Genomic DNA, 115,343 nt, shown 5'->3' with positions numbered 1-115,343 from the left:
GGTGTACCTACTACCGGAACTTTGCCTATGCGTACACCTACCGCATCGAACATACGCCCGTAAGGAGCTTCGAGTATCACACACTTTACGGATAATTGATAGTCGTGCATGGCTTTAGTAATGGCCGCAGCTCCCATCGACATACCCAGCAAGGATATACTTTTGGGTTTAAGTTCTTTTTCGGCATAGTCATATACCTGTTTTACATTGGCCGCTTCGAGATACCCGATAGTTGTTTGATTACTATACGAATTGCCCGACCCTCTGAAATTTGGTATCACCACATCGTATCCCATATCGAGTAGAGGATAAGCCTCGTGCAGCATACTTTCGGCATGGTCGGTATATCCATGAAAGAGCAAGAACACTCCTTTCGATACTGAATCGGTTTTTATGATCCATGCTTCCATTGTATTGTCGCCTTCGGCCGGAATTTGTACTGTGGTATAAGGGCGAGCAGGTAGTATGTCGCTTACCGGACGTGCTATATCTATTCCTGTGAACAGCATACTGATGATGCCTTGTTCGGAGGCTTCTTTTTCGGTTTTATTTACATAGTGGGTCATCGCATAGGCTTGTATAGCCGCAAGAATGTTGAATACGATAAATATTGCTAGGAGTGAGTAAAGTATCCGAAGCAATATTTTCGACTGTTTGTTTTTTTGAGTCATATTTCAAAAATAGTTATTTGGCATAAATATAAGTAAAAATAATAAAACGGTCTTTGATCGAAATAATTTATCTATTCAATAAAACTTTAATATGATTAACTCTATTATCAGCCTGTTTCGTAATCAGGCATGCCAACACAAAGCAATCCGTTCTTTTTATTATAACCGCAATTACGAACTGGGGGCGGGTAATGAATTTCATCCTGTTTTCTGGCTGGAAGATCCTGTTATGGGACGCAATCAGCAGAATGTATTTACGAGTACCGTTAATTTTTCAATCCTTTTTGTTCCTGAAGACGATACGGCAGTTGCGGTTTTTCAGAATCTGGCTTTTTCGATCGGCTTAAATATTCTGGAACGGATCAAGATGGATGCAAATGAACCGGTAACGGTGCTTCCGACATGGACATACCTGACATTGAGGAATTATTATGACAATAATGCCTGCGGATGCCGTTTTTCGGTCGATTTAGTTCAGCGTAATATGCAGGATTTGTGTTTGATAGAAGAACAATTCGATTCCGAAAAAGAATTTCAGTCTGATCCTGTCCTGAATGATTTCAGAATAAATGGTGCAAATCAAACTTTTGGGAATAAGCTTTCGGTTTTTGACCTTAAAATCTCAAAACGATGAATACGGCTACGCGTCAGGTATTGGAATGTATAACCGGGGAGATCTTAGAAATTGCCCGTTCGGTATTTGATGAAAACGGGTTGAAAAACAGCTCTATCCGGGAACATATAGAGGTTCGATTGGAAAAAGAGCCGGATGTCGTTATCCGCCTTTTGTTTGATAGCTATTTAGACTTTATAGAAAAAGGAAGAAAGCCCGGCTCGGGAGAAGTACCACCTATTTCAGTCCTTAGGGATTGGGCGTTGAGAAAGGGATTGCCTATCACTAATGATACATTGCATGCTATAGCCAGCGTCATCCAGCGGGATGGTGTCGAGGCACGCCCCATCTTAACTGTTATTGACGGTCGGCTGGATAAAGCGTTCGATGAGCGGTGGGCTGACCAATTATTTGAGTCTTTAATCTCAGAATTGACTGCTTTTTTTGATTAATATAAAAAAACGGATTCCATTTGGAATCCGTTTTTGTTTATATGAGGAGATGTATGAAATGTTCTGAGTCTTTAGAATTTATATCCGACTGAAAGCGATACATTCCGATTTTTCCATTTGGGAACTTCATACGCAGTTACTCCGGTTGATTGGTTGTTGTAGCCGCTGCTATATCCATAGTTAAGATATGTTCCTGAACTTTTATCCAGATTTCTTAATCCGAGTTCGTAATTAACATTGAATGAGAATCTTTTGTATTCTATACCAATTCCTCCGAGTAACCCGTAGTCGAAACGTTCGAGCCCTGTTTCCTTGTATTTTTTGTATGTTGTTTCTGTATTGACTGATTCTGTTTTTCCATCGGGATATTTGAGTGTACCATTTATTTTATACTTTGAGCGTGCTGCAATTCCATATCCGGCATATCCTCCAATGTTGAAAGTCAGATTGATATCCTCGGCTAAAGGTAACCTATAGCCAATGGTGAGAGGTATTTGAAGAAACATCAGATTCTGAGATGCTTTTGCTTTACCTGTGTATGTGACATAGTCTAGGTCATCAATTGATGTCAATTCGCCTGAATCAAAATAAGGTAGTGAAAAATTGAAAGATTGTTCCTTTAGTTTACTTCCTTTAGAGGTAAATTCCAACCCCGATTGTAGAAAAAATCGATCGCTGAGTTTATACTCTACTGTTCCTCCGACATTGAAGCCTATTCGTCCTGATTCGTTTTTACTGCTGGTGTTTGCAATGTTGGCTCCCGCTTTTACGCCGAATGTCCAGGGTGATTCATTTGTTTGTGCATCAGCAATCTGTGTAGAGGCAATGCTTATGCCTGCCACTGCAAGTAGTGTAGAAATTTTCATCATAAAGATTAATTGTTGGTTAGTGATTTGTTCGTCACAAATCTATCTTCAATTTCTGTAAATAAATGTTGTATTAGTGTAACTCCTGTTAAATTATTTGCATCGAATGTATCTTTTATAAAATATTATGGCAAATATCGGTCTTTTTCTATAAAAATAAGAGAGGAAAGTCTAGGATTATAGATTGTGGTGTTTTTTATTTTTCAGATAATTCCGGATAAACATGTCGGCCAACAGTAAAATCAGAACCGATAGGCTCATTAATATCCACACAGGATTTACATTTATTGCCGGCATTTTGATCGAATAGTTTATTTCAGGTAACGAGAAATTTGTCTCTATACCCGAAAAATAAAATAAAACACAGGGTAGTATTACAATCGCTGCAATACCACCTATGAGAGCACAAGTGTTATATATTGTTCTGAGTCGTGATTTTTTCTTATTCTCTTTTGCCGCAACTGTTTGTATTTGTTGCATCAGTTTACTTTCGAATCCGGCTGATGGCTGATCTGTCCTGATTTCGAGAAATATATCTCTCAACTTATCGTCTGCTCGTTTCATTGCGATATAAGTTTATTGATTTCAAAATTCATAAATTTTCTGATACGATGCAACTTTACTTTTACATTTGACAGGGTAAGCCCTGTAATTGTTCCGATTTCCTGAATGGAATGGTCGTTGAGGTAAAACATCGTAATGAGCAAGGCTTCTTCAGCCGGGAGCATTTTCAATACCTGATCTAGATATTGCAGGCGTTCTTCACTGCTGATATCGTCTATCGAATCGCTGATTTCCATATCTGATACGGCACTCAGATAGCTGTCTTCCACGGCAATCACTTTTTGCGATTTTCTGATTTCAGTAATGGCCGTGTTATATGCTATACGGTACAACCATGTTGAGAATCCGGCATCGCCTCTGAACTTATCCAGAGATTGGTAAACTTTGATAAATATCTCCTGTACAATATCTTCGGCATCGGTATTATTATTGACAATTTTGGAGACAATAGTATATATCATCCGCTGGTATCGGCGAACGATATGTACAAAAGCATTAACTTCTCCGTTTCGGATACAGTTGATGTAATGTATGTCGTCAAAGTCGGTCATGCCTATAAGACGCACGGTGTTGAGATAGGTTACAAATGTATGTATATATTTTAACCGAAAATTTTTTTATTCGATTTTGTAACCTTTTTATATGCTGTCCGTCAAAATAAGCAAACGAATGAATGTCTAACTTTTAAATATATTGAAATATGGAAATTTTAATTCCTTTGGTAGTTGTTCCTGTTATGGTTTTAGGGATCTATCGTTTGTTTGAATTGTATGCACGCCGTAAAGAACGGATAATGATTATTGAGAAGATGCAGTTTAATGCTCCGCAAAAAGATCTGCATTTATCGGATAATTTGAATTTACCGATTTTGGGTAATGTTAATATCAAAATGTCTTCTTTATGGCCTCTTAGAGCCAGTTTGCTGATGATTGGGATCGGTCTTGGACTTATCGTTGCCTTTATTCTTGAATCTACTTTGACTCCTAATATGATGCCTGAATATTCAAGATACGATTATGATGTCAAGAGTAATATCAGTAATACGGTTGCTGTTATTTATTTCGCATGTGTTTCTTTATTCGGAGGAATAGGTCTGCTGGCTGCTTATTTTATAGAACAAAACAAGGAAAAAAAACAGAAAAGCTAAGGTCTGATTAAAAAATTAATTAAAGGGTGTTTTCCTCTCGGAAGACACCCTTGCTGTTTCCTATATTTTTATCTATAGAATAAAAGATAATAATATGGGATTTTATTCAAACAAAGAGATTGCCCAAGTTACCGAACCGAAAGAGCTTACTTTATCGGGTAATCCTAATTTTATAACATTCGATAGTGTAGGGAGTGGTAACCCCGACCAAAAAATGGAGTTACGCATAATAGTTGAGCGGTTAGCTAATTATGAAAATGGTATGCGAATTGACTTTAAGGAGGGATTGACAAACAGCGTATATTCGTTCCAGTCGACACGAAATCCGAATAAACTGGGAACCAATACTTTTCTGGTTGTAGAGGGGAGTGAAAATGCAACTGATCGATCGGATATAACGTCTACAGCTCAGAACCTATTGTTGTGCCTGAGGAATAATCCTTATTTAAGGAATAATTTCGAAATGTATATCAATCCTGATATTTCAATAGGAGATGCTGACGGAGAATATTTGATCGATAATGGCAATATAATCGTAATTAAGGCCAATGGGTACGGTTCGCAGTATAACTTTCGGTGCGAATTGTTTTATGGTGATGAATATCAGGAGAATAAACAAAAACCGGATTATATAGACGATATAATCAAAATAGAACAAATTGCGGAAGGTAGTTCGTCCGACTCAATAGATCGAGGGCTTGGAAATACCCGTGTGGAGATTGATTTGTATAGTGATGTAAAATCTGTGCTTGGTGATGATAAAAAAGAAATATCTAATAGCGGAACTTTCCTGACTACTTTATCTAAATCGTATTTCGGGCAGCCTGTTTGGTTTGAGCTCAATGCGCTCATGAATAAGAAAGCCGATTATTCTACCGCATTCCTCAATGCCGGAGCAGACTGGGTTGATAGCGGCTCCGCATCTTCTTTCCGTGTTGTTGCCCGAAGACAGATCAATGGCAGTAATCAGGTGTTTTATTATTCCCATCCTTTGTATGTAATAAATGGTTATGATGATCTCCTTGTGGAAAATGACTTGAAAAAAGTAAGTGATGATGGTACTGCTTATGTGATGGATTTTTCTCAGGATTTCAACGAGAAGGATATAGTTAAAGTCAAACCTTTGACTTCCATGTACAACCGTACCCATATCAAAGGGCAGGAACAGTATTTTAATTTTATAGCAGAAAATTTCTCCGTGAAAGCACTTCCCTCTACCGATTTTCCGGACTTAGCTTTGTATTACAGGATGTATACCCAGTCGGGTGAATTTATTTCGGATTATATATCACACAAAATTGAGATCCAGAAATTAACAACGGTAAATACTGCAAAACTCGATCTGGATCGTTTTTTGCCATTGGCAGTAGCCGGCTCAAAAGAATTGATGGTTGGAGAAATAGAGGTGTTTTTATGTGCTTTTCACAAAAATGAAAGTTATAATTCGAGTATGCCGAAGACTATAATTTCAATGCCTTTGACTTTCAGTGTGTTTCCGGAATATCTATATACTGTTAATGACTTTGTCTTTCTTAATAAATGGGGAGGATGGGATAGTGTGAATTTCAGCGGAACCGATTCTACCGAGTTTAAAACAACAGCAACAACCATATTTAAGACTATAACTCCTCAGTCAGGACGATTTTCGTCTATCGAAACTGTCACCAATAAAAATGCCGAATCGCAGAAAATTGTACAAAGTGCACCGATGACTTACGATGGTATGGAGTGGTTGCAGCAAATGAGTGCTTCTCGGGCAGTATACGAAATAAGGACGCAAAGATATATCGTTATTGATGATATGTCTTTGAAATACAATAGAAAAGATGATCTGTTTCAGGCAGAGATGAAATACCATTATACCGACTTACCCAGATAAGGCCGCAGACCTATTTATAGCTTTGGCTAGTAAAACAACCAAAGTCCGTTATAAACAAAAAGTATATCATTAAATACATTTTTGTTAACTTAATTTTTAGCATACAATGAATAATATAGAACTATATATAAATAACCGCTTGTGTGAGATTGCCAATGCGGAAAAGTTGGGTATTCGTCTCAACAGGATACTGATAAAACCAGCTGAACTGAATACCAAGGATGCTCAATACAGCTATTCGATAACCATTCCGTCAACAAATATTAATGACGAGATATTCGGTTTTGCCAATGTAGAGGAAGTGAAAGATAAGTTTAATCACGATTACAATGCTTTACTATATGTGGATGCCGTGCTTGTCTTTGATGGAAAATTCAGAATGAGTGAGATTGATAAGGATGGTAATTTTAAAGGGAATTTGCTTATTCCTGCCAAAAAGACTATAAAAGAGCTTTTCGGCGATACCAAAATGAATGAGCTCAAAACTACTTGGAGTATCGACTTTAAAGAGATGGTATCGAGCCTTAACAAATGGAATACAAAGTCCGGTACTCCCGATTGTATTTTTCCGTATGTATTGTACGGATTGCTGCCTAAAGTACCCAAAGATGCCAATGGTAATTATTCGGCAAAAGATGTTTGGGACGAAACGGTACGATTGGGTATAGAAGATTTTCCTCCTTCTATTAATTGCCTGCAGACCATCAAAAAGATATTCGAGACACTAAAGGATAAAGAAGGAAAGCCCCAAAATATTGGCGGGACTGCTTTTGATGATGTACGGTTGAAAAATCTGTATATGTCATACAGTAATCCTACCGATTATGCTCAGGAATGGAATTGGGGAGATTTAGGGACGATGAGTGTTAGTGGCAATTATAAAAGTATACGTGATTATCAGACAGATGATCCTATATTTGAACGAAGTATCTCTCAGTCGAGTATGGATAGAGACCATTTCTATACAGTCAACCTTTTTAACTCGCACAATGTGGAATTTTCTGAGATACAGGATACCGGAACTAATATGACTTATTATAAAGAACCGGATGAAAGAAACCCTAGATACATTAAAAAAAATCTGAGAATCCGGATTCCTGCCAGTGGACTTTATAAAGTAAAATTATATTCGGATGTCCTTTTGTACAGAGGAGGCGAAAATGAATCAAGATATGACAAACATACAGATAGGACTTGGGCAAATACCCGAACTGGAAGAGACTCTAAATACAATAACTACTTTGGTATGAAGCGTTATGAAATCCAGGTTGTCAGAGATTTTGGTAGTGGCGATTTTGGATTTGACAATAAGTTGATAGCCGGATTCTACGATAAACCGAATTTACCGCAAAATGATAAGACCGGAACGGATGAACCTGAAAATTATCCGAAATGGTATCCCCAGGAATATTGCCCTATGATTGTCGATCCATCTTCTGATAATAAACTAATCAATGGCTTACACTTCGGTCAAACGGATAGAAGCGGAACTAATGATAGAAACCCTGAGGGAAAACCTTTTAATACCCTTTTTATAAAAAATGGTTATTCTTGGGACAGAACATTCAGTCAGGATAAAAAGATATGTTCGGCATATTACAATCCTTATAAGTACCATTATCATGGATATGTTTCCGAAGAATTGGAAAGTGATGATGATTATGATGTCGTTATAGGTAAAGAGTTAAGGGATAAGTTTAAAACAGATATACAAGATATTCCCATATCTGATATAAGCTATATATCGTCAGCCGATAATAATATCACAGGAGAGGGGCAGGCATCTTCAATCATATGGCTCGATAAGGGTGAGTGTGTGACGGTATGCTGGGTATCAGAAGCCGGAGATTTAAGAAAGGCTGGACATAGTGTAAAAAGGGCTGTAGGTCCCGTGATAGTCGAGGATTTGAATTTTCGTCTTTCTATAGAACCATTCCGTACTGATGAGGAATGGGTAACAATTAATAAAGATGGAGAAGGGACTGCTTCTATGAATTGCACGGATATTCCAAATTTTCAGAAAGGTGAAATTAATCTGATGAAATTTTTACCTTCTGAGCAAAAAGTGGATGAATGGCTCGATAATTTTTGTAAAGCATTTAACCTTCAATTAAATCAAATTGATAATGATACATTCGAATTGAATATAAAGCAGCAGCATGTTAATACTCATATTGCATCTGTACTTGATCTTGATAATAAAGCAGGTATTATTAAACGTTCTAACCAACCGTTGGGGCTGCCTGCTGTATTTGATATCGGTTTTAAAATTAATGAAGAAGAGAAAGGTTTTATAGATACAAAAGATAATGGAGGAGGAAAGATCGAAACGGGTAGTCTGGATGGATCTAGCGTAAATCAGACTTCTAATTTCTCTTATAATTGGTTTAAAACAATAACACAGACAGATAAAGATGGGAACTTGATACTGCAATTACAAATTCCAATTATTTCTAATAAAGAAGTTTGGGATGATACCGAAGATTATAGAGATATGTTGAAAAAAAAATATACTAATTATGCTCAACGCTTTTGGTATAGAAATGAAAATATATTATATAATTTGGGAGATGTATGGAAAACTAATGATATACTTACAGATAGTGATAAATCTCAAAACTTATTTATTCCTCAATTGTCAGATCTTTTGAAAAATAGAAATCCTTTAACATTGAGTTATAAAAATCAACCGAACTCAATACTACAAACTTATTTTAATGTAATTGCTCCTAACGATAGTAATTATACAGACATTGAATGTTACCTTTCTCCAGATGAATACGAGCAATTAAATGGAGCGAAATTAGTAAAGCTTAATAACGATTTGTATTATATAGCGTCGATCGAAGGGTATGATCCTCTTGGTAGAAATAAAACAAAGTTGAGGTTAATCAGAAAAATGTAAGATTCAGAAAAAGAGTATCAGAAATCTTTTTTCAATCTGTCATTGCGGACTTATTTCGCAATCTCCTGATCGTTAATATTTCTTATGGGGAGATCCCGTGTCAAGCACGGGATGACAGATTTTGATATATTCTTTTTTATTTTATGCGTTTATATAAATAAATATATCCTTTTTTAGGTAATATTTGTTGTAAGCTTAATGTATTATTTTCTATGATATATTTATAGGCTAAATTATCATTTAAACGTTTTATACCTGTTCCATTGATGTAATATTTAGTTATAGTATTAATTGAGCTAATCCATTCAAATGTTTCAGTAAAAGTTATAATTGATTTTGAAGTTGTTTCACTTCCATCTATGTGTGTTATTTGCCATTCACCTTTTATAGGATTATATTTTCCTTGATATTGTGCATAATGAGAGTCTTTCGGGTCATTCCAGTCTCCATCCCATCTCCATTCTTTATGCACATAGGGTTTCAGTAACCATGTATTTGAAGAATTAATAAGAGTAAGAACATTATTTTTTATATTGTATTTATAGAAATTATCTTTTCCTACTCGGAATGCAGTGTTATTGATGACATATTTCTTTAGATCTGGATATGTAGGATCTTTATCTTCTGCCGGTTTCACTTTAGACTCCGACATATTCAAATCAGAACTGAATTTGATATAATAATGATCCGTATACTCTTTTCCGTTTAGCGAATAAGCTTGCCATTCTCCCTCTATGGGATTGTAGCCCTCGGGTTTGTAGTTCTTATCGTTTTTGTCATTCCAGTCGCCATTCCAATCAGATGGGGTAGGATCGGGATTTGGTGCAGGATAGTTATCATCGCTGCCACATGCTGTCAGTAAAAAAGAGAATAAAAATATGTAGAAAATCTTTTTCATGTTAGTTTTTTTGTGTTGCTGGTTGGTCAAAGATAATAAAATTTTAAATAACTTAAAATTAGTTTATCCGAAACCAGATAAACGGCTGTTAACTAAAATAGTTAGTTTTTTTTATGGAACAGCAGATAATAGAGGAGTGAACAATTTATCAGCCTTTTTAGTTAATTTAAAAGAGGGGTCAATCTGAATTCACATTTATTTGACTAGATTTACCCCCCGAAACAGACATTAAAATTTATACAATATGAAAAAATTATTACTCAGCATTGCACTTTTAGCAGGAACATTGGGCGTATTTGCACAATCGGAACAAGGCGAAAAATCATTGATCGGACACATAGGTGTACAATCAGATCCTGGTCGTTTCCTTATTGGAGCTCAAGGACGTTATGTAATTGCCGACCATATTCGTATAGCACCTGATGCGTCATTTATTTTTCCTAAAAATAAAGTCACAGGTTTGGATATCAACCTGAATGCTCATTATGTATTAGATATCGACAATCAGGTATCTGTTTATCCATTGGCTGGTATTGCCATGCAGAACGCCCGTTATTCGGGTGAGACTATCGCCGGAGAAAAGCGTGGTTCGGATAGTTTTACTAACTGGGGGTTCAATCTGGGAGCTGGAGGCAGCTATAATTTGAGTAGCAATACTTTTTTGAATCTCGAAATGAAGTATACATTCAGTGATGCAGATTGCTTTACATTTGCATTCGGATATGGAGTCAAATTCTGATTAGACATATCAGATTAAATAAAATAGAAGAGAGTTGTTATCTAACAGATAACAACTCTCTTTTTTATCTCTATTCCTTTCTGTAGCAAAAGGTATATGTATAAAAAAATAAAAACTCTTTAGGCGACCTAAAGAGTTTCATCCTTAAAATGGAGTATATCCTCCAAATTAGTTTTGAGGAGCAGCAACAGCAGCTGAATCAACAACAGCAGTATCTACTGGAGTTTCAACAACTGGAGCAGGAGCTACAACTGTATCTGCAGGAGCAGCTTCTTCTGCAGGTTTAGAACCACCGTTACAAGCAGCAAATGATGCTGAAATTGCAGCAACTGCTGCGAACAATAATACTTTTTTCATTTTACCTTCTGTTTTGACGAAAAATTGTAAATAATTATCTTTTCGAATGCAAATGTAATATAAAAAATTACAACTAGAACAAAGATTTGCAAATGATTTACATAATTATGTGTAAGTCGTTGCTATTTTTTATGTTTATCGCTAATAATCTATGTTTTAGTAATAAAAAGATCGATCGGTCGGACAGTTTTTTTTCTCAAAAAAAGCAGTTTTATATCTCTATTTTATTTAGTTTTTTTAGTACATATCGACTTTTATCCTGAATTTTCAGAGAAATTCGGTTTCAAAACTATTATAAAGGAAGAATTTTTTTAAGATTTTTTTTTGAATGAGTTCTATCTCATCCCGATTTCGAATGTTTATTTACAATAACAATATGTAACTTTCGAAAAACTTTGATTTACATTGTATATATGAATATAACTTTAGAAGGAAAACATGTTCTGCTATGCGGAGGATCGCAGGGGATCGGATTGGCTGCAGCAAAATTATTTGCTCAGTCGGGTGCATCAGTTACGCTTATGGCTCGAAATGAAGACTCTTTGTCTGAGGCGTGTAAGTCACTCAGTGTGATAAATACAAATCAGACACATAACTATATTGTGGCTGATTTGTCGGATCCGTATAAAGCAAGTGAGGCTTTGTCTGTTTATTTGAGTAATGACAATAATATAGACATATTGATCAATAATTCGGGTGGACCGTCTCCTGCGCCTCTCTTCTCGGAAAAGCCCGATAAATTTCTAGCCTATTTCAGTCAGCATATTATAACAGCGCAGTTGTTTGTTCAACAGATAGTACCCTATATGAAAGACAAACATTGGGGACGTATCGTGAATATTATATCCACATCGGTAAAAACACCTATTCCCGGTTTAGGAGTCTCTAACACTGTGAGGGGAGCAATGGCTTCGTGGAGTAAAACTCTGGCGGGAGAACTGGCTCCTTTCGGGATAACTGTAAACAATGTTTTGCCGGGAAGTACCGATACAAGGCGTATTGCATCTATTGTAGCGTCGGACGCAAAAAAAACGGGTAAAAGCGAAGCTGAGGTTCGAGCGATGCGTGAGGAATCTATTCCGATGAAGCGGATAGGATCGCCGGATGAAGTTGCCGCCGGAATTGTTTTTCTGGCATCCGATCAGGCTTCCTATATTACTGGTGTCAATTTGCCTGTGGATGGGGGAAGTACTCCGGCTTTGTGAATTCTCGAAAAAATAAGCAGTTGCTAAGTTTGATCGTTTTATTTTGTATATTTACAAAGGAAGATGCGGTGTAAGTCGTTTTTAGGAATGTTTCGGATCTTCGTTGTCGATTTTGTTATAAGTAGAACACGCGGTTAGGTTTTGATAAGTCATTAATTTCCGCTTATTATTAAAAAACTTTGATATGGATAAGAAAACAGCATTGGCATTGACGACTGTTGCGGTTGCGGCAGGTACTGCGGCATTGGTATTCTATTATTTGAATAAGGAAAAGAAGAAAAAGAAGATAGCTTTCCGGTTTGTTTAATTCTGGAGCCCTTTTTTGAAGATTATATATGTATACCGAAGCCTGCATTTGAATTAATGCAGGCTTTGTTGTTTTAGTTTTCAATATCTTTACTTTAAGGTTTGATGAAGAATCCCGAAATCTGGTTTTCATTATTAAATGTGAATTGAATATAGGCTTTTTGTTTTTCGAAAAGGCAGGGGATGTACACGAATCTATAATTTCCCGATTGACTGTTTTTTATATCTGTACCGATGCTTTGCAGTTTGCCGAATTGAGATTCGATCTGAGTCATAGTTTGCTCAATCTCTGATATCGGAAGAGCTTTTTTCATAGCCGAATCGAAATATTTGTATGTCATTTCATATTTTCCCTCTTTTAGGGCTTGTGCCGCTTCTAATGAGATAGCATTGAGTTGAGAATAATCTATGTTACTTCGCAGTTCGGTTTTATCGGATGAAGGAAGTTCATCTTTCGGTATAAACTGTTCCGGAGATATGAGTAATGCAATAATAATGTAGCTTATTATTTCGGTCAGTATTACGGCTGCAATAAATCCGCTTACGGCTTTTGCTCCTTTTATGTTGCACGATACACTGAAGGCATTGTAAGATAGTATCAGCATCCAAATAATACTAATGAGTATGGTAATGATAAATATCCCGAAATAGATATAATTGTGAGTGTAAGGCATGACAACGTTTGCAGATGGGAGCAGTGAGCTTGTTACAACTATTGTTCCGTCCATAACCACGGGGATACTACAGATGAGAGCAATAAATATAAGAGGTGCTTTGGAAAGACAAAGAGTTCCTACAACATCAATAGCCCGTATAGATGACTTGCTTAACAGAGTCCCTATAATAAATAAAAGTAACGAAAAGAGGATGAATCCTGTCAGTGCGAGAAGAAAGGCATTGTATAAAGGTTGATGCATAAGCTTTACACTGATGACTCCTATAAATACAATGTGCTGTAGTTGTGCTATTATAATTGTCAGGATCAACAGGGCTAATCCGATAAAGAGAGCTTTTGCCCCGGCTATTTTATTAAACGGATTGAGCATTAATTGAAAAAGATTATTCTTGTTCATGGTTTTTCAGTTTAAGGATTATATCATCTAATTTATTTCGGACACTAGGGTAGCTCAGGTTCAGCAGTGACGCCATATCTTTGAGGCTGCCACTGTTCTTTACAAAATTAAGAATGAAAAACTGATCTTCGGATGATAATTGAGCCAGTACAGGCAAATCGTATAATCCGTTGACTTCGGTCTCGCAATGTTCACACTTCAGGCTTCTTACTTTCAGAAGGCTTTGGCAGCTTGGGCAAATACAAGGTAGTTTCATTTTTTTATTATATGTTTTTGCAATATTACTTATTATTGTTGAATAAAATTGAATTTATTTTCAATTTTATTAATTTGTTTATTTTTTTTATTTCTTTTTGTATGAATATATTTAAAATATATAAGATGATTGCGGTAGGATATAAACTGTTAGTTTAGGTTAAATTATAAATCCTAAAATTAGCAGATTCCAAATCGGGTATCATTTTTGTATATCTTTGAATACCCAAAGCTCAGACTGAAGGCTTTAGGTTTTGTTTTACAATTATTTTATATTCGGGATTAATTATCGTATGAAGAAAATTTCAATAATAGCACTATTTATCATCGTTTTACTTGTGTTGATTGCTTTCATCATTTATTTGTTGAAATCGTCGGGGAATGAGGAGAAAGTATATGTTACACACGATGTGGTTGTTCAGCAAATTGAAGAATTAGGGAATCTGGAAGTCGTGAAATATAATATTCAGGACGTCGTACAATATGAAAAAAAACGCACATGGCTGCCCAATTCAAAAGCATCGTTGATGGTTGCGGGAGAGGTTATTGCTTGTGTGGATCTCACAAAATTAGGAAAGGATGATATTTTTACCGATAAAGATTCGGTGAGTCTTATATTGCCTGTTCCTGAGATTTGCCATTATAAGGTAGATCATTCGCGGTCGAAAGTATATAATATTGAGTATGGACTGTGGGAGACTGCCAAGCTTGTAGATGATGCTTATGCTCATGCCGAACAGCATTTGTATGAATCCGCTCTGAATATGGGTATTGCTCAGGAAAGCCGGCAGAATACAATAAAAGTATTGACTCCGATTTTGAGGGGATTGGGTTTTACCCGTATTTATATTGGTTTTAAATCACCCGAGCAATCTTTATCTTCCGAACATGGAAATATAAAGCTTACTAATCCGAAATAACTATATATGCAGATATTGCAATTTACTTTTCCCGATTGGGACAGAGATTTATTTATGTTTTTAAATGGTAAGCATACTCCGGCTCTCGATTTTCCGATGTATGCTATCAGTACATACTTATTCTGGGCATTGTGTTGTGTCGCTCTTATTGTGTTCATGGTTTACCGCAACCGGACATGGGGCAAATGGGCTGCTTTATTTATGATGGGAGGTGTTGCAATGAACAGCTTGGTTAACAATCTTCTGAAGATTGCCATTATGCGTCCCCGTCCGGGATATGATCCACTTATTAAGGATATTATGCGTCAGCTCGAAGATCCCGGGACCAGCTATAGTTTTTTTTCGGCACATTCGTCCAACTCTATTTGTCTGGCGTTATTTTCTGCTTTGTATTTTCGAAACAAGTATTATTCGTTTATTGCCTTTGTCTGGGCATTGGCTATAGCTTACAGTCGTATTTATGTAGGAAAGCATTATCCGTTGGATGTTATTTGCGGATTGATGTTCGGGATAGTTACAGGCTGGATTTCTTATTGGTATTATAGAAGGTTCTATCGGAAAAAGTCGGTATTTATAAAAGAATAAGTCCCGGTTGATTTGGGCATATTAAGATACCTTTTATAATTTATGTCTGTAGTATAAGTATATAGAAGTGTTTAATGGTAAGTTTTCAAGTTATAACAAGCTTATATTGTTTGCTTGCCAAAGTAATAAATTAGTCAGAGACCTTAAAAAGCAGCAAATATTCTTTTATGAAATATGTGTTATTTATTTTTCTGCTCTTTGCGTCTGTATTCTTTACAGATGCGCAATCCGTTAAAAAATATGGGGTTGTTAATCTGGAAGGGGAAATTATTGTTCCGTTGATATATGAAAAAATTTTGCCATTCGAAAACGGCTACGCCCGTGTTATACGTCGCGAACGTTATGGTTTAATCGATTCTTCAGGAAAGGAAATATTGGAGTGTAAATACCAGGATATACGTGATATTTTAACAGACCGTATTGTTATAAAACTCAACAATAAGTATGGTGTAATAGATTTTAGAGGTAATGTAATAATTTCGTTTGATCAAAGCCGTATTGTTACTCTTACAAATGGTTTCTTTTTGGCGTATGAGTCGATAACTTGCGGAGTGTATGATAATAATGGCAATATTACTGTTCCTTTTTCCAATAATATACTAGTCCCTTTTTCGGGAGACAGGAGCCTTTTGTTTTCTGTCGATTCTTTCAGACAGAATACAAAGATGATCGATTATCGTAATAATGAGATTCCTGCTTTTACAAATAAACGAATCCGAGACTTAGGTAATGGTTATTTAGGAATAAGTCAACCTCAAAAAGGCATATATAAAGTCGTTGATATTAATGGCAGGGAAATTAATCCTCAGGTGCAGCTCGATGATAGCCAAACTTTTGTAGGAGAGTATTTGCGCTATTCCATTGATGGCAAACTTGGACTCATCAATATAAGGGGAGAGCAGATTTTAGCTCCTGTTTATAAACGTATATTTGATTTTAATGACGGTTATGCAAAAGTTTTGAAAGATTCGACCCGATTCGGGGACAATCAATATGGTGTAGTGGATACTGCCGGAAGAGAAGTGATTCGTTGTATGTATGATGGTATTGGCGAATTCTCAGACGATCGTATTATGGCTTTTGCAGAACAAAAATATGGGTATCTGGATGAGAAGGGGAGGGTGGTGATTCCTTTTGAATATGATGAAGGCAATTCGTTTCAAGATCATATGGCGATAGTAGCAAAAGCCCGTCATTATGGCGTAATTGATACTTTCGGACGTATTGTGTTACCGTTTGAATATGATGATATAAAGTATTTGGGAGCTTCTGTTTTTGCGGTTTTCAGAAATGGGAAGTGGGTAATTATAGACAAAACTAAGCATCAGCTAGGTTCGGCTGAATACGACTCTGTCGGCAAATCGTATGCAAATAAATATATTGCAGTTTCGGTCAACCGAAAATGGGGTGTTCTAGATTATTCGGGAAAAGTCGTTTTACCGTTTGAATATTCTGCTGTGGATAACTATGGCGATGATGTATTTGTGGTCGGCAAATGATTTGTAATCAGCATATTTATAGTTTTAGAGTATGTTTTTCTCTGAACATTTACTCATATAAGTTGTTTATTTTAAAATAGATCGGAAAAATAAACCCGAATCTTAATTTGACAAAAGGGATTTTAATATCAATAATTGATGACTCGAAAGAAAGTCAAATGGGTCTGAGACCTTAAAATAAATAAAGTATATGAAAAAGAATTATGTATTAGCGATTAGCGTAGTAGCAGTAATGGCGTTTGCCTCATGTGGAGGAGGTAAGACTGAACAGCCAGCTGTAGATCCGGATTCAGTAAATGTAGTAAATGATGTGAAAGATGCCGTTGATACAGCCGGAAAGGCCATTGAAGATGGAAGCGAAAAGGCAGTGAATGATGCTAATCAGGTTATTGATGAAACATCAGATAAATCTAAAGATTTACTCGATAAGGCAAAAGATGAAGCCGGTAAAGGAAAAGAAGGTGTTGAAAAAGCCTATGATAAGAGTAAAGACGCTGTAAAAAGTGGAGCTAATGCTGTAAAAACAGAAGCTGAAAAGGCTGCTGATAAAACCAAAGATGCGGCAAAAAGCGCAAAAGATAATTTGAAGAAAGAAGCTGATAAACTTAAATAAGATGTAGCAGCCGATATATAAAAACCTTTCGTATTGCGAAAGGTTTTTTTTGATTTATTAAAGGCTTTGAATTAAACATTTTGGGGTTTTATTCCGTTTATTGAATAAATGATTATATATTTGATGTAATCAAACAACAAAGGGATAACGAAAGATACAGCTGTCTGCTGTGTCAGTTCTTTACAAATAGATAAATATAAAGGTCGTAGACCTTACATCAATAAATAAAAAAGCAGAACTATGAGAAATTTTTTATTAGGCTTGGCTGTTGGTGCAGCGGCTGCATACGTAGCTACTAAATTAGTTGATGATGAAACTCGTGCCGAATTATATGATGACTTGGATAAAGCAACCGAGAAAGCAAAAGATAAATTAAGACACGGAGTAAGTGTTGGTAGAGGTAAGGCTTTGAGAATGGGCGTTCGTGCCAGACAAGAGGTGCGTGCCGGAAAGAAGAAACTAAGTCAGACTGCCGGAGATTTTGCAGGAAAGTTATCGGATGAATTGGCTGAACTTGAAGAAAAAGCGAAAGCAAAGGCAGCCGAAGTAAAAGGCTAAAATTGAAAGGTGTCGATAGATACTAAACGAATAAATTTCGGACAGAATAAGGCGGGGATGTTATTGCCCTGTCTTTTTTGTCTTTTTACTGTTGAGAAGCATCTTCTTTTTTAGTTAATGAAAGGAATACAGGTCTAAGACCTTAATTGATTATGGATGATATAAATCGTGTCGAATTTGATAATACGGCTTTAGTGCTTGAGGGTGGTGCATTGAGAGGAGTTTTTACCTGCGGTGTATTGGATTGGATGATGGATAATAATTTCTATTTTCCTTATCTGGTAGGAGTTTCGGCAGGAGCCTGTAACGGAGCTTCTTTTATTTCGAGACAGAGGGGAAGAGCCAGGTATAGTAATATAGAGCTGCTTGATAAGTATAAATACATAGGCTTTAAGCACTTTGTAAAGAAGCGTAATATGATGGATTTCGATCTGTTATTCGATGATTTTCCTAATCGGATATTGCCGTTCGATTTTCCGACCTATGAGAAAACCGATACCCGTTTCGAGATTGTAGTCAGTAATTGTATCACCGGTAAAGCAGAATATAAAGAGGAGTATAAAGATCATAACCGCCTGCTCGATATTCTAAAAGCATCGAGTAGTATGCCTTTTTTTTCTCCCATAACTGAGGTTGATAAAGTCCCCATGCTCGATGGTGGAGTTTGCGATTCTATTCCTGTGGAACGAGCCATGTATAAGGGATATGAGAAAATGATCATTGTCGTTACCCGCAACAAAGGATACCGGAAAAAAACGGATGGCCTTAAGTTACCCGCCATCTTTTTTCGTAAATACCCTAAGATGAGGGGCGCAATAAATCAGCGGAATGAAATTTATAACAGGCAGCTCGAGCTTGTGGAGAAGCTCGAAGAAGAAGGACGTGCGGTTGTTATTCGTCCTATTGAACCAATGACCATCAATCGCATAGAAAAAGATACAAATGTTCTTTCCCATTTTTATGATCATGGGTATGACTGTGCCCAATTAACATTGGGGTATCGGGTAGGTAAGCAGAAGGAGGCAGAAAAGCTTTGACGCTAATATACTAATAGAGATGATTTATTTCATGTCTTTGGTGAAAAACTTCGTTATTTCGTGGTATCCTTGTCTTTCATAAAAGCGATGGGCGTCGTGTCTTTCTTTCCGGCTAAATACATTAATGGCCGAGCACCCTTTATCCTGAGCTTTTTGGATGGCAAATTCTTCAAGCTCTTTACCTATGCCCTTGCTTCGTACTTTTTTGTCTACGACAAAATATCCTATTTCACAAAAATCGCCGTCGAAGGCTAGCTGAATGGAGTAATGGAGTGTTATAAATCCAACAACTATATTGTCGTCGGTATAAACAAACACTTCGTCGCTTCCGGACTTTAGAAGTTTGTCGAGCCTTATATTGATTGTTTCCACAGGGTATTCGTACCCTAGCTGATCAAGAAGATCTTTTATCCGGCTGCAATCCGCAGACCATGCGTTACGTATCGGCATATCTGATAATGATAATTTTATTGAATAAATATACTAAAAATGAGATATAAATAATAGTTTATGTATATATTCGTATCAACAAAATATATATATCTGAAAGTGAACAATTTCGGGCTTACAACGTTTATATACTACAATACAGAAACAAATTAAACTATAAAGCTATGAGTACTACAACATTGAAGAAAACAAAAGGAATCACAGTATCAACAAAAGAAGTGGGCGCATTTGTAGGACAAATTGTCGCATTTAACAACAGTTTGAAATTATACCATTGGCATGTTACGGGTGTAGCAAGCTATGCACAACATATTGCTATCGATCAGGCTTTGGAAGACCTGTCTGAAGCAACAGATCGTTTGGTTGAAACTACTTATGCTCAGGCTAATGATTTGACTATTGTTATTCCTGAAACAAAAACTCCTGCTGACTTGGTAAAACATGTAAGCGGATTTTATGATGTAGTCGAAGATGGTCGTAAATACTTTACAGAAGCATTTACTCAGGCTATTATCGATGATTATGAAGAAGCTCTTCAACAATTATTGTATAGAGTAAAAAGATTGCAGTAATATTCCTGCAATATCATATAAAGAAGGCTCCGATCGTAACCGGAGCCTTCTTTTTTGTGTAAATGTGAAAAAATGTTATATTGAATACTTCACCCCTGTTATTTAATTATAAAATAAGATGTTGTCATTTGTCATATGTTTCCTATACTATATCTTTGTTTCATAAGATTTTGAACAGAACTCGAATAAATGATTTGTCCCTCAGGTAGTCTATATCCTGCTGCATTGTCGTATACAATAATCTACAGATCTTTTTGGGAGTATTAAGAACAATAAGAATCTGAATGATGACATCTATATCTATTTATAACGTACACGTATTGATGCTTAGGCAAATTTTTTTTTCTTTCAGAAATTAGTGTTTAAGATATGTTTTTTATTTTTTGTAATATATATGTCTTATTGAGACTTAACTCGTCTGAAGGAGACTAGGTATTTGGCAGCAGGCTGTAGGGATTACAGTCTGCTGTGTTTTTTTAGAATATAGTGCGGATGTTGAGATTATAAGTTATTCTGTCGGCAAAAAGCGTTATATTTGTATGGATAACCATTTTTTATTCGGTTATATTAGGTATTAAGTAAACGGTAAGTATCTGAAGCAATATGATGTAGCAATCAGTTGTATTTACACTTACACAGGTAATAAATAGGTCTGAGACCTTAAGATAATAAAATTTATGGCTTCTACTCTTGTTTTTTATATTGCCCGCCATGGCAAAACATTGATGAATACATTAGATAAAGTTCAGGGATGGTGCGATTCGCCACTTACTGACGAAGGTATTAAAGTTGCTGAGTATCTCGGTAAAGGATTCAAAGATATATCATTCGATGCTGCATATTGCAGTGATCTACGCCGCACACGCCAGACTGCACAAACGGTATTGAAGGCAAAAGGACAACCCGATTTGCTTGTGACAGAGATGTTTGGATTCAGAGAAGCTTGTTTTGGTAGTTACGAAGCCGGATTTAATCACCGTATGTGGGGAGATGCCGCTTTGTACATGCACTATACCCGTCTCGAAGATATGTATAACGATATATTTTCTGGCAAAGCATCACATAGTGATACTCTGGATGCGATAAACAAACTTGACAGGATGGGCATTGCTGAAAGTTTCGCTCAGGTTGAAGAACGTGCACAGTCTGCCCTGAAGGAGATTGCTGCAAAAGAATCTGCTGACGGACAGGATAAAACAATACTTGTAATTGCTCATGGTATGAGTATTATTTGTTTATTGCATAATTTGGGAGGAAAAGACTTGTTGAAAGGTGCTTTAGATAATGCCGCTGTTTGTAAAGTAACATATACTGCAGGTAAATTTACTGTTCACACCATGGGGGATATGAGCTATGTAAACAAGGGCAAAGAATTGGCCGGTGTTGAGCAATAAGGTCGCAGACCTTTTTGTTCAATTCATTTACCTGAAAATTAAACATATTATATTATGAAAACAACTATTCGGACTATTGTTTACAGCTGTTGCTTTGCTGTTTTGGCTTTGGCTTCATGCAAAGGAAAGGCTGTTGAGGGAGACGGTAATGTAATTGCTCATGAAATACCAGTCGATATTTATAGTGAAATACGTGTCGAAGGAGCTTTTGATGTAATATACGAGGCCAAGCCCGATGAGGCTGCTTACCTTCGAGTAGAAGCGGATGATAATATTATTCCTCTGGTGGATATTAAAACCAAGGGGCGCAGTTTGAATATTAAAGCAAGAGAAAGTATAAATCCCAGCCGTTTTGTCGTGTATACTAATTCTCCCAGTTTAAAATACATAGAAAGCAAGGGGGCATCCAATGTTACTCTAAAAGGTTCTATTGCGGGCAGTGACCTAAAAATAGAAATGAAGGGAGTCGGAGACCTCAATGCCGAGAACCTGATTTATGAAAAGTCCGAATTTAAATTGCAGGGAGCAAATGAACTGAATCTTGCTGGCCAATGCCACAAGGCTAAGTTCGAACTGTCAGGTACGGGGGATATTAAAGCTTCGGGGCTAGCTGTCGATGAATTGGAATGTAATCTCAAAGGCAGTGGCAATATGGAGGTTAATGCGCTGGAAAAGCTGAGCATTGAAATAAAAGGAAAGGGCGAAATTGCATATAAAGGAAATCCCCAAATTACTAAACAAAAAATAAAAGGAGCAGGCTCTGTCAGAGTATTGTAATCTAAACAGATAAGATGTTTGATTAGTATAACAGGCTTTGTCTGTTTTACTTACCAAAGCAGATAGATAGGTCTGAGATTTCTTCATTATGAATGATATTCGAATAATAGGTTTTGATGCCGATGATACACTATGGGTAAACCAATCTTACTTTGACGAAGCTGAGTTTCGTTTTAGGGAATTATTGTCGGAGTATATTCCTTACGAATCGGTTGCCGAAGAATTACTGAAAGTGGAGATCCGTAATATGGATTTGCTTGGCTTTGGTGTAAAAGCATTTACCCTGTCGATGGTAGAAGCTGCACTCAGCATATCAGAGAATAAGATTTCTCAGGATGCTTTGTTTGAGATAGTACAACTTGGTAAAGGAATTATGCAAAAGCCAGTTGAGTTATTAGACGGTGTACAGGATGTACTTTCGAAATTGAGTGGACGTTATAAGCTGGTGGTCGTTACAAAAGGAGATTTGCTCGATCAGGAGCGAAAGCTCAGAAGGTCGTCTCTTGAACATTACTTCCATCATGTGGAAATTGTCAGTGATAAACAGTCCGATGATTATCGAAAATTATTGAGACAGTTAGATTGCAGACCTGAAAATTTTTTGATGATAGGCAATTCAATGAAGTCTGATATTGTTCCGGTCATCGAGTTAGGGGCTTATGCCGCTTATGTGCCTTTTCATACAACATGGGCACACGAAACTACAGATAAGAAGATTATAAGCCCTAATCTAATACGTATTGATAAAATAACAGAGATACTGCCTTATCTGAAATGATGTTACATCATATATTTATTATATATATATTTGGAGTCTTCCTTTTATAAGACTCCATTTTTTTTCTTCTCTTTATTCTGATTACTTCCCCAAGTGTTGATTTTTCCCGACACAAATAATCCTTACGTACGAGAGCATTTATGTTTACAGAGTCAATAAATAGGTCTGCGGCCTTATAAATGATGGAAGTATGAAAATGAAAGATAATTTTTATATTCTAACCGGAGGTCCCGGTGTAGGAAAAACGACTTTAATTGAAGAATTGAAGGGTAGGGGGTATCTGTGTGTTGCAGAGGTTGCCCGCGAGATAATAAAAGATCAGTTAAGATGTAATGGAAATGCTTTGCCTTGGCTCGATAGCAAGAAATATTCGGAGTTGATGCTCTCTTATTCGGTTCGAGATTTTACAGAGAGGATTGACTGTAACGAGCTTTACTTCTTCGATCGGGGTATCCCTGATACATACGGATATGAGCAGTTGATGAATTTTAGGATCAATGAAGCCCTTATAAAGGCTGTCGGTGCATACCGATATAACCCCTTGGTATTTATTCTGCCTCCCTGGAAAGATATATATGAGACAGATAATGAGCGAAAACAGAGTTTTGTTACTGCTGTAGAAACAGATAAAGTCATGAAACGCAGCTACACTGATTGTGGATATACCGTAAAAGAGGTCCCTTGCTTACCTGTATCTGAGAGGGCTGATTTTGTATTGGAGCAGATATGCAGATATGGAACTTCCATCCTTTAAATAAAAATAAGCCGTAGATCATTTGAATTGAACCACGGCTTATTTTTATTTCGGTTATGATGGTTTTACAGCCAGCGTTCTAAGTCGGCAATGAAAGCGTCTACTTTGACTTCGGGAGTAGCCCACGATGTAACCATGCGTATAGCGGCTTCTTCACTGTTTATATGCTCCCATATGTAGAAATCGTATCGTTTTTCCAATTCTTCGATGGTTCTCAATGGTAGTACCGGAAATATCTGATTGGTATCCGAATCGGTCAGAAAATTGTGATGATCCATTTTTTTCAGAGCCTTTGTAATTTTGGCTGCCATATTGTTTGCATGCCGTGACAGATCGAATATCAAACCATCTTTTAACAAGGTGTCGAATTGTATACCTAAGGTACGTCCTTTGGCAAGCATTGCGCCGCGTTGCTTTTGATGGTATTTGAAATCTTTTTTCAGATTATCGTTGGTAATTACAATGGCTTCTCCGAAAAGAGCTCCGCTTTTGGTTCCTCCCAAGTAAAAAACATCGGTGAGGCAGGCTATGTCTTTTAGTGTAAGTTCGTTCGATGAAGCAGTAAGGGCAGATGCCAAACGAGCTCCGTCCATAAAAAGATAAAGATCATTGGTACGGCAGAATTCAGACAATTCTATCAACTCCATTTTTGTGTATATAGTCCCTATTTCCGTAGAGTTAGAGATATAAACCACACGTGGGCGTACTGTATGATATTCAGGAAATTTTTCGAGCAGTGGTTGGATATCGTCCGGACAAAGTTTACCATCCGGAGACGAAACAATCTCTACTTTATGTCCTGTAGCTTCTATTGCTCCTGCTTCGTGGGTGTTGATATGTCCTGTATCCGCAGCTATCACGGATTCGAATGGTTTAAGGATTGAAGACAAAACCAGTAAGTTTGCAATAGTACCACCGGAAACCAGATATATATCGGCATCGGGTTTTTCGGTAAGATTGCGTAAATGCTGTTCGGCTCTTTTCGAGTATTCGTCATCACCATATCCGGCCTGCTGTTCCATATTGGAACGCGTTAAGGCTTCCAGTATAGCCGGATGACATCCTTCGCTGTAATCATTAGTAAAACTATGTATAATCATTGCAAGGTGTAATGTTTAAGAACTCTGACTTATTTTCCTCGCCTTCGTTTCGGCGATTGTTAATTGTTGCTTTTATAAGTATTGTTATAGCAGATAGCCGGATCAATATAATATGTCATCCAATTCTATCGGCTTCTTATTCTCTGATAAAGCCCCCCGAAGGTACAGACTTTAGCTGTAAAAATAAGTCAACTTGTCTTTATTAATAATAATATCTTGACATAAAATAACAAAAATAAAGATTTTGAAATATTCTACCGAAAATTTACAGTAAAGGTTACACATGATGGCAAAAGATTAACTGTAAAGTAGAGTGGATTCTGAATTAGGCTTTATATTTGTCTTCCAAAGATAAGATATTGCTATAAAATTTAAACAGACTCTACTATTTATGAATAAATCGGAAACTCTGCATGATGTATATCTGGGCTTAGGTTCTAATCTGGGTGATAAGGTCGAATTGTTGATGTCTGCGGTCAGGAATATTCAGATAAGGATAGGGCATGTTGAGGCATTGTCTCCTCTGTATGAAACCTTGCCGGAAGGGTTTGAGTCTGATAATACTTTTGTAAATGCTGCTTGTCTGGTAAAAACCAAACTTTCGGCTGAAGAAGTCCTCGAGTGTACGCAGCTTATAGAACGGGAATTGGGCAGGCGGAGCAAATCTGTCAATGAGGTGTATTCGGATCGGTGTATAGATATAGATATTTTGTTGTATGACAGTTCGATTGTAGAACTTCCCCATCTGATTATACCGCATAAGCATCTGCATGAACGAAAGTTTGTCCTTCAGCCATTATCGGATATTGCTTCTGAAATTGTGCATCCGATCATCGGTAAACCAATATTTCAGCTCAATGATGAATTAAAATCTTATTAAGGTTTCAGATCTTTTTGTTAACTTGCAACTGTAAGTGCAACAAAAGGTTATCTATTTTTTTAATAGATTACGAACTACTTGTTTTTCTAAAAACAGATAAAATTAACACTATGGAAATAACACAATCCACTCGTTTCAAAAAGATGGCATTTAACGCCATTGTGGCAGTAATCGCTTTTATTTTGGTTTACATACTGCTTATATTACTTGCTGTATCACTGACTGTCGCATGTGTAATTGGAGGTGGTTTGTTGATCTTGGTGTTTCATAACTTTATATCTATTATACTGGGATTGATGTTAATTAGTCTGAGCTTTTTTATTTTAGCATTTCTGTTCAAATATTTTTTTAAGAGACATAAGACAGATCTTAGCAATTTAAAGGAAATTGATCTTAAAAATTATCCGGCTTTATTTTCGCTGATTGATGGAATTATAAGAGAGACCGGGACAAACTTCCCAAAGAAAGTATATTTGTCGGAAGAAGTGAATGCAAGTGTATTTTACGATTCGGGTTTTTGGAGTTTGTTTCTTCCCGTACGAAAAAATCTTCATATCGGAATAGGGCTTGTAAATGCCCTTACTGTACAGGAGCTGAAAGCGATATTAGCTCATGAATTCGGTCATTTTTCGCAGCGTTCGATGAGTGTTGGTAGTTATGTTTATTATGTCAATCAGATCATTTACAACATGCTGTATGATAATGATTCTTTCAATCTGATGATACAGCGGTGGGCGAATGCCAGCGGTTATTTTGCAGTTTCGGTCAAAATAGCAGTCGCAGTAATTGGGGGAGTGCAATGGATATTAGAAAAAATGTATGGATTCGTAAATCTCCATTTTATGGCTTTGTCGAGAGAAATGGAGTTTCATGCCGATGAGGTCGCTGCCCATGTTGCAGGAAGCAGAGCTTTAGAAGATGCATTGGTCAGATTTGATTTGACAGAGTTAGCTATGAATGAAGTGCATAATTTTTATGGCGAAAGGGTTCAGAGAAATATCGGTTGTAAGAATATATATGCAAATCAGATATATGTTCTGAATTCATTGGCACGAAGAAACAAGATACCCGTTAAAAATGATTTGCCTTACATTCCTTTGTCGGCTGTTGATCACTATCGTTTGTCTAAGCTGAATATAGAAGAACGTTGGGCATCACATCCCTCTATTCAAGATCGTATGTTAGCTCTTGAAAATTTGAACATAACAAAAAATGAAGATAGAAAAGAGTTGGCTATTGTTTTATTTCCAGATGTTGAAACTATTTTTGAGGATTTTACCCGACAGATATTTTCCAGAGTCATTTATTCTTCTGATGATGCTAACTTATTGAGCCAGCAGGAATTTGAAAGTGAGTATGAAGCAAATGCCTGTCAATATGCTTTTCCTGCAGAGTATAATGGCTATTATGATAATCATACCCCTCAGTATTTTGACACGGCTAATTTGACTGAATCAGGAAATGATAGGGTTGAGGTTTCCTCTCTTTTCGGAAATGAATTAACTGATGCTATTCGAGACTTTCGGATGTTAGAGAATGATGAAAACACTCTCAGTTGTATATTAAATGGAGAGATTTCGACAAGAGGCTTTAATTATGATGGACAAAAGTATAAATCGAGAGATGCAGAATATCTTATAACAGAATTGCAGCGGAAAAAAGAAGAAGTACGGCAGATGATAAAAGAAAATGATATTACAATTTATAGGACTTTTTATCAGCAGGCGAAATTAAAAGGGAAAGGACCTGAACTAAAGGATAGGTATACCGAATTTTTCAGGCATAGTGAGATTTGTAATAAGAGAGTCGATATTTATAATGAGATTATATCGGCCACAAATTTTATGAGGGGAGATATAGATCATCAGTATTTATCCTCGTATTTCCGTATATTGTCGAGAGTTGAAGAGAAACTGAGATCAGAAATAAAAGTGATGCTGGAGGATTTATTAAGCAAAAATGAAATGCCAGAGAATATAAAAGTTTCGTTTGATACATATCTGTCGAGAAACTGGTCTTATGCAGCCAATGAAAGTGCAGATGCCGAATATCTGGATGTACTGTTTAACGCAATTAGTGGTTATAATTATATGACCTCGAAATTATTTTTTGTGGAGAAATTCAATTTGCTTAATTATCAGATTAATATAAGTCAAGTTTGAATATTTTATTTCGGATAGTATTAAAAATCGGTATATTAGCGATCCTAAAGCAGGGTCTTTTTTATTGTTAAAGTAATAACAGGTTAGAAACCTTTTAATTATGGAAATATTATTAGGAGTAATTATATTCGGACTATTATTGTTTATAGCTCTGAAAATAAAAGGAATACAAAGATCTACAGATCAGTTTTTTTATAATGATTTGTATGATATCAAAAAATCGTTGGAGAATCTTCGAAAGCAGATTGCTACGAGGGAGGATATTAAAGAAATAAGGGATGAGATAAAACAATTATCAATCCGGCATTCAGATATCTTGTCTCAGAACGAGGTGTCTGTTCCCGAACCTGTAGCGGATGAGGTTCCCGACGAAATCTTGAAATCAAAAGCTATGGATAAGCCGGAGATTCTAGAAACGATAGTCTTAAATGATCAATATGAGGCTCCTGCCGAAGAGCAGATATTGCAGCCTGTTGAAGAAAAAGAGACTCCTGTTTATGCTGCTTTTTCAAATAACAGCCAGTCGATAGCTCCATTTGAGCGTATATTGTCCCAACCTGCAGAACGAGTTATTGAAGATAATCAGGAACAAGATGACCGGAGTTTAGTTGAACGGCTATTGTCTGCCAATACCTTGAGCAAGATCGGTATAGTTACCTTTGTTCTGGGGATAGCGTTTTTTGTGAAATATGCCATTGACCAAAATTGGATTAACGAAATAGGACGGGTCGGTATCGGTGTCCTCACCGGAGCTATTATAATAGGTGTCGCTCATCGGTTGAAAGAAAAATATCAATTATTTTCTTCTATATTGGTAGGTGGAGGTATCGCTGTATTGTATATCACAGTTACGATTGCTTTTCAGGAATACGGGTTGTTTGGACAAACACCGGCGTTTATAATGGTTGTATGTATTACGATATTTTCGGTTATACTGTCGCTTCTATATGATCGTAAAGAACTGGCTATATTTTCGTTGCTCGGAGGATTTGCGGCTCCTATGATGGTGAGTACGGGCGAAGGTAACTATGTCGTATTATTTACATATATCTTCATACTGAATACAGGTATGTTGGTTTTGGCTTCCCGTAAAGGATGGAAGGCCATCTGTATGGTAGCATATCCTCTTACATTGTTATTCTTTACCTCGTGGCTGACTTTTAATTTTAGAGATGAGTATGAAGGAGCTACAATATTTGCTGCATTATTTTTTGCTCAGTTTTATTTGCTGGCTCTACTCGAACATGCTAAGGCTGGGGCTAAAATTACGCGTTTTCAGGTACTGATAATACTCAGTAACAATTTGGCCTTTTACCTCGCTCTTATTTATATATTCGATGGTATCTATCAGATTAAGGGTATTATCACCATTATTTTGGCTGTGATCAATGCTGTGATTTTGTTTTTTGTATATAGGAAAAGTCATTTCGACCGTAATCTTATCTATTTGCTGATAGGTGTTGTTTTGACTTTTACGAGTCTGGCCATTCCGGTACAGCTTAACGGAAATGCTATAACGATGTTTTGGGCAGCCGAGACCGTTGTTCTGCTGTTTTTATGGCAAAAGTCCCGGATCAATATATTCTTTTGGGGATTTCTGACGATCTGCGCTCTTGTGTCACTTTCTTATATTATGGACTTAGGTGACGGATATGTTCCAGACGGAAATTTATATACTGTTATTCTGAACCGTATGTTTATAACGGGATTAGTTGTTCTGGGTGCGGTTATCTCTAATATCTTTCTTTTGAGTCGTGAAACGAAAAATGATGGTGTTTTGTTCCTCGGATCTATACATATTTCTTCACGGCAAATAATTTCTGTGCTAAAGTATGCAGGTCTCCTTCTTATCTATCTGATTCCTCTTCTTGAACTGAATTATCAGATAGCGACACGTATCGAAGTGGATAACCCCGTGCCATATTTCAATCGTTTGGTTCTTGCTACATATTCTATTGTATTTGTTGCTGTACTGAGCATCGTATATGGTAAAAAGAATTATCGGGTAAAGACTTTATTTAGTTTACTTTTAGCTTCGTTGGTTCTGTATACTCTTATTTATCCTATATTGTCGACCGGGCTCAGACATTCTGTGTATGTGCTGAACAGCGAATATTATTGCGTTGGATATTTTTCATTGCACTTATTGTCATTGCCTGCCGCTGCTGTGATCACGCTGTATCTGGCAAAAAGAATTAAGGGAATATTCCCTGAAAAATTCGCGTTTCTGAGTGCATGTATCTGTATTCTTTCGGTGATAACATTGAGTGTCGAAGCCGACAATATTGCTATTATGTTACTAGGCAATGAGGATAATTACCATGACGTTTTGTACGATATGCATACGTTTGGGTATCCTATTTTATGGGGAGTTATTGCTCTTGTATTAATGATTTGGGGGCTTCGTTCGAAAGAAGTGATGCTTCGGAAGATATCTTTATTCGGATTTGGAATTATTATTGTGAAATTTTATGCGATAGATATATGGCAGATGTCTATGGGAGGGCGTATTATATCGTTTGTTATTTTAGGCGCTATTTTGCTGATGGTATCTTTTCTCCAGCAAAAAATTAAGGTTCTTATGAAAGATGATTCTCCCGAAGTGGAGGAAACCCCCAATAATAATCCTTTAAATTAATGCCTGTATGAAATATAGTGTTTTAGTATTTGTATTGAGTATTCTGTCTTCGTTTCACGGGTTTGCTAAAGATTGGTATCGGTCGGAAATCGAAGGAGGTGTATCTCAAGCAGGTTATTACAATATTGAGTTGAATCAACAACTGATAGGATGTTCTCTTAATAGTAATTTCGGTGATGTGCGTATTCTTGATAGTCAAGGCAAGGAAGTTCCGTATTTTGTCCGTTCTGATAATCCGGTAAAAGAAATCAGCAGTTTTACGCCCTACAAGATAGAGAGCGTCTCTATCCGGGATAGTGTGAATACCCAGATTATAGATAATAACTCTTTAGAAGAAATTAGCCGTATTTATGTCATTGTGCGTAATGCCGAAACCGCTAAGTATGTACAGGTGAGAGGCAGCAATGACCTTAAACAGTGGTATATTGTAAAGCGGCAGAGTGATGCTACATACTCGGGATTCGGGCAAACCGATAATAGCGAGATACTTGTGATAGATGTGCCCAAAGGGAATTATAAGTATTACGAACTCAGGCTGACTACAGACCAGCGCAGCCCAGTGGATATACTGAAGATCGGAAAATTTAGCAATTCCAATATTTACGGACAATTGTCACCGGTTAATCTGGGGAACTTTATAGTAAAAGACAGTACAGATAGACGTACATATATTGAGTTTCCGGATCTGAAATATAATTATAAAGTGAGTAAGCTTGTTTTTGGAATAAAAAGTAAACCGGATTATTATCGGAATATCAGATTGGAGGCAGACGGTAGGATTAGCTTTTCGACCAATTTATCGTCTAAAGGAACAAATACATTTTTCTTTGATAATGTAGTGTTCTCTTCCGATAGCCGATTGATCATTGATAACAACGATAATGCTCCATTGGCAATAGATTCGATACAGGCTTATGGTCTTAATCGTTATTTGTGTGCATACCTCGATAAAGGGCAGAAGTATACTATTGTTGTCCGGCACAAGAATTATCAATTGTCTCCACAATATGATGTGGCACATTTTATAAAGGATATACCGGAAGATCTTCCAATTGTAACCACGTCTATACCTGTGAAATTGCAAGACGATGAGTCATCCGATAAGCGTGACCTTATGTGGTTCGAAAAACCATTGTTCCTTTGGTCTGTGATATCAATAGCCGGATTATTCTTGTTTTTTGTGTGCTTCGGGATGATTAAAGACATGAAAAAGAAGAGCAGGTAAAACTCAAAAACTTATCGAGTGATAAAATAAGAACAGCGCAGTTTGAAAAATTGCGCTGTTCTTATTTAGTTTTATATATTGTTTTAATCTATAGGTTTGATATGTTTGAATTTATACGATTTGTATGCGGCTGAATACTTCTGTACAGCATTTGCAGGAACGTATAATGTTATTTGCTTATATGCTTCAAGATAGCGGGTTGTAGGTTCCTTCGGTAAATTTATAGGCTCAGGATTCTGAGTGTATATATGTTTTAGTATTTTGCAGTTTTCGAAAGCTGTTTCGCCGATTGATGTTAAAGAGTGAGGCAGATTTATTTCTTCCAGAGAAGAACAACTGCTAAAAGTTGATTTTCCTATACTGCGGAGCCCCTCGTTTAGTTTTATCTCGGATAGTCTTGTGCATTTGCTAAAAGCCATGTCTTCAATAGAGATAACCGAACTGGGGATTTCTATTGAAGTTAAGGATGTGCATTCATAAAATGATTTTTTTGCAATAACCTTTAAAGAATGAGGTAAAACAATTGAAGTCAGATTTGAGCAGCCCGAAAATGCTCCTTCTCTTATTACCGTTAAATTGTCCGGCAGGATAATTTGTGTCAGCAGTTTTTTGTTCTGTAATGATTTGGATGGGATTTGATTTTCAGGATATACAGCAGATGGTTCCTGCGGCTTGATTACTCCCGTATATGTTTCGATTTTTACATCCTTAAGATCTAGTACCTTCAGGCTGTTCATGTATGAATCGATAGTACCGAAGTCTTTAGCATTCATCCTGCCTGTTATTTTTAAGAGTGTAGTTTCTTCCATATCGTTATGGGATAATAGCATGGATAAAGTTCCGGGGCTTCTCATATCTACTGTTTTCTCATTTTGCCCAATACATAGAGTAAAAGATAAAAAGAACAACCACAATGAGACAATTTTTTTCATTTCTAGATATTATTAGGTGTGCTTATTAAGTAGTGTCTTTGAGACACTTTGCCTTTTAAGGTACAAAATTAAAGAAAAACAACATTAGTTGCATCTACAATATCTCAAATAAATATAATATTTATCATGGAGATCTATAGCTCTGGATTATTAAATGGAGATAATCACTTAACTCTACTTGTATAGATTGATAAATTTTTATTTCGTTGCATATTTTTCCTATTTTTGTTCTGAAAAATTCAGATGCAGAGTTTTATTCTACATATTTTGTGCATAATACTTGGTCTGAAGCCCGCAAGAATAATTAAGGTAAGGAAGATTCTCTGCACTAACAGCTGCATCATATATGACAATCAGCAAGAATAGTAAATTGTCTGTACTAAGCTCACTATTGCCTAAAAGCAATTTTATAAATAAATGGATCGTATCGGCGGTTCTATTTTTTATTTCTGTGTATACAGCCCATTCGCAAGTCGATAGTTTGTATATCAGACCCTTTAAGCAAAATTTTTCGTTGAAGACTTATTTTGTTCAGAATTATACATCCATCACACAGGACTTTAATGTTGATGATTATCAAGATTTTGAATATCGCACAAATCGTCCGTTAAGTATTGGGTTGGGAGTAACGTGGAACAATTCGTCACTCAGCGGCTCATATGGATTTCCTTTTATGAGAGACAGAGAGCGAGGAAGAACCCGTACTTTGGCTTTCCAATATCATTATTACGGGAGAAAAATCGTGCTGGATTTTGTACTGCAGAAGCATAAGGGCATGTATAAACAGCATGACGATGAAGATATTCCATTCGAGATAACCCCCGATGCGAAAGTTGCTCAATACGGAGTTTCGGGCTTTTATGTATTCAATGGAAATCGGTTTTCGTATAAATCCGCATTCGACCTGAGTGAATTACAACTGAGGTCGGTTGGTAGTTTTATATTAGGTGGCGGCGTATATAAGAATAAAATTGAGGCCGGAAATGATATTGTTGTAACGGATAAGAAGGGAAGGGTCGACAGTATTAGTAGTGTTCAGAAAAACATACAAATAGGCGTCAATCTCGGGTATGCTTATACTTGGATTATTAAACGCAAATATTTCATCTCCTGCTCAATGACTGTCGGAGCCAATGTCGGAACAGAAAGTATCAATAAGGTAGGAAAGCACAAACCGGATCTTTATCCGTCATTCAATCCTCGTGTAGCAATGGGATATCATGGCGATGAATGGTCTATATCTACTTCGTTTTTTGATAATCAGATATATACATTTTATTCGGAAAACATGAATAGGGGGATTAGTACAATGAGTTTCCAGTTTACTATCGTGAAACGTCTTGGCCGACAGCCGAAAATCCTGGATAGAGTACCTCAAATACCTAATTGGAGACGCGATTTTTAGTATCTAGTGTTTGTCTATTCTTTTGTTCTTATTACCTTTAATGTGTTAAGTCTTACCGGTTGTAAAATAATAAGGTTGCAGACCTATTTATTACTTTGGCTAGTAACAATTTTAGCTTATTATATCTTGAATATTGTTGTTAAATATCTTCATTTACTTAAAATGGCTATGAAATATATTAAGTACTCTATTTTTATGCTTGTGTCGGTATTGGGTATGCTGGCATGTGGTGGACACAATCCTCAACAAGAAAGTTTGAAAGAGAATAAATCCGAGTTGAAAGTTGCAGACACAAGAATTGATACGATCTTCGCTTTATTCTATAATTATCAGTTCGAATCTCCTTCGCCTGTGTCTCCTGAAAGTTTAAAGAAAAACATACCTGATTTTGCTAAAGAAAGTTATCATGGAGTAATAGATGCAGTTATAGCTGACACTTCGAAGATCAGAAAGATTAAAGATCGGATTGATCTGCTTCGTCCTGCTCAGAATAGCGGAACTCCCGATACCCGTATTGCAGTAACTATTAAGCGAAAAGATGGTTCTCTTGATTATCTGGCATTTTGCGGCGAATATGCAGATCAGATATTTTATAATAATGTACAACAGGAGGCTGATAATAAGCTGGTCTTTTATGTGAAAAATTATATCGGTTACTATCCTTGGTTTATAGGAGACGGACTTTACTCGATGCCTGAGTTAAATGATTCTTCTTTTCCAAAAGAACCTTTCGGAAGCAGTGAATATTATAAAAAATATCAGAAAGAACTGGCCGCTCGATAAAATCAGCAGCTTTGGAACTAAGCACTTTATAAACATCCACCGGCTTAATATATAAAAAGACTGTCCCTTTTATTTTAAGGACAGTCTCTTTTTGTATTGATTGGCTTGATTATATTTTCTCAAAAGCTTGCTCTAAATCTTCGAGGATATCGTTGATGTTTTCGATACCTATTGACAAGCGCAGTAATCCGGGGATAGCACCTGTCGCTATTTTTTCTTCTTCAGATAATTGTTCGTGAGTTGTTGCCGCAGGATGTATAACCAACGATTTAGCATCCCCTACATTTGCCAAGTGGCTGAAAAGATTCAGGTTGTTGATAAATTCATCGGCTCTCCTGCTTTCTCCTTTCACTTTAAACGTAAGGATAGAGCCTGCTCCATGTTTAAAGTATTTGTTCGCTAGCTCGTGGTATGGGCTGCTCTTTAGTCCCGGATAATTAACGTACTCTACTTTTGGATGTTTTTCAAGCCATTCTGCAACAGCTTGAGTATTTTGAACATGTCGTTCTACTCTTAGCGAAAGCGTTTCGAGCCCCTGAATGAACAGCCATGTGTTGAAAGGGCTTGCGACATTCCCCCAGTCTCTGAGTCCTTCTACACGGGCACGCATAATGAATGCGATATTCCCGAATGGGCTGTTTGCTCCGAAAGCATCCCAGAATACGAGACCGTGATAACTATCCGCAGGTTCGGTAAATTCGGGAAAACGGCCGTTGCTCCAGTCGAATTTACCACTGTCTATAATGACTCCACCAACCGAAGTCCCGTGACCTCCTATCCATTTAGTGGCACTTTCTACAACGATACTGGCTCCATGTTCAATCGGGCGGAAAAGGTATCCTCCGGCTCCGAATGTATTATCGACTACTAGGGGTACGCCATGCTTGTCTGCTACTGCGGCTATCGCATCGAAATCCGGAATGTTAAGATCGGGATTACCTATTGTTTCTAGGTAAATGGCTTTGGTTTTATCATCAATCAGTTTTTCAAACTCGTCGGGAGTATCATTTGGTGTAAATCTGGTTTCGATACCTAATCGTTTAAACTGGTTCTTAAACTGATTATACGTTCCTCCGTATAGGTGTGATGTTGATATGAAATTGTCTCCGGCTGATAGTATATTGTTAAGTGCTAAAAACTGAGCTGACTGTCCCGAAGATGTTGCTAAGGCAGCCGCTCCTCCTTCTAATGCTGCAATTCGTTTTTCGAATACATCACTGGTCGGATTCATCAGGCGGGTATATATATTGCCTAATTTGCGCAGGGCAAAAAGATCGGCTCCATCCTGAGCATCTGTAAAAACATATGAACTTGTCTGATAAATGGGTACTGCTCTGGCGTGAGTTGCAGGGTCAACTTCTTGTCCGGCATGAACTTGTAATGTCTCGAATCTCAATTTGCTCATAATAGTATTTTTTACTGGTCGTTAAATAATTAAGGAATAAGTATCGGTCATATAAAAGGTTCAGCGCAACACATATTAATTATAACAAATTGTTGCAGCTATACAGGCAAAAATAATAAATTGATCTGATACCTCACTTGATGTCTTATTCGTTTTGGCAAATTTAACGTAGCACCTTTCAACAGGCAATACCATGCTTAAGGTATTTTTAAGGTGAAGTTTTAAAGAGTTCTTTTCTGTTTTTTATATATTTGTAAGAAAGACAAACCTTCGTAATGAAACAAAAAATCGATATAGATTCATGGGCAAGAAGAGGGCATTTCCTCTTATTCAAAAATTTCGACGAACCATTTCATGGTGTATGTGTACGTATTGATTGTACTAATGCCTACCAACGATGTAAGGAGATGGGGCTGTCATTCTTTTTGTATTATATTCATAGGTGTACAATGGCTGTAAATGCTATCGAGTCATTTCATTATCGGATAGAGGGTGATGAGGTTTTCAGGTATGATTATATCAATCCCGAGTCTACAGTCGATCGTCCCGATGGGTCGTTTGGTTTTTGTAGTATGGAATACCATGAAGATTTTTCGAAGTTTCAGACCAAAGCTCGTAAAAGTATGGACGAAGTACGTAAGAGTACGGCTCTTACTCCGAGTATGGAAGCGAATGCCATACATTATTCTGCTGTTCCTTGGATCGATTTTTCATCTTTGTCTCATGCTACAAACTTTACCCGGGATTCGGTAGGCTGTCCAAAAATTTCATTCGGGAAAATGACTGAAATAAATGGTGTGCGATCGATGCCTGTATCCATTCATGTACATCATGCGCTTATAGATGGACGTGACTTAGGTACATTGATTGATGAATTTCAGCGATTGATGAATTTGTGATGTTTTTGAATTTTTTGATTTTCAGTAGTGTAGGGTGTTGTTTCTTAAATATATACTTTTATTTAAAGCACAAATTTATGAAAAATCTATTACGAATATTTCTTTTGGTGATACTTGTCCTTTCGGTGATGTTTTCTTGTAGCTCAGGTAAGCCTATTGTTACAACTAATGCCGAAAATAACCAGACATATAAGATTGATTATTTATTTGAACACGATGGATGCAAGGTTTATCGTTTTCAGGATATGGACAGGTATGTCTATTTTAGTAATTGTTCGGGTAACGTAACTGCTTTGACTAACGATTCTACTAAGGCCAGAGTGGAAACAATAGTCCGTGTTAAATAGAGTTGTCCTTTTTTCTAAACAATATTGTACTGTGCATTGTTTTTTTCTTATATCGCTAGGGTACTTCTAATATAGAATCACATCTAATAATAAGAAAACGTATGGATAAGTCGAAAGAGCAGTATTGGAAATGGTCGCTGATCATTATAGTAGGGGTTATGGGAGTGATCATTATTTATGAAACACTTCCCTTTTTGAGTGGGGTATTGGGTGCATTTACTTTATATCTGATGGTAAGAAATCAGATGAACTACATGAGTGAAACGCGTAAGCTGCGTAGAAGTATTGCTGCTACTATTATCCTTGTTGAAGTAATATTATGTATTCTTATACCTACTTTTCTGGTATTGTGGCTGCTTGTGAATCGAATACAATCGTACGATCTACAGCCTAGTGTACTGATAAATACAATACATGATTTTATCAATAAGATTCAGGCTCAGACAGGGTATAATCTTCTTAGTACAGACAATATATCCGCAATGACAGCATACATTTCTAAAGCTGCCCAGATGATTGTAGGAGAAGTGAGTTCTTTTGTTATTAACTGTCTTGTTCTGCTGTTTGTGTTGTATTTTATGTTGATTGGAGGGCGGCAAATGGAGACATATATTTATGATATACTGCCTTTCAGTGAGAATAATAAAAAGAAGATTATAAACGAAACTCATGTTATAGTACGCTCCAATGCTATAGGGATTCCTTTGCTGGCTGTTATACAAGGAGCTATTGCGGCTGTCGGATACATTATATTCGGAGCTCCCGATCCCGTACTTTTTGGGTTTATAACCTGTTTTGCCACAATTATACCCTTGTTGGGTACAGCCTTGGTTTGGTTCCCATTGGCATTGTATCTCTTTTTATCCGGAGAAACAGCTTCGGGAATTGGTTTGGCTATTTATGCCCTGGCTGTGATATCGAATGTCGATAATGTTATCAGGTTTCTCCTCCAGAAAAAACTTGCGGATACTCATCCTCTTATAACTATATTTGGTGTAGTTATAGGATTGACTCTTTTTGGGTTCTGGGGAGTTATCTTCGGTCCTTTACTTGTTTCGTTGTTTTTGCTATGCTTCGACTTGTTGAAAAGAGACTATATCGATAATGTTGCGTCAGGGTCGGCAAAACGATAAAAAACTTTCCCGAGAACCGGTGGAAGTCGGTTACTCGGGAAAATCTAGAGTAGAATTGATTATAGTAGAAGTGTTTCTTGTTTCTTCTAGAGTGTTGAGTTGATATTTCTTAATAATACTGAGAGAAGAGCATAATATGTTAATATACATTCATTGATCCCTGGTATTAACTTTCTCTCAAAAATAGAGTACTGTATAATTGTATTGATTTCTCCAAACCTATGTTATACCTTAATTCTATTACAACAGAATATTTGGCGGTATAGTTCATAGATAATATATAATAGTTTGTTGTTTTTAGTGTTGAGTAGAGAATACTATTAAGACCAGACTCACAGTTGATTATAATCGTTCTACGTTTTTATATTAAAATTTAGCTTTAGTTTGAATTAAACGGAGAGTCTATTATTTGTAATCTTGATAATTTGATATTAACAAGGCTGTTTTTTAATGCTATGTTAGTATTGTATCTTACATTATGTATTTCGTCTTCGTTTTCCTGAGCACCTAAATGCTCTGATAAAAGATAATCTTCAACCATATAAGGTAAAATGAATTCGTTCGTTAAATGTACTTGAAGAATTGACTTATCTTTACTATTCATAAATATTTTCTTTTCGTTATCTGATAGTTATGTGTCATAATTATCTGTTTTCCGATTGCAAAGAAAGCGTAGGTTTCGGAATCTCACAATAGTATACATTATTTTTAACAATTGGGTGTTTTATTTAAGTATCTGTTTATTATATGTTTGACAATTTGCTAAAATCATCGCATTAATATTAATTAGCGCGAAAGTGTTAATTTAACTCTTGATTTTCTGTTTTTGTAATATGTTATCTATCAGTTATATATAATTTAAATCTAGTTGTCTATATTTGAGGTTTATTTGCCTTTGTTGCTTACTGTAAAAGGATTGACGAGTGTGCTTGTTGCTAAGATTGTAGTTTTTAAGATTTTTAAAAGTGTCTTTTTCCTCGTTTCTTAGTGAAAATATATGAGGTGTTAATATAAATAATGGCTGAACATATCTGCATATTTGAGTGTTTTATAAGGAACAATAAAATCTAAAATTCTGAAACTATGGCAAAATTTGAAATTTCAACAAGAAAGAACGGAGAATATCAATTCAATCTAAAAGCGGGCAATGGTCAGATTATACTTACCAGTGAGGGATATACAACAAAGCCAAACTGTATCAATGGGATAGAATCAGTAAAAAAGAATAGTCCTGAAGATTCGCGTTACGAAAAAAAGGATTCATCGAACGGAAAATATTATTTCAATCTGAAAGCGACCAATGGACAAATAATAGGTACAAGCCAAATGTATGAAAGTGTCGCTGGTCGGGAGAATGGGATCACTTCAGTGAAAGCAAACGGCCCGATAGCCGAGATTGTAGACCTTACTGTATGATAATATAGAATTTTCATAAAAACGGGGAAATCTGTCGGGTTTCCCCGTTTTTATGTTTGATAGATATTTTCGATTACTTTATTATAAGCTGTTCTGTCTTTTCTTTGATTCTCTTTTGGGCAGAGTTTTATGCAGGATAAAGAATCCCAAGAGTCCCGAGATTAGTGTTCCTGCTACAATACCTATTTTTGCCTGATTTAATAACTCGAGATGATCCAGCCCGAATGAAAGGTTAGCGATGAAGAGCGAAACGGTAAATCCTATTCCACCAAGTATCGAAATACCTAATATTCCCTTCCAGTTGCATCCTATAGGTAATGATACCAGCTTTAGGCGAACAGCAATCCATGTGAATGAAAAAATGCCTGCCAGCTTACCTACGAATAGACCCAGAAAAACAGCCAGAGTAACATTTCCTATCGAGTCGGAAAGCGATCCTTCGAAGACGATTCCTGCATTGACGAATGCAAACAATGGCATGATGAAGTAATTGACAACCCCATGCAGACGATCTTCGATAGACTGCAGAGGTGATATTACTTTATTGGATGCCCCCTCTATGTTTTTGAGCTCGGCTATCTGATCTTTCGATAGAATAACTTCGCTGCTTTCGCCTTTCGGAAAAGTTTCTATGCTTGTTCTTATCCGTTCAATGTATTTTCTTACATCTAATCTGGGACTGGCCGGAATCGCAAAAGCTGTCAGTACTCCTGCGATGGTACTGTGTACTCCCGATTGAAGAAACAAATACCAGATAGCGATACCAACCAGAATATAAAGAGGTATGGTGTTTATATTCTTATAATTAGCTAAATAAAGCAGCAAGAATAATCCTAAGGCTATTAATAGATAGCCAGCCTGAATATTAGCTGAATAGAAAATAGCTATGACCAAAATCCCCCCGATGTCGTCTACTACGGCAAATGCCATCAAGAATATTTTCAAGCCCAAGGGTACTCTTTTCCCTAATAAGCTCAATACTCCCAATGAAAAAGCTATATCGGTAGCCATCGGAATGGCGGCTCCTCTCGATTCGGGCGCAATACCTGCAATAGACAGGTAAATAGCTACAGGTAAAACCATTCCGCCTACGGCGGCTATAACCGGTAAAGATGCTTTGGAAAAAGAGGACAGTTCTCCTACCAATATTTCTCGCTTGACTTCGAGCCCTACATGAAAAAAGAATATAGCCATCAATCCGTCATTTATAAAATTAGCTAAAGTCAGTGGATGACCATGGTGGCTGAAGAGATTGAAACCTCCGATCTGCATCGAAATAGGGTAGTTCCATATCTCCGAATATATGCCGCCCCATGCCGAATTGGCTATAATCATGGCTAGTACGGCTGTAATCATCAACAGCATACCGCCATTCATATTGTGATGAAAGAAGGATAAAAAAGAGTAATTAAATGGTTTACGTCCAGACATAATATATGTTTTGTTAAGAGACTTCCGTCCTTAGTTTTCTTATCTAAATATGTAACAAATATACGAAAAATATGCGATATTGAAATGATTATTAACGCTTTATAGATTGATGACTGTTTGATTGTCTAGGTCTATTTCATTATTTATATCTAACTCATTTACAAAGAATTTGTCGTGGCTTATTACAAAAATACTGCCGTGATATTCTTTTATGGCTTTGCTTAATATCTGCATGCTGTTGATATCCAGATTGTTGGTTGGCTCGTCTAAAATCAGTATATCCGGCGATTTATTGGCTATCAGTAAAGAACATAACGACAGCTTCATTTTCTCCCCTCCGCTGAGCTTCGAGCATGGCTTATCCCATGTCTCTGAAAAAAAGCCGGCATGGGTGAGGCAGCGTTTCACTTCGCTTTCGGGCATACTCATATTATAGCTTTGCGCTTGCCGGTATACGGTTTGGGATAAGTCGATCAGAGAATAATCCTGATCCAGATAAAGAAAACCTTCTTCTGTTGATTTTAATTCTCCGCAGGTTGTTTGCAAGCGATTAGTAATGAGTTTTATAAGAGTTGTTTTTCCCGATCCGTTGCTGCCTTTAATCAGTGTATTACCTCCACTCAAGATCGTAAAATCCAGATTTTTCTTCCAGATATTCTTTTCGTTGTATGCATAATTTATCCCGACGGCTTCTATTAGTATTTTGCCCTGATGAAGAACCGAATCTTCAACAGCGATTCTTATTTTATGTGTATTATCGATATTTTGTTGCAGTTTTTGAATAGACTTGTTTATATCTTCTATTTTTTTCGAATGTTTATCGGCCAGATTTGACGTTGTTTGCTGGGCACTGGCTTTGCGTGTGTTGGCTACTATTCGTGCTAACGATTTTTTAGCGGTCTGGGCTGATCCTCTTGATTCGAGACGCTGTCTGCGTTCGGCTACTTCCTGCTGTGTCTTTCGGGCTTTCTTCAATTCGAGCCTTTGTGAGTCCAGTTGTCTTATCAGTGCATCTTGTTCCTGTTTTTTTTGAGTTACATACGAATCATAATTTCCCGCGTAGTATTTGATGCCAGTTTCCGAAAGTTCATACATATCGGTCAAAAGATTCAATAGGTACCTGTCGTGACTTACGATGAGCAGAGTCGCCGGAGTTTCCTCTATCCATTTATATAGTTTCTCCCGTGAGCTTTCGTCTATGTGATTGGTGGGCTCGTCCAGCAGCACGAGTTTCGGATTACCCATGATCATTCCCGAAAAAAACACCTTTACTCTTTCTCCTCCACTCAGATAGTTGAGTGGTTTATGTAAGTCGGTAGTTTCGAGATTCCAGAAAGACAAAGCGGCTATAGCTTTGCTCTCTACATCCCAATCATTATCCAGCAGATCGAAATAACATTGCTCGATACTTCCATTCGAAATAGCCTCTAAAGCCTGTAGTTTGTCGTTGATACCCAATACTTCGGCAATAGAACTGTCGGTGTACGATTCTATATGCTGAGGAATATATAGTGGAGTTTCATTGATTTTGATCTCCGGATGATTCCAATAGTCACAAATTATGCGGAACAGAGTTGTTTTGCCTATGCCGTTAGGGCCTACTATTGCAACTTTCTGTCCTTCATTGACCTGTAGGGAGATATTCTTGAATAACGGTTCCCTGTCTGGGTGTGAATAGCTTATATTTTGAATATTGATCGTACTCATTGTTGTTAATCTGTTTTTAGTGGAATCAGAGCCGTAAATATGGTCGGTAATCTTTTTTGCATGATAATGGCTCTTTTTACGTTGTTATTTTTCAATTATTTACTCTTCGAAGGTTACAAACGTGACATTCTTTATGTTCGTTTTTATTAGTAACCTTTTTCTCTTTTTTTTTATTATTTACATATTAGTACATTAATTTCCGTATAGATAAAATCTCAAGAAAAAATCGGGTTGCTGAGTACTAAGTAATAGTCAGTATTTTATTTGAAATTGGATATTTTAAAGGTGAGTTTCGTATGTCCCGACAACAAACAGAGCAGATGTATTCAACAACAAAGATGTCGAAAACCTACCCTCTACAATAATGTGTTTGATAAAACGAAAGACAGATATGTATCCAAAGCTGGATACTAAATTCAATAATAGATTATTGAAGCGAAACCCAATGTATGTAGTGGTGGTTTCTTATCTGTACATTTCCAAATTTTTAAGTGAATACTAGTGCAAATATATGAATAATTCGGGATTAAGGGCAGATCGGTGATGTTTATTGTAGATTTAATTTCGATTTTAGATAAAAAAAAACAGAGATCTTCCGAATTAGAAAATCCCTGTTTTTTTATCTGATGATGAGTTTCTTATCTATAGCAGTCTATGACTGTCATACTTGCTAAAGGAATAAAATATCTCTGCGACCTTTATCAAAAACTTAAAGGTATCAATAGTTTTATACCGAAGTTTCGTCCCATATTATATACTCCTTGACGTCCGGTTACCGGATTGATATCGGTATATTTCAATCGGCTCAGGTGATTTTGGTAAGCCTTGTCGGTAAGGTTGTTTGCCATCAGGTATAAAGATGCCCATGTGCGTCCTTTGTGAACAAAGTCTGTACCGATGCCTGCATTTAAGAGAGTATATGAAGGGGTTTCGGTTTCGGTTCCGAATGCCGAGTAGTATTTATCCTGCTTCCAGTAATGTTCCAATCCGAAAGATATATAAGTATTGTTGAGCGTTTTTCCGTGGCGGATCAAATCGAAACGGATATCCGAAGTCCATTTCGGAGCAGGTGTAAACGGCAGGTATTTTGTCGAATCGGGTTGATTCAACTGCACCGAGCTTACATACGAAAATGTATTCATGAAGTGCAGGCGTTCAATCGGATGGAAATCAATGCTTACTTCTCCACCTAGCAAACGTGCATCGCCGGAAGTAAACTGATAAGTCCGGTGTCCGTCAGTGATGAGGTCGCTGCCGTCTTCGTCCAGTAATTTGTGCGAATAGATATAATTGTTGATACGGTTGGCAAACAGAGATAATTCTCCGGATATCATAGGTGATGAATAACTCAATCCCCAATCTATCTGCCAGCTGTTTTCTGATTTCAGATTGAGATTGCCTATTTCATAACGTGCCGATCCTTCGTGTGATCCTTGTGATGCAAGTTCACTGATATTAGGCGCACGGTATCCGCGAGACAGGTTTAGTTTGGTAGCCCATCCGTCTCCTATTTGGTAGGTAAGCCCGATACTTCCGGTCAATGCACTGTAGTTGCGTGAAAAGTCGGGGAAATATTCGATCAACTCATCTCCATGGTCATGGTCTCCGTGATCGTGGTCGTGATCTTCGTCTCCATGATCGTGGTGCATTTCTTCTTCAGTCAGAAATAACGATTTGCTATGCAGGTGGCGGTGGTCGAAACGTATACCTCCGCTGATATCGAGCCTGCCGAAATTACGGCTTGCAATGGCGAATACTCCGGCGTCGAACATGTTGTATTCGGGTATGAGGTATTCAGTGCCTTTGTTCAGCGATTTCTGGTACATGCCGTTTACTCCCGCAACAATTTTATATCCGTTGATTTCGGGCAGATTGTAACGTATATCATAATTAATGGTATGCAGTTGGAAGTAAAGAGAATATTCTTTCGGATTCAATACCTCTTCAAATTCCTGACGACGGTTCTGTTGGTATCCTATAATTGTTTTCAGGTTACCGCCACCCAGAATAATATTATTGTCCCATACCACTTTGTAATGTTTAATCTGCTGATAAGGCATTCCGTAGTGGTATGATTTGTTGTCGTCATTTGTAGCAATGGCTTCATCGGCTTTTCCGTCTGTAACCACCGGTTTTATGAATTTTCCGGTTTCTTCGTCACGTTCACCCTCAACTATACCCGGAGCAAGATGATAGTAACTCAGAGTAAGGTGAGAATATCCCCATCCACGGTTGATACCCAACAGTCCGCTGATGGCGTCTTCCCTGAATCCGGAGTTGTAGACATACCCGTCATATTTGTTTTTGTAAGAGTGAGCGAGTTTTTGACTGAATCGCCAGTCCCAGACAAATCCTTTTTTGTTACCTGCTGTATTGACCGAATAATTGAACAGTCCGTTATTGGTCTGGTATTCCGAGATCAGGTTTGTCTCTATTTTGCCCTCGGGTAGGACAGGGGCAGGGTTGAATTTGATAACTCCCGCCATTGCATCCGATCCGTACATAAGGCTGGCTGGGCCTTTAAGTATTTCGACAGAGTTTACGGCTTGTCCGTCAACCTCTATCCCATGTTCGTCTCCCCATTGCTGACCTTCCTGACGTACTCCGTCATTTACGACTACAACACGGTTGTATCCCAATCCTCTGATTACGGGTTTCGATATACCGCTGCCGGTAGTGACTTGTGAGATTCCCGGTTGCTTGGCTATAGCATCGATTATATTGGTAGACGAAGTCTGGAGCAGATTCTCCCGCGGAACAAGAGATATAGGAGCCGGGGTGCGTTCTATCAGTGAATTTCCGGTAAGGGCTGTCACCACAACCTCGTTGATACGTGCATTTGATTCGTCCAAGACAAAATCGAGTTTACCTGTTGAACTTAGATCTACTGTTTGTATAATTGTTTGGTGTCCGATATACGACACTTGTATCGTAGTTCGTATGGCGGGCAGATTAGTGAGTTTGTAATCTCCGTTATTGTCGGATGATGCTCCTTTTTTCAGTTCGGGTAAATATATGTTGACTCCGATCAGTGTTTCGCCGCTTATTTTATCGGTGATAGTTCCTTCCAGAGTTTTTCCGTCGGCTGGTTGACTCGGTACTGCTGAGGCATACATTGCCGACAACAGACATAATATGATGATGTATATTGTTTTCATTAATATGTTATATGTTTATTGATGTGTAGCAGGTTACAGGCTTCAATCTGTCTTGTAGGGATGGGGTTCTGCTTCGCCCGTATTCTATAATATCGGACAGAACATAACCCTACCTCTTCAAGAGAGAGATGGTAACTTAAGCTACTTAAATTAGGTGATTTTCAACGATGTTTAAGCTACTGCAGGAGGAGCCCTCAAAGAGAAGAATCTTATTAAATTTATTGTATGATATACCTCTCTGTTTTCGCCCAGAATAGTGTATGGACGGTGTACAAACGGTTTGAAGTCTCCGCTTTGTTGAGGAATATAACTTGAGAATACAAATTGACAAATGTCACAGTCTTTATGCGACAGGTTTGAACTTTGCGAAGTTCCTGTATAACATCCGTGATCATCGTGATGAGCAAATGCAACGTGAACAGGCTTTACCAGCCAAGTACTCAAAACGAGTACAATCAGTGATAAAGCGACATTCTTTCTTGCTATATTTGATTTTAACAACCTCAAGATGTTCGATTATTGTGTGTAATAAACCTTATAACAAAATCAACACAAAGATAAAGCCTTATTTCGAAAAATCGGATGTTCGGTGATAGAAAATATAAATGATATGTTAGGCTTTCCGTAATAGAGTATTGAGGCTTTCGATTTTGTAATTTCTTAAATTATCATTAGAGGAAAAGCTTCTGTTTCCGCTTATTATAGACTTGATGTCAACCTATATTATTGTATGTGAGGCGTTGTTTTAACGCGTAGTTGTTTGTGTGATGTATGTGTTATTCGTTAAATCTAGTTAATCCATGGTTCTTTCATTAATCTTTTTCATTATCCTTACGTCTAGTAAGTATAGAACGGCATAAAAAACAACGAGCAAACTTATTTTCTAATAATTAAAAAACGAATGATTATGAAAAAACTTATACTCACATTCGCATTGATTCTTACTTGCTCAGCATATACAATGCAGGCACAACGTGTAAGTGTAAATATTAATATAGGAAGCCAGCCTGCTTGGGGGCCTGTCGGCTATGATTATGTAGATTATTATTATATGCCTGATATAGACTGTTATTACAGTGTTAATCAGGGATTATTTTTCTATATGAATGCCGGACGGTGGGTCGGGGTACGTTACCTTCCTTATGCTTATAGAAATTACGATTTCTATACAATGTATAAAGTTGTACTGGTTGGTCACGATCCTTGGATGTATAACAATCGCCATCGTCGCGAATATGCCCGTTACAGAGGTTACCGTACTCAGCCGGTCATTCGATATAGTCGTGATGTCAGATATCGTAACAGCCGCAACAATGATGTAATCTGGTATGATCGCCGGAGCAATGATCGTCATGATAATCGCCATGATAACCGATACGACAGAGGACGTTCGGACAATGGCCGCTACTCAAGCGGGCGTCATGATAATAACTCTCGTCATGATAATAAGAGGGACGATTCGAGATATACCAACGGACGGACTAATCGGGTAGATAATAATAGAAATGATGATAAAAAATCTGATCGTAACAGAAATGAGAATAAACGTTCGTCGGGTACGAGAGAGAGCTCAAAGAGCAATAGCCGTTCGTCCAGATCAGGACAATCATCAGGTTCTTATTATACCCAAACATCTTCCCGTTCGGGTGATCGTACATCGAATAACTCGAGATCTTCTGCCGAAAGTTCCCGTTCGGGTTCTTCCCGTTCAGACAGAAGATAGAATTTTTTGAAGGATAGAATATAGGTTAGGTATTTTAATAGTTATTTAAGGTTTTAAGATAAAAAGAGAAGACTTCCGGCAAACCTGCCGGAAGTCTTTTTGTATTTCTTCGTTTTCTTATTGAATCTGAATCCCGACCATCGTATTTTCAGCATTAGCTGTACCAGCCACTTTCGAAAAATTTCCTGATCCAAGACTTGTTCCCATCTGAACTATACTGCCAAACATATAATAATAACGTTTGGTAGTTGACTCTGTTGAGTTTATTATAATAAAACTGCCGATCAGCACATTGTATGATCTCTTGATCAACATTTTTGCAATCTGCTTTTTATCTTTCACATCTGCTGATATATTAGCCGCAGTTAAAGTTGTACTCATTGTTGATGTTTCTGTAAAAGAAGCATGGCAAAAGACTCTATCATGTACCGATGTTGCCGCAGATGTTCCTGCATATACAAGAGTATTTACCGTTACGAACCAGCGTCCCGGAGGCAGGTCTATGTAGCTGCCTGTATTATAAAATGTCGACACATTGGTCGGAATATTCGGAGCAGAAGGGTTTCTGTATGCAAGCAAAGCTGCAGGAGTGGGAGCTGTCTGCCATTTGGCTACACCATTTGCATCTGATGTCAGTACTTTGTTGAGAGCCTGGTTACCGTCTTCTATCCGCAATCCGATTTGAGGAGAGGTAGCTGTTCCACCTGTCACTATATGTAATTTCCGCTTAGGAACGATAGTTCCCACACCTATATTTCCATCTGATGTTACAACTACATCATCCAACACCTGTGTGGCTGTGGGTGCACCTGTGAGATTATTATTCGATTTTGCATCTACATGAAACAACGCCTGAGGGAGTTCTGTATTGATTCCGATTTGAGCTTGTAATGAAACTGTCGCCATCTGGATAAACAAGCAAAGTATTATATATTTAATAATTTTCATAAGATTAGCATTAGTTATGATAGCTGTTGCCTAAGTATGTTGCTGTTATAATAGATTCATTCGCGGCGGTAGCTAAAACAAATTTCTCTGTCGCTGGGATTGTTCCTGAATTAACGGATCCTCCTCCAAACCAGAGATAATACGTTTTTTTTGCACTTGTTTGGTTATTCAGAAAAAATACACCCGGTATCATATTATATGACGCTCCTACTTTATATAAAAAATCACATATAAGAGTTGCCGTTCCTGAAATATGATCGGCTGATGAACCCCACGAAGTGCCGGTATCGGATATGCCGAATTTAAACCAGGCACGGTCATTATAGTTTGTGCTATTCGTAGAGCCCGATCCGGTATCATGATAAACTAATAATTGAAGGTCTATCATCCAGATACCCGGATCTAACTGAAAAGATGTTCCAGAATATTTAAACACTCCATTAACCTGCGATAAGGCAAATGTTTGATTAGCACCTAAAGGTATTTCTACAAGCGTATATGAACCGTACGGAGACCAAAGACCACTACCGTCTAATAAAGAGTATAGAACCCGACCGGCTTTTTCTGCACCGTCACTAATTCTTAGTGCTCCTTGTCCTGATGCGGTTTTAATGTGCAACTGATTGGTAGGGGAGGCTGTTCCAATCCCAACTCTGCCGGTATTCATTATTACAACATCATTCAATGTCTCGGCTGCAGTTATGGATGACGAGTTGTCTCCCGCAGCATCTATCTGAAATACAGATCCTGTTTGCCCTTTTAACAGGTTTATTCCTACTCCTTGTCCAAAAATACCATTAGTCATTATCAGAGATAAACAGAGCGCAAAAAGCTTATATAATTGATTCGTTTTCATGATTTTATTCTTCTATTCGATAAGCAAATAATGAATTTTCGCCCGAAGAAGCAAGCCCCGAACGGAAGATAGTAACAGCAGCAGCTGCGGGAGTATTAAAATCGTCAATCCAGCCGACTAAAAGATAATACTTTTTAGAAGTTCCTGCCATAGACCTATTATCCACAATAAACGACCCTTGTACCACTCCTCCTGATCCGCTACACCAAATCATGGAGGAAGCAAGGCTATGATTAGAGAGCAGATCTTTAGTCATCTGGTTGCTCATAGTCACTGATGTTGAGAATGACGAATCATCTGCCAACGTAGTCCTTACCCAGACTTGCTTACTGGCATCAACACTTGCCGCAGCCGCTATATACATACTGCACCTTACCCACCAGAGACCTTTACCCAGAGTTATTTCTCCAGTAGTCTTTACCGCATTATTATTCGAACGGGGAACTATTCCATAGGTTGCATTGGTAACTCCGGCATCTGCACAAAAGTATACTCCTGCTCCAAATTTCCCTATAGTCAGTCCAAAGTCAATATATTCTTTCCATGTTGCGTTGCCGGAGGCATCGGAAATAAGAACTTTACCTATACCTTCATTTCCATCCTGTAACTGAAATACAGATTTTACATTAGCAGATGTCCCTCCATCTGTCAAGTTAACCTTTACGTCGGAACGGGGTAATGCTCCTGCTCCGATATTACCGAGCTTGTCAATTATTACATCATCGCCCGCACCAACTGAACCTGATATGTTGGTATCTCCCTTCGGATCTATATGAAATATTCCTATCGGACTTTGTGTGTTGATACCTACTTGCGCACGAAGAATGCCTAATGAGAAGATACCCATCAGTAAAAGAATTTTTTTCTTCATTATCATTTGTTTGAATGTTGTTTATCAAGATTATTACTTGATTGTTGTTTATGTTTTTTACTATTCCTTGCAGTATCGAAAAAGACAGTAAAGTGCATTCACTGCACTTTACTGCATACCAAGTACAGCTACCGGACAGGAATCTTTGTAAAGCAGATTCAGAACGACAACAAAACAACAACAAGACTGCAATACATTGCCAGTCCTGCCGGTTTACTTGGAAATTGATATATATTACTAGAGGTGTATATACAAAAAAGATTATCGCGTCATTTTGACACAATAGATATTTTTTTATATTAAAAATTTGATTAGTTACGCACGGACAGTGTGTCTCTTTCTCTCTCTCTCTCTCTCTCTCTCTCTCTCTCTAATATTTCACACGACGTAGCCAAACCTGAATCGTTAAAATTCAGACAGGATTCGATCTTTTTATGTGTGAAAATTTTAGACATTGGTGTGCTATTTATGAAGGCAAATATAGGAATTATTTTTTAACATACAATAATTCATTAAAATAGACTACTGATTCTGATACACACGTATATAATCTATATACAAGTCTCGCTGAGAGGGACTGTTGTCTACTCCTTGTCTGCCTATGCGGTCGCCACCTAGTGTCAGACCAAGAGACAAGAAAAATGGTTTGCTGAATGGCCATGTTTTAATATTACGTTCCGATGGCTCGTATGTGTAATATACGGATGATGGGTCATCTGCATAAAAATCAATTTTATCGGGAGTCCAACGTATCCCGTACACATGAAATTCGGAGTCGTATGTATTCAGACCAACCGAATCGGCATGTTGAGTGTATTCGTAATTAGAAAAGGTATGAACGGCAGAATAGATAACTTTCGGATCTATTGTAACACGGTTTGTTATACTCATTTCGCCGCATGCAGGCCATCCCGAGTCGTCTATATCATTGCCCAGAATCGACAGGGTAGGCCGTATATTTTTATTAGCCGGCAACTTCGCCCTGAACTCAATACGCCCATATGTAAACTCTTTTAATTTCTGTGTATTGAGGCTTACAGATGTATAATGTCCTACTTTTTGATCTTCTCCTTCTTTGCATGTGAAAATTTTCAGGATGCCATCTGTTATATTTATATTCTGTTTTCCATCCGAATCGCTCCATCTGTTATCCTGAAAATGAGTAGAACGGATATTCCAGAAAGCAGGGTCGAGAGCAGAATCGTCAAACTCATCATGCCAAACTAGCTTTTCTCCTTTAGCAACATAGGGGTCGTCACGTCTGACAAAAACTGTTTTTGTAAATTCCGAAGAGGTTAGACCTTTGGTAACTTTCACTTTTACGGCATACTCACCCTTATATGGGAAATATGCTGTTATAGCAGAATATCCTGATATTAATTTACCAGATGGAAACTCCCATATTATATTGTCATACTTATCTGGAGGAGCAATACATTGAAAGTTTATGAAATTGAGCTTATCTCTTTCGATGAGGCTTATTTGAAAATCGTCATTAGAAATACCCGACACCGAGTTGCCGCATGATACCAAAAGCATCAATGTGAAGAATAATATAATCTGTTGCAATAGATATTTCATACATGCAGGATTTTTTAAGCTAACGAATCCTTATTTGGACACATTCTTATCAGTTTGGCGGGTACGCCGCCTACCACAGCGTTGTCCGGTACATCTTTAACAACAACTGACCCTGAGGCTATCACTACATTATCGCCGATGGTGACACCGGGATTTATCACCGAACGTCCTCCGATCCAGACATTATTTCCAATCTTAACCGGTCTCCCGAATTCATCCCCGGCAATACGTGAATTTACCTCCAGCGGATGTTCTGCTGTATAGATATGCACACCGGGGGCAATCAGACAATTGTCTCCGATCTCTATCGGGCATACATCAAGCATGACACAATCGAAATTTGCATAAAAATTTTCGCCTACATGTATATTGTATCCATAATCGCATTTGAAAGATGGTTCGATATGTATCTGTTCACCCATCGATCCAAGTAATGTTTTAAGTATTTCTTTCCTCTTGTTGAGTTCGGTCGGTCTGGTCAGATTGTATTCATATGTTTTCATTTTCGCATCTTCTCTTTCCATGGTAAGTTGCTCATCAAAAACATAATATAGCATTCCAGCCTGCATCTTTTCTTTTTCTGTCATAAACTGTATTGAATTTACAAACCTTTAAGGTAGCAGACCTATTTATAGACTTTGCAAGCATAGCCGCAGGAGCTGATTATCGCTTTTAAATACGTCATTAAATATTTTCTGTTACTTAATTCTTTAAAATTAGTACTTTTTTCTGAAAGAGTAGAGTTTAAAAATAAAAGAGCGAACCATCAACGGCCCGCTCTTTCCAAAAAATTGAGTAAAATCAAGAACTATTTATTTACAGGATGAGGATTTGATGTGGTCCTTACATCCCAAAACATTTTGCTATAGTAATTGTTAGTACCATCTGTCAGTTTAGCAACAGCATCCTTGAAACCTGTAGGATTCAGGGTACTTTCATTAGTCGGATATTTAATACGGGCGGGTAAATCGCCTTTTGTTTCCGATAATGTTGTAAAATCCAGTATTGTGGTACCTGTTATATTTCCTTTGTCGTCATAGAGATAAGCTACAGTTGAATGTTCGTCAGGTTTAAGCAACGTTAAAGGGTAGCCTGTACGTCTGTATTCAGCCCAAGCTTCGGTTCCATCCATATATAAATGAATGTACTTTTGTGTAGCTACAGTTTCAGCATTAACTTTACTGCTAACAGCTGCAATATAAGTTGCCTTATCTGCATCAGATACAGCTTTTCCTCCTTTTACTGCAACATTCATATCACTCCAGAAGTCAATGGAAGCTTCTATCCCTTTCTTGTATTCATCTGCTGAAAATCCGTTGTATTCAGATAAGATAAAGCATATTTCGGCATAGGTAAGCAATGGTACTGAGAAGTTAGCTTGTACAACCAATGGTTTGCCCTTGGAGAAGTCTGGTGCGTAATCAATTCCGGGTGCAACACTCGACAAATCGTTACTTTCTACTCCATAAGGTACCCCGATATATTCACCGGCATCATTTGCTGAAGTATAAATAGGCAAACGAGGGTCGACAACCCCTTTCCATGGGTGAGATTTTGCATTTAGAGTATCAGCCTGACCTTTTAATAAATCAGTAAAAGGTTTAGAGATTGAAAAGTCGTTACGAGCATCAACAAAAAATCCTCTGTAAAAATAAGATTGGTTTGGAGCTGTAGTCGAATATTCAAATAGAGCATTATCATCATTGCTGGTGAAAACTCCCGATTCTACGGCTTCCGCAATATATTTTTTCCAGTTCGAATCTACCTTTGATAGGCGTATGGCAAGACGACATTTTAAAGAATTAGCAAACTTTTTCCACAAAACAGGATCTCCGTCATAGATGTTATCTCCAGTAGTAAAGCCGTCTTCATTCACGTCTATCAAAGCAATAGCCTCATCCAATTCCGAGATAAGCGATGCATATAATTGATCCAAATCATCGTATTTAGGATAAAAAGTTCCGTCAGTCAACTTAAAGGCCTCGCTATAAGGAATTCCACCCCAAGTATCAGCCAATACCTGCATCAGCCATATTTTCAATATTTTAGCAGTTGCGATCTGGTTATTGTTGTCTCCGTAAACCGCGGCTGTTCCTTTAGTTGCCTCATCCGAATTCATCTTTTCGATTTTAGCTAGATTGGATGCAGCAGTGTAGAAGTAATTGAAATAACTGTTATTTACCGATTCTCTTATCTGATAACGATCTTCTTCCGTATAGTTACGTTGAGCCCAATATTGAGCATATACCAAATTCTGACGACCGCTAAACCAGTTATCATACATATAGTCCATTATTTTTTTCTCTGCACCCAGCAAAATGGCAGGAGTCGACACCTCTGTGGGGTTGTTAGGATCTACATTTATTTCTTCTAAATCTTTACAAGAAGTAGTAGATATAAGAAGAGATGCAAAGAGTAAGCCTTTTATTATTTTTTTCATATGAATCTTTCTTTTTTTATAAACATCGTATTTATACTGTAGACGGAAATGTCCAATTCTTTATTCAAGAGGTATATACCGTCCACTTACAATATTTTATCAGATTTAAAACTGTACTCCGACATTAAATCCAAAACTAGCTGTCGAAGGTAATGCGCCACCTTCAACCCCTTGTATATTTCCTGAGCTGGTTGTCGCCATTTCCGGATCGAAGTTTTTATTATCCAATCCAAACATAGCCAAGTTACGTCCGTATGCCGATATTTTCAGCCCCTTCACCCATTTGGTAGAAGTCAAAGGCACATCATAGCTTAAAGTTATTTCTCTTAGCTTGATGAAATCACTTTTGAATACATTCTGAGCTGCAGGTCCGCTATATACAGATGAAGCCCATCTTGTAGCCGAAATTCTAGTAGTATTGGGAGTTCCGTCTGCTTTCACTCCTTCCAGTAAAATTCCTCCACCATCTGCAATTGCATCACGTTTAGGATTTCCAAGTTCATTAAGACCTACTGTTTCTTGCAACATACCCGAGTAAATACCCCACATATTAGATGTTGAGAAATATTTACCTCCGAATTGAGCATTGAATAAAACGCTTAATGATAGGTTTTTATAACGGAATGAGTTGTTCAATCCCCACAATGTTTTAGGATATGCACTGCCTAATGGAACGTTACTGTCGGTAGATGCGTATACACCTGTAGATGTTACAACTTTATTACCATTATCGTCATATACATAATCAGTACCCATAATTACACCGTATTCTTCACCTGCACGGGCTCCGATTTCAACTTTGAAAGGTGCATTGGTCAATCTTAAATATCCATTTTCTGAATCACCTAAGATTTCTTTTACCTTATTTTTATTTCCGGAAACAGTTCCGGTAACAGTCCATTCAAAATCTTTTGTTTGTATAGGTGTACCATGTACCATTAATTCGAACCCTTTATTTTGGATAGTTGCTGCATTCAGATAGTATGCAGTATAACCAGTTGCTCCTGATAAAGACAGAGGAACGATATTGTCTTTGGTTTCTGAAGAATAAAGAGAGAAATCAAAACCTAAACGATTTTTGAAGAATGCACCTTCTAACCCAAATTCGTAAGAATAAGTCTGTTCTGGTTTCAGACCCGAATTACGTTTTGTTGTAGAAGTTACATAAGCAGGCAGGTCATTAAATGATGCATAGAATGAATATATATCATTAATATTATATGGATCCGTATCATTACCTACTTTTGCCCAGCCTAAGCGTACTTTCGCCAAATCTAACCAATCTTTTTTCAGAACTTCCGAAATAAGGAAGCTACCTGTTACAGAAGGATAAAGGAATGAATTGTTTCCTTTAGGTAAAGTCGAAGACCAGTCGTTACGTAACGATACGTCAAGATATGCCATACCGCTATACCCAAGTGTTGCACTGGCAAATAAACTGTTGATAGACTTTTTAGTCAATTTATTAGATGCTTTAGGTGTACTTACAGAGTTGCTCAAATTGTAAAAATCAGGCAAAACCAATCCGCCTACCGACTCACCCATCACATATTCATATCTGCGATACATGATATTTCCTCCGGCATTTGCATCTAAAGTAATTTTATCGTTAAAGCGACCATTATACATGAGCAAAAACTCATGATTCAATTCGTGTTGTTGTCTGGCTATTTCTGAATATTTCGATTCTTCCTGCGATCCTACAGCATTACGTTCGTATTGTTTATCGCTGTAATAGTCTAAGTTGGCTTTGTACTGTGCCTTCAGGTTTGGAAGAATATTTACCTTGATACCAACGTTTCCGTATAAACGGTCGCGTGTATCGTTTTGGTAGTTTTTGTATCGAGACCAATAAGGGTTATTTGAATAAGCCATAGTTGGGTCATTCCATGCTACACGGTTCCATCCGGCCTGAGTACCATCGGGCATAATGTAAAGATCTTTCAGTTGCTTCATGTCCAATTGGCGTTGTCCCCATTGCACAAATTTCACCATTACGTTATTGTCTCCGTAACCAGTTTCTGGACGCCCTGTAGCAGCCTGATTCAGAAAGGTTACATTGGTAAACAATTCATAATATTTATTATCCTTGATACTACCTGCTACATTAAAACTGTTTTTATCAAGTTTACTGTTCGGTATATATCCATTTACACTCATATTTGTATATGAAACACGTACACTGGATACGTCTGTTGCTTTAGACAAACTAATATTGTTGGTAAAAGAAGTTCCTGTTTCGAAAAAATCTTTAGCATCGTGCTTAGGCGCAACCCATGCTGATGTTGTAGGATCGCCTACTTTACCGCCAGCTTCCCATTTTGCTAAATCGTACCAAGACACATATTGGGTGCTTGGATCGTATTTAGGACCCCAACTTTCGTCCAAATCATAGTCTAATATCAAATATTCTTTTCCGTTGATAGCTTGTTTGGTTAATGCGGATCCACCACCGTATTCTCTTTGTAAGTTTGGAAACTTGTTCACAACTTCGAATCCAACTGATGAATTAACAGAAATTCCTAATCCTGCTCCTTTTGTTCCTTTTTTAGTTGTAATCATGATTACACCATTGGCAGCTCTAGATCCGTAAAGAGCTGAGGCATTTGGACCTTTCAATACAGAAATATCGGCAACGTCATCAGGGTTGATATCCTGAATAAGGTTACCATAGTCATAGCCTCCGGCTCCACGCTGAGTGTCTGTAGAGTTGTAGTCTTGCCCTTCCACCGGCACACCATCAATTACAAACAAAGGCTGGTTATTTCCGGTCAACGATTTAACTCCACGAAGAAGAACTTTCGAAGAGCCTCCCATGTTGCCTGAAGCTCCATTGATCTGCAAACCTGCAACCTTTCCGGCCAAGGCATTAATAGGGTTAGTTAAACCGCCTCTGGTTTTGCTCAGTTCTTCACCGCTGACATCTGCAACAGCATAACCAAGAGCTTTTTTCTCCTTACTGATGCCCAAGGCTGTGACAACGACTTCGTCCATCACCCGGGAGTCATCTTCGAGCAAAATATTCAAGCTTGCTCCTGCCGCTACCTCTTTAGTCTTCATTCCTAATAGAGATATGACCAGCGTCTTTTTATCGGAAGGAATATTCATAGAGAATTTTCCATCTACATCGGTCACGGTGCCGACTGTAGTTCCTTTTACTACTACTGAAGCTCCTATCACTCCCTCTCCGGTGTCATCCACTACTTTTCCGGAAACGCGTGTAGTTTGAGCTAGAGACAACCCAATACTTGCTACGATACAAGTCAAAATCATCAATAATTTTCTCATAAATACTACTTTAATTAAACTCAAGTTGATAAAATGTTTATTCTACTCTACTTTTTTAGAATATCACAAATATATACACTTATTTTACTGATAAAGTATTTTTTTAAGTTAAAATTATGTTTTTATGTAAAATAAGAAAGTAAAATCAGTTAAAAATATCTCATCTTGATATGTAAAATAGCATTATTTGACATAAAAGATATTGCAGATAGATAGAATTATGAGCGTAAAGTGAGGGTTGATGGGTGGATAATTATCTAAAAAGAAACAAAATCTTGCTTTTGAGGTAACATAATTATAGGTGTCAAAAAAAACTCTAAAATTTATCTTTATTATGACTGCCTGTATGGCTGTTTTAAGTGGCATTGTTGTCGATAGATTTAAGTAATTTTGCTTGTTATATCTTTTTTTGTCTTAAAATGGTCGGTTTATTCTGTTTTGGATATATAATAAAAGGGCAAATAATCTATTTTGTTGAAATCAGAAAAAAGATGGACGGTATAATTTGAGTGAACTTATCAAAATGTATGAATTTTTACTTCGGAAATAACTTTTTATTCTCAATAATAGTTTCTATCTTTGTAACTCAGATACTCATAACGTGTTTGAAGCTATTATATTGATGACAGACAAATCCAAATATAACATACAGGTAAAAAAGGAACAGGTATCACTATCGTGTTCCTTTTTTTTACCTATCCGTGAACTCGAAATTATTTATTTACCTATTAATAATTCTTTTGCAAAATGCAGATAGACAAACCTGTTCGATTGATTCTTGATGACGGAACTATCTTCGAAGGGCGGTCGTTTGGTGCAGAAAGCGCATCAGCCGGAGAAGTGGTGTTCAGTACAGCTATGGTCGGATATCCCGAGAGTTTGACAGACCCTTCGTACCTTGGTCAGATATTAGTTGTTACTTTTCCGCTTGTTGGTAATTACGGTGTTCCCGATAATACTTTTACCGATGGCATTTCTAACTTTTATGAGTCGGAACGAATTCAGGTTAATGGATTGATCATTTCCGATTATTCGCACGAATACTCTCACTGGAATGCTAAGAAAAGCTTAGGTGAATGGCTTAAAGAAAACAATGTGCCGGGCATTTATGGTATAGATACCCGTGAGTTGACGAAGCTGCTTCGTGAAAAAGGTTCGATGAAAGGGAAGATCGTATTCAAAGACGAAAACGAAATTGAATTTCTAGATCCTAATATAGAAAATCAGGTGGCATTGGCCAGTTGCAAAGAAGTAATCACATACGGATCGGGCAAGAAAAAGGTAGTGCTTGTTGACTGTGGTGTAAAACACAATATAATAAGATGTCTGCTTAAGCGGGATATCACATTGATACGTGTTCCTTGGGATTATGACTTCAACCAATTGGAATGGGACGGACTATTTATCTCAAATGGACCCGGTAACCCCGACTTTTGCGAGGCAACCGTGCAAAATATCCGTACAGCTATGCAAGGCGATAAACCTATCTGTGGTATATGTATGGGTAACCAATTATTATCGAAAGCAGGAGGAGCTACGATATATAAGCTGAAATACGGTCATCGTAGTCACAATCAGCCGGTGAAGATGGTAAATTCTACACGTTGCTTTATTACATCTCAAAATCACGGCTTTGCAGTATCAAATTCATCATTGGGTGCTGACTGGGAACCATTGTTCATCAATCTGAATGATGGAACTAACGAAGGTATCAAGCATAAAACCAAACCGTTCTTTTCCGCACAGTTTCACCCCGAAGCTGCCAGTGGACCTACTGATACAGATTTCTTATTCGATATGTTTTTCGAAAAACTTTAAGGTTACAGACCTTTTATAATTAAACCTGTTATTTACATAAAATAAAGATGGACAATAATATAAAAAAAGTACTGGTACTGGGTTCGGGAGCTCTGAAAATCGGAGAGGCCGGAGAATTCGACTATTCGGGATCTCAGGCTCTCAAAGCTTTGAAAGAAGAAGGTATAGAAACTGTACTTATCAATCCGAATATCGCAACGGTACAGACATCCGAAGGTAGTGCCGATAAAATATATTTCCTGCCGATTACTCCATACTTTGTAGAGAAGGTGATCAAGAAGGAAAAACCGGAAGGAATACTTCTTGCTTTCGGTGGACAAACTGCTTTGAACTGTGGTGTTCAACTATTTGAACAGGGAATTCTCGAGAAATACAATCTGAAAGTATTAGGTACTCCCGTGCAAGCGATAATGGATACTGAAGACCGCGAGTTGTTTGTTAAGAAACTCGATCAGATCGATGTGAAAACAATCAAAAGCGAAGCCGTAGATACAATCGAAGGAGCAGTAAGAGCGGCCGCGGAATTAGGATATCCCATTATTGTACGTGCCGCTTATGCTTTAGGTGGGTTAGGCTCAGGATTCTGTGATAATGAAAAAGAACTTCGTGCTCTGGCTGAAAAAGCATTGGCATTCTCTCCTCAGTTGTTAGTCGAAAAATCGCTGAAAGGTTGGAAAGAGGTTGAGTATGAAGTCGTACGTGACCGTTTTGACAACTGTATGACTGTTTGTAACATGGAGAATTTCGATCCGCTCGGAATCCACACCGGAGAGAGTATTGTGGTTGCTCCATCTCAAACACTTACAAACTCAGAATACCATAAACTTCGCGAAATAGCTATCCGCATCGTACGTCACATCGGTATAGTGGGAGAGTGTAACGTACAGTATGCGTTCGACCCCGAATCGGAAGATTACCGTGTGATAGAAGTAAATGCCCGTTTGAGCCGTTCATCGGCATTGGCATCTAAAGCTACAGGTTATCCGTTGGCTTTCGTTGCAGCAAAACTAGGTTTAGGTTACGGATTATTCGATCTGAAAAACTCGGTGACGAAATCAACCAGTGCATTCTTCGAGCCTGCTCTCGACTATATCGTTGTGAAGATTCCTCGTTGGGATTTAGGTAAATTCCATGGAGTATCCAAAGAGATTGGTTCAAGCATGAAATCGGTTGGAGAAATTATGGCTATCGGCCGTAGTTTCGAAGAAGCGATACAGAAAGGCCTTCGTATGCTGAATATTGGTATGCACGGATTTACAGCAAACAAATTTCCGGATGTAGATGATTTGGATAATGCTCTGAAAAATCCGACAGACAAACGTATCTTCTGTATTTATCAGGCATTCGAAAAAGGATATGATATAGAACAGATTCACGAACTGACCAAAATAGACCGTTGGTTCTTGCAGAAACTTCACTATATTTTCCGCAAATCGGAAGAACTGAAAAAGTATGATGATATAAAATCATTACCTCTTGAAACACTTCGTACTGCAAAACAACAAGGTTTCTCTGACTTCCAGATAGCCAAAACCGTTTGCAAAGAACCTACATTGATAGACAGTGTGGCGAAAGAAGTACGCTCGATTCGTAAACAAAACGGAATCGTTCCGGTAGTGAAACAGATAGACACACTTGCGGCAGAATATCCTGCGCAGACAAACTACCTGTATCTTACATATAACGGCAGTGCCAATGATGTAAAATATCTGGGAGACCATCGTTCGGTAATCGTTCTCGGATCAGGAGCATACCGCATCGGATCATCTGTAGAGTTTGACTGGTGTTCGGTAAATGCTTTGAATTCTATTCGTAAAGAAGGGTATCGTTCGGTGATGATTAACTATAATCCCGAAACGGTATCGACAGACTATGATATGTGTGATCGGCTGTACTTTGATGAGTTGACATACGAGCGTGTGATGGACATCATCGAACTCGAAAATCCTCACGGGGTAATTCTTTCAGTAGGAGGTCAGATTCCCAATAACTTGGCAATCCGTTTGGATGACGCTAAAGTGAATATTTTGGGAACGACTGCTAAGAGTATAGATAATGCAGAAGACCGTCACAAGTTTTCGAGCCTGATGGATAAGATCGGAGTGGATCAGCCACGTTGGCAGGAGCTTACTTCGCTTGAAGATATTAAAGGGTTTGTAGCCGAAGTCGGTTATCCGGTGCTGATACGTCCGTCTTATGTCCTTTCAGGAGCAGCTATGAATGTCTGCTCGAACGATAAAGAGTTGGAAAACTTCTTGGGATTGGCTGCCGAAGTATCGAAAAAGCATCCGGTGGTAGTATCTCAATTCCTCGAAAATGCCAAAGAAATAGAAGTAGATGCTGTCGCTCAAAATGGAGAGATAGTAATGTACGCAATATCCGAGCACGTAGAGTTTGCAGGAGTTCACTCCGGTGATGCAACGATACAGTTTCCTGCTCAACGTTTATATGTGGAAACGGTGAGACGTGTGAAAAAGATAGCACGTAAGATTGCCAAGGCTCTCGAAATATCAGGACCATTCAATATTCAGTTCCTTGCCCGTGACAACGAAATCAAGGTGATAGAATGTAACTTGCGTGCATCACGTTCATTCCCATTCGTTTCGAAAGTGTTGAAGATCAACTTTATCGAGTTGGCTACTCAAGTAATGCTTGGTAAAGAAGTGAAACAGCCTAATAAAAACGCATTCGACTTGGATTATGTAGGTATAAAAGCATCTCAGTTCTCATTCTCTCGTTTGCAAAAAGCCGACCCTGTACTGGGTGTAGATATGGCTTCAACAGGTGAGGTAGGATGTATTGGAGATAATTTCTACGATGCCATGCTTAAATCGATGCTTTCGGTAGGATATCGCATTCCAAAGAAAACTGTATTGTTCTCGACTGGTCCTGCCAAATCGAAAGTAGAATTGTTGCAAGCTGCCCGTCTGCTTCATCAGAAAGGGTATGAGATCTATGCGACAGGAGGTTCACAGCGTTTTCTGACTGATAACGGTGTGCCTGCTACTCAGGTGTATTGGCCGAATGACGAAAAAGACAGAAAACCAAGCGCTTTGGAAATGATACAAGATAAGAAAATCGACTTGGTGGTAAATATCCCAAAAGACTTTACCAGCAATGAGCTTGATAACGGTTATAAAATTCGTCGTGCAGCAATCGATTATAATATTCCGTTGGTGACTAACTCTCGATTAGCATCGGCATTTATACAGGCATTCTGTACGCTTGATGTGGATCAGCTTGAGATCAAGCCTTGGAACGAGTACGAATAATAAAAAAATATGAAGAAAATATAGGGTTAAACATCGTTTTTAACCCTATATTTGTTTATTGTAAGGTCTCAGACCTATTTGTTGCTTAGCTAAGTGAAATACCGGAGTTTTTACTCTCTGAAAGTATATTTTTAAATACTTCCTTTTACTTATAGCAACCATTTTATTAAACACAAACTTATGAACTTATGAAAAGAAACATTTGCCAAAGATGTGAAACAGAAAACACAAGTAATGCAAAATTTTGCTCGGGATGCGGATACGAGCTTGAGCGAGATTTCGAAGAAGCAGTAAATACAGTAACCCTTCCTCCCGAAAAAAAATCAAACGAAAAGTTTAAGATTATTAAGCCTGCTCTGGCTGTGGTTGTAGCATTGCTTATTCTGTTGGGAGGACAATATCTTTTGCTTCGGTTGACATAATAACGACGTCGGAGTGAAAATTCAAATTCGTATATTTGTAACTTCCGAACAATATAAATAGCATATATAATCAGGATAGATATTCGTATATTTGTCCTGATTTTTTGTTATAACTCTTTTATCCTTTAATGGGAATTATACGTTTTTTACTAGCAATAGCAGTTGTATTTGCTCATACCGGACATGAACAATACATGCAGATGGTTGGAGGAAAGCTTGCTGTTGAGCTTTTTTATATATTCTCCGGGTTTTACATGGCTCTTATCCTGACCGAAAAATATGTCGGGCTGAAAATGTATAAAGTGTTTATAACTAATCGTATGCTAAAGTTATACCCTATATATTGGGTTGTTGCCTTATTAGTTATTTTTTTTAGCTTGTATATTGCTTTTGATACAAATTGGAGGTTTTGGGGGGTATTGCAATCTTATAAACTGTATTGGTCGAAAATCAGTGTTTTTTCTTTTCTATTTCTGGTTATAAGTAATATAATTGTCTTTTTTCAGGATTGGATTATGTTTATGGGGGTGAATCTAACTTCCGGAAACTTGTTTTTTACAGATAATTTTGTGGAGACTTCTCCTCGTTTGCATTCATTTTTGTTGGTGCCTCAGGCTTGGACTATTGGTTTGGAATTGACATTTTATTTAATTGTTCCTTTTTTTGCGCGCAAAAATACACGCTGGCTTATTCTTATCGGAACTGCTTCTGTTGCGTGTAAAGTTCTGTTAGCTGTAACAGGGTATAATAATGATCCGTGGACATATAGGTTTTTCTTCTCGGAATTACATTTGTTTATATTGGGGATGATCGCTTATCGGGTATATAATAGAATAAAACATAAATCTTTTTCTCTACGAAAATTACAGGCTGTACTCTGCCTGGATATTTTGCTGATTTTATTTTGTGTATTTCTCAGAACGTATCTCGGTGATTTTACCGATTATATTTATCTGATAGTATTCGCATGTTCCGTTCCTTTCCTTTTCGCTTTGTGTAAGCAGTCTAAACTGGACTCTAAGATAGGGGAGTTGTCATATCCTATTTATATATCTCATGGCTTAGTTATATTGCTTCTTAATTATATTTTCAAGCTTCAGTCGGCTTATGAAGGATGGGGTGTTGTTATCGCAACAATTGCTCTTTCATTCCTCCTCAATCATCTTATTCTTTATCCGATCGATCGTTACCGCCAAAAAAGAGTCAAGAAGAATTAATTTAACAGGTTGATCTTGAATAAGTAACAGTAAGATTTTAATGATGTATTTATAAACGATGACAGACTGTTGTTGTTATGCTTGCAGAGTCAATAAATAGATCTGGAATCTTAATCTGTTGTGGATGAAGAAAATCTATTGTAATGTTAAATTTATTTCTTTATATTTGCTAAAAGCGTTACTTAAATAACACTAAAGAACTATTGTCAAAAGCAGATTATTTGCTTTGATAATCACACAAACTCAAATCTAAGGCTTATGGATATACTGTATACCCTTTTTAATCCATTACCTAACGGTATAGCTACCGTACTTATGATTATAATCATTCTGTACTGGATATTTGCTCTGATCGGCGGTTTAGGTATGGATGACTTGGATTTAGGGATAGACTTTTCGCATGATGTTGATATAGATGCCGGTATTGATGTTGATCATGATGTTCATGTTGATACAGGTCATGGAGGCGGATTTTTGCAGGCTTTGCAGTTTCTGAACTTGGGTCGTGTTCCGTTTATGATAGTGCTGACAGTATTTATATTGTTTCTATGGATTACAACACTTGTGACGACTCATTTTATTAATCTGTCTGCATGGGGAAACTGGTCAGCCATTATACTGTTGCCGGCCCTTGTGGTTAGCCTGTTTATTACAGGATGGGTGACAAAACCTTTGGCGGGTTTCTTTCATCAGATAGGCTATAACGGGGAGAAAGCGATTGATTTTTTCGGTTGTTCCGGAAAGATGTTATCAAGCATAGAAGGTGATAAAATCGGAGTCGCAGAGTTTCTGATCGGGAAAAATCCTATCAGACTCAATGTTAAAAGTATGCAGGGCGAAAAACTGTCATATGGGGACTATGTCATAATAACCCGTATGCCCGATGAAGGCAATGTATATCAAGTCGTTAAAAATTAATAAGCATAAAATAAACAACTTAAACCAGCTATGGAACTAATATTAATTATTGTAGGAGCAGTATTACTTTTTTTGCTCATCTTCTTAGGTGTTTTAGCCTCGTTTTACAAAAAAATTCCTCAGGGAAAAGCTATCGTCCGCACCGGGGTAGGAGGTACGGGAGTTGCCTTTAACAAAGGAATGTACGTTGTTCCGGTTTTTCATAAGATGGAAATAATGGATATTTCGGTCAAAAAACTCGAAATAGAACGTATGCAGCACGATGGACTGATCTGTAAAGACAATATACGAGCCGATATTAAAGTGGCGTTTTTTGTACGTGTCAATAAATCGGTAAACGATGTAATCAATGTGGCTCAGACTCTCGGTTGTGAACGTGCAAGCGATATTTCGACTCTGAAAAATATATTTGAGGCGAAGTTTTCGGAAGCCCTCAAAACCGTAGGTAAGAAATTTAACTTCATCGAATTATATGAAGCACGACGCGAATTCCGTGACGAGATTATAGACATTATCGGAACAGACCTTAATGGCTATAATCTGGACGACTGTGCTATCGACTATCTGGAACAGACCGAAATACAGTTTCTCAGCCCTGATAATATTCTGGACTCCGAAGGTATCCGTAAAATTACAGAATTGACGGCGGCTCAGAATATTAATGCGAACCAGATTCGCAGAGATGAAGAAAAAGTGATCAAAAAACAGAATGTTGAAGCCCGTGAAGCTATCCTCGAACTCGAACGTCAATTGGCAGAAAAAGAGGAGAAACAACGAAGGGAAATTGATAATGTGAAAGCTCGTGAAGGAGCCGAAATTCAGAAGGTGCGTGAAGAGGAACGCCTAAAATCCGAAACTGTACGTATTAGTACCGATGAGCAATTGGCTGTTCAGGAAGAAAATAAACTTCGTCAGATTATAATAGCAGAGAAGAACAAACAGAGAACTGAAGCTATCGAAGCGGAACGTGTGGAAAAAGACCGTGCATTGGAGCAAACCGAGCGCGAACGTATTGTGACTTTGGCTCAGATAGATAAGGAACGGGTACTTGAAATAGAAAAGAAAAATATACAGGATGTAATTCGTGAGCGTGTCGAAGTCGAAAAAGGAGTTGTAGAAGAAACTCAGAATATTAAAGACATAGAAGCATTCCGTGAAGTGGAACGTAAAAAGCAAGTCGGAATAACTACTGCCGCTCAATTAGCGGAAGAAAAACTGATACAAACAGTAAAAGCTGCGGAAGCTGATAAAAAGGCCGCCGAAGAAAGAGCTAAACAGTTATTGATTGATGCTGATGCCAAAAAAGAAGCATCGGCGAAACAAGCAGAAGCTCGAAAGGTATTGGCGGAAGCTCAGGCAAAAGAAGATGCGACATATGGACTGGCAGAAGCTGAAATTATGAAAGCTAAAGCCGCTGCAGCCGAGCAACAAGGTACAGTAGAAGCTGCCAATATAGAGAAAAAGGCGAGAGCCGAAGCTGCAGGTATAGAAGCGAAAGCCGAAGCCCGCAAGAAAGAAGGCTTGGCTGAGGCCGAAGTTACCAAAGAAATATCATTGGCAACGGCCATCGGAGAATCGAGTATTATAGAGAAGAAATCGGTTGCTGAAGCTGCCGGAATACAGGCAAAAGCAGATGCTAAACGCAAAGAAGGGCTGATGGAAGCCGAAGTTGCCAAAGAAAAGGCTTTAGCCGAAGCATCGGGTATTGAAGAAAAAGCGGCTGCCATGAAAAAACTCGATGGAGTGGGGCGTGAACACGAAGAGTTTAAGCTGCAACTACAAAAAGAGAAAGACGTAGAATTGGCTCAGATTGCAGTTCAGAAAGAAATTGCAGATGCTCAGGCTTCTGTTCTTGCCGAAGCATTGAAATCGGCAGATATCGATATTGTTGGTGGTGAAACTATGTTTTTCGATAATATTGTGAAACAGATATCGAATGCTAAAGGGTTTGACCGTTTGGTGAATGAGAGCGAGAATATCAGCCAGATTAAAAAGGCATTACTTGGTGACGGACACAACGGGGGAGAATTGATGAACCGTATAAAATACTTTGTCCGCCAATATGGAATATCTACCGAAGATATCAAAAACCTCAGTATAGCCGCACTGATATTCAAAATGCAGAGCCAGTGTACAAGTAGTGAGGACAAGGGCATTCTTGATAATTTATTGAGTCTTGCCAAATCAATGGGAATATCTAACAACAAGTTGTCGTAATCTGTATATATAGGGGGTAGTAACATATCTCCCTAATTAAAAAAAACAGAAGATATGAAAGCGGGTGGATTGCTTTTTATATTGGGCGTATTTTTACTATTGACCGCATGTAATGATGCTGAAAATCACAATGGAGATGCAGTAGAATCTCGTCCTGTTTTGATTCAACCACTGGGCGGTTTCCCCGAAAAATATGCCGATATTTTACAGAAACGTTTGCAGCAGATAGTTCCTAACGTTTCTATTGCAAGACCTATCCCTCTGGCATCGAATGCTTATTTCGAACCATTGCACAGATATAGGGCAGATTCGTTATTATATTATCTGCATCGTAAAAGTTACAGGCGAAAAGGTGTTGTTGTTCTGGGGCTTACATACAAAGATATCAGTATCACTACACACGGTTATTACGACTATGGAGTAATGGGGCTTGCCCGAAGTCCGGGCGATGTCTGCATTGTATCAACATATCGTTTGTCGAGGAGGGGAGACGATCGTTACGATCAGTTATTTAAAGTAGCTATTCACGAACTGGCGCATACCGAAGGGCTCGGACATTGTGAGCTTAGTCCTACCTGCTATATGAAGGACTCGAAATATAAAAGCCCGACTCTCGATGAAACAGGCTTTTGTATAACCTGTAAAACATATCTTCAGAAAAGAGGTTGGAAATTGGAGTAGCTTAGTCTGATCGGATATGTTTTTATAGCATATGCCGATTGGCATAAATTATTATAATCTGTAAAGATTAAACCATATATGCAAGATACAGAACAAATCAAACCGGCTGAGACTCTCGATGCCGGAACATACGAAATAATACGTAAGCGATTACAGGTACAGAAAGACGACCTGCTCAAACGTTTGTTACAGCTCAACGATACCCGTAAAGAAGTATTTACAGCCAGTGAATTTGCGCTTATAGCCAATCAGCGGATCAATACAGAAAATAATTGCGTGTCACGTGGTATCATGGCTCTGGGCAATTTATGTATTTTCGGATATAATGTGCATTTCGGCTTACGGTCTGATATTCAATTAAGTGATGTGTTCAGTATCTATAAGTTCGAAGAAAACCAGTTTGAAACTCAATCGCTCGAGCTTATTAATGATGAAGCGTTTATAGCCGACTATAAAAATCTTTATAAATATTACAGAGATTCTATATTTTCCCGTTTTCGCCGTACGGAGAATTATCTGTATATGATTTTTCAGACGGGTAAATCGGTAAATGATGCTAAAGCTTTCAAATGGCTGGTCAAAGATAACAGGCTTATTTATCAGGACGGCCGCAGTTTTCACGAGGTCGTAAAAACTCCTCAGCACGAATTCAAATGGAATAAAACCTCTTTGGATGACCGTCGGCTGGGTACATTTCCGCATATATCCATCCTTGATAAAGTCTTTATTGAAGCCACAGGTGGAGATATCACATTCAAGATAGAAGATAATACCCAGACGGGCAAAGGGATTTATTCCGAAAAAGTGGAGAATAAAGACCAGCAATTGGATGATGCCGAATATTATTATGCCGATCTGGGAAATATTATATTGATACGGATAAAACCCTATCAGGAAGGTTTCCGAGCTTTTGTTTTCAATACACGTACCAGAGAGGTTATAAATATACATACCCTCAACGATGCTGGTATACTGCTGCCCGATAGTCAGGGCATTATTTTTCCGAATGGTTATTATCTGCAAAATGGCGATCATAAGATATTCGAAAGCGAACTTAGCAATCTCGAATTTATACGGAAGGTGACCTCTCCCAATGGAGAAGACTATCTGTATATTTTTTATCAGAATGAAAGTAATATTTATGTTCTGATGTCTCATAATATAATCCGTCAGCAGGTCGAAACACCTATTATCTGTAACGGATTTACATTCTTTGCCGATGGTTCTCTTATTTATTTCAGATCGGAAAAAGAGGCTACACGTCATCATCAGGTGCAGATCTGGCAAACGCCTTATATGATCGAATGGAGAGAAAATCCTCAGAAAAAAGACAATTTTCTCTATAAAATAGGCAATAAAAGTATTGTGAGGGCGATGGCAGAATGTCAGGAAGTTATTTTACTTATCAATAAAGAAGATTCGTATGAAGGTTTGTATGAGGATATTGTAAAGAAGTCAAATGATATACTCGATGCCTTTTTCTGGATTTCGAGTGCCGAAACTTTCGAAATATCTTCGCCTTTAAAGCAAATCAAGGAAATAGCGAATACTGCTATAGATGAGTTTGACAAGGTATAGACTCAGAAAAAGCATGCCGGAGAAACACTGATTGCTGCTGCCGAAAAGGTAGATAAACTGCTGTTTGAAGTCAAGAATGCACGTTATTCGACTCTCGATCAGTTAGTCAAGCAACTGGCTGATACTCGAAAACTGCATGGTGAAGTTATTGAACTGGGGAATGTAAAATACATAGATACTGCGAAAGTTGATGAATACAAAGGCTTGTTGAATGAAACAAGTCAAAAGCTTTCAGAAAAAACAATTGCTTTCCTCTTGAAAGACGAAGCACTGATTCCCTACGACCAGAAGGTAGAAGTGCAGCGGGGTGAAGTAGATAATGTAACCAAAGTTATAGATGCCAATAAAATAGAGGATAATTGCAAATTGATTTCTTCTGAGCTTGAGTTGCTTATCGATATTCTCAATAGTTTGAAAATAGACGATACTACTGAAGCAACCCGTATTGTCGAAAAAATATCATTGATATTTTCTTCGCTCAATGAAGTGCGGGCGCAACTGAAACGGAAGATCGACTCATTGCGTACACACGAAGCTGTTGCTGATTTTAAGGCACAAATAACTCTGCTCGAGCAAAGTATCGTTAACTATCTGGAGTTGGCTACGTCTCCCGAACGCTGCGATGAGTATTTTACTAAAGTAAGTATACAGGTAGAGGAACTCGAAAGTAAGTACGCCGATTTTGACGATTTTATACTCCGTATTGCAGAGAAACGGAATGATGTGGTGAAGGCTTTCGATGGTAAAAAAGCTCAGCTTATAGAACAGATAAACCGCCGTACATCATCATTGGAACAAATAGGACTGCGCGTTTTGAAGAACGTTGAGAACAAGGCGCAGACATTCAAAACACGGGAAGAAATTCAAGCATTCTTTTCTACTGATCTGATGGCGGATAAAATTCGAAAATTGGTCGAAGAATTGAAGTCTCTGGGTGATGTGTCGAAAGCCGAGAATCTCGAAAACAGCCTGAAAACCTCGCTCGAAGATGCCCTTCGTGTACTGAAAGATCGAACCGAATTGTTTGTCGATGGCGATAACATTATATCCTTAGGTAGCTATAAATTTGCAGTAAATAAGCAATCGCTGGATCTGACCGTTGTCCGCAGAGAAGATAAACTATTCTATCATCTGACCGGTACAGGGTTCTATTATGAGATACGAAACGATGAGATCAACCGTTATCGGGATATATGGGAACAGGAGATTGTTTCGGAAAACAAGGACGTGTACCGAGCCGAATATCTCGCAAATCTGGCATTCGAAGAGAGCCTGAAAAATCCGCACTTTGATGTTAAACTATTTGTGAATCAACGGGTCGAGCAGAATTATAGTGAATCGTACATGAAGGGTGTACACGATTTTGACGCATTACGTATTTACGAAACGTTACGCAAATTGTATATCGATCTGGGGCTTTTGGCTTTCGAACCGAAAGTGAGGATTGCAGCCCAGTTGTTCTGGACAATGATGCCGGATGATGATAAAAAACGGTTGTTCAAACTGATAACCTCAGCTAATCTGGTATTAAAGGCATTTCCAAAATCAGGAAATTATCAGTATGTAATCACTCAGATAAGAGAGAGCTTTAAAGAGTGGAATACTTATTTCAGTGTTTCAGAAAGTTTTGAAAGTAAAGTTGCCGATTATCTTTTCGCTGAGTTTGCCGATTCACAGGTGTTTACTTGCAGTGAGCAGGCTGCGTTACTCCGAGACAAGTTTGTGAAATATCTTGAAGATAAAGGTCTTTTTGAAGATTTCGAAAGTGATACGGCAAATAACACCTTCGATCCTGTAGACCGTTTTTATCTGGTTCAGAACTGGCTGAATTCATTTGTTGATCTATCATCTGAATATATTCCTCTGAAGAAATATGTGGAAGAAACTGCATGTCTGCTGTTACTGCGCAAGCAGGAATATTCGGTGCATATAGCAGCGGATAAATTACAGATAGATGATCTGAGAGGCAGTCACCCTGTAATTGAAAATGGACTGTATCTGCTTGATTACCATCGATTCGTAGATAAATTAAGCTGTTTCGAAGAAGTAAGTGTAACTGACTTTAATGAATTTATCCGGCAAAAAGATATCTTGATTGCGGCATTCCGTAAATCATTAAAATTAGAAGAGCTGAAACCTAAGGTTTTAACGTCCTTTGTCCGTAATAAACTTATCAATGAAGTATATCTTCCGTTGATAGGCGCTAATCTTGCCAAGCAATTGGGGGTGGCAGGTGAGAATAAAAGAACTGCCCGTATGGGGATGTTATTGCTTATTTCTCCTCCCGGGTATGGTAAAACTACCTTGATGGAGTATCTGGCTAAAACCATGGGATTGAATTTTGTAAAGATAAACGGTCCTACTATCGGACATTCTATAACATCTATCGATCCGGCAGAAGCAAAAACTTCGGGAGCAAGAGAAGAACTGAAAAAGATAAACCTTTCGTTTGAAATGGCAGATAACGTAATGCTCTATCTGGATGATATTCAGCATTGCAGTTCTGAATTTTTGCAAAAGTTCATTTCTTTGGCTGACGGACAGCGTAAAATGGATGGCATTTTTGAAGGAGACAGCAAGACTTACGACCTGCGGGGAAAACGTTTTTGTGTGATTATGGCAGGTAATCCTTATACCGAGAGCGGCGAAAAATTTCAGATTCCGGATATGTTAGCTAATCGTGCCGACGTATATAATCTGGGAGATGTTATCGGGGGAACAGAGCACCTGTTCCGTCTAAGTCTTCTGGAAAATGCCATTGTCGAAAATCAATACATTCAGAAGATAGCCGGAAAAAGTTTCGACGATTTTTATAAACTTGTCAACTATATAGAAAGCGGATCGGAATCTTTACCCGACCTCGAAGGCAATTATACACAGCAGGATGTGGATGATTTTGTGGCTGTTGTTCGTAATGCAATAGCCATACGGGATATAGTCTTGAAGGTGAATCAGAATTACATCTCCAGTGCAGCGATGCAGGATACTTACAGGATGGAACCAGCCTTTAAACTGCAAGGATCGTATAGGGATATGAATAAGATGATAGGTCAGGTAGTGCCGTTGATGAATCCAAAGGAGATAAATGAACTTATACTATCTCATTATGAAAGCGAATCGCAGACACTGACATCAAATGCCGAGGCGAATCTTTTGAAACTGAAAGAGATTGCCCGATTATTATCGGAAGACGAACATCGGCGATGGATGCATATCAAAGAGGTGTTCGGTAAGAACAATAAGCTCGGAGGTATCGACAAGTCGAATCAAACGGGAATGGTATTGGCTCAACTTGCCGAATTTAATGTCAACCTCGAGGGTATAATAGATGTCTTGAAGAAGAAATAAGGTCTTAGACCTTGGTAACTTTCTCAACTCAAACAGCCCGCTGTTATCGTATCGAAAAAATAAAAATCGGCTAAAAAAAGATTTCTAAAAATCTAAATGAGGTCAATTTAAACAGTTACTTATTTCCGTATCCATACGTTTGTGATTTCACCGAATACAATTTTGTGATAATCGTTTGTTTCGGCATGAGCATCTTCTACAAATTTTTTGCCTTGTTCTGTGTAAAAATCGCCGGGTGCAACTGTTGTGACTTCTGCCAGTTTGCACTCTATTATTAGTTTGGCTTCTTTATATGACAGATTTCCCGAAGGTATTTGTATGACAGATAGTTTGCTTTCTTTCATTTTATCGCTGTTGCGTCCGGATTTTTTGCCGAACAAAAGAAAGTCTTTTTTGTATTCGTCATCAAAATAACTCATCGTATATGTTTCTTTCTTTCTGATTATTTCGAGAGTATATCGGTTAGAACGGAGGAAGCACCAGGTTGTAGGCTTTTCGAATAGAATACCCCAGCCTCCCCAGCTTGCAACCATTGAGTTGTATAGAGATGGATCTCCGGCTGTTATAACACTGTAATCCGATCCTACCAGTTTGAATACACTTTCGGGTATTTCTTTAGCATCTATCTGTGTGAAAATATCGTTGAACGATCCTTTCTGATCCGGTGCTGTTTGTCCATAAACATTTATACCTGTTATCGCTAGGATAACAACAGTCAATAATATACCTAATTTTTTCATGAATTTATTTATTAAAATGTATTGTTCAATTATTAAAACTAAATGATAACCTAATTGGAGAAATGGTAATAACAAGATTTATTGTACTCTTGTTCATACTGCCAGAAGATCCAACTCTTCCTGAATGTTTTTACGAGCCTGATCTTCGTATCTGGATAGAAAATGGGGAGTTTTGAATATTTGCTTCATATTCAGAAAATGAGATAAAGCCTTTTTTCGTCCGTAAGCGTACTCTTTGTCTGAATAAATAAAATATTCGCGCCGTATATCCTTTATGTACTGCTTGTATACATCACTTTCGGAGCCTAGTATCGACAAGTCGGCATCGATAAAGAGATTGGTGTCATTATCGAGACTCTTGTGGTGTCCTTTGGTTGCTAAAATATGTACGGAGCATCTGTTTATACGATCTTTCTGAAAATGTTGTATTTCATTAAGCCGTTTTGCTGCCAGCAAGGCACTTTCCGACTCATTGTCCATCCGTTTGGTATGATAAATTATATCGTGATAAAATAAAGCAAATAGCATTGCATCCCAATCCTCAGTCTGGTCTTTTACCTGCGATAATTCATCGTACATTTTACGAATGTGATTGAGATCGTGGTAGTATCTGCCTGCATCACGATAATTTATCTCAATTTCATTCCATAATCGGACAGAAAGTTTATTGTCTGCCGAATAATTGCTTACAAGTTCTGTAAATAGTTGTTTCAGCATAGGGGTAAGGAATTGGTGTAATTCGAATACTAATTTAAGAATAATTATCGGATTAAGTAACGTAAGTATACCAAAGCTGAAAAAAGTTATGCAGACTTAGTTTTCTTTAATCAAACGTACGGATGAGATCTAATCCTGATAACCATTCTCCATAACCTGACAATCCGTTGATATGTCCTGCTTTTCCAGCGCTTATAAATTGGCTGCCCCAGTGAGCCGCAAAATGTTGAGCCCTTTCTATTGTGCACCACGGGTCATTTTCGCTGCCCACAAGTATAGTCGGAAAGTTCAAGGGCTGTAACGGAATAGGGGAGAATCCTTTCATCGGTAAACTTGGATCATTTACAAGGGAATCAATATCGGCGGGGGCGACTAAAAGCGCTCCTTTGACCTGATGTTTGTATCTTTCAGCCCAGTGTGCAACAGTAAGGCATCCCAGACTGTGTGCAATCAGTACGACCTCCGGTAGAGAGTAGTTCGATAATTCTTGCTCAACTTGTTCGGCCCATATATCGCATTGAGGAGTATACCATTCTTTTTGGTTGATACGATGGAAATTGTCTCCACTTTTTTCGAAAAAAGTTTGCCAATGGTCTTCGCCCGAATTACCTAGTCCGGGTATAATAATATAAGTAGTCATGTACTTTGTTTTTGTTAATAACAAAGTTAACCTTATTTAGTTGAGTGTACGAAATATTTTGTTCAATTGTCTCTATTGTAGTTCCGAAGGGCTGTTGTTGACCCAAGACGACAGCGATCGGCAAAAACGGGTTGTAAAGAAGTCATTCTTTTCGGAAAGGTACTCTATAATGTTATCAAATGTGATAATCTCGTCTTCTCCGCTCTTGCTGGATGGTTGTATGTAAACAATCTTGATATTGTATTGCCCTGCCGTATTATTTTTCAGCGATTGATCGAGCCATCCTACGGCATGTAATTTATGAAGTAAATTATTGTACTTTTTTTTGAGCATACTTGCATGTTCTATATCGAGAATACCATCTACTATGTTCTTGATATTATTTTCTCTGGCTTTACTCAAATAGCTATATTGTAGTGGACGCAGCGAATTGATATCAGTTTTGAGAGATATCATGTAAACGGTCTTCACCGATTCGCAAACAGCCACAAAGTTGATTTTCAGAGGATGTGCCGATTCTGTGGGATCGGCATTGAATAGTACTCCGGCTTTTATCGGAAATTCGGGGATGATATGATCAACCGTGCATCCAAATTTTTTCTTTATGATATTGGGCAAATATATGCCGAAAAAAATATCAGCCCTGCCTTCTAATAAGTAAGCCGGAAAATTGCGCCACTCATCTAACCGATCAAATATCTCGTTAACAAGTTCTTGTTCATTCCTCATATTATACGTATTTTGGCAAATGGTTGTTCTTTATTTTCTTTAGTGTTAAAACTATCCCTGCAATACTTTACTTTATCCCGATTTAGAGTAGGATTGTTGTTTTTTTATTCTCCGGTACAAATTTACATAAAAAAACCTGAGTATAAAACTCAGGTTTCAGTGTGTGGTATAATATCGTATGCCTTAATTGGCTTGTAAAGATTTATCCATCGCTTCAGCTGCACGTCTTCCGTCTCCCATAGCCAGAATAACTGTTGCCCCTCCGCGAACAATATCACCTCCGGCGTAGACATCCGAAAGGTCGGTTTGCATCGTATCCTGATTGATAACAACAGTACCCCATTTTGTCACATCCAGACCGGTGAATGTTGAAGGAATCAAAGGATTGGGAGATACTCCCACACTCACTATAACTTCATCGACATCGATCCATTCTGTTGCACCTTCGATAGGTACAGGTTTGCGGCGTCCGGATGCATCGGCTTCTCCTAACTCCATTTTCTGAAGGAGCATGCGCTGTACATGACCTTTATCATCGCCTTCGTATTGTATCGGATTATGGAGAGTCAGGAATTCCACACCTTCTTCCTTGGCGTGTTTTACTTCTTCGGCACGAGCCGGCATTTCTTCATCCGAACGGCGGTAAACGACCATAGCCCGTTCTGCTCCAAGGCGGCGTGCGGTGCGTACTGCATCCATAGCCGTGTTTCCTGCTCCGATAATGGCCACACTTTTGCCTTTCTGCACGGGAGTGTCGCTGTCGGGACTAGAGGCATCCATCAGATTGACACGGGTAAGGAATTCGTTTGCTGACATTACCCCTATCAGGTTTTCTCCCGGAATATTCATAAAATTAGGTAATCCTGCGCCGCTGGCTACAAATATTCCTTTAAATCCTTCGGCACGAAGATCTTCGTGAGATATCGTTTTTCCGATAATGCAGTTTTTTACGAACTTAACACCTGTTTTGCGAAGGGTTTCTATTTCTACATCAACAACATCGTTTGGCAGGCGGAATTCGGGTATTCCGTATTTTAATACCCCGCCTATTTCATGCAGGGCTTCAAACACGGTTATGTCGTATCCTCGTTTGGCCATGTCTCCGGCGAAAGAGAGCCCGGCGGGGCCTGAGCCTACAACTGCTACTTTGATACCGTTTGATACCGGCTTTTCGGGTTCGGCTATTATACCGTTCAATCTTTCGTAGTCGGCGGCAAATCTTTCGAGATAGCCGATTGCCACAGGCTCTTTACCCATTTTCTGGATATAGATACATTGGGCTTCGCATTGTTTTTCCTGAGGGCATACACGTCCGCATACAGCAGGCAATGCACTGGTTTCTTTAAGTGTACGTGCGGCTTCGATAAAGTCGCCCCGTTCTATATTTTTTATAAATGTAGGGATGTTGATTTCGACAGGGCATCCGGTTACACAGGTCGGATTTCCGCAATCCAGACATCGTCCGGCTTCTGCAATAGCCTGTTCTTTTGTTAATCCCTGATTTACTTCGGCTTTCAATTCATGGCTGCGAAATTCAGGATCGAGTTCATTCATGTGTACACGTGGACGTTCTCCCCGTTCTTTTGCTTTTACACTTCGTCTCAATTCGTCTCTCCAAGGCTCGCTGCGCCTTTCTTTCATATATTCTTGTCGTGTCATTTTCTTTCTGTTAAGGTCTCTGATTTTTTTATTACTTTGGTAAGTAGAGACAACCAAATCTTGTAGATAATTAATTATTTTCAGTTGTATGCTTTCAGACGCATTAGCATTTCGTCAAAATCAACTTTGTGTGCATCGAACTCGGGTCCGTCGACACAAACGAATTTGGTCTTTCCGTCTACCGATACACGGCATGCTCCGCACATTCCGGTTCCGTCTACCATGATGGTATTGAGCGATGCCATCGTGGGGATATTGTATTTTTGAGTAAGAAGGGACACGAACTTCATCATGATGGCAGGTCCGATTGTTACACACAAATCTACTTGTTCGCGGTTTATTACCGATTCTACTCCGTTTGTAACCAGTCCTTTTTGTCCGTGAGATCCGTCATCGGTCATAACGATTACTTCGTCCGAGTATTTCGCCACTTGTTCTTCTAATATAACAAGGTCTTTGTTACGTGCCGCAAGAACCGATATAACACGGTTTCCTGCTTTTTTCATAGCTTCGATAATAGGTAGCATCGGAGCAATACCAACACCGCCTCCGGCACAAACAACTGTTCCGTATTTTTCGATATGAGTAGCTTTACCCAAAGGTCCTACCAAATCGGTGATGTAGTCTCCTTCTTCGAGGTTGCATAATTTTTCGGACGATAGACCCACACTTTGTACAACAATGGTGATAGTGCCTTTTTCGACATCGCTTTGTGCTATAGTCAAAGGGATACGTTCGCCTTTTTCTCCGACTTTCACAATTACAAAATGTCCTGCACGGCGACTTCGGGCTATGAGAGGTGCTTCTACTACGAATTCAACTACTTTGGGCGAGAAGTATTGTTTCTGGATAATTTTATTCATGTTCTATTTTAAGTAAAAGAAAGTATTTAGTGATACATTTTTAGTCAACAACAGACTTTGGTTGTTATAGTTACCAAAGTAATAAAAAGGTCTGAGACCTTTAATTGAGTGAAAAAAGGTTTGCGACCTTAGTTTGATCACAAATATAGCAAAACAATAGATTTTATCTAATGGATATAGATAAAATGTTTACTTTTTGATATTTGATCGTTCCTTATCTTCTGGAAAAAGTAAGTGTGAATGCCAATTATTACTTAAAATGTAAGGTTGGAGTGTCATATTTTTTTCTGGACGAGAAATACTCCCAATGTGTTTACCCTGATTAGTTTCTGTTTCACCTTAATTATATAGCGACCAATGCATATAGAATATACAATAGGAGTATAATGGATATCAGTATAACACCTATGATGCTGATCATAATGGATTTGAGAACCGAAACAGACTTCTTTTCCTCAAAAAAATAGAGATGGGCTTTGAAAAAATACCAGATAACATATATAATGTTGAATAGCATAAGATACGTATCTACATAGGGCTCTATTCCTGTTTTTTCGAGTATATAATTTAGTATGATATTGATGGTAGAGAGAAGCAGAATGAACGAAAAGAAATAGAGCGTAAATATACCGCTGTCGGAATAATATTTCCTTTGCTTGTAATGGAATACCCATAGCCAGAAGGCAAAAATAGGCATATATACAAATAATACTTTTGGCAGGTTGTGAGTTGCGAATTCTTTAAATTGTTCCCGTTTGTGCTCATTTGAAATGTTGTTTACCGCTTTCAGAAGGTATTTAGTGGAGTAATGCTCCTTGAAAGCTACATTCTGGGTATTGGTAAGCGAATCGAGCTGTTCGGTACTGTTGACTGTCACAGATAGTGGCTTTCCTGTTTGTTTATCTGTTCCCGAAACTGTCAGTTTTACAGCATCGGTATTACCTGAAATATTAGCAATCTGATAATGCGAAAATATTCCTAACGAAAAGAAAGTAATAAAACTGATGAAGATATAAAGCTTGATAGGGTCGACATATGTTTTTCGTTTGCCCGAAATATATTCTTTGGCTAATTTCCCCGGAGACGTAAGCAGATATCTGGCCGTGAGCCATATCGAACTGTCGTAATGAAAAAGATCGGCTGCAAAGTGATGTATGAGTCCCGGAAAAGAATAACGGACTTCTATATTCTCCTGCCCGCAATGAGGACAATACCGATTTTGAACATATTTACCACAGTTTTGACACGTATTGTCTTCTCTGACTTTCTGATGGCTCATGCTTGTTATTTTATATTCTGGGTGTTTGATGAATGTAAAGTGCAAATATATATCGAAATATATCTCAAAATGTCATTTTTTCGGTTTTATATATTGGCTTTTTTCTGTGAAAAAGGATTTTTACCGATGATAATAGTCAAAAGAGCCCATTTTTATAGCAATTTCTGTTAAATAGGTCTTTTATATTAAAGGATTATCTGTTGGTCACATCGATTTTTATTACTTTTAGCCAAATTTTATAGATAGGTAGAATTTAGAAATAACAGTATTATTGTAGAATCAGGTCAGACACCTTAATCCGAAAACACATAAATCGAATGCTTGAGAGTATTTTCAGAAAAAAAGACATCAACCGGATGCTTTCCGAAACCAAAGGAACTAACGATGGTTTGAGACGTAATTTGTCAGCCGCTAACCTTATTACTTTAGGAATAGGCGCTATCGTAGGAACCGGAATCTTTGTTATAACGGGTACAGCCGCTGCTAATTATGCCGGACCCGGATTAACTATCTCTTTTCTAATATCGGCTATAGGCTGTGTAATGGCAGGGCTTTGCTATGCCGAGTTTGCAGCTATGATACCCGTTGCTGGAAGTGTATATTCATATAGTTATTCGACTATGGGAGAAGGGTTGGCATGGTTTATCGGGTGGGTGCTTATTCTCGAATATTTGTTTGCCTGTTCGAGTGTTTCGGTCGGATGGTCGGGATATATGATAAGTCTTTGCGAAGGGTGGGGGATTCATCTGCCTCAACATCTTATTCTGTCTACATTCGATCATACGGATGATGGTTGGGTGATGACAGGCAGCCTTTTCAACTTTCCGGCGGTGTTTATAGTCGTTCTTGTGTCAACATTGTTGATGGGAGGAATAAAGCAGTCGGCATTGATTAATAATATAGTAGTAGTTATCAAAGTAGGAGTAATACTTCTATTTATTGGCTTTGGATTGTCGTATATCAATTTAGAAAACTGGACTCCTTATATTCCTGAGAATACAGGAAACTTCGGAGAATTTGGCTGGAGCGGTATTCTTCGAGGGGCAGGTGTTGTATTTTATGCTTATCTCGGGTTCGATGCCTTATCGACAGCGGCTCAGGAAGCAAAGAATCCGCAAAGAGATATGCCCAAAGGTATTCTTATGTCTCTCTTGGTATGTGCGGTTTTATATATTTCCGTTACAGCCGTGCTTACCGGAATTGTGAATTACAAAGATCTGGATGTAGCGGCTCCTATAGCATTGGCGATAGACCGTGCCGGCAGTGGATTGGCATGGCTCAGTCCTTTTATCAAGCTGGGGGCTATTGCCGGACTTAGTTCCGTTATTCTGGTAATGATGTTGGGGCAGTCACGTATCTACTATTCCATATCGAAGGATGGGTTACTTCCCAAGTATTTTTCTAAGATACACGATAAGAAAGGCATCCCTCATCGTGCCACACTCATAGCATGTATTATTACTTCTGTGTTTGCAGGTTTGTTTCCGTTACATGTTCTCAGTGAATTGGTGTCTATCGGAACGCTTATGGCTTTCGCCATTGTTTGTATATCTATTCTTGTGTTGAGAAAAACAGAGCCCGGTCTGAAACGTCCGTTCAAAACTCCGTTAGTACCTGTTGTTCCTCTTTTGGGCGCGGGTATATGTATTATGCAGATGGTTGCTTTACCATGGAGTACTTGGTTAAGACTGATTATATGGACTGCCGTTGGTTTAGTTATATACTTCACATACGGGCGTAAACACAGTTTGTTGAATAAGCAGAATGTCGAGAATAAAGGGCAGAGTACAAACAAATAAATATTTTTTCATTAACATATCTGAATACTTTTTGTTAACAATGCAGTCTTAAATATTGTTTTTTCTGAATAAATGTATATTTTTGTGTTTATTAAGTACAAGGAATAAACCAACCATTTATATGAAAAAACAATTCGAATTGTTAATGTATACAGGCATTATAGCGGGAGCTGTGATGACTTCTTGTAAAACCCCAGATAGCGTAGTAGTGTATGATGATCAGGCTCGTCCTAAGGTATACAAAGCAACCAAAGGGGATGTTGCAACCCAACAGATAAACCGGACATATACACGTAATGATCAGAATAGTAAAGTGATTTACAGTGCTAATGAATATACTGCACCTATACAGTCCAATCAACCTGTTTATCAGGCACCTGTTAAGACGAATTCCTGCCCGATGGCAGCTGTACAACCTGTTCAGAATTATCAAGACAACTCTTCCGCTCAATACATGCCACAGATTGTGGATATGACTACAGCCCGAAACAACCAGAATCAGCCATCTGTTTATAATTACAATCAGACCGCGCAACCAGTAATCCCTAACTACGGAGGCTATAATTATGTGCAGGTTTATAATACACCTCAGTCAAATAGAACCAACCAATCGGTAAATGGACGCAACAGGTCTTTAGATAATAATTTATATAACAGACCCAATGCTTATACTCTTACCGATGATATGTATACGCCCGAATATCGGTCGATGATGTATAATCGTCAGAACAGATCTGCATATAACCAGCAACCTGTACAAAATGATCCTTATACTGGCTTAATGACTGTTGAAAACGGGAATGTTGTGCCTTACAACAATCAGCCCCGTATTATACAGCAACAAGAATATTATGTACAGCCACAGGTGCAATATCAGGAACCTCAACCTCAGAAATATGTGGTTCCGGCAGAGCCTCAGCAGCAATATTATTATCCACAGCCTCAATCTCAAGCCCCTGACAATCCCGTTTATTCTTATTCTCAGACCGAAGTAAGGCAGATTGAAGAAGGTTATCCTGCAACATTGTACTTTAAAAATGGAGCTAAACTTACAGGAACATTGCTTAATATTGATAATTCGGCATGTATGTTCAAAATGGCAGAAGGACATTTAGTTAATTTTGCCACAAAAGATATTCTTAAAATAGAAAGACGTTGATTTTGTCATTTTACAATAACCAAAAGACCCGAAAATAATTTTCGGGTCTTTTATTTTATAGCTTATATCAGCATCTTATTCCCGTTTTTTAGAGGTCAGTATCTGTGCCAATAGTTTGTAGTTCGACATCAATAAATATCCTATCCCTATTTCGATAATAGAAATGTATAATCTCTTATCATTGGGAGTTGGCATACTCGATAAAAATTGGTTGTTATCGACCGATGTTTGAATACGATAACCAATCTCGACCATGAGCGGAGCAATATTGTTAAGTATAAATATTCCACCCAAAGCAAGGATAATTATTCCGACAGCAGTTTAAGCATGCTGAAAATTGAAGGTAACCCGATCATCATCAAAGCCTTTATCGAGCCTTAATAGATTTATTACTTTATCAGGCGAAAATATAAGTATTATAACCAGCGATATGGTGATGAATGTAGAAACTAACAGCAGAAGGAATGAAGACCATTCAAATGTAATAATGAATAGTGCTACCTGACTGATGAAGGATGAAAGGTAGTTAAAAAATAAAATAATCCCGGCTATTTTGATTAATAGCCTAATTAAATCTTTTTTAGACATGAGGTTAACGTATTTTAAAGTCTAAGAGACCTATTTATTACTTTTGGCAAACGAATAAGTGATCAACCGACCTTCGAAAACTGTTTATCTGTGTTTATCATTAATTTGTCGAGCGAAGCTGCAACATTACGGACAAACGGTGTGGCTTCCGGAAGGATACTGATATAATCAGAATTATAATCGATAATACCATCATTGGCAAATGTACGTAAAATTGTGTCATTGTAGTGCAAAGAAGACTTGATTTCTTCAATATTTGTTTCGAGATGCTGTGCTATATCAGCCCATTCTATGTGATAGTTACACATTAGCGAAGTGATTACTTCACGGGTAATCTGCTCTTCTCTCTTCAGGGTATATCCTTTCAGTACAGGAAGTTCTCCTGCGTTCACTTTTTCTATATAGCTTTTAAGATCTTTTATATTTTGGCTGTAAGCTGTCGATAGCTGGCTGATGCCTGTCACCCCGAAAGCATATACCTGACCCGTAGTCCGGCGGGTACAATATCCCTGAAAGTTACGGTGCAGGTTTTTGTTTTGCTGGGCGATATACAATTCGTCATTCGGACGTACAAAGTGATCTAATCCAACGGTACAATATCCGGCGGAAGTAAGCAGTTGACGAGCAGTTTCGTACAAGTTGTTTTTTTGTACAGGATCAGGTAATCCGGCTTGTTCAAGAATCGCCATTTTGGGATTTACCCAAGGCACATGAGCATACGAAAAAGTAACAAGTCTGTCAGGCTGCATGTCAATAGCCTTACTTATCGTATCGGCAAACGATTGAGGCGTTTGCTGAGGCAGTCCGTAAATAAAGTCCATATTCAGCGCAATACCTTTCGACCTGAGCAAAGATGCTATCTGCTCAACAGGCATTTTAGACGGCTTTCTGTTAACAGTTTTTAAAACATCTTCGTTGAAGTCCTGGATACCCAGGCTCAGGCGGTTGAAACCTGCATCTATCAGGTCGAGCCAGTATTGTTCGTCCAGATATCCCGGATGACATTCTATGGCTATTTCGGGCTGGTCGATGGTTGTAAACCCCGATATCAGCATCTCATTGATTTCTCTTAATGCCGATACCGGTTGAGATGTAGGGCTTCCTCCTCCGTAATGGATCTGGGATATCTTGCGGCTGTGGTCGAGTAGGGGAAGTACCATTTCTATCTCACGCTTGACCGCATCCATGTATTCGGATACTACATTCTTGTTTTGCATCAGTATGGCATTGCATCCGCAATAGTGGCACATCTTGAAACAAAACGGGATATGTATGTAAAACGATATATGCTGAGGCTGCTGTTCGTTAGATGCTATAATGGCATTGCGATAACTCACAGCATCGAATGTTTCGGTGAAGAAGTTTGCCGGAGGATAGCTCGTATAACGTGGTACGGCTACATTATATTTGTTGAGTAACTCTTGTTTCATCATTATCTTCTTTTACTTTATCTTTTCTGAAAATCAGAAGTATATATATCAGAGAGAATAAGGCAATGCAACTTTCGAATAAGAACAGATTGGCATATCCCAGCGATCCGGCGACTTTGCCTGCAATAGCAGCCATAAGCATTCCGCTAAGATGGGTTATGACGGTTTGTATCGTAAAATCGGTTCCTTCGTAGCCTTTACGTACACAATCCATTGCTGTGGTGTAAACAACTATGGTGGCCATACCATAACTAGCCCAAAGAAGGCTGATTCCTAAGTGCAGGGTTGCGATATTTACCTCAAGACAGGTTACCAGCATGTAGAAATACACGGTCGTGATTAAAACACAAACCCCGAAAATAATACGAGGCCAGAATCGTCCGAACCGTCTGACTATAAAACCTCCCGACAGAGAGCCTACACAACCGATAGATGTACCGATGATACCCGACATTACACCTATTTCCTTTATGTTGTAACCATAATCGACCAACATAGGTTTGAGCATGGCTAATGTTCCGATGAGTCCGGCATAGTAGAAAAACAGAAAGATAATTTGTTTCCAGATGCCTTTTTGTTTGAAAAAACCGAGAAGGTCATCAGGATGAGGGGCTTTCATTTCTTTTTTCTTATTGGGCTGTTCGGCGTGGCTGGTCTTGAAAAAGAACAGCGGAACAAGTGCCACAACTACAAATACAGCCAGATAAGGAAGTAACTGGTTCCATCCGACTTTGTGATATAGAAGCAATAATAAACCTCCGCCAATCATTGCTCCTGCAAAACTTCCGACCGACTGCATGCTGTTTACCATACTTTTGTCTTTTTTATCGAATGACAGAACCGCCAGTGCATCGGTCGCTATATCTTGCGTGGCTGATGCTACGAACGAAAAGATGATAAGTGCAACAATGGTATATATATTTGTTTCGAGATCGAGAAAAGAGATTGCGAGTATGATAACTGCATAAATGATTTCCGATGAAAATATCCAACTCTTATAGTGGCTTAGCTTGTTGCAGCTGCGGTCTATTGCCGGTGACCAGAGAAATTTAAGTACCCACGGCAGTTTCATAAACTGTAGGAGTCCGATCGTTTCTAATGAAAAATTCTGCTGGCGCATAAGTACGGGCAGTATCGTTGAGAAAAAACTCATCGGAATTGTTTGGGCAATATACAGACACAAAAAAGTGAAGAGCCGACTTCCGTTGTCAATACCTCGGTTTAGATTCATTCAGTTTATATTTCGCTATTTCAGTAGAAAGGTCTCATCCTTTCTATATTAATAATTATTATTTAGTTGATCGTTGTTTATCAGGTGTTTGTCTTTAAAAGGTAACAAAGGTTACTGCACAATTGCATGTTTTCTATTGTTCCTTTTTTACCCCTCTGTCCCCAAAAGGGGATGCTGCTGTCTCCCGAAAAAGCTCTTAGGGGTTTGGGGCATTTCCCGAAAAGGTTACAAAAGTCACACTCTTTTTGTCTTTTTTCAGAAGTAACTTTTTTCCTTAATTTTTCGTATTTACTAATCTAATAAGTAGCAGTAGGTATTTAACGTCATGTTTTAAAGTAATAACTTTCTATTGGAGTTATACTTGGGTAGACAATAAATAGGTCTGAGACCTTAATTTCCATATTTACTTTTCTGTATAGATAAAAACTGCTATTATTATCTGCAAATTTACAAAATTCAATCGACTAAAAAAATCACTATATGTAGTGACCTGTTTATCGATGCGCCTTTATAGTTCCATTTCGGTTAATGTTGATAATTTATTTGTTTAATATATTGGCGGTTATCCGAAAAAAAACTACATTTGGTAAACCGTCTTGTGTATAGAGGGGGCAGGCCAGCTTCCTTTACTGAAATTAGTCAGAGTTTTTTTATAAAGCAGCACGAGTGTTGAACAATAAAGACGGTGGCGCAACAGGAATTCTGTTTGAAGTATTGATGATCTAACTAACGTAAGTATTCTTGGTATCCTTTGTTTTGATTAAATGTATCAAAATAATGATAAGGACTGAGGTAATACTTACTAAATAACAAAAAAGGTCTGTGACCTTTAAAGAGCGAGGAGAAATAGAATGCCTGATTATACTGTAATCGAATATTATGTAGACAAGGCGATAGCCTTGGCTCGTAAACACCACGAGTATTTAATGTATGTTGACTCGTTTTTTGTTCAGGAGTTTGGTGAGGGTGTCCAACCCGAAATGTATATCGGTTCCAATCCGGAAGAGTATAGGGATAAACCTGATGTTATGAAATTAGTACAGCCCGATACCAGTGGATCGATTGTGAACAAAATAACCGATGAATATAAAGAGTGGAAACCCGTAGCAAGCACAATAACCCCGAAAGATATAAAAGATTTTGAAACCTATTTTTCGATAAAATTACCCGATACATATAAGTGGTACTTAAGTTACAGGCATTTTTATCAGGTGTATTGGAATATCGAAATTAAGCTCTATCCGTCCCCTATAAATACATGGGCAGCTATCCTGAAAAAACAGAATGAGGAGAAACGGGAGTTCATTCTCGATAAAGGATTATTCAGTATCGGAGAGTATAGTGATCACGGGGATATATGTTTTGATCTGCTCGATGAGGATTGCGAAAATAAAGATTACCGGATAGTATATGTCGATAATGAAACGGGTGAAACCGAAAGTCTGGCACCGAATTTTCAGGCTTTATTAGCAGAAATTCTTACCCAGCCCGAACCCGAATTGAAAGAGTTGACTCCTTCCGAAAAAAGATTGTTCGGTCATGTGTTGAAGTAAACTATAACAAATCGTATATCATAAATAAAGAAGTCATTCCAAATAGAATGACTTCTTTATTTTCTTTCTGATTACTACCAGTATCTTCCAGGTTTGTTACTGTGGTATGCTTTCTACCTTATAAGTAACAGTAAGTATTTAATGTTGCATTTCAAAGCAATAACAGGTTGTTGCTGTTATACTTGGGTGGACAATAAAAAGGTCTGAGACCTTAAAATTTCAGATTGACATTAGCCCCGAATGTAAACGGACGTCCTGCCTGAGCAAAGGTCTTACCCATTGATGTAAAATAATATGATATATAATCTTTGCAGCCTATATTTTTAGCCCATAGATCGAATGAGATTTTTTTAGCAACGAATGAGACCTTACCGTTGAATGTTCCATAGTAAGGCTGCATAGCTTTGTTATCTTCATTCCAGTATAGTTTGCCAAGACCTACATATTGCCCGTTTAAGACGATTTTATCAAGAAACGAATCTTTTAGTTTGATGGTGTAATCGGCTGTTACCGAAAATGTATTCGATGGAACCATCGGTAAACGATTGTTAGCATAACTTACAGTGTCATTCACGGTATATCGTTTAAATTTGGCATGAGTGTAACCGTAACTCAACTGCACGCTCAGGTTTTCCATCGGATTTATGTGTAATGTGACCTCAAGACCTTTACTAACCGATTTACCGGCATTACGCAGCAGGAATCCTTTTCCGCTTGGTTGTGATTGTGATATCTGTTGATCTTTCCAGTCTATATAGAACAGGCTGATTTCAGTGTATATCAATTTATCCAAACAGCTTGCTTTTGTGCCTATTTCGTAATTCCAGCTTTGTTCGGGTTTGAACGATCGGTCTTCGTCACGCTCTACTGTTGTATTGAAACCTCCGGCTTTGTATCCTTTGGCGACAGAGAAATAAACTATTTCGTCATTTGTAAACCGATATTGTAATGATGCCTTAGGTGTAAATTCCGAAAAATGATCTTGTCGTCTGATATTCATCGTTTCGGTTTTAGTATCAGCTTTCAGACTATGCACAACCGTGTGCATACGGGCTTCTTCCCAATCGTAACGGGCTCCCAGTATAAGCGATAGTCCATCGGTCAAAATATCGTTGAATGTTGACTGATGGTATACGGCGGCTCCCCTTGTCGGGCTGTTTATATCTTGCAGGGTATGCACGGCTGTTCCTCGGTTATCTATGTCGTTATCGGTACTGAAATCCTGATAAAAACCGAATGCGCCGAATTGCCATTGGTATTTGCTGCTGCCTCTCGATTTGAAGTTTAGTTCCTGAGAAACCATTCTCTGACGTTGTCCGAAGTCTACATAATAAAGGTCGGTAGTACTGAAATCCTGATCTATACCCTGACGTCCGTCGAAGTATTGAAATGATGTCTGCGAGCTGAGTTGTATGTTATCTGTCGTATATGCCACATTCACACCCGTTGTAGAAACATTGCGGCGATAAAACGAGGGCATATTGTAATTGACATCATCTACCGAATTATTTTCGGCATGATATATTCCGTATGGATAACCTCCCTGGTCGGAATACTCGTATGCGGATGTAAGGTGGATATAAAGCTGAGGTTGAATTTTCCAGCTTAAGCGGATACGTCCGGCAGCGGCATCTACAGGATCGGCTCTTTTGCCGGTAAAACGATTGCGGAAATATCCTCCTGCATGCGAAACATTTCCGGACAGGGAATATCCCAAAACATTATTTATATTGCCGTAATGAGATGCTTCGGCCTTGTAATTATCGTAGCTGCTTGCCGATAGGCTCAGGTTTGTTTCCTTGTATTTGAAAGGCGATTTGGTAAATACATTGATGATGCCTCCCATTGTATTACGTCCGTAGAGTGTTCCCTGAGGGCCTCTAAGTACTTCGATGCGGTCTATATCGTTGAGACTGAAATCAAAAGTCGATCTGTCGAAATAAGGGATACCGTCTACATATAAACCTACCGATGGTGCGTTTATTCTCGATCCTACACCTCTGATATATGCGGGTGATGTCATCTTAGAACCGTAGTCCGGAATAAAAAGGTTGGGTACATAAGCACTCACTTCTTTGATATTGCTGATGTTTCGGTCTTTGATCGTCTGATCTGTAATCAATGTAGCAGATACGGGTTGTACCGAAATATTGTCATTCTTTTTAAATGCTTGAATAACAACTTCATCTGCTGTATATGACATTTTTATCGAATCTCGTGGAATGGTTGTGTCTTCGGCTAGTATGGTATTGGTATTCACTAAGGAAATACATAATAAGAGGAGATAACAGTTTTTCTTCATTATGTTCAATTCAAAGGTCACAGACCTATTTATTACTTTGGTAAAAAGTTGGGTTTGATCGAAAAAAGTTGATCGTTAAATACTTTTTTTTAGAAAAAAAGAAAAAAATTAGCTTTTAGTTTATGCAAAGGTAGGAAACTCTAGAATATTAGCAATCACTAGATGTAGTGAGGGGTAGAGAGTGGTTGGGCTTTTTGTAGTCGCTATTCTGGTTTTCTATATTTCTATATTTTTTTTGATCTCATATACAACATTTTCTAAATTTTCACGTCTTATATATAACACAAGAGTCTGTTCTGTAATAATTAAGTGAGGATAAGTGTCTCTACTAATGTTTCTTAAAAGATTAATGTTCTGTTGCGCTTGTACTTACTATAAGTAACAAAGAAGGTCTGTGACCTTAACTAAAATTATTTATTTTATGAAGGGAAGATATCTGAATTCGTTTATGTTTGGGATATTTATATTAGGGTCAGTATCATGGAATTCCGAACTTACAAAAGGACTTTCTTCTTTGAGGGAGATAGATAACATACAATTATCTCAGAAGAAAGCAAGTTTGACAGCTGACGGGGATTCGGCTGTTTTTACGACAAAAGGAACCTGTTGGTGGATCAGCCAGATTTTGGTTGACGGGCAGCCTGTTGATTTTAAAATCGCAGATTCTCAGAGTGATAAATTTAAATTAGATGGGAAATGGTTCACTGTCGAACGTCATGGCCGTCAGAAATTAGTTGTGAAGACTGCCGATAATCGGTTTGTGTCTCCTCGTAATGTGCAGGTTGTTCTCGAAGTCGGAAGATTTCACGACAGCATAACTGTCGAGCAAGAGGGAGTAAACCATTGGTTGGCTCAGAATGATGAAGTTAAGTAAGTAACATCTAGTATTTAATGATGTGTTTTAGTTTATAACAGACTTTGATTGTTTTACTTACCAAAGTTATAAAAAGGTCTGATACCTTGATAACTGAAAAAATCGAAAGTCTGAAGTACCTTAATTCTCTTGTGTCACGATTTGATGTTTGTGCTTAACCAGAACTTTATCAATACGAGCCCCGTCCATATCTACGATCTCGAATATCAGGTTATTCCATTCGAGTTTCTCGCCGGTAATGGGGATGTGTTGTAAAAGATCCAGAATCAAACCACTGATGGTATTATATTCGTTCTCGAAATACAGATTGCCGAGATCGAAATATAAAAGAAAATTATAGAAGGGGCATTGTCCGTCGACAAGGCAGCTGCCATCGTCTCTGACAACGATTTCGGGTTCTTCGTAGTCGTCGGGTATTGCTCCTACTAATGCTTCCAGAATATCTTTGAGGGTGATAATACCCACTATTCCACCAAATTCATCGCAGATAAGCGCATAATGCACGTGGCTGCTTTTCATGTGGTCGAGTGCGGTGTACACGTCCATGTGTTCGGGGAAATACTGGCAGGGGCGGATCACGCTTTCGAGCTTAAATCCGGATTGCTGTATCTTTCCGAACAGATCTTTCAGGAATACGACCCCTGATATATCATCGAGATTGTGATCAGCTACGGGATATACATTAAAAAGATTGTTTTGTACGGTATCATTGATCTTTTCCGGAGTCATGCTTGTATTCAGCCAGACAATCTCGCCGCGGTGTGTCATGATAGATTCGAGGGTACGGTCGCCGAGAGTAAATACCCGCTCGACAATATCCTGTTCCACTTTTTTAACCTCGCCGTCTTCCGTTCCTTCTTTGATCATAGATTTAATTTCTTCTTCGGTCACTTTATTATCCTTGTCATGGATATTAAGAATATTGAAGATCGAAGATGTACTTTTTGAAAGTATCCAGACAAAAGGTGATGCTATATGCGAAAGTATTGTCATGGGGCGCGCAACAAGTTTTGCCACTTTCTCGGCCAGACTCATACCTATACGTTTCGGTACAAGTTCTCCGAAAATAATGCTCAGGTATGTAACTGTAATTACAATAGTGCCTTGTGCGACATAGTAGGTTGTAACAGGTGACAGTCCGAATATATTGAACAATGGCATAAAGTCTTTGGTGAGGACATCTCCCGAATAAATACCGGTAACTATGCCTATCAGAGTGATACCTATTTGTACAGTAGATAAAAATTTATTGGGTTCGGTCGAAAGTTTGAGGGCTGCCATTGCTTTTGGATTACCCATTTTCGCTTCGTTCAATAACTTTGATTTCCGTGCCGATATGATTGCTATTTCGGACATCGAGAACAGTCCGTTTAATAATATAAGAAGTAATATAATAAATATATCCATTGTAATTTTTTATCGGAATTTCCGCTTTCAGCGAATTTATATATAATCTTTCAGAAATGGTGCCTTTTTTTTTATATATCATGTTTTTTTGATAAAAATGGCTGTTCAAATTCAATTGAACAGCCATTTTCTGTTTTGTCTTACAGATGTTGTCTGATAAGATATTTTTGCTTACCGATAGTTGATAAAAATTCTGAACTTTTTATTTGTAATCGGCGGGTGTGATTAAGACTTCGTATGTTTTTCCAGATTGCGCTCGATAGATATGTTTGAATATTACATTCTTGTCCATCAGCTGTGTTGATGCCTTGTCTGCTCTTTGTGCTTTACTGAGATATTCCTTCAACATCGGAAGATTTTGTTCAGTAAAAGATATTTTCGAATCGTCCAAATCATAGATCATTTCTATAGTATCGGGTGCCGTAAAATTACATTCGGCAAGTAATGTTATTTCATCCATCTGTATAGGCAGCAGCAGTTTATTAAACCAAACATTTTCAGGTATGATTTCCGCTAATATTTCCTGATCGGAACGATTATCTTTTTCTTTATCTTTTGAATATTCAGCGTATGTTACTTCCACCTGAAACAGTTGTTTGCCATTGGTGTCTTTGTATGAGTAAAGAAAAGAGGTGTGCAGGTCTCGCAGAGGTTTCAGGTCTGCATTATTTTTAATTTGATAGAGTATTCTGTTTTTGAATACTTTTTTTGCCATAACCGTATCGGTGACTTCTTTTTTGGTGGTGAGTTTATAATTGTACTTCAAAACATCTCCGGGAAGAACTTCTGTTCCGGTTAAGATGGTTGATATATCAATCTGAACTGGGCACTGTTTATTTGCCTCTTCGGATGTTGCTTTCAGCATCGGATTTATCTTCTTGCTGTCCGAACATCCTGTTAATAAAATAATTACGGTACATAATAAATAAAGAGTCTTTTTCATAGCGGGTGTTATTTAAGGTTCCTGTAATGAATATTCTTCAGGCAGTATCGTTATCGTACATAAGTACTTGTTATTCTTATCCAGATATTCATATTGAATGCTAACCCCATGTTCGGAGAGGTATTTCATCTCGGGATTGTGTTTTAGCGTATCTACAACTATAGGAGTATTGGTTGATTTGAAGTAGATGCTGTCGAAACGCGAGGCATCTTCGTTCAGTAGTTTTGTTGTATATTCGAGGGTTTTGTTGTACGTTTTGCAGTCTATAAGGCTTATTCCGCTGCCTTCGGTAAATAGGGGAAGCTGTTGTTTGGTCTTTTTTACCATTTCTTTCAGCACCTTCTCCACGTTGCCGTTACCGGAATGTGTTGTTCTGAGATCTGGTTTTGCCACGGGATTTTTGTAATCATCGGGAGTGATGGTCAGTTTTCCCAGCGGTTTTCCGTTCTCGTCCTGACAGGAATAGACAAAACTTACATCTTTTTCCGTCAATCGTTTGAGTTCGTCATTATTTTGCAGATTGTATAAAAGCGTACTTTTCATTTCGCTTTTAAATTCATTCCGGTCTATCTTTGTCGCATCGATAAACAAAAATGTGTAGTTGTACTGAAGCGTATTGTCGGGTAAAACCTCACAGCTGTCTAGTCTGATTGTCTGGTCTATAATAATCGGACAATTATCGTTGATATCCTGTGCTTTTTTTTCTAATTCTTTTTGCATTATGTCTTATCATTAAGGTCGTAAACCTTTTTATTACCTCTGAAAGTAACGCAATTGGTGCAGGCTACGACTCGAAAATATACTGAGGTCTCAGACCTTTTATGGGCTATGTTACTATTCTAACGGATACGATTTGATTTTCCAAGTATGACTCTCAATCTCACTTATTCTTCGAGGTTTCCCGCTTGGTTTTATATCAACAAGATGCGAATATAATTGAAAGTTGGGAATAAAAGAAAAAAAACGGTTCGATTAACGAACCGTTTTCTTCTATTTTTATGTATCAACTGTTAAGTTGTTGGTATTTCTTCTGAAGAAGTTTTCTCTGTGGCTGATTTTACCCGTCCACCTTTCACCCATGTGCGCTGATAATAGGCTTCGTCGAGGCTACTGATAATTACTCCGTTTGATGTAGATGCATGGATGAAGTGTCTGTTGCCGAGGAACACTCCTACGTGATTCACTCGTTTACCTCTTCGTGAGGTAGAGAAGAATACTAGGTCTCCCGGTCTCAGTTCGTTTTTCGAAACATCATTTACATCTATTCTTGAGATATCGTTGCTGCTGCGTTGCAATGTAACCCCGAATACATTTTTATAAATAGTCCCTGTGAGTCCCGAGCAGTCCATTCCTCTACTGCTCATTCCGCCTCTGCGGTACGGAGTTTTCAACCAGTCCATGGCTTCGTTGTATAACGATGTTAGTTTTTGGTTGGTACTGTCTTTGGGGATTTCGATGCCTATTTTTGTTTCTACAAGTTCGCGTTTTGCTTTTGATGATGTTTTAGCTGAAGATCTTTTCTTATTCTTTGCGTCAACTGCCGAAATAGCTATGATTATACATAGCAGGGCTAGCGTGAGTCTTGTAGAAATATTTTTTATCTGCATCTGGTAACTTTATTGTTAGGGTCTAAGAGGTCTTAAACCTTTTTGTTAAAAAACGGGATAAACAAATATATGTATTGTAAATCAGCTATGCAAAACGCAAAAAGTTATTTTCTCTTAATAGATCTTATCTTATTGATTAAGTATATTGATTATAAATGATTTATATCAGCAAAAATATTTTCTTAAAAAATGCAAACGGATTTTAAGTCTTGTAAATCAAATATATAGAATGCCATGGATTGCTCATATAGAGCTATTGTGTGCAGTTTTTATTTGTTTACAAAATAGTCGAAACCACTTTTCTGAGACAGCTTGTTCAGTGCGACATACCGAATGGCATCTATGGCATGGTTGTAGCGGTCGCAGGGAATATTAAGCGGATTGCCCGAAATGTCTGTTTGCCAGCGATAATTACGAAATTCGGAGATAAGGTTAGTGCTGCTCTGTGTTATCCGTTTCGGATAGCGGTTGAGTATAGATAATCCTGCCAGAATGCTGTCCGGCCCTTTTTTTGCTGCCTCAATCGTCCATTTTTGATTACGTATTTCGCTGATCGACTTGGGTTCTGCACTATCTGCGATAATGGGAGTGGAGTGGGGAACCTGCAGGTCTTCGAGATGATTGCATATCATTATGTTGTCGTAATTTTTTGCATAAAGCAGTTCGTGCATCCATAATATACCTTCTGACAAACGTATGTCGATGATAGCTGTGGGGTCGTTGGTAAATCCGAAGTCCATGCCTATCCAGCGTTGTTTGTAATTTTCGGGCAATTGGTCTGTTATTTCCCAGTTTTGCATGATCAATTCTATTTTCGATCCTGTTTGTCCGAGTCCGTATACCTGCCACCATTCATTGTCGGTTTTGTTCGATTCTATTTCGGAAAGCTGGGCATGTGTCAGATAATCATTGTCTTTGTATGTGGAATGTATAAGCAGCGATTCGGGACGTGTCAGAACTTTGTCATCTACCCAAAATTCGTAAGATGGATTAAAGTCTATAAAAATAGTTTTACGTGTACGGATGGCTAGCTGGCGGTATGTTTCGAAAGGAATATTGATACATTCATTGACGAACAATATATCACGGGAAGGTCCGTGTACTTTTCCGGGCTGATCAGCCGAAAAGAATTCGATCACCGAATCATTTATCCGGTATACTTTGTCGGTAGCATTCCATGCTCCGTGCTTCCAGTTTTTTTCTGTTCGGAGCATTGTCTCAAAATCTCTGATACAGCCTTTCTTGAGATGGGGCATAGATTCCGATACGACTGAAATGAGGAGTGGTGAAGAGGAACCTTCTGCGATTAAACACAAAGCTTGCAGTATGCTCCAAGTCTTTGACGAACGGGTCGAGCCTTTGTTGACGATAACACGTACGCCTTTGGTGTAAGCAGTGACGTTACGATTGAATACTGTTGTTACTTTCATATCTGTACTTTTTAAGTATAGATAAAAAAAGAAGCGGCAACAAGATGTAAGGGAAATCTTGCTGCCGCCGGATGGATTTGTTAGTCAGCCTGTAAGTAATCTTACACAGTAAATAACAGCAGGTCTGAGACCTGATCCATGAAAGAAAAGGTGTTTCTTTATTATTTATTTTTTAGCTCCCGACATGATGCCCGAATCAGTATCGCTGTTATTGATTCGTTTATCGCCGCCGCTGAACTTACGTCCGAAGTCGAGGTTGAATGTGAATTTGATTGTGTACATACGTGTAAGGCTTCCGGTTGATATTCTTGATTTTACGGGATTCAGATCCGACCAGTTTTCATTTTCACGTTTATAATGTCCGCCAAACGGGTTGAATGCTCCGATCATTACCGACCATTTGGGTTTGCTGTAACCTAGTCCTGCCATGTGTATCCGTTCTCCATTGTTGAGCGATTCGCCATAGAAATAATCCCAGGGTGAATAATAGTTGAACGATCCGGTAAAATTTTTATACGAACCGTCGACACTTAATCTGAAGAATCGGTTGGTATATTTATGTGTATAATCGAGACCTTTACTTATATAGTGATTGATACCCGGAGCGAAAGTGATGGTCAGGTGATCTTTCAGCGGTTTCAGCTTGAACGATATCTGGGCTTGCAAATGCTCGTGAGACCTTTGGTTCTGGTTTGTGCGGACAAATACTCCGTCTTCGAATAATACCGATTCCATAATAGGATCACTGTTGTATTTGTATCTGCTGAAAAGCTCCACACCGAAGATGCCTTTGTTATAACCCGATGTAAATGTATGGTTGTATGTTTGTTCGGTTTTCAGATAAGGGTTTCCTCTCCGTATCTGTAACGAATCGATAGCCTGTTCTACATTATTAAGGTCTGACAGAGAAGGTGTATTGTTCCACATATTGAATCTGTAACGGAAGTACAGGTTGTCGTTCGGGTTGTATGTTATACGTGCCGATGGCTGAAGGCTGTATTTTTCCTGACTCTTTGCAGCCTGGCTGTAATAAAATCTTACAGCGGTAATGTTAGCCATATAGGTGAATTTTCCTTTTTTCAGTTGATATTCGCTGTAGGCATATGTTTCGGCTTGTTTCATTGATACATCAGCAGTGGTTGTGCCTTTGTATTCGTTATTTGAATAGACCTGCATGTGTTTCAGTCCCGATGTAAGTTTGCCGTCTCCGATTTTACGCTCGTAAATACCTTCGGCTATCAGTGAATATTTGCTGCCCGAAATATCGGAATAGATGTCAGTTATAGCGTTTTTTTCTCTGTGTTCCTGATAAAGACGTGTATTATGAGCATCAATATATGTTCCTACCACATTGAATATGAGCAGCTGTTCGTTTTTCAGATTTTTTTGAAAGTACAGATCCAGTGCAGGCGATTTAGTCTTTTCGGTAGAGTGATCGCTGATTATTAAAGGAATATTATTATCAGATGTCAAAAGTTTACTGTTACGGTCGCTGTACATATTGGGCGAGTGACTGTAATTGTACCGGAATGTAGCATTGAAAAAATAATTGTCTTTATCCATCAGGCTGTAATTGAGTGATGTGTTTGAGTTCCTTTCCTTAAATAAGGTTGGGTCTCCCATTTCTTCACGGTTTATTGTATGATCGGGGAATACAAACGATTCGTTATTGGCTTGCACCCAGTTTATTTTACGATACGAATAATAGCTGTTTACCGAAAATTCGGATTTTTTGTTGTTGTATTTTGCCGAGAGGTTATCTTCAGCGAAACCAAGTCCATCACTCAGATTATTCATGAAATCGCCGTTGACATTTCCACCTGAAATACTTCTTCTGGTAATGTAGTCTATTACAGCGGCAGCATTTCCGTAACGAACTCCCGGATCGTCATGAAATTCTATACGGATAATATCTTCGGGCTTTAATGATTGCACATCGGCATTGGTAACCTTCACTCCATTGATACGAAGTTGCACTTCTCCGTTTCCGGTAGTTGATATTGCGTTTGTCAGAGGGTTTACTTCGATACGCGGCAGTTGCAGCTTTTTTAGTAAATCGAATCCGTTGGCAGATGTTTTTACCTGTTCACCCGAAGGAGTAATCAGTTTACGATCCGATTTGTTTATTACCGATTGAGCGGTAACGGTTACACCGTCGAGCATCACCGAAGATGGTTCGATATTGATATCTCCCAGATCTTTGTTATCGGTAAGATGCTTTACGGGGGTATATGATGTCTGATAGCCCATATAAGAGATAGATACAAGGTAATCGCCCACAGCATTGTTGAATGAAAAGCGGCCATCTATATCAGAATAGATACCTGCTACAAATGTCGAATCGTCTTTCAGTAATGAAATATTGGCGAATTCGATAGGTTGAGTATTTGATTTGTCTACAACACGTCCCGATAGCTTAATATTCTGAGCGGTTAATAACCCTGAGAATATTCCTAAAACAACTAATAAAGTTAATTTGCATTTCATAATGGCTGTATATGTGTTTATTTTATTTCTTTTCGTTACTATCAATATGACTGTGTTTGATCGAAAAACGTTACAACACAAATCATCTTATGTCATAAATAAATATGCTAAAGCTGTGCCATGTTTTGTAATTTTCTTATTTACAGATGGTTGTATTTTGTGTTTGTTTTTGTAATGTAAAATATCTTTACATTTTAGTGTTTGTCTTTTTTACAGTTGTAATCAATTTAGCTGAGTTTATTCTATATTTTTATACCGTTAGCTTGTAAATCGTGCATTTTATGTAAGTTTGCAAAAAATAAAAAAACAGAAAAGCAACGTATTATATGTTACTGCGTCTTAAAGTTGAATAACTAAAAGTATTTAATGATGTATTTCAAGATGATAACTTTCTATGGTTGTTCTACTTGGAGAAGCAAAAAGGTCTGAGGCCTTTAAAAACAACTCATAATAGAATAAAATAATGATGAAGTATAGATTGTGGTTGTGTACGATAATGTATTTATGTTGTACAATGGTGTTTTTCGCTCAGGAAAAAGAACCACATTGGGCTTTGCAGCTTAAAGCCGGAGCTGGTTTGTCGAATGTATATGTCGGTTCGGATGAGAATACGACTAGTGATATGAAGGTCGGTTATCAGTTTGGTATATATGCGGAATATGTATTGCCTTCGGATTTGTTTTTTCAGACAGGATTGATTTTCGAGTCGAAAGGAGCGAAATACAAAGCCGAAAACAGGAATGCCGAGATCATTGATTATTATATGATGGATATGAGTAACGGATGGATTGTTGGTAATCAGAGCGTTTCGGTTAATGCTATATATTTGCAAGTGCCTGTGTATGCCGGATATAAATTTGATCTGAATGATAATCTGTCGATCAATATTGCAGCAGGTCCGTATCTGGCTTATGGTGTCGGCGGAAAAGCTACAATGGATGAGGTTGATGCTAAGGAAAATGTAGTTAAAACTAAGAAAGATGTTTTTGGTAAGGACGATTGGAAACGGCTGGATGCCGGATTAACTGCATTGCTGGGCGCTGAATATAAGAAAGTTTCGGTTAATCTAGGATACGATTTCGGTATGGTTAATATTGACCGTGTTTATGAGGTATATAATCGAAATTTATTTCTGAATATAGGATACCGTATTTTTTGAGCGGATTTCAAGAATTTATATAAATAAAAAGGCAGATTCTCAGAATCTGCCTTTATTATTTACTATTCATATTAGAATAAAGCGTAAGTCAGTCCGAAGTTGAATGTTGTGTGAGGGTACTTGTCGTGCAGGTTATCATTATGCTGTGTGTAACGCTGGAATTGATAGTCGAGACCAACCGATCCGAATAGCCGTAATTGGGGAGACAGGTAATAATAAGCATTCACACCCACGTAAGTATATGAGAACAAAATATCTTGTTTCGGGTTACCGCTATATCTGTCCCAAGTTAAAGATTGGCTTACTTTACCTTGCACATAAGTACGTGTATTCATGTAATAGCTCAGTGCATATGATGCTTGGATAGACGAATTGATAGAGCCATCATCCATAAAGCTGATTTTTTGATATCCACTCGAAATGCCTGCGTAAATAGAGCGTTGCCATTTCAGGTCTAGAGGCTTTTCGTTACGATAATCAAGATATAATGAGGCTGAAAATATGTTCGAATTTGAAGAATTACCATTAATACGATAATCTGAATAATTGTACATCGGATTGATACCAGCTTTGAAATAAGAGCCGGATTCTCTCAAATCTCGGTCTCCATACATCCACTTGTCGTAAAGTGAGGTGAAGTATATTGCTGAATTGTCTTTTTCGATGTATTTATTCGCTACAAGAAATGAGTCGATAACTGAAATTTCGTCTATTAATGCTAATCGAGGATCAAAGCTACGCTTGTTTTTTACAAGAGATATTTGTTCCGCAAAAGCATTCACTTCTTCGTCAGTAAGTGTTTGTTTTATAATGCCCTTCTTACTTAATTCTTCGAGGATATAAACTGCCTGACGAGCATCTGTAACATTTTCGATACGTCCTTTACCGATACCGAGTTTTATGGCAACAAAAGCTTGGAATTTATTCGTTTTATCTTCTGCTGTGTAAGAATATGGAGGGGTGTCAATATTTTGGGTACTCTTGGTTTTAGCATAATTATAATTGACGTATCCATTAGGTGAGATTTCGAAAAACAACTTGTTATCCATAAAATGGAAAGCTTGCCTGTCTACCGAAAAAGAGGTCAAAGCATTAGTCGCTTTACTGTTGTCTATGCTTGAATGAGAAGCTGTCCCCATTAGTGATAATTGGGTTTGCTCTTGAATCTTTTCCGAATTTGCAATGGATTTATAATCAGCACTAAGGTTTCCACCATAATTATTGCTTTCGTTTGTTGTTGTTTTTTGGAAATTACCCGCTGTACTAAAGCCCAGATCCAAAGCCTTGCGTTTATAAGTCGGGTTGACGTAGTTTTCGAGTTTGTAATTGTTGTATTGACCAAATCCACTTATACTGATAGTTAGTAATAAGCTTGTCATTACATAAAGTTTCTTCATAGTTCGCGTTTTTTTTTGTTTAAAATGTGTTTTGATTCAAAAGTATATAATATCCTGATATAATTGTCCGAAAAGAGAGATTTAGTTGTTTTTCTGCTATGAAAATATTATTCTATATAGAAATTCGTTTGTCTTTTAGTGTTCTGCTTTTTTGAAAGAGAAATTACAGAGTGTAACATATGATACATTTTAGCTATTATACATTCTCTAGCTTTGCATTGTGATCAATTAAAAAACTATCAATAATTTAAAAATATAATTATGAGCATGTTTTGTTATCAATGTCAGGAAACCTCCAAAGGTACAGGATGTGAAGTTATAGGAGTATGTGGAAAAACTCCCGAAGTATCGGATATTCAAGATCTGCTGTTATTTGTAAATAAGGGCGTTGCTATTGTTAACGACCGTTTACGAAAAGAAGGCAAGGCATCTCCCGTAGCAGATAAGTTTGTTATAGATGCCATGTTTATGAGCATCACTAATGCAAATTTCGATTTTGAAGCTTTGAAAGTTAAAGTAAAAGAAGGATTACAGCTTCGTAATAGCTTGCTTGAAAAGCTGAACGATAAATCTAATCTGCCGGATGCTGCGACATGGAACGGATCGGATGACGAATTTATGGACAAAGCCAAAACTGTAGGTGTTCTGCACGAACCAAACGAAGACCTGCGTTCTCTCAAAGAACTGATACATTACGGGCTGAAAGGAATGGCTGCATATGGCGAACATGCTTATAACCTCGAAAAAACAGACGATGAATTATACAGATTCATGCAGCACGCTTTAGCTGAAATTACCCGTGAAGATATTACAACTGATGAGCTTATTGCTCTTACTCTCGAAACCGGTAAATACGGAGTACAGGCTATGGCATTGCTCGATGCCGCTAACACAGGTCGATTCGGAAATCCCGAAATATCTACAGTAAATATAGGTGTCGGTAAAAATCCCGGTATACTTATCAGCGGACACGACTTGCGTGATATTGAAGAATTGCTTATTCAGACCGAAGGTACAGGAGTAGATGTATATACTCACAGCGAAATGTTGCCGGCTCACTATTATCCTCAATTGAAAAAATACAAACATCTTGCAGGAAACTACGGAGGCGCATGGTGGCAGCAAAAAAGCGATTTCGAAAATTTTAACGGACCTATTCTGTTTACAACCAACTGTATAGTTCCTCCGTCTAAATCTGCATCATATGTCGGTAAAATATTTACAACGGGAGCCGCCGGACTTACCGGAGCAAAACATATTGCCGAACGTAAAGACGGACAGCCTAAAGATTTTTCGGAAATCATAGCAATGGCTAAAACATGCAAGGCTCCTCACCAAATAGAAGAAGGTACTATTATCGGAGGGTTTGCTCATGCTCAGGTATTGGCTCTTGCCGATAAAATTATCGATGCCGTAAAATCGGGAGCCATCAAGAAATTCTTTGTGATGGGTGGTTGCGACGGACGTATGAAAAGCCGTCAGTATTATACCGACTTTGCTCAGGCATTACCTAAAGAAACCGTTATACTTACAGCCGGATGTGCTAAATACCGATACAATAAATTGCCGCTTGGCGATATAGGTGGCATACCCCGTGTTTTGGATGCTGGACAATGTAACGACTGTTATTCACTGGCTGTAATAGCTTTGAAACTGAAAGAAGCATTCGGACTCGAAGATATCAACGACCTGCCCATTGTTTATAATATTGCATGGTATGAACAAAAAGCTGTAATTGTGTTACTGGCTTTACTGCATCTGGGTGTGAAGAATATCCATCTCGGACCAACTCTTCCCGGATTCTTATCGGCGAATGTAGCGAAAGTGCTTGTCGAAAATTTCGGTATCGGAGGTATTACAAATGTTGAAGACGATATAGAAGTATTTATGGCTGGTTGATTTTGAAGGAGAGACCGGTTAAAGTGTTTTTCTTAAAAGAAGATGTAGTGGTTTATCTGCCGCTACATCTTCTTTTGTCTTTTACCTGTTAAAATGACTGTTTCGTCTCAATAAAGATGTGTTTCGTCTCAATATCGAAAAAAGTATACTTGATGTTTCATATATTTGCGTCAACAATAAAGCCCGTTTTTTTCATATAAAGAAAGTTTAGGTTATACCTATTCATAAATAATTAAACAACACATAAATGAAACGTATTTTATCACTAACGATTCTTCTGCTTTTAATAGGTTGGGGCATTTCTTTTGCTACTGTACTCCAAAAGAAAGAGAGTTTCACAATTAAAGGTATTATTATGGATCGGGATTCGAAAGAGACTTTAGCCGGTGTTCCTATCGGGATAAAGGAAATTCCCTCGAAAGCGACCAGTTCAGACGTCTCCGGTTCTTACTCGATCACATTACAATCCGGCAAATATACGCTGTTGGTTTCGTATGTCGGATATGAAACGCAGGAAATAAAAATTACCGTAGATAAAAATCTGGAGAAGAATATATCATTGTCTTCCTCCTCCGTAAACCTGAATGAGGTAGTTGTCAGCAGCCGTAAGGCAGACGAAAATGTTACCGCTGTTCAAACCGGAGTAGAGCGTATTGATATTCAGGAGATAAATAAGCTGCCGGTTCTGATGGGAGAACGTGATATTATAAAATCACTGCAATTGATGCCCGGTGTAAAATCGACAGGTGATGGCAGTAGCGGAATGTTCGTAAGAGGAGGTTCTGTTGATCAGAATCTTATTCTGCTCGATAACGTTGCCTTATATAATGCCTCGCACTTGATGGGATTTTTTTCGACATTCAATTCGGATGTTGTGCGCGATGCCGTATTATATAAAGGTGCATTACCTGCACAATATGGAGAGCGTTTGGCTTCTATACTTGATGTACAGCAACGTAACGGAGATATTGAAAAGTTAGGTGTGACAGGCGGAATCGGGCTTATTTCATCTAAACTGAGTTTCGAAGGGCCTATTCAGAAAGGTAAATCATCATTTATAGTCGGAGCGCGTCGTACCTATGCGGATGCCATTGCCCGTATGTCAGGAGTAAAAGAAGCTACAGATGCTTATCTGTATTTTTATGACTTGAATGCAAAAGCAAATATCTGGCTCTCAAACAAAGATCAGCTTACATTTTCTGCCTATTTCGGCAAAGATAAAATGGTATTGAAAGATGCTGCTAATACAGACTGGGGTAACCAGATAACTGCTCTGAAATGGAGTGATGTATTTAGCAATAAATGGAGTTCGGCAACAACATTTACATACAATAAATACCAATATAATGCGCATGCCGATTTCGGAACGAATATGGATGCGGAGGCCGATATTATGGACTTAGGTTTCAAACAGGAATTTGTATTTCTTCCTTCCGCAACCAATACGTGGAAATTTGGAGTACAGGCAACCCGACACCGTCTAAATCCGGGTGACCTGGCAAGAAGTACCACTAAGATAAATCTGTATAACCGTTATGCACTCGAAAATGCTGCATATCTGTCGAATCAGGTACAACTGTCCGATAAATTCGAAGTGATTTACGGTCTACGCTTATCGGCTTTTTCAGCTATGGGTAAAGGAGAATATTATACTCTTGATGACAACCGTAATGTAACGGATAGTACATGGTATGGATCGAAAGATGTAGTCAAGACATATATAAACCTAGAACCTCGTGTGTCAATGGCTTATAAGCTCGATAAATCTTCTTCTATAAAGGCTGCTTATGCCCGCACCACACAAAATATGCACTTGCTGACATATTCTGCCACAGGTACACCTTACGATCGTTGGACAATGAGTTCGAATAATGTAAAGCCTCAGATCGGAGACCAGTATTCATTAGGATATTTCCGCAACTTCAAAGACAATGCATACGAATTTAGTGTGGAAGGTTATTACAAGCATCTTAAAAATCAGCTCGATTTTGTGGATAATGCCGATTTTGAAGGATATAATGTTATAGAAACCGAATTACTTGCAGGTAAAGGACGTGCGTATGGTATAGAATTACTATTGAAAAAGAAGAAGGGACGTTTGACCGGATGGATCAGCTATACATTATCCAAATCGGAAAAGCAGATAAACGGTATTAATGACGACCGTTGGTACGATACATATCAGGATCGGACACACGATATATCGATAGTAGGGATGTACGACCTAAATAAAAAATGGTCGTTGTCCGCAGCATGGATTTATTATACCGGTAATGCCCTGACATATCCAAGCGGAAAATACCAGATCGACGGTAAAGATGTGATGTATTACGCTGAGCGTAACGGATACCGTGCACCTGCATACCATCGCCTCGACTTAGGTGCTACATGCAAACTGAAACAGACCCGAAAATTTTCATCCGAGCTGGTATTCAGCCTTTATAATGCATACGGACGTGAAAATGCTTATATGATTGATTTCAGAACGAATGACGATGATCCGGATAAGACAACAGCTTATCAGTATGCCTTATTCCGTTTTGTGCCATCCGTTTCATGGAATTTTAAATTCTAAATCGTAAAACATTATGAAAAAAATAATAAATATACCGCTCATAGTCATTGCATTATTAATGACAGCAATACTTACATCTTGCGAAAAAGAAATAGATGTAGACCTTAATTCGGTTACACCCCGATTGGTTATCGAAGGATTGGTGGTTAAAGATTCTATTGCAAAAGTAAAACTTACCAAAACCAAGGATTTTAATGATAATAATGTATACGAACCTATTACAGGAGCCAGTATACAGATCAGTGATGATGCAGGAAATACCGAAACGTTATTATTAAACAGTACAGGATGGTATGTTGCTAAAACTCTGAAAGGGGTTGAGGGCAGAACCTATAAACTCACAGTGCTTTATGATGAACAGACATACACTTCTACATCTAAAATGCCCCCTGTGGTTAAGATCGATTCGCTGAGTATGTTTGACTTTAAAGTTCTTGATTATTGGTTGCCGAGAGTACACTTCAAAGATCCCGTCGGAACTACCAATGATTATTACAGAGCCAAATTATATGTCAATGATAAATACATTCCCTGTGCTTACGAAGCTATATCAATGGACAGAAGCGATGGTATAGAGTATGTTAACTTATGTTTTCCGGATGAAAAAAAACTCGTAGATGAGGAGATTAAAAAAGGAGACAGACTGAAAATAGAATTACAAAGCCTTGATAAAGGTGCATATACTTATTTTTATACTCTCGACGGAATAAGCGACTCTAATAATAATCCTACAAGTAATATTACAGGAGGTGCATTAGGTTATTTCAGTGCCTATTCGTATGATAGGCAGGAGATAATAGCCGATTGGGAAGATTAACATAGACATAGAGCAAATTCTTCATTCACACTTATATATATTTGACTTTTTGAAAAGAAAAGGATGCCACGATAAAAATCGACCGGCATCCTTTTTCTCTACTATTTACTATTACAGAGTCTACAAGCCTTCAGGCTTATTCGTTATATTGCTTTTTTAGTTTTACAACCGCCGATTCGAGCGATTCGGTCGGTTCTATAATATTATAGGCTTCCCAGAAATTCTGATCCGAAAAATTACTTATCTTATCCGATAACGTCTGGTTTTGTTTGAAAAATTCTTTACTCGGAGCTTTTTTCATATCCAATGGTTTACTGTCTGTAACTACCAGTTCCGAAATAACGGTATAGGAAGTCGAGAACAAACGGCGTTTCCAATCGCAGTTGAACCTTATCTGGTTTCGTATATAATTGATCCGGCTGCGACCTTCCAAAGTTTTGTATGTAACGACAAATGAGACTTCGTTTGGTTTAAAACGCAATTTCGGTGGTTTCTTCTTAAGGATGATGCGGGTCACCTTGTCCCTGTTATCCATACTCAGGCTGTATTCGACACGTGATATGGTCAGATTTTGCTGATCGATGTATATATTGCCTGTATACAATGGTATTTCGGCTATAGCCTGAGGTGTAAACCTGATTGTATAATGGGGGCGTTCGTTGATAGTTACAGGGTCTTCCATCTTGAACATGTAAAGCGGAAGCGATTCCTCATCGAGCAAAGGATAAGGCTGTTTTACAATATCGCCGTATATCGCCAGATTAGGTCCTCCTTGCAATTTGACACTCAGCGTGTCACTTGGTTTTGGGCTTAAAAGCCTCCGTCCTTTGTATATTTGTACACCGTCGTTATCCGTATTCTGGTTGTATGATGTTTTGTATATGTTCATCACGGCTTCGGATATATCAATGTATCTCTTTCCTTTTTGTATGGTTTCCCTGTAAAAACCCGATAAGATAGTTGGTGAGTTAGTATAATTCAGGTCGATTTTTTTGACGGCTTCCCTTACTATTGCAAGAGGATCGCCCGACCGGATAACAACTTCGTCGAGAACCTGACTGTCGGATGTCAGCATAAACGTTTCATTTTCGATGTTTTTACCGCCGATAGGATGCAGGTGATTATTATATCCGAGATGGGTAAACAGCAGGTTGTCCGATTTGTATCGGACTGGTATTTTGAGAGTAAATTCACCGTCACTGTTACTTACCGTTCCGATGTTAGTCCCTTGTACTGATATATTTACGTATTCGAGTTTCTTTTTCGATTTCTGATCTTTTACAATTCCGCTGATGGTAATGACCGAATCGTCCTGTGCCGATAAAGGAAACGTAGAGGAGAGAAAGAATACTGCCAACAAAACATTCAAAAACAAACAACTTGAAGGTTTCATAATAAATGTGTATTAGATGGTGTATATATTATCTCGAAACTAAGGCTTTATAAATAACAGAAAGTATCTGATGATCTGTTTTAAAGCGACAACAGACTCTTGCTGTTATGCTATCAAAGTCAACATTTCAAACTGCAAAAGCATATGCAAAATTTATTTTGGCTTTGCCGAGTCGTGAGAAATGCCTCATAAAATAGAATAAATAGGTCCGAGACCTCATTAGTGTCCAGAGTAATAGCTTATTGGTTAATGATATAACAACCCTTAATAGTTGATTGTTTTGTAAATATATAAATATTTATTCTATTTGTGTATAGTATTTGAGCTTTTATTTATTCCAGCATCGTGGATAATTCACCAAATATATCACCATGAAGATATATAGTATTGTTCCGTTCTAATTAAATATTAGAAAGTATTTAATGACATATTTTAAAGTGATAACCAGCTCTTGTTATTATTATTGTAAAGTTAATAGAAAGGTCTGAGGCCTTAAATGCAAAAACGATCCATAAAAAATATAAACAGATAAAAGATTCACTAGCAAAATGCTAGAATTAGAATTAATAGTAATAAATTTGCGCCGAATTTAAAACTCGTTATGGACTGGTTATTAGATGCCATTTTCAAACCGTCGATGATACAGACGGTCATTCTCATCTCTGCGATTTCTGCTATAGGATTGCAATTAGGTAAAATCAAGATATTTAATATCTCGCTGGGGATTACTTTCGTCTTTTTCACAGGTATTATAGTCGGGCACTTCAAACTCGATCTCAACAGAGACATGCTCTATTTTGCCCAAAACTTCGGGCTTATTGTTTTTGTATATGCTTTAGGTATTCAGGTTGGCCCCGGATTTTTATCTTCGCTTAAAAAAGGAGGATTCAGACTCAATATGCTATCGATAGCAGTAGTGGTTATCGGTTTGGTTACAGCCATAATTCTGGCGGCAACCACTCATATTTCGATGCCCAATATGATGGGGATATTATCGGGAGCCGTAACCAATACACCGGCACTGGGTGCAGCTCAGCAGACATTGCGGCAGATAGACCCAACCAATGCCAAAGGCATTGCCGATATGGCTTTGGCGTGTGCCGTTACTTATCCGTTGGGAGTGGTGGGCGTTATATTGGCTATTGCGTTTATGAGAGCCTGTTTTGTACCTAAAAGTCCCGATGGAACCAGCAGGGAAAAGAAAGACAACAGCACGTATGTCGGTGAATTTATGGTTACCAATCCGGCAATAGCATCACGTACCATCAAGGAAATAATGAGATTGTCTCCTAAGAAATTTGTAATTTCACGTATCTGGCGTGATGGCAAAGTAACTATACCTACATCCGAATCTACATTGGAACTGAATGACCACATATTGATTATCTCTGTGAAATCAGACGTGGAAAATATCAAAATCCTTTTTGGTGAACAGGAAGAAGTAGACTGGAACAAAGAAGACATAGACTGGAATCATATCGATAACAGCCACCTCGTTTCGAGACGTATAATCGTAACCCGAAGCAAAGTTAACGGTGTAAAACTCGGAGCATTGCGTCTCCGTAATCTATACGGAATCAATATAACACGTGTCGACCGTGCGGGTATTGACCTCTTGGCATCCCCCGATCTGGCCTTACAGATAGGTGATAAGATTACCATTGTAGGAGAGAAAGTTTCGGTTGATAATGTGGCTAAAATACTAGGTAATGAGTTGGCTCGCTTAAAGAATCCCAATCTTATCGCTATATTTATAGGTATTGCTTTAGGATTGATTCTGGGAGCTATACCTATTCCTATTCCGGGAGTGAGCGTTCCTGTTAAATTAGGCATCGCAGGAGGTCCTATTATTGTGGGAATACTCATGGGGGCATTCGGGCCTCGTTTCCGTATAACTACTTATACGACTCAAAGTGCCAATCTGATGTTGCGCCAATTAGGGATAGTGGTATATCTGGCTTGTCTCGGCTTGGATTCGGGAGAGCATTTCTTCGAAACCGTATTTCAGGGCGAAGGACTCATCTGGGTGGGGATCGGTTTTGCGCTGACCGTCATACCTGTACTTATAGTCGGTATAATGGCTATGAAGATATTCGGGTTGAGCTATCCCAAAACCACAGGGATGCTTTGCGGAAGTATGGCAAACCCGATGGCTCTCAATTATGCCAGTACAACTGTAGAGGGCGATGAGCCTGCTGTTGCTTATGCAACGGTGTATCCGATGACTATGTTTATCCGCATTATAACCGCACAATTAATTTTGCTGTTTTTTGCGTAACAGAGCCGGTTGCAGGCCTTTAATCGGTGATTTCAACGTAATTGCCTTCGGGGTCTAAAATTACACTTTCGTAATATCCGTCACCTGTAGTGCGTGGTTCTCCTTTTATAATATAGCCATCTGCACGAAGACGTTCTGTCAGATTATCCACGGTCGTTTTGCTGCCTACATTGATCGAAAAATGAGCCAATCCCTTGATTAATCCTCTATCTTCTTTATTTTCAATGATATTTGGTTGAAGCATGAGTTCTATACGACAACCGCTATCTCCGAAAGAAATAAAATAAGAAGTATAATTCCTTTTCGGATTAAAATACTTTTCGCCACAAACCGTATCAAAATATGTGAGGTAAAACTGCCTCATCATTTCAAGGTTTTCTACCCATATTGCAAGGTGGTCTATTTTCATTTTATTATATCATTTATCAGTTGCATACTTTCTTACCTATAAAAAATACATACCCATAGTGTTCGCTGTATTTTTCGTAGAGGTCTATTTCTTTATCTATTTTACGAACCAATTGCAAGGCATCAGCATTGTTTTTATGCTTTTTCAGGAAGCTGTCAAAATTTTCTTCCAACGGACAAAAGTAATTCCACCAGCATTCATCCGGCATTATAAAGTGAGCTACGGGTAGAAACCCGGCTTGCTGCATCTGATCTATTCTTTCGGCAATAGAGATAATATCAGGATTTATCTCATTCATATAATCCAAGATTTCTTCAGGCTTATTTTTAGTCAGCCAGCAATATGCACATACAGCCATATAACCCTCAGGTCTCAGGTATTTGCTCCATTCTTCTACTGCGTATTGAAACCCTATTTCAGAAGCTGTACGCTCAGACCACAGAATATCCAGTTCGCCATATTCGAATGGAAGATCATATGGCGATGAAAATACAGGATAAATATACTCATTTAGTTTTTGATATTTAAGCTCGGATTGCAGTGTTTCTATAAATTCGGGAATGAAATCAATGGCGGCAATTCGGGTCTGTGTCCCTTCATATAGTGCTACTGTCTGAATGCCTGTACCGCAGCCGATATCCGCAATTTTACGAGCCCTCGGTATTCGTTCGATAAAACTGAGGGCTTTCATCGTTGTATGATAGCTGTATGGAGACAGGCTATCAGCTTTTAAGTAGAAGTCGATAGCCAGCTCATCGGATATTTTCATGTTTAAGAGCTTACAAAAAACGTTTACGCAGCCATTCTCTTACCGGAATATCATATAATCTCATCGACAGATAAGCTACACCTATGGCAGCTACAGCAACCAGAGAGCCTTCGATCCACGATTCTTCGAGAGTATATCCGTTATTGGCAACCCATCCCATATATACGTAAACCAGCGGATAATGGGTTATGTAGATAGGGTACGATATATCTCCCAGAAATTTGCATATTTTCGATGCTTTTCGTCCTTCAATTTTACCTCCTGCACCGAGCCACACGATCAGAGGAAACATAACTATCAGGCAAAAGCATTCGTACAGACCGTTGAGCCACATGCTTTCGGCCCCTCCTATACGAGGAACAGAAAGCAGGGCTACAAGCAGTAAACCGCAAACCATGAATGCGTTTTTTGTATATCGAAGTTTTCCTATACGAGCCAGTAACAATCCGGCGAGAAATGGAAATGCAAGACGGGTAAAACCTATTCGCAATTGCAATGGATCGTCTATTGTCCATCCGCCTATAATATCCCCATTGGGATTGGTCAGTGCATACTGAATGGTAAATCCGGCTGCAACAGCTACCAAAACTGCCAGTACGATTTTAGATAAGTGACGGAGTACCAAAGCATATAATATATTGGCTATATATTCGAAGAAAAGAGACCATGCAGGGCCATTCAGCGGATGCATTTCACTCCATCCTCTGATATCCAAACCTTTACTTACCGGAATAAGGGTGCAGCCGATAAGCATCACCAACAGCATTTTCCATACAGGTACTTCGCTGATATTCCAGCCCATAGCGGGAGAATCCTGAAAATAAAAAAGCAAAGCTCCGATTATAGAACCTATAATAATCATCGGTTGTAAACGGATGATACGACGTTTGAAAAAATCTTTCAATGTCATTTTATTCCAGCGGTCGTCATATGCATATCCGATCACGTATCCCGAAAGCAGGAAGAAGAAATCGACGGCAAGGTATCCGTGGTTGATTATCTGAGCGGAGTGGTCGCCATGAGAGTGAATTTCGAACACATGAAATAAAACGACTACTACAGCGGCAACTCCGCGTAGTCCGTCGAGTATTTCGTAGTGTGGTTTGGATTCGGCTAAACTTATAGATTGTTTCATCTGATGATTGAATTGATAAAAAGTTATAATATCTTTGATTGCAAATATAAGACTAAGGTTGATGCAGAGGTTGTTCTATCTTTTATTTTTATTGTCTTATATTTGGATAAAATATATTTATGAGTGAAAATATAAGATACACCCTTGCTGTGGAAGAAAACAGAGATTATTTCTTCTTCGATCATGTGCATATTACGTGGGATAATCAGATAAACCTGCATCAGCAGGATTCGTGGGAAATATCGTATGTGATTACGGGGAGAGGTGTCAGGGTTATCGGTGATATGATAGAGCCGTTTTCTCAAGGCGAAATTATACTTATACCACCCAATATTCCGCATTGCTGGTCTTTTGATGAGGATATTTGTGACGATAGGGGCCAGATCGAAAATATTACCATCACTTTTTCCCGTCGTATGCTGGCTGAACTGTGCAATGTCTTTCCGGTTCTTTCGGATACTGTTGATAAAATATCGGACAACAATAATGCTGTATCTTTCGAAGGTCAAGTGTTGTATGATCTCCAAAACACAATGATGTCTATGATCACAGAAACTCCCGCCGAAAGAATATCTTCGCTTATCCGTATATTATGCCTGATAGCTGTGCCCGATAATGTTTACATTGTCGGACGTCCGGTTATAGAGGATAAAAACATGAAGAGGAAACAAAGTATATACCTCTATGTGATGAATAATTATCAACATAATATCACACTCGATGAAGCATCCCGTTTCGTAGGGATGGAAAAATCGGCTTTCTGTGTTTTCTTTAAGAAAATGACGGGTAAGTCTTTCTTTACGTTTCTGACCGATTACAGGATAGAAGCATCGTGCCAGATGTTACTGAAAACCTCTAAATCTGTTGCTGAAGTATGTATCGCTTCGGGGTTCAGAGATGTACCCTATTACAACCGAGTGTTTAAGAAAGCAAAGGAGATGACTCCTTCGGAATATCGAAGGGCAAACAGTTGATAATTAGTAGATAAATAAACAGGTGCTTGGCCTTATTTTTTTCTGTGAGGTACTACGAAGTTAGTTACACTTATCTTTGAAATGAGGCGGTTATCCGAGTCCGAGAATACCTCCACATCCCATACATGTGTCGAACGGCCGATATGCACAGGAGTGCCGACAGCCCTTACTACTTCGCCTATTTTTGCCGATGATATATGGTTTGCGCTTATCTGGATACCGAAACAGCCTTCATCGTCTTTACACAAAAGGTTTGATCCTACTCCGGCTGCGGTTTCCGCCAGTGCAATAGTTGCCCCACCATGTAATACGTCCATTGTTTGACAGTTGTGACGTCCTACGGGCATTATTACTTCTATTGTATTTTTGTCGTTTTCTACAAAGCTCATTTTCAGGGTATCCATCATTGTATCTTTGATGCGCTCCCGAATATTATTTTTATCTAATCTCATATTTACTGCGACTTACGGTCTCAGACCTATTTTACCCGTTTGGCTGTCAAATTATAAACCAAAGGTATATCATAAATTCTTTCTATATATCTGGCGGTGTTGATTCCTTAATAATAAAGGGTTTCCAACAGGCTCATATAACGTACTGTACTGTTATTTTGTTTGGCGAAAATAGAATATATTTTTCAAAAAGAAAAATACACCCCTATGGGAATCCAAGCAATTCTATGACTCAATTACAGAACATTTGCTATATTTGTAATAAGTAAATGAAAGTATTGAATGGTACATTTTTAAGCTATAACACGCTTAGGTTATTATATTTACCAAACAAATAAATAGGTCTGTGACCTTAACCAGATCGCCTATTATGAATATAAACCCGGATATATTAAAGAACAGCCCTGTATTTGCCGGCATAGAATCTCAGGAAATAAGGCTTATGCTCGATGCCATACCTTATCACGAACAGAAATTTGCGAAAGGCGACATTTTAGCTATGCAGGACGAACCTTGCAACAGGCTCATCATATTGACCAAAGGTTTTGTCAAAGCCGAAATGTCCGATGCTTCAGGTAAGGTTGTAAAGGTTGAAGATATATATGCTCCGAATCCATTGGCGATACTGTTTTTATTTGGCCCTAACAACCGTTTTCCAGTGGAAGTGACTGCCCGGGAAGAGGTGGAAGCTCTTGTGATCCCTCAGAAATCGGTGCTGAAAATGCTTCAGATGAATGAACGTCTTTTGCTCAATTTCCTCAATATATCAGCGGTATATGCCTCTATGTTGTCTAAAAAGCTGCATCTGATGTCATTCCGTACGATACGTCAAAAGTTGTCAATGTATCTGCTTGACCTCTCAAAACCCGATAAAAAAGTTGTGGAACTCGATCGTACTCAGATCGCTTTAGCCGAATACTTCGGGGTATCCCGTCCGTCATTGGCTCGCGAATTGTCTAATATGCAGGACGAAGGTCTTATTG

At 38.2% G+C, this 115,343-nt stretch carries 98 protein-coding genes (2 of these 98 cut by a window edge); 50 read left to right on the top strand and 48 right to left on the bottom strand.

Annotated elements, in window-relative coordinates:
• Window positions 1-671: the 5' portion of an alpha/beta hydrolase gene (locus K322_RS0116460; RefSeq protein ID WP_026627858.1), read on the bottom strand. 295 nt of this gene lie to the left of the window's left edge; only the first 671 of its 966 coding nucleotides appear in the window; the start codon lies at window positions 669-671; its stop codon lies beyond the left edge, outside the window.
• Between the two features lie 91 nt (window positions 672-762).
• Between K322_RS0116460 and K322_RS0116455 the strand changes: the two genes are divergently transcribed.
• Window positions 763-1,305, top strand: coding sequence for a hypothetical protein (locus K322_RS0116455; RefSeq protein WP_026627857.1), 543 nt, complete (start codon window positions 763-765; stop codon window positions 1,303-1,305).
• Window positions 1,302-1,736, top strand: a complete 435-nt coding sequence (locus tag K322_RS0116450) for a hypothetical protein (protein WP_026627856.1) — start codon at window positions 1,302-1,304, stop codon at window positions 1,734-1,736. Before K322_RS0116455 ends, K322_RS0116450 begins: the two co-directional genes overlap by 4 nt.
• 71 nt (window positions 1,737-1,807) lie before the next feature.
• Here K322_RS0116450 and K322_RS0116445 read toward each other — a convergent pair whose 3' ends face one another.
• From K322_RS0116445 to K322_RS0116435, 3 genes are all read right to left on the bottom strand, one after another.
• Window positions 1,808-2,605, bottom strand: coding sequence for a porin family protein (locus K322_RS0116445; RefSeq protein ID WP_035332303.1), 798 nt, complete (start codon window positions 2,603-2,605; stop codon window positions 1,808-1,810).
• 174 nt (window positions 2,606-2,779) lie between these two features.
• Window positions 2,780-3,166, bottom strand: a complete 387-nt coding sequence (locus K322_RS0116440) for a hypothetical protein (protein WP_026627854.1) — start codon at window positions 3,164-3,166, stop codon at window positions 2,780-2,782.
• Complete coding sequence (locus K322_RS0116435; protein WP_026627853.1) at window positions 3,163-3,717, bottom strand: RNA polymerase sigma factor; 555 nt, start codon at window positions 3,715-3,717, stop codon at window positions 3,163-3,165. Before K322_RS0116435 ends, K322_RS0116440 begins: the two co-directional genes overlap by 4 nt.
• Window positions 3,718-3,866: 149 nt before the next feature.
• Here K322_RS0116435 and K322_RS0116430 point away from each other — a divergent pair, with 149 nt between their 5' ends.
• The 3 genes from K322_RS0116430 to K322_RS0116420 all read left to right on the top strand — a co-directional run bounded on the left by K322_RS0116430 (window position 3,867) and on the right by K322_RS0116420 (window position 9,097).
• Window positions 3,867-4,313 carry a DUF6249 domain-containing protein gene (locus K322_RS0116430; RefSeq protein WP_026627852.1) on the top strand — a complete coding sequence of 149 codons (447 nt, stop codon included), beginning with the start codon at window positions 3,867-3,869 and terminating at the stop codon, window positions 4,311-4,313.
• Between the two features lie 94 nt (window positions 4,314-4,407).
• The gene (locus K322_RS0116425; RefSeq protein ID WP_026627851.1) at window positions 4,408-6,192 is read left to right on the top strand and encodes a hypothetical protein; all 1,785 of its coding nucleotides are present in this window, start codon (window positions 4,408-4,410) and stop codon (window positions 6,190-6,192) included.
• A gap of 106 nt (window positions 6,193-6,298) precedes the next feature.
• Window positions 6,299-9,097, top strand: coding sequence for a hypothetical protein (locus K322_RS0116420; protein ID WP_026627850.1), 2,799 nt, complete (start codon window positions 6,299-6,301; stop codon window positions 9,095-9,097).
• Window positions 9,098-9,233: 136 nt separating this feature from the next.
• On the opposite strand, the gene K322_RS20490 is transcribed toward K322_RS0116420, so the two are convergent.
• The gene (locus K322_RS20490) at window positions 9,234-9,995 is read right to left on the bottom strand and encodes a hypothetical protein (protein ID WP_051290887.1); all 762 of its coding nucleotides are present in this window, start codon (window positions 9,993-9,995) and stop codon (window positions 9,234-9,236) included.
• A gap of 244 nt (window positions 9,996-10,239) precedes the next feature.
• Between K322_RS20490 and K322_RS0116405 the strand changes: the two genes are divergently transcribed.
• Window positions 10,240-10,734, top strand: a complete 495-nt coding sequence (locus K322_RS0116405) for an outer membrane protein (protein WP_026627848.1) — start codon at window positions 10,240-10,242, stop codon at window positions 10,732-10,734.
• A gap of 168 nt (window positions 10,735-10,902) precedes the next feature.
• On the opposite strand, the gene K322_RS0116400 is transcribed toward K322_RS0116405, so the two are convergent.
• The gene (locus K322_RS0116400; RefSeq protein ID WP_026627847.1) at window positions 10,903-11,091 is read right to left on the bottom strand and encodes a hypothetical protein; all 189 of its coding nucleotides are present in this window, start codon (window positions 11,089-11,091) and stop codon (window positions 10,903-10,905) included.
• A gap of 413 nt (window positions 11,092-11,504) precedes the next feature.
• Between K322_RS0116400 and K322_RS0116395 the strand changes: the two genes are divergently transcribed.
• Together K322_RS0116395 and K322_RS21250 are read left to right on the top strand one after the other, a co-directional pair.
• The gene (locus tag K322_RS0116395; protein WP_026627846.1) at window positions 11,505-12,296 is read left to right on the top strand and encodes an SDR family oxidoreductase; all 792 of its coding nucleotides are present in this window, start codon (window positions 11,505-11,507) and stop codon (window positions 12,294-12,296) included.
• A gap of 184 nt (window positions 12,297-12,480) precedes the next feature.
• Window positions 12,481-12,603 (top strand): hypothetical protein, encoded by a 123-nt coding sequence (locus tag K322_RS21250; RefSeq protein ID WP_260204063.1) that lies wholly within the window; start codon window positions 12,481-12,483, stop codon window positions 12,601-12,603.
• 94 nt (window positions 12,604-12,697) lie between these two features.
• On the opposite strand, the gene K322_RS0116385 is transcribed toward K322_RS21250, so the two are convergent.
• Window positions 12,698-13,675, bottom strand: a complete 978-nt coding sequence (locus K322_RS0116385) for a DUF3887 domain-containing protein (RefSeq protein WP_026627845.1) — start codon at window positions 13,673-13,675, stop codon at window positions 12,698-12,700.
• Window positions 13,662-13,931 (bottom strand): DUF2089 family protein, encoded by a 270-nt coding sequence (locus K322_RS0116380; protein WP_026627844.1) that lies wholly within the window; start codon window positions 13,929-13,931, stop codon window positions 13,662-13,664. Before K322_RS0116380 ends, K322_RS0116385 begins: the two co-directional genes overlap by 14 nt.
• A 292-nt stretch (window positions 13,932-14,223) precedes the next feature.
• Between K322_RS0116380 and K322_RS19845 the strand changes: the two genes are divergently transcribed.
• From K322_RS19845 to K322_RS19840, 6 genes are all read left to right on the top strand, one after another.
• Window positions 14,224-14,850 (top strand): DUF4230 domain-containing protein, encoded by a 627-nt coding sequence (locus K322_RS19845; protein ID WP_051290885.1) that lies wholly within the window; start codon window positions 14,224-14,226, stop codon window positions 14,848-14,850.
• Window positions 14,851-14,856: 6 nt separating this feature from the next.
• Complete coding sequence (locus K322_RS0116370; RefSeq protein WP_026627843.1) at window positions 14,857-15,435, top strand: phosphatase PAP2 family protein; 579 nt, start codon at window positions 14,857-14,859, stop codon at window positions 15,433-15,435.
• A 167-nt stretch (window positions 15,436-15,602) separates the two neighbouring features.
• A complete protein-coding gene (locus tag K322_RS0116365) occupies window positions 15,603-16,934 on the top strand; it encodes a WG repeat-containing protein (protein ID WP_026627842.1) in 1,332 nt (443 codons plus the stop codon).
• A gap of 190 nt (window positions 16,935-17,124) precedes the next feature.
• Entirely contained in the window at window positions 17,125-17,547 is a 423-nt protein-coding gene (locus K322_RS0116360; protein ID WP_026627841.1) for a hypothetical protein, read from the top strand.
• A gap of 240 nt (window positions 17,548-17,787) precedes the next feature.
• Window positions 17,788-18,105, top strand: a complete 318-nt coding sequence (locus K322_RS0116355) for a hypothetical protein (protein ID WP_026627840.1) — start codon at window positions 17,788-17,790, stop codon at window positions 18,103-18,105.
• A 152-nt stretch (window positions 18,106-18,257) separates the two neighbouring features.
• Window positions 18,258-19,142, top strand: a complete 885-nt coding sequence (locus K322_RS19840; RefSeq protein ID WP_051290883.1) for a patatin-like phospholipase family protein — start codon at window positions 18,258-18,260, stop codon at window positions 19,140-19,142.
• Window positions 19,143-19,166: 24 nt separating this feature from the next.
• Here K322_RS19840 and K322_RS0116345 read toward each other — a convergent pair whose 3' ends face one another.
• Entirely contained in the window at window positions 19,167-19,592 is a 426-nt protein-coding gene (locus tag K322_RS0116345; protein ID WP_026627839.1) for a GNAT family N-acetyltransferase, read from the bottom strand.
• Between the two features lie 164 nt (window positions 19,593-19,756).
• On the opposite strand from K322_RS0116345, the gene K322_RS0116340 reads away from it, so the two are divergent.
• The 5 genes from K322_RS0116340 (at window position 19,757) to K322_RS0116320 (ending at window position 23,867) form a co-directional block, all read left to right on the top strand.
• The gene (locus tag K322_RS0116340) at window positions 19,757-20,164 is read left to right on the top strand and encodes a DUF5856 family protein (protein WP_026627838.1); all 408 of its coding nucleotides are present in this window, start codon (window positions 19,757-19,759) and stop codon (window positions 20,162-20,164) included.
• 677 nt (window positions 20,165-20,841) lie between these two features.
• Window positions 20,842-21,558 carry a histidine phosphatase family protein gene (locus tag K322_RS0116335; RefSeq protein WP_026627837.1) on the top strand — a complete coding sequence of 239 codons (717 nt, stop codon included), beginning with the start codon at window positions 20,842-20,844 and terminating at the stop codon, window positions 21,556-21,558.
• A 54-nt stretch (window positions 21,559-21,612) separates the two neighbouring features.
• Complete coding sequence (locus K322_RS0116330; RefSeq protein WP_026627836.1) at window positions 21,613-22,335, top strand: head GIN domain-containing protein; 723 nt, start codon at window positions 21,613-21,615, stop codon at window positions 22,333-22,335.
• 85 nt (window positions 22,336-22,420) lie between these two features.
• Complete coding sequence (locus K322_RS0116325) at window positions 22,421-23,113, top strand: HAD family hydrolase (RefSeq protein ID WP_026627835.1); 693 nt, start codon at window positions 22,421-22,423, stop codon at window positions 23,111-23,113.
• A gap of 190 nt (window positions 23,114-23,303) precedes the next feature.
• On the top strand, window positions 23,304-23,867 hold the full coding sequence (locus tag K322_RS0116320; RefSeq protein ID WP_026627834.1) for an AAA family ATPase: 564 nt from the start codon (window positions 23,304-23,306) through the stop codon (window positions 23,865-23,867).
• A 65-nt stretch (window positions 23,868-23,932) separates the two neighbouring features.
• Here the strand turns inward: K322_RS0116320 and K322_RS0116315 are convergent, their stop codons facing one another.
• Window positions 23,933-24,967 (bottom strand): threonine aldolase family protein, encoded by a 1,035-nt coding sequence (locus K322_RS0116315; protein WP_035332297.1) that lies wholly within the window; start codon window positions 24,965-24,967, stop codon window positions 23,933-23,935.
• Between the two features lie 391 nt (window positions 24,968-25,358).
• Between K322_RS0116315 and folK the strand changes: the two genes are divergently transcribed.
• From folK to K322_RS0116295, 4 genes are all read left to right on the top strand, one after another.
• Complete coding sequence (gene folK / locus K322_RS0116310; RefSeq protein ID WP_035332295.1) at window positions 25,359-25,847, top strand: 2-amino-4-hydroxy-6-hydroxymethyldihydropteridine diphosphokinase; 489 nt, start codon at window positions 25,359-25,361, stop codon at window positions 25,845-25,847.
• Between the two features lie 110 nt (window positions 25,848-25,957).
• Entirely contained in the window at window positions 25,958-28,009 is a 2,052-nt protein-coding gene (locus K322_RS0116305) for a M48 family metallopeptidase (RefSeq protein WP_026627831.1), read from the top strand.
• Between the two features lie 100 nt (window positions 28,010-28,109).
• Window positions 28,110-30,647, top strand: coding sequence for a DUF2339 domain-containing protein (locus tag K322_RS0116300; RefSeq protein ID WP_035332292.1), 2,538 nt, complete (start codon window positions 28,110-28,112; stop codon window positions 30,645-30,647).
• A 7-nt stretch (window positions 30,648-30,654) separates the two neighbouring features.
• Window positions 30,655-31,872: a hypothetical protein gene (locus K322_RS0116295; protein ID WP_026627829.1), complete on the top strand. Its 1,218-nt coding sequence runs from the start codon at window positions 30,655-30,657 to the stop codon at window positions 31,870-31,872.
• Window positions 31,873-31,955: 83 nt separating this feature from the next.
• Here K322_RS0116295 and K322_RS20485 read toward each other — a convergent pair whose 3' ends face one another.
• A complete protein-coding gene (locus tag K322_RS20485; RefSeq protein WP_051290880.1) occupies window positions 31,956-32,804 on the bottom strand; it encodes a leucine-rich repeat domain-containing protein in 849 nt (282 codons plus the stop codon).
• 346 nt (window positions 32,805-33,150) lie between these two features.
• On the opposite strand from K322_RS20485, the gene K322_RS0116285 reads away from it, so the two are divergent.
• Together K322_RS0116285 and K322_RS0116280 are read left to right on the top strand one after the other, a co-directional pair.
• The gene (locus K322_RS0116285) at window positions 33,151-34,209 is read left to right on the top strand and encodes a DUF4421 family protein (protein ID WP_026627828.1); all 1,059 of its coding nucleotides are present in this window, start codon (window positions 33,151-33,153) and stop codon (window positions 34,207-34,209) included.
• A 168-nt stretch (window positions 34,210-34,377) separates the two neighbouring features.
• Window positions 34,378-34,992, top strand: a complete 615-nt coding sequence (locus K322_RS0116280; RefSeq protein WP_134436485.1) for a hypothetical protein — start codon at window positions 34,378-34,380, stop codon at window positions 34,990-34,992.
• A 109-nt stretch (window positions 34,993-35,101) separates the two neighbouring features.
• Here K322_RS0116280 and K322_RS0116275 read toward each other — a convergent pair whose 3' ends face one another.
• Window positions 35,102-36,397 carry an O-acetylhomoserine aminocarboxypropyltransferase/cysteine synthase family protein gene (locus K322_RS0116275; protein WP_026627826.1) on the bottom strand — a complete coding sequence of 432 codons (1,296 nt, stop codon included), beginning with the start codon at window positions 36,395-36,397 and terminating at the stop codon, window positions 35,102-35,104.
• A 275-nt stretch (window positions 36,398-36,672) separates the two neighbouring features.
• On the opposite strand from K322_RS0116275, the gene K322_RS0116270 reads away from it, so the two are divergent.
• The 3 genes from K322_RS0116270 (at window position 36,673) to K322_RS0116260 (ending at window position 38,776) form a co-directional block, all read left to right on the top strand.
• Entirely contained in the window at window positions 36,673-37,296 is a 624-nt protein-coding gene (locus tag K322_RS0116270) for a chloramphenicol acetyltransferase (RefSeq protein ID WP_026627825.1), read from the top strand.
• 77 nt (window positions 37,297-37,373) lie between these two features.
• Window positions 37,374-37,643, top strand: a complete 270-nt coding sequence (locus K322_RS0116265; RefSeq protein ID WP_026627824.1) for a DUF4884 domain-containing protein — start codon at window positions 37,374-37,376, stop codon at window positions 37,641-37,643.
• Window positions 37,644-37,744: 101 nt separating this feature from the next.
• A complete protein-coding gene (locus K322_RS0116260; protein WP_026627823.1) occupies window positions 37,745-38,776 on the top strand; it encodes an AI-2E family transporter in 1,032 nt (343 codons plus the stop codon).
• Between the two features lie 379 nt (window positions 38,777-39,155).
• Here K322_RS0116260 and K322_RS0116255 read toward each other — a convergent pair whose 3' ends face one another.
• Window positions 39,156-39,380, bottom strand: a complete 225-nt coding sequence (locus K322_RS0116255) for a hypothetical protein (RefSeq protein WP_026627822.1) — start codon at window positions 39,378-39,380, stop codon at window positions 39,156-39,158.
• 479 nt (window positions 39,381-39,859) lie between these two features.
• Here K322_RS0116255 and K322_RS0116250 point away from each other — a divergent pair, with 479 nt between their 5' ends.
• A complete protein-coding gene (locus tag K322_RS0116250) occupies window positions 39,860-40,192 on the top strand; it encodes a YegP family protein (protein WP_026627821.1) in 333 nt (110 codons plus the stop codon).
• Between the two features lie 81 nt (window positions 40,193-40,273).
• On the opposite strand, the gene nhaA is transcribed toward K322_RS0116250, so the two are convergent.
• The 4 genes from nhaA to K322_RS0116230 form a co-directional block, all read right to left on the bottom strand.
• Entirely contained in the window at window positions 40,274-41,623 is a 1,350-nt protein-coding gene (nhaA, locus tag K322_RS0116245; RefSeq protein WP_026627820.1) for a Na+/H+ antiporter NhaA, read from the bottom strand.
• Window positions 41,624-41,722: 99 nt separating this feature from the next.
• Window positions 41,723-43,330, bottom strand: coding sequence for an ABC-F family ATP-binding cassette domain-containing protein (locus K322_RS0116240; RefSeq protein ID WP_026627819.1), 1,608 nt, complete (start codon window positions 43,328-43,330; stop codon window positions 41,723-41,725).
• A 701-nt stretch (window positions 43,331-44,031) separates the two neighbouring features.
• Window positions 44,032-46,488: a TonB-dependent receptor gene (locus K322_RS0116235; RefSeq protein WP_026627818.1), complete on the bottom strand. Its 2,457-nt coding sequence runs from the start codon at window positions 46,486-46,488 to the stop codon at window positions 44,032-44,034.
• A gap of 171 nt (window positions 46,489-46,659) precedes the next feature.
• A complete protein-coding gene (locus tag K322_RS0116230; protein ID WP_157279494.1) occupies window positions 46,660-46,995 on the bottom strand; it encodes a hypothetical protein in 336 nt (111 codons plus the stop codon).
• 400 nt (window positions 46,996-47,395) lie between these two features.
• Here K322_RS0116230 and K322_RS21040 point away from each other — a divergent pair, with 400 nt between their 5' ends.
• Window positions 47,396-48,211, top strand: coding sequence for a hypothetical protein (locus K322_RS21040; protein ID WP_185095093.1), 816 nt, complete (start codon window positions 47,396-47,398; stop codon window positions 48,209-48,211).
• Window positions 48,212-48,328: 117 nt separating this feature from the next.
• Here the strand turns inward: K322_RS21040 and K322_RS20480 are convergent, their stop codons facing one another.
• The 7 genes from K322_RS20480 to K322_RS0116190 all read right to left on the bottom strand — a co-directional run bounded on the left by K322_RS20480 (window position 48,329) and on the right by K322_RS0116190 (window position 58,195).
• Window positions 48,329-49,159, bottom strand: a complete 831-nt coding sequence (locus tag K322_RS20480; protein ID WP_134436477.1) for a hypothetical protein — start codon at window positions 49,157-49,159, stop codon at window positions 48,329-48,331.
• Between the two features lie 10 nt (window positions 49,160-49,169).
• Complete coding sequence (locus K322_RS0116215; protein ID WP_035332290.1) at window positions 49,170-50,015, bottom strand: hypothetical protein; 846 nt, start codon at window positions 50,013-50,015, stop codon at window positions 49,170-49,172.
• A 4-nt stretch (window positions 50,016-50,019) separates the two neighbouring features.
• Complete coding sequence (locus tag K322_RS0116210) at window positions 50,020-50,886, bottom strand: hypothetical protein (protein WP_026627815.1); 867 nt, start codon at window positions 50,884-50,886, stop codon at window positions 50,020-50,022.
• 522 nt (window positions 50,887-51,408) lie between these two features.
• Window positions 51,409-52,467 carry a glycoside hydrolase family 16 protein gene (locus K322_RS0116205; RefSeq protein ID WP_026627814.1) on the bottom strand — a complete coding sequence of 353 codons (1,059 nt, stop codon included), beginning with the start codon at window positions 52,465-52,467 and terminating at the stop codon, window positions 51,409-51,411.
• 14 nt (window positions 52,468-52,481) lie between these two features.
• Complete coding sequence (locus K322_RS0116200; protein WP_035332288.1) at window positions 52,482-53,054, bottom strand: sugar O-acetyltransferase; 573 nt, start codon at window positions 53,052-53,054, stop codon at window positions 52,482-52,484.
• Window positions 53,055-53,275: 221 nt separating this feature from the next.
• Entirely contained in the window at window positions 53,276-54,907 is a 1,632-nt protein-coding gene (locus K322_RS0116195) for a SusD/RagB family nutrient-binding outer membrane lipoprotein (protein WP_026627812.1), read from the bottom strand.
• Between the two features lie 105 nt (window positions 54,908-55,012).
• Window positions 55,013-58,195, bottom strand: coding sequence for a SusC/RagA family TonB-linked outer membrane protein (locus K322_RS0116190; protein WP_035332286.1), 3,183 nt, complete (start codon window positions 58,193-58,195; stop codon window positions 55,013-55,015).
• Window positions 58,196-58,942: 747 nt separating this feature from the next.
• Here K322_RS0116190 and carA point away from each other — a divergent pair.
• The 9 genes from carA to K322_RS21100 all read left to right on the top strand — a co-directional run bounded on the left by carA (window position 58,943) and on the right by K322_RS21100 (window position 73,666).
• Window positions 58,943-60,013: a glutamine-hydrolyzing carbamoyl-phosphate synthase small subunit gene (gene carA / locus K322_RS0116185; protein WP_026627810.1), complete on the top strand. Its 1,071-nt coding sequence runs from the start codon at window positions 58,943-58,945 to the stop codon at window positions 60,011-60,013.
• 47 nt (window positions 60,014-60,060) lie between these two features.
• Window positions 60,061-63,285: a carbamoyl-phosphate synthase (glutamine-hydrolyzing) large subunit gene (carB, locus tag K322_RS0116180; protein ID WP_026627809.1), complete on the top strand. Its 3,225-nt coding sequence runs from the start codon at window positions 60,061-60,063 to the stop codon at window positions 63,283-63,285.
• Between the two features lie 188 nt (window positions 63,286-63,473).
• Window positions 63,474-63,707: a zinc-ribbon domain-containing protein gene (locus K322_RS0116175; RefSeq protein WP_026627808.1), complete on the top strand. Its 234-nt coding sequence runs from the start codon at window positions 63,474-63,476 to the stop codon at window positions 63,705-63,707.
• A 128-nt stretch (window positions 63,708-63,835) separates the two neighbouring features.
• The gene (locus K322_RS0116170) at window positions 63,836-64,924 is read left to right on the top strand and encodes an acyltransferase family protein (protein WP_026627807.1); all 1,089 of its coding nucleotides are present in this window, start codon (window positions 63,836-63,838) and stop codon (window positions 64,922-64,924) included.
• 258 nt (window positions 64,925-65,182) lie between these two features.
• The gene (locus K322_RS0116165; RefSeq protein ID WP_026627806.1) at window positions 65,183-65,842 is read left to right on the top strand and encodes an OB-fold-containig protein; all 660 of its coding nucleotides are present in this window, start codon (window positions 65,183-65,185) and stop codon (window positions 65,840-65,842) included.
• Between the two features lie 30 nt (window positions 65,843-65,872).
• Window positions 65,873-68,059, top strand: a complete 2,187-nt coding sequence (locus K322_RS0116160; protein ID WP_026627805.1) for a flotillin family protein — start codon at window positions 65,873-65,875, stop codon at window positions 68,057-68,059.
• 54 nt (window positions 68,060-68,113) lie between these two features.
• Window positions 68,114-68,740 carry a hypothetical protein gene (locus tag K322_RS0116155; protein WP_026627804.1) on the top strand — a complete coding sequence of 209 codons (627 nt, stop codon included), beginning with the start codon at window positions 68,114-68,116 and terminating at the stop codon, window positions 68,738-68,740.
• Between the two features lie 78 nt (window positions 68,741-68,818).
• Entirely contained in the window at window positions 68,819-70,318 is a 1,500-nt protein-coding gene (locus tag K322_RS21105; protein ID WP_221407013.1) for a DNA repair ATPase, read from the top strand.
• Window positions 70,319-70,573: 255 nt separating this feature from the next.
• The gene (locus tag K322_RS21100; protein WP_221407012.1) at window positions 70,574-73,666 is read left to right on the top strand and encodes a DUF7902 domain-containing protein; all 3,093 of its coding nucleotides are present in this window, start codon (window positions 70,574-70,576) and stop codon (window positions 73,664-73,666) included.
• A 119-nt stretch (window positions 73,667-73,785) separates the two neighbouring features.
• Here the strand turns inward: K322_RS21100 and K322_RS0116145 are convergent, their stop codons facing one another.
• From K322_RS0116145 to K322_RS0116115, 7 genes are all read right to left on the bottom strand, one after another.
• On the bottom strand, window positions 73,786-74,406 hold the full coding sequence (locus tag K322_RS0116145) for a flavin reductase (protein WP_084158599.1): 621 nt from the start codon (window positions 74,404-74,406) through the stop codon (window positions 73,786-73,788).
• Between the two features lie 93 nt (window positions 74,407-74,499).
• A complete protein-coding gene (locus K322_RS0116140) occupies window positions 74,500-75,123 on the bottom strand; it encodes an HD domain-containing protein (protein ID WP_026627802.1) in 624 nt (207 codons plus the stop codon).
• Window positions 75,124-75,229: 106 nt separating this feature from the next.
• The gene (locus K322_RS0116135; RefSeq protein WP_026627801.1) at window positions 75,230-75,763 is read right to left on the bottom strand and encodes an RBBP9/YdeN family alpha/beta hydrolase; all 534 of its coding nucleotides are present in this window, start codon (window positions 75,761-75,763) and stop codon (window positions 75,230-75,232) included.
• A 72-nt stretch (window positions 75,764-75,835) separates the two neighbouring features.
• Complete coding sequence (locus K322_RS0116130) at window positions 75,836-76,492, bottom strand: hypothetical protein (RefSeq protein WP_026627800.1); 657 nt, start codon at window positions 76,490-76,492, stop codon at window positions 75,836-75,838.
• Window positions 76,493-76,675: 183 nt separating this feature from the next.
• Window positions 76,676-78,151: an NADPH-dependent glutamate synthase gene (gene gltA / locus K322_RS0116125; protein WP_026627799.1), complete on the bottom strand. Its 1,476-nt coding sequence runs from the start codon at window positions 78,149-78,151 to the stop codon at window positions 76,676-76,678.
• A gap of 80 nt (window positions 78,152-78,231) precedes the next feature.
• On the bottom strand, window positions 78,232-79,014 hold the full coding sequence (locus K322_RS0116120) for a sulfide/dihydroorotate dehydrogenase-like FAD/NAD-binding protein (RefSeq protein WP_026627798.1): 783 nt from the start codon (window positions 79,012-79,014) through the stop codon (window positions 78,232-78,234).
• Between the two features lie 343 nt (window positions 79,015-79,357).
• Window positions 79,358-80,293, bottom strand: a complete 936-nt coding sequence (locus K322_RS0116115) for a DUF3667 domain-containing protein (protein WP_026627797.1) — start codon at window positions 80,291-80,293, stop codon at window positions 79,358-79,360.
• 317 nt (window positions 80,294-80,610) lie between these two features.
• On the opposite strand from K322_RS0116115, the gene K322_RS0116110 reads away from it, so the two are divergent.
• Window positions 80,611-82,092, top strand: a complete 1,482-nt coding sequence (locus K322_RS0116110; protein ID WP_035332283.1) for an amino acid permease — start codon at window positions 80,611-80,613, stop codon at window positions 82,090-82,092.
• Between the two features lie 121 nt (window positions 82,093-82,213).
• On the top strand, window positions 82,214-83,251 hold the full coding sequence (locus K322_RS0116105) for a hypothetical protein (protein ID WP_026627795.1): 1,038 nt from the start codon (window positions 82,214-82,216) through the stop codon (window positions 83,249-83,251).
• A 75-nt stretch (window positions 83,252-83,326) separates the two neighbouring features.
• Here the strand turns inward: K322_RS0116105 and K322_RS0116100 are convergent, their stop codons facing one another.
• From K322_RS0116100 to K322_RS0116085, 4 genes are all read right to left on the bottom strand, one after another.
• Window positions 83,327-83,545, bottom strand: a complete 219-nt coding sequence (locus tag K322_RS0116100) for a hypothetical protein (RefSeq protein WP_026627794.1) — start codon at window positions 83,543-83,545, stop codon at window positions 83,327-83,329.
• Window positions 83,546-83,572: 27 nt separating this feature from the next.
• Complete coding sequence (locus tag K322_RS0116095) at window positions 83,573-83,839, bottom strand: hypothetical protein (protein WP_026627793.1); 267 nt, start codon at window positions 83,837-83,839, stop codon at window positions 83,573-83,575.
• A gap of 62 nt (window positions 83,840-83,901) precedes the next feature.
• The gene (gene hemN, locus K322_RS0116090) at window positions 83,902-85,269 is read right to left on the bottom strand and encodes an oxygen-independent coproporphyrinogen III oxidase (RefSeq protein ID WP_026627792.1); all 1,368 of its coding nucleotides are present in this window, start codon (window positions 85,267-85,269) and stop codon (window positions 83,902-83,904) included.
• Entirely contained in the window at window positions 85,241-86,500 is a 1,260-nt protein-coding gene (locus K322_RS0116085; protein ID WP_026627791.1) for an MFS transporter, read from the bottom strand. The genes hemN and K322_RS0116085 overlap by 29 nt, the downstream gene beginning before the upstream one ends.
• 851 nt (window positions 86,501-87,351) lie before the next feature.
• Here K322_RS0116085 and K322_RS0116080 point away from each other — a divergent pair.
• On the top strand, window positions 87,352-88,053 hold the full coding sequence (locus K322_RS0116080; protein WP_026627790.1) for an SMI1/KNR4 family protein: 702 nt from the start codon (window positions 87,352-87,354) through the stop codon (window positions 88,051-88,053).
• Between the two features lie 211 nt (window positions 88,054-88,264).
• On the opposite strand, the gene K322_RS0116075 is transcribed toward K322_RS0116080, so the two are convergent.
• The gene (locus K322_RS0116075; RefSeq protein WP_026627789.1) at window positions 88,265-90,355 is read right to left on the bottom strand and encodes a TonB-dependent receptor; all 2,091 of its coding nucleotides are present in this window, start codon (window positions 90,353-90,355) and stop codon (window positions 88,265-88,267) included.
• A gap of 421 nt (window positions 90,356-90,776) precedes the next feature.
• Between K322_RS0116075 and K322_RS0116070 the strand changes: the two genes are divergently transcribed.
• A complete protein-coding gene (locus K322_RS0116070; protein WP_026627788.1) occupies window positions 90,777-91,229 on the top strand; it encodes a hypothetical protein in 453 nt (150 codons plus the stop codon).
• A gap of 120 nt (window positions 91,230-91,349) precedes the next feature.
• On the opposite strand, the gene K322_RS0116065 is transcribed toward K322_RS0116070, so the two are convergent.
• The 6 genes from K322_RS0116065 to K322_RS0116040 form a co-directional block, all read right to left on the bottom strand.
• Entirely contained in the window at window positions 91,350-92,636 is a 1,287-nt protein-coding gene (locus K322_RS0116065) for a hemolysin family protein (protein WP_026627787.1), read from the bottom strand.
• 202 nt (window positions 92,637-92,838) lie between these two features.
• The gene (locus K322_RS0116060) at window positions 92,839-93,579 is read right to left on the bottom strand and encodes a hypothetical protein (RefSeq protein ID WP_026627786.1); all 741 of its coding nucleotides are present in this window, start codon (window positions 93,577-93,579) and stop codon (window positions 92,839-92,841) included.
• Between the two features lie 12 nt (window positions 93,580-93,591).
• Window positions 93,592-94,299 (bottom strand): hypothetical protein, encoded by a 708-nt coding sequence (locus tag K322_RS0116055; protein WP_026627785.1) that lies wholly within the window; start codon window positions 94,297-94,299, stop codon window positions 93,592-93,594.
• A 290-nt stretch (window positions 94,300-94,589) separates the two neighbouring features.
• Window positions 94,590-95,186, bottom strand: a complete 597-nt coding sequence (locus tag K322_RS19815; protein ID WP_051290874.1) for a C40 family peptidase — start codon at window positions 95,184-95,186, stop codon at window positions 94,590-94,592.
• A gap of 269 nt (window positions 95,187-95,455) precedes the next feature.
• On the bottom strand, window positions 95,456-96,616 hold the full coding sequence (locus K322_RS0116045; RefSeq protein ID WP_026627784.1) for a PBSX family phage terminase large subunit: 1,161 nt from the start codon (window positions 96,614-96,616) through the stop codon (window positions 95,456-95,458).
• Between the two features lie 165 nt (window positions 96,617-96,781).
• Window positions 96,782-99,103, bottom strand: coding sequence for a TonB-dependent receptor (locus K322_RS0116040; protein WP_026627783.1), 2,322 nt, complete (start codon window positions 99,101-99,103; stop codon window positions 96,782-96,784).
• 463 nt (window positions 99,104-99,566) lie between these two features.
• Here K322_RS0116040 and K322_RS0116035 point away from each other — a divergent pair, with 463 nt between their 5' ends.
• Window positions 99,567-100,262, top strand: a complete 696-nt coding sequence (locus tag K322_RS0116035) for a porin family protein (protein ID WP_084158598.1) — start codon at window positions 99,567-99,569, stop codon at window positions 100,260-100,262.
• Between the two features lie 71 nt (window positions 100,263-100,333).
• On the opposite strand, the gene K322_RS0116030 is transcribed toward K322_RS0116035, so the two are convergent.
• The gene (locus K322_RS0116030; RefSeq protein ID WP_026627781.1) at window positions 100,334-101,659 is read right to left on the bottom strand and encodes a hypothetical protein; all 1,326 of its coding nucleotides are present in this window, start codon (window positions 101,657-101,659) and stop codon (window positions 100,334-100,336) included.
• A 261-nt stretch (window positions 101,660-101,920) separates the two neighbouring features.
• Between K322_RS0116030 and hcp the strand changes: the two genes are divergently transcribed.
• The 3 genes from hcp to K322_RS0116015 all read left to right on the top strand — a co-directional run bounded on the left by hcp (window position 101,921) and on the right by K322_RS0116015 (window position 106,950).
• Window positions 101,921-103,558: a hydroxylamine reductase gene (hcp, locus tag K322_RS0116025; protein WP_026627780.1), complete on the top strand. Its 1,638-nt coding sequence runs from the start codon at window positions 101,921-101,923 to the stop codon at window positions 103,556-103,558.
• A 247-nt stretch (window positions 103,559-103,805) separates the two neighbouring features.
• Window positions 103,806-106,133 carry a TonB-dependent receptor gene (locus K322_RS19810; RefSeq protein ID WP_051290872.1) on the top strand — a complete coding sequence of 776 codons (2,328 nt, stop codon included), beginning with the start codon at window positions 103,806-103,808 and terminating at the stop codon, window positions 106,131-106,133.
• 13 nt (window positions 106,134-106,146) lie between these two features.
• Window positions 106,147-106,950 carry a DUF4249 domain-containing protein gene (locus K322_RS0116015; RefSeq protein ID WP_026627779.1) on the top strand — a complete coding sequence of 268 codons (804 nt, stop codon included), beginning with the start codon at window positions 106,147-106,149 and terminating at the stop codon, window positions 106,948-106,950.
• 136 nt (window positions 106,951-107,086) lie between these two features.
• Here the strand turns inward: K322_RS0116015 and K322_RS0116010 are convergent, their stop codons facing one another.
• Window positions 107,087-108,343: a carboxypeptidase-like regulatory domain-containing protein gene (locus tag K322_RS0116010; protein ID WP_026627778.1), complete on the bottom strand. Its 1,257-nt coding sequence runs from the start codon at window positions 108,341-108,343 to the stop codon at window positions 107,087-107,089.
• A gap of 601 nt (window positions 108,344-108,944) precedes the next feature.
• On the opposite strand from K322_RS0116010, the gene K322_RS0116005 reads away from it, so the two are divergent.
• The gene (locus tag K322_RS0116005; RefSeq protein ID WP_026627777.1) at window positions 108,945-110,621 is read left to right on the top strand and encodes a putative transporter; all 1,677 of its coding nucleotides are present in this window, start codon (window positions 108,945-108,947) and stop codon (window positions 110,619-110,621) included.
• Window positions 110,622-110,640: 19 nt separating this feature from the next.
• Here the strand turns inward: K322_RS0116005 and K322_RS0116000 are convergent, their stop codons facing one another.
• The 3 genes from K322_RS0116000 to K322_RS0115990 are packed head-to-tail and all read right to left on the bottom strand — an operon-like array spanning window position 110,641 to window position 112,934.
• Window positions 110,641-111,030 (bottom strand): VOC family protein, encoded by a 390-nt coding sequence (locus K322_RS0116000; protein ID WP_026627776.1) that lies wholly within the window; start codon window positions 111,028-111,030, stop codon window positions 110,641-110,643.
• Between the two features lie 16 nt (window positions 111,031-111,046).
• Window positions 111,047-111,799 carry a class I SAM-dependent methyltransferase gene (locus K322_RS19805; protein WP_051290869.1) on the bottom strand — a complete coding sequence of 251 codons (753 nt, stop codon included), beginning with the start codon at window positions 111,797-111,799 and terminating at the stop codon, window positions 111,047-111,049.
• A gap of 10 nt (window positions 111,800-111,809) precedes the next feature.
• Window positions 111,810-112,934, bottom strand: coding sequence for an acyltransferase family protein (locus K322_RS0115990; RefSeq protein ID WP_026627775.1), 1,125 nt, complete (start codon window positions 112,932-112,934; stop codon window positions 111,810-111,812).
• A 119-nt stretch (window positions 112,935-113,053) separates the two neighbouring features.
• Between K322_RS0115990 and K322_RS0115980 the strand changes: the two genes are divergently transcribed.
• Entirely contained in the window at window positions 113,054-113,908 is an 855-nt protein-coding gene (locus K322_RS0115980; RefSeq protein WP_051290867.1) for an AraC family transcriptional regulator, read from the top strand.
• Between the two features lie 32 nt (window positions 113,909-113,940).
• On the opposite strand, the gene K322_RS0115975 is transcribed toward K322_RS0115980, so the two are convergent.
• Window positions 113,941-114,360, bottom strand: a complete 420-nt coding sequence (locus K322_RS0115975; RefSeq protein ID WP_026627773.1) for a PaaI family thioesterase — start codon at window positions 114,358-114,360, stop codon at window positions 113,941-113,943.
• Between the two features lie 370 nt (window positions 114,361-114,730).
• Between K322_RS0115975 and K322_RS0115970 the strand changes: the two genes are divergently transcribed.
• Window positions 114,731-115,343, top strand: the 5' portion of a protein-coding gene (locus tag K322_RS0115970; RefSeq protein WP_035332276.1) for a Crp/Fnr family transcriptional regulator. Its footprint extends 65 nt past the window's final position; only the first 613 of its 678 coding nucleotides appear in the window; the start codon lies at window positions 114,731-114,733; its stop codon lies off the right edge, out of view.

It is taken from the genome of Indolivaga capnocytophagoides DSM 22835 (assembly GCF_000426485.1).
Classification (GTDB): Bacteria; Bacteroidota; Bacteroidia; order Bacteroidales; family Dysgonomonadaceae; genus Dysgonomonas_A; species Dysgonomonas_A capnocytophagoides.
The sequence above is the reverse complement of the archived record's forward strand: the minus strand, read 5'-3'. Positions and strand labels throughout refer to the sequence as shown.

What these genes read in the sequence shown, in the direction of transcription:
- K322_RS0116455 (WP_026627857.1), top strand. Translation starts at nt 763, where the DNA reads ATGATTAACTCTATTATCAGCCTGTTTCGTAATCAGGCATGCCAACAC.
- K322_RS0116450 (WP_026627856.1), top strand. Translation starts at nt 1,302, where the DNA reads ATGAATACGGCTACGCGTCAGGTATTGGAATGTATAACCGGGGAGATC.
- K322_RS0116445 (WP_035332303.1), bottom strand. Translation starts at nt 2,605, where the DNA reads ATGATGAAAATTTCTACACTACTTGCAGTGGCAGGCATAAGCATTGCC.
- K322_RS0116440 (WP_026627854.1), bottom strand. Translation starts at nt 3,166, where the DNA reads ATGAAACGAGCAGACGATAAGTTGAGAGATATATTTCTCGAAATCAGG.
- K322_RS0116435 (WP_026627853.1), bottom strand. Translation starts at nt 3,717, where the DNA reads ATGACCGACTTTGACGACATACATTACATCAACTGTATCCGAAACGGA.
- K322_RS0116430 (WP_026627852.1), top strand. Translation starts at nt 3,867, where the DNA reads ATGGAAATTTTAATTCCTTTGGTAGTTGTTCCTGTTATGGTTTTAGGG.
- K322_RS0116425 (WP_026627851.1), top strand. Translation starts at nt 4,408, where the DNA reads ATGGGATTTTATTCAAACAAAGAGATTGCCCAAGTTACCGAACCGAAA.
- K322_RS0116420 (WP_026627850.1), top strand. Translation starts at nt 6,299, where the DNA reads ATGAATAATATAGAACTATATATAAATAACCGCTTGTGTGAGATTGCC.
- K322_RS20490 (WP_051290887.1), bottom strand. Translation starts at nt 9,995, where the DNA reads ATGAAAAAGATTTTCTACATATTTTTATTCTCTTTTTTACTGACAGCA.
- K322_RS0116405 (WP_026627848.1), top strand. Translation starts at nt 10,240, where the DNA reads ATGAAAAAATTATTACTCAGCATTGCACTTTTAGCAGGAACATTGGGC.
- K322_RS0116400 (WP_026627847.1), bottom strand. Translation starts at nt 11,091, where the DNA reads ATGAAAAAAGTATTATTGTTCGCAGCAGTTGCTGCAATTTCAGCATCA.
- K322_RS0116395 (WP_026627846.1), top strand. Translation starts at nt 11,505, where the DNA reads ATGAATATAACTTTAGAAGGAAAACATGTTCTGCTATGCGGAGGATCG.
- K322_RS21250 (WP_260204063.1), top strand. Translation starts at nt 12,481, where the DNA reads ATGGATAAGAAAACAGCATTGGCATTGACGACTGTTGCGGTTGCGGCA.
- K322_RS0116385 (WP_026627845.1), bottom strand. Translation starts at nt 13,675, where the DNA reads ATGAACAAGAATAATCTTTTTCAATTAATGCTCAATCCGTTTAATAAA.
- K322_RS0116380 (WP_026627844.1), bottom strand. Translation starts at nt 13,931, where the DNA reads ATGAAACTACCTTGTATTTGCCCAAGCTGCCAAAGCCTTCTGAAAGTA.
- K322_RS19845 (WP_051290885.1), top strand. Translation starts at nt 14,224, where the DNA reads ATGAAGAAAATTTCAATAATAGCACTATTTATCATCGTTTTACTTGTG.
- K322_RS0116370 (WP_026627843.1), top strand. Translation starts at nt 14,857, where the DNA reads ATGCAGATATTGCAATTTACTTTTCCCGATTGGGACAGAGATTTATTT.
- K322_RS0116365 (WP_026627842.1), top strand. Translation starts at nt 15,603, where the DNA reads ATGAAATATGTGTTATTTATTTTTCTGCTCTTTGCGTCTGTATTCTTT.
- K322_RS0116360 (WP_026627841.1), top strand. Translation starts at nt 17,125, where the DNA reads ATGAAAAAGAATTATGTATTAGCGATTAGCGTAGTAGCAGTAATGGCG.
- K322_RS0116355 (WP_026627840.1), top strand. Translation starts at nt 17,788, where the DNA reads ATGAGAAATTTTTTATTAGGCTTGGCTGTTGGTGCAGCGGCTGCATAC.
- K322_RS19840 (WP_051290883.1), top strand. Translation starts at nt 18,258, where the DNA reads ATGGATGATATAAATCGTGTCGAATTTGATAATACGGCTTTAGTGCTT.
- K322_RS0116345 (WP_026627839.1), bottom strand. Translation starts at nt 19,592, where the DNA reads ATGCCGATACGTAACGCATGGTCTGCGGATTGCAGCCGGATAAAAGAT.
- K322_RS0116340 (WP_026627838.1), top strand. Translation starts at nt 19,757, where the DNA reads ATGAGTACTACAACATTGAAGAAAACAAAAGGAATCACAGTATCAACA.
- K322_RS0116335 (WP_026627837.1), top strand. Translation starts at nt 20,842, where the DNA reads ATGGCTTCTACTCTTGTTTTTTATATTGCCCGCCATGGCAAAACATTG.
- K322_RS0116330 (WP_026627836.1), top strand. Translation starts at nt 21,613, where the DNA reads ATGAAAACAACTATTCGGACTATTGTTTACAGCTGTTGCTTTGCTGTT.
- K322_RS0116320 (WP_026627834.1), top strand. Translation starts at nt 23,304, where the DNA reads ATGAAAATGAAAGATAATTTTTATATTCTAACCGGAGGTCCCGGTGTA.
- K322_RS0116315 (WP_035332297.1), bottom strand. Translation starts at nt 24,967, where the DNA reads ATGATTATACATAGTTTTACTAATGATTACAGCGAAGGATGTCATCCG.
- folK (WP_035332295.1), top strand. Translation starts at nt 25,359, where the DNA reads ATGAATAAATCGGAAACTCTGCATGATGTATATCTGGGCTTAGGTTCT.
- K322_RS0116305 (WP_026627831.1), top strand. Translation starts at nt 25,958, where the DNA reads ATGGAAATAACACAATCCACTCGTTTCAAAAAGATGGCATTTAACGCC.
- K322_RS0116300 (WP_035332292.1), top strand. Translation starts at nt 28,110, where the DNA reads ATGGAAATATTATTAGGAGTAATTATATTCGGACTATTATTGTTTATA.
- K322_RS0116295 (WP_026627829.1), top strand. Translation starts at nt 30,655, where the DNA reads ATGAAATATAGTGTTTTAGTATTTGTATTGAGTATTCTGTCTTCGTTT.
- K322_RS20485 (WP_051290880.1), bottom strand. Translation starts at nt 32,804, where the DNA reads ATGAAAAAAATTGTCTCATTGTGGTTGTTCTTTTTATCTTTTACTCTA.
- K322_RS0116285 (WP_026627828.1), top strand. Translation starts at nt 33,151, where the DNA reads ATGACAATCAGCAAGAATAGTAAATTGTCTGTACTAAGCTCACTATTG.
- K322_RS0116280 (WP_134436485.1), top strand. Translation starts at nt 34,378, where the DNA reads ATGAAATATATTAAGTACTCTATTTTTATGCTTGTGTCGGTATTGGGT.
- K322_RS0116275 (WP_026627826.1), bottom strand. Translation starts at nt 36,397, where the DNA reads ATGAGCAAATTGAGATTCGAGACATTACAAGTTCATGCCGGACAAGAA.
- K322_RS0116270 (WP_026627825.1), top strand. Translation starts at nt 36,673, where the DNA reads ATGAAACAAAAAATCGATATAGATTCATGGGCAAGAAGAGGGCATTTC.
- K322_RS0116265 (WP_026627824.1), top strand. Translation starts at nt 37,374, where the DNA reads ATGAAAAATCTATTACGAATATTTCTTTTGGTGATACTTGTCCTTTCG.
- K322_RS0116260 (WP_026627823.1), top strand. Translation starts at nt 37,745, where the DNA reads ATGGATAAGTCGAAAGAGCAGTATTGGAAATGGTCGCTGATCATTATA.
- K322_RS0116255 (WP_026627822.1), bottom strand. Translation starts at nt 39,380, where the DNA reads ATGAATAGTAAAGATAAGTCAATTCTTCAAGTACATTTAACGAACGAA.
- K322_RS0116250 (WP_026627821.1), top strand. Translation starts at nt 39,860, where the DNA reads ATGGCAAAATTTGAAATTTCAACAAGAAAGAACGGAGAATATCAATTC.
- nhaA (WP_026627820.1), bottom strand. Translation starts at nt 41,623, where the DNA reads ATGTCTGGACGTAAACCATTTAATTACTCTTTTTTATCCTTCTTTCAT.
- K322_RS0116240 (WP_026627819.1), bottom strand. Translation starts at nt 43,330, where the DNA reads ATGAGTACGATCAATATTCAAAATATAAGCTATTCACACCCAGACAGG.
- K322_RS0116235 (WP_026627818.1), bottom strand. Translation starts at nt 46,488, where the DNA reads ATGAAAACAATATACATCATCATATTATGTCTGTTGTCGGCAATGTAT.
- K322_RS21040 (WP_185095093.1), top strand. Translation starts at nt 47,396, where the DNA reads ATGAAAAAACTTATACTCACATTCGCATTGATTCTTACTTGCTCAGCA.
- K322_RS20480 (WP_134436477.1), bottom strand. Translation starts at nt 49,159, where the DNA reads ATGAAAATTATTAAATATATAATACTTTGCTTGTTTATCCAGATGGCG.
- K322_RS0116215 (WP_035332290.1), bottom strand. Translation starts at nt 50,015, where the DNA reads ATGAAAACGAATCAATTATATAAGCTTTTTGCGCTCTGTTTATCTCTG.
- K322_RS0116210 (WP_026627815.1), bottom strand. Translation starts at nt 50,886, where the DNA reads ATGAAGAAAAAAATTCTTTTACTGATGGGTATCTTCTCATTAGGCATT.
- K322_RS0116205 (WP_026627814.1), bottom strand. Translation starts at nt 52,467, where the DNA reads ATGAAATATCTATTGCAACAGATTATATTATTCTTCACATTGATGCTT.
- K322_RS0116200 (WP_035332288.1), bottom strand. Translation starts at nt 53,054, where the DNA reads ATGACAGAAAAAGAAAAGATGCAGGCTGGAATGCTATATTATGTTTTT.
- K322_RS0116195 (WP_026627812.1), bottom strand. Translation starts at nt 54,907, where the DNA reads ATGAAAAAAATAATAAAAGGCTTACTCTTTGCATCTCTTCTTATATCT.
- K322_RS0116190 (WP_035332286.1), bottom strand. Translation starts at nt 58,195, where the DNA reads ATGAGAAAATTATTGATGATTTTGACTTGTATCGTAGCAAGTATTGGG.
- carA (WP_026627810.1), top strand. Translation starts at nt 58,943, where the DNA reads ATGCAGATAGACAAACCTGTTCGATTGATTCTTGATGACGGAACTATC.
- carB (WP_026627809.1), top strand. Translation starts at nt 60,061, where the DNA reads ATGGACAATAATATAAAAAAAGTACTGGTACTGGGTTCGGGAGCTCTG.
- K322_RS0116175 (WP_026627808.1), top strand. Translation starts at nt 63,474, where the DNA reads ATGAAAAGAAACATTTGCCAAAGATGTGAAACAGAAAACACAAGTAAT.
- K322_RS0116170 (WP_026627807.1), top strand. Translation starts at nt 63,836, where the DNA reads ATGGGAATTATACGTTTTTTACTAGCAATAGCAGTTGTATTTGCTCAT.
- K322_RS0116165 (WP_026627806.1), top strand. Translation starts at nt 65,183, where the DNA reads ATGGATATACTGTATACCCTTTTTAATCCATTACCTAACGGTATAGCT.
- K322_RS0116160 (WP_026627805.1), top strand. Translation starts at nt 65,873, where the DNA reads ATGGAACTAATATTAATTATTGTAGGAGCAGTATTACTTTTTTTGCTC.
- K322_RS0116155 (WP_026627804.1), top strand. Translation starts at nt 68,114, where the DNA reads ATGAAAGCGGGTGGATTGCTTTTTATATTGGGCGTATTTTTACTATTG.
- K322_RS21105 (WP_221407013.1), top strand. Translation starts at nt 68,819, where the DNA reads ATGCAAGATACAGAACAAATCAAACCGGCTGAGACTCTCGATGCCGGA.
- K322_RS0116145 (WP_084158599.1), bottom strand. Translation starts at nt 74,406, where the DNA reads ATGAAAAAATTAGGTATATTATTGACTGTTGTTATCCTAGCGATAACA.
- K322_RS0116140 (WP_026627802.1), bottom strand. Translation starts at nt 75,123, where the DNA reads ATGCTGAAACAACTATTTACAGAACTTGTAAGCAATTATTCGGCAGAC.
- K322_RS0116135 (WP_026627801.1), bottom strand. Translation starts at nt 75,763, where the DNA reads ATGACTACTTATATTATTATACCCGGACTAGGTAATTCGGGCGAAGAC.
- K322_RS0116130 (WP_026627800.1), bottom strand. Translation starts at nt 76,492, where the DNA reads ATGAGGAATGAACAAGAACTTGTTAACGAGATATTTGATCGGTTAGAT.
- gltA (WP_026627799.1), bottom strand. Translation starts at nt 78,151, where the DNA reads ATGACACGACAAGAATATATGAAAGAAAGGCGCAGCGAGCCTTGGAGA.
- K322_RS0116120 (WP_026627798.1), bottom strand. Translation starts at nt 79,014, where the DNA reads ATGAATAAAATTATCCAGAAACAATACTTCTCGCCCAAAGTAGTTGAA.
- K322_RS0116115 (WP_026627797.1), bottom strand. Translation starts at nt 80,293, where the DNA reads ATGAGCCATCAGAAAGTCAGAGAAGACAATACGTGTCAAAACTGTGGT.
- K322_RS0116110 (WP_035332283.1), top strand. Translation starts at nt 80,611, where the DNA reads ATGCTTGAGAGTATTTTCAGAAAAAAAGACATCAACCGGATGCTTTCC.
- K322_RS0116105 (WP_026627795.1), top strand. Translation starts at nt 82,214, where the DNA reads ATGAAAAAACAATTCGAATTGTTAATGTATACAGGCATTATAGCGGGA.
- K322_RS0116095 (WP_026627793.1), bottom strand. Translation starts at nt 83,839, where the DNA reads ATGTCTAAAAAAGATTTAATTAGGCTATTAATCAAAATAGCCGGGATT.
- hemN (WP_026627792.1), bottom strand. Translation starts at nt 85,269, where the DNA reads ATGAAACAAGAGTTACTCAACAAATATAATGTAGCCGTACCACGTTAT.
- K322_RS0116085 (WP_026627791.1), bottom strand. Translation starts at nt 86,500, where the DNA reads ATGAATCTAAACCGAGGTATTGACAACGGAAGTCGGCTCTTCACTTTT.
- K322_RS0116080 (WP_026627790.1), top strand. Translation starts at nt 87,352, where the DNA reads ATGCCTGATTATACTGTAATCGAATATTATGTAGACAAGGCGATAGCC.
- K322_RS0116075 (WP_026627789.1), bottom strand. Translation starts at nt 90,355, where the DNA reads ATGAAGAAAAACTGTTATCTCCTCTTATTATGTATTTCCTTAGTGAAT.
- K322_RS0116070 (WP_026627788.1), top strand. Translation starts at nt 90,777, where the DNA reads ATGAAGGGAAGATATCTGAATTCGTTTATGTTTGGGATATTTATATTA.
- K322_RS0116065 (WP_026627787.1), bottom strand. Translation starts at nt 92,636, where the DNA reads ATGGATATATTTATTATATTACTTCTTATATTATTAAACGGACTGTTC.
- K322_RS0116060 (WP_026627786.1), bottom strand. Translation starts at nt 93,579, where the DNA reads ATGAAAAAGACTCTTTATTTATTATGTACCGTAATTATTTTATTAACA.
- K322_RS0116055 (WP_026627785.1), bottom strand. Translation starts at nt 94,299, where the DNA reads ATGCAAAAAGAATTAGAAAAAAAAGCACAGGATATCAACGATAATTGT.
- K322_RS19815 (WP_051290874.1), bottom strand. Translation starts at nt 95,186, where the DNA reads ATGCAGATAAAAAATATTTCTACAAGACTCACGCTAGCCCTGCTATGT.
- K322_RS0116045 (WP_026627784.1), bottom strand. Translation starts at nt 96,616, where the DNA reads ATGAAAGTAACAACAGTATTCAATCGTAACGTCACTGCTTACACCAAA.
- K322_RS0116040 (WP_026627783.1), bottom strand. Translation starts at nt 99,103, where the DNA reads ATGAAATGCAAATTAACTTTATTAGTTGTTTTAGGAATATTCTCAGGG.
- K322_RS0116035 (WP_084158598.1), top strand. Translation starts at nt 99,567, where the DNA reads ATGATGAAGTATAGATTGTGGTTGTGTACGATAATGTATTTATGTTGT.
- K322_RS0116030 (WP_026627781.1), bottom strand. Translation starts at nt 101,659, where the DNA reads ATGAAGAAACTTTATGTAATGACAAGCTTATTACTAACTATCAGTATA.
- hcp (WP_026627780.1), top strand. Translation starts at nt 101,921, where the DNA reads ATGAGCATGTTTTGTTATCAATGTCAGGAAACCTCCAAAGGTACAGGA.
- K322_RS19810 (WP_051290872.1), top strand. Translation starts at nt 103,806, where the DNA reads ATGAAACGTATTTTATCACTAACGATTCTTCTGCTTTTAATAGGTTGG.
- K322_RS0116015 (WP_026627779.1), top strand. Translation starts at nt 106,147, where the DNA reads ATGAAAAAAATAATAAATATACCGCTCATAGTCATTGCATTATTAATG.
- K322_RS0116010 (WP_026627778.1), bottom strand. Translation starts at nt 108,343, where the DNA reads ATGAAACCTTCAAGTTGTTTGTTTTTGAATGTTTTGTTGGCAGTATTC.
- K322_RS0116005 (WP_026627777.1), top strand. Translation starts at nt 108,945, where the DNA reads ATGGACTGGTTATTAGATGCCATTTTCAAACCGTCGATGATACAGACG.
- K322_RS0116000 (WP_026627776.1), bottom strand. Translation starts at nt 111,030, where the DNA reads ATGAAAATAGACCACCTTGCAATATGGGTAGAAAACCTTGAAATGATG.
- K322_RS19805 (WP_051290869.1), bottom strand. Translation starts at nt 111,799, where the DNA reads ATGAAAATATCCGATGAGCTGGCTATCGACTTCTACTTAAAAGCTGAT.
- K322_RS0115990 (WP_026627775.1), bottom strand. Translation starts at nt 112,934, where the DNA reads ATGAAACAATCTATAAGTTTAGCCGAATCCAAACCACACTACGAAATA.
- K322_RS0115980 (WP_051290867.1), top strand. Translation starts at nt 113,054, where the DNA reads ATGAGTGAAAATATAAGATACACCCTTGCTGTGGAAGAAAACAGAGAT.
- K322_RS0115975 (WP_026627773.1), bottom strand. Translation starts at nt 114,360, where the DNA reads ATGAGATTAGATAAAAATAATATTCGGGAGCGCATCAAAGATACAATG.